The organism is Streptomyces sp. NPDC002994, assembly GCF_040611155.1.
GTDB lineage: Bacteria > Actinomycetota > Actinomycetes > Streptomycetales > Streptomycetaceae > Streptomyces.
Genome location: NZ_JBEXNQ010000008.1, coordinates 111,747 through 227,089 on the forward strand (window position 1 = coordinate 111,747; position 115,343 = coordinate 227,089).

Below are 115,343 nucleotides of genomic sequence, written 5' to 3' on the forward strand. Positions count from 1 at the left end.
GCTGACGCCCGGCTTCTCGACGGGGTCGTAACGGATCACGGTGTCCGTGTCCGTGACCGCGCTCTTGATCTTCTTGGCGGTCACCTTGGGCTCGTCGAGCAGGTTGATCAGGCCCTTCGGCGTCGACGCCGACTTGCTCATCTTGATCGCCGGGTCCTGGAGATCGAAGATCTTCGCCGTCTCCTTGAGGATGTACGGCGCCGGGACGGTGAACGTCTCGCCGAAGCGGCCGTTGAACCGCTCGGCGAGGTCGCGGGTCAGCTCGATGTGCTGACGCTGATCCTCACCGACGGGGACCTGATTGGCCTGGTAGAGCAGGATGTCGGCGACCTGGAGGATCGGGTACGTGAAGAGGCCGACGGTGGCGCGGTCGGAGCCGTGCCGGGCGGACTTGTCCTTGAACTGCGTCATGCGGGAGGCCTCACCGAATCCGGCCAGGCAGTTCATGACCCAGCCGAGCTGGGCGTGCTCGGGCACGTGGCTCTGCACGAAGAGCGTGCAGCGGTCCGGGTCGAGGCCGGCGGCCAGCAGCTGGGCCGCGGCGAGCCGGGTGTTGGCACGCAGCTCGGCGGGGTCCTGCGGAACCGTGATCGCATGCAGGTCGACGACCATGTAGAAGGCGTCGTGCGTTTCCTGCAGGGCGACCCATTGGCGTACGGCGCCAAGGTAGTTGCCGAGGTGGAACGAGCCTGCGGTGGGCTGGATGCCGGAGAGCACGCGGGGACGATCAGAGGCCATGAACTCATTCTCTCAGGTGTGGAACCCAACTCGGTTCTCCGGTGTATCAAGAGTGTGAGGACGCGGGAGGGGACCCTGGAGGGGGGCCGCATCGGCATCGACGATGCTGCGGTGATCGCGCGCGTACGGTCCGGGGAGCCCGAGGCGTATGCGGAACTGGTGCGCGCCCACACAGGAATCGCGCTCAGGCTGGCTGTGGCGCTTGGAGCGGGGGCGGACGCGGAAGACGTGGTGCAGGCGTCCTTCTTCAAGGCGTACCAGTCGCTGGGGCGCTTCAGGGACGGGTCGGCCTTCCGGCCGTGGTTGCAGCAAATTGTCGCGAATGAGACGAGAAACACAGTGCGCTCGGCGGGTCGGCTGCGGGCCGCGGCGGGGCGGGAGGCGGCGTTGCTGGGTGCCGCCCCGGTGATACCGGAATCGGCCGATCCGGCGGTGGCGGCGCTGGCGGAGGAGCGGCGCGGACAGCTGCTGGCCGCGCTGGACGAGCTGAGCGAGGACCAGCGCCGGGTCGTCACGTACCGCTATCTACTGGAGATGGACGAGGCGGAGACGGCGGAGGCACTGGGCTGGCCGCGGGGCACGGTGAAGTCGAGGCTGAACCGCGGTCTGAAGAAACTGCGGCGGATTCTGCCGGGGGCGTGGGAAGGGGGTGATGAGCATGAGTAGCGACCGGCCGGAGGAGCGGCGCGAAGAGCTGAGCGAGGAGCTGCGCCGGCTGGGGCGCGGGATGCGGGTCCCGGACGTCGACGGAGCGACCATGGCCGAGCGGGTGCTGGCGCAGATCATCGCGGAGGCGGTGCCCGTGCCGGTGGCGGAGCCTCCGGGGCGCGGTGAGCGGGTACGGGCCTGGGCGCGGCGCAGGTGGCGGCTGCTGACCGCCGCCCTGTCCGGGCTGCTGGTCGCGCTGGTGCTCACGCCCCCGGTGCGGGCGGCGGTCGTGGAGTGGTTCGACTTCGGCGGCGTGGAGGTGCGGTACGACCCGACGGCCTCGCCGCCGCCAGGATCGCCCGGCGCGGGGCCGCCCGGCTGTCCGCAGGGGCTGACGGTGGCGGAGGCGGCGCTGCGGGCCGGCTTCGATCCGGTGCTGCCCGCCGGGCTGGGTGAGCCGGTGGCGGCTTCGGTCTCGGCCGACCGGCGGGTGCTGTCCGTGTGCTGGGGAGAGGTCCGGATCGACGCGTTCCGGGCGACCATCGACCCGCTCTTCTACAAGACGACGCCCGTGCCCGCCGCTTACACGGAGGTGGACGGCCGCACGGCCCTGTGGTTCCCGGAGCGCCATCGGCTGACACTGAAACTCGTGGACGAGGCCGGCCGGTCGTACGGGCACGAGGTGAGGGCGGCCGGCCCGACCCTGCTCTGGCAGCACGGCGGGCTGCTGACGCTGCGGCTGGAGGGCGTGGAGTCCATGGAACGCGCGGTGAAACTCGCAGAATCCACCCGCTGAGGGTGGAACCCACAAGGCGTGGGCGGTGTATGAGAAGTGACACCGCAGTGAGGTGCCACCACAGTGCAGCGACGCATCGATGGGGGACGAACCATGCGATTGCTACGACGACTTGCCGCCCTTGCCGGGGTGGTGCTCGCGATGATTCTGCTGGGTGCGTCACGGGCAGCGGCGGGCGGCCCGACCAGTGTGCTCGTCGTCTCGCCGGACAGCGGCCAGGCCGCTTCGCTCTACCACACGGCCGCCCGCTACCAGGAGTTGGAGAAGCACCTCGGCCCGGGGGAGGCGCACGGAGTGCGCGAGCGTCCCCTGGAGGTCGACGGCGCGGTGAACGAGGGAGGGACATGGCGCCGGCTCACCGTGACGTGGCTTCGGCACGATGTGTCCGTGTGGCGGGTCGACCGGGTGCACCTGCCGAAGAAGGCCGGCCCGATATGGGTCAGCACGCAGACCGAGGGCCAGTCCGTCCCCACCGAGCGCTGGCACCTGGCCGACGAGCCTGCGAAGCTGCGCGCCCTGCTGGACCGGCTGGGCGTGCTGGGCAAGGACGGGGCCCCTGGCGCGGCGGGCGTGGGCGGCGGCGACTTCCCGCCGGACTTTGTCAGCAGGTCCGAAGCCGAAGCAGCGGAACCGGGAGCGGCTGAATCCGGCGTGGCCGCGCCGGGCCGGTCAGGTGACAGCGCCGGTTCGGCGGACTGGTGGTGGGCGATACCGGGGCTGGTGGCCGGGGCCCTGATCGGCTTCGCCGGGGTCACTCTGGTCCGGCGCGGCACGGCCCGGCGGGAGCCGGGCCGCAAGCACCCGGGGCCGCCGGGGCCGCGCCGTCAACTCATCGACACCTGAGGGGCGTCGGACGGCTTCGCCGTCTCGTCCCGTGCCGGCCCGGGTCAGTCCGTGGGGAGGCCCGGTGCGGGGAAGGCGGCCATGAGGTCGGCGACTTCGGCACGGATCGCGGCCAGGGCGTCCTCGTCGCCGGCGCGGGCGGCGGTGACGCCCCGGTCGATCCAGTCGGCGACGGCCGGCATGTGTTCCGTGGCGAGACCGCGCGAGGTGAGGGAGGGGGTGCCGATGCGGACGCCGGACGGGTCGAACGGCTTCCTCGGGTCGTACGGGACGGTGTTGTAGTTGACGACGATCCCGGCCCGGTCCAGGGCCTTCGCCGCCACCTTGCCGGGCACGTCCTTGGGGGTGAGGTCCATCAGGATCAGGTGGTTGTCGGTGCCGCCCGAGACCAGGTCGAAGCCGCGGGCCAGCAGGGCCTCGGCGAGCGCCTTGGCGTTGTCGACGACCGCGTGCGCGTAGTCGCGGAAGGAGGGCTGGGCCGCCTCGTGGAGGGCGACGGCGATGGCTGCGGTGGTCTGGTTGTGCGGGCCACCCTGGAGGCCGGGGAAGACGGCCTTGTCGATGGCCTTCGCGTGCTCCTCGCGGGACATCAGCATCGCGCCGCGCGGGCCGCGCAGGGTCTTGTGCGTGGTCGTCGAGATCACGTCGGCGTGCGGGACCGGGGACGGGTGGGCGCCGCCGGCGATCAGGCCGGCGATGTGGGCGACGTCCGCGACGAGCACGGCGCCGGACTCGCGGGCGATCTCCGCGAACGCGGCGAAGTCGATGGTGCGGGGGAGGGCGGTGCCACCGCAGAAGATCAGCTTCGGGCGTTCCTTGAGCGCGAGGTCGCGGACCTCGTCGAAGTCGATGAGCCCCGTGTCCTGGCGTACGCCGTACTGGACGCCGCGGAACCACTTGCCGGTGGCCGAGACGCCCCAGCCATGGGTGAGGTGACCACCCATCGGGAGGGCCATGCCCATCACGGTGTCGCCGGGCTCGGCGAAGGCGAGGTAGACGGCGAGGTTGGCCGGCGAGCCGGAGTAGGGCTGGACGTTGGCGTGGTCGACGCCGAACAGGGCCTTGGCGCGGGCGGTGGCGAGCCGTTCGACCTGGTCGATGTTCTGCTGGCCCTCGTAGTAGCGCCGGCCCGCGTAGCCCTCGCTGTACTTGTTCTGCAGGACGGTGCCGGAGGCTTCGAGTACGGCCTGCGAGACGTAGTTCTCGCTGGGGATCAGGCGCAGGGTGTCGGCCTGCAGCTGTTCCTCGGCTCCGACCAGTGCGGCCAGTTCGGGGTCCGTGGCGGAGAGGGCGGGGTGGCTGAGCGGGAGAGTCATCTTGTCCTCCGGGGCGAGCGGTCAGTGTCCGGTCGTGATCCCGGGGTGCCCAGGCGGGCGGCACCTCGTGCTTCGTTCCCCGCACGGCTTCCCCGCGGTCTGTTCCGCGTACGCCAGTCGCCGTGCGTACCCGCCACCCTAGCGGCCGCACCGCAAAGCATGGTTTCTTCGTCCGGCATACGAGCGACGATAGAAAGGGGCACCATCCCTGCCCCTCGCCGGATGGATTTGTTTCGACGATCGGAGACCCCGTGTCGACCACCCAAGCCGCCCTCGCCTCTGCCGAGGCTCACAGCGCGCACACCTACCATCCTCTTCCCATCGTCGTGTCGTCGGCGGACGGCGCCTGGATGACCGACATCGAGGGGCGCCGCTACCTCGACATGCTCGCCGGGTACTCGGCGCTGAACTTCGGCCACTGCAACCGCCGGCTCATCGATGCCGCCAAGGCGCAGCTCGACAGAGTGACGCTGACCTCCCGGGCCTTCCATCACGACCGCTTCGCCGAGTTCTGCACGCAGCTCGCCGAGCTGTGCGGCATGGACATGGTGCTGCCGATGAATACCGGGGCCGAGGCGGTGGAGACAGCCGTGAAGACGGCCCGCAAGTGGGGCTACAAGGTGAAGGGCGTGCTGGACGGCCGAGCGAAGATCGTCGTCGCGGGCAACAATTTCCACGGCCGTACGACGACGATCGTCAGCTTCTCGACCGACCACGAGGCCCGCGCGGACTTCGGCCCGTACACCCCGGGCTTCGAGATCGTCCCGTACGGAGATCTGACCGCGATGAACGCCGCGGTGACCGAGAACACCGTGGCCGTGCTGCTCGAACCGATCCAGGGTGAAGCGGGCGTCCTGGTGCCGCCGGCCGGATACCTGGCGGGCGTACGGGAGTTGACCCGCCGGCGGAACGTGCTCTTCATCGCGGACGAGATCCAGTCCGGTCTCGGGCGTACGGGAAAGACCTTCGCCTGCGAGCACGAAGGCGTCGTCCCCGACATGTACGTGCTGGGCAAGGCGCTCGGCGGCGGCGTGGTGCCGGTGTCCGCCGTCGTGTCGTCGGCCGAGGTGCTCGGGGTGTACAAGGCGGGCGAGCACGGTTCGACTTTCGGCGGAAACCCGCTGGCCTGCGCGGTGGCACTGGAGGTCATCGCGATGCTGCGCACCGGCGAGTTCCAGCAGCGCGCCACCGAGCTCGGCGACCACCTTCACCAGCAGCTGGGCCTGCTGGTGGGCGGCGGCGCGGTGGAGGCGGTACGCGGCCGCGGGCTGTGGGCGGGCGTCGACATCGCCCCGTCGCGCGGCACCGGCCGGCAGATCTCTGAGAAGCTGATGGACCGGGGCGTCCTGGTCAAGGACACCCACGGTTCGACCATCCGGATCGCCCCGCCGCTGGTGATCAGCAAGGAGGACCTGGACTGGGGCCTCGACCAGCTCGGCGCGGTGCTGGCGGGCCGGTAGAGCCCTGCGCCGTGCGTTCGCCGTGGCGTCACAGCGAACGCACGGATGCGGCGGCCGGGCGGGGGCTACGGGTTCCATTGCTCGAACAAACCCTTCGGGTTCGTCTTGTACAGCCACACGTGCAGGTCGTAGTGGATCGGCATGCCCGGCAAAGGCGCCGAGCGTGTTCGGGCCCTCCCCCTGGACCTCACCCCGGCCCACGCGAGCAGCATGTCCGGCGGGGCGGCGCACTGCATTCCGGGTAGCCCATTAGGGGCGTCCCGGGCCGTTGCCACCGCCTCTCAGAGGATTACGTGCGGCAGGAAGCGGGCGTACTCGTCCGTGATCAGGCCCGACGACTCCCGGATGCCGAGTCCCGCCGCCTCGTCCTCGACGACCCACGCGCCGAGCACCACGCGGTTGCCGTCGAAGTCGGGCAGGGGCGCCAACTCCTGGTAGCAGACGGCCTGTTCGCCGATGGCGGGAGCGGCAGCAGCCGGCCCCGAGCCCGGCTCGTGGATCGTGACGCCGGCGCCCTCGCGCCCCAGCAGCGGCTTGGCGACGTATCCGGGCCCGTCGGCGGCGGTGAGCTCGCGCGGGCTGTCGAGATACGCGGCGAGCAGGTTCGGGTGGCCGGGGTAGAGCTCCCAGAGGATCGCGAGCAGCGCCTTGTTGGAGAGGAGCATCTTCCAGGCCGGTTCGATCCAGCAGGTGGTGCCGGTGCCGCCGCCGTTGTCGAGGGTGTTCAGGACGTGCGGCCCGAAGCGGTCGGTCGTCAGCCACTCCCACGGGTAGAGCTTGAAGCAGCTGCGGATGAAGCGCAGCCGGCCGTCGACGAAGCGGCCCGAGAGCCGGTCCCAGCCGATCTGTTCGACGGACAGCGCCTCCGTGGCGATCCCGGCCTGCTGAGCGGTCTCGCGCAGGTACGCGACCGTCATCAGGTCCTCGCCGAGCTCGTCGCCCTCCGAGTGGACGAAGTGCAGCGGCCCGGGCGGCAGCAGCGGCGCCTGGCGCTTCCACGCGTCGACGAGCCGCTCGTGCAGGGAGTTCCACTGGTCGGCGCCGGGGAAGCGCTCCTCCATCCAGAACCACTGCGGGCTGGCCGCCTCCACCAGCGAGGTGGGGGTGTCGGCGTTGTACTCCAGCATCTTGGCGGGGCCCGTGCCGTCGTACCGCAGATCGAACCGCCCGTAGATGGAGGGGAGTTCGGCGCGCCGCCGCCAGGAGGTGGCGATCCGCGAGGCCAGTCGCGGGTCCGTGATGCCGAGGTCGGCGAAGCGGTCGTGCTCCACGATGTGCGCGGCGGCGGCCAGGCACATGGCGTGCAGTTCCTCGACGACCTCCTCCAGCGCCTCGACCTCGGGCAGCGAGAATTCGTAGTACGCGCTCTCGTCCCAGTACGGGCGCAGTGACCCGTCCGGGAAGCGGGTCAGCGGGTAGATGAGGCCCTGCTCCTCGACGGTCTGCTGCCAGCCGGGGCGTGGTTCGATCGTGTGTCGCTTCATCGGTCCGGTCCGGTCCGTCAGCCGCCGCCGGAGCCGGAGCCGGAGCCGAAGCCGCCCCGGTCGACCGCGGACTTGTCGAAGCTGCCGTCCGTGACCTTGCCGCTGCTGACGCTGCCGCCGTAGTAGTACCGGCCGGAACTGCTGGAGCCGTCGTCGTCCTCGCACTCGTAGTCGGGCAGTACTTCCTGGGTGACCGGGTCCACGCACCGCCGGTCCGGCTCCGAGCCGCAGGCGGTGAGCGTCGCCGCGAGCACGCCCATGCCGCCGAGCAGGACCGTGCCTGACCTCAGTTTGCGCCGTCGTGCCGCCATGTTCCGGCCCCTCCCCCGTCGTTCGAACAGATTCTCCAGACCGTCCGACAGACTAGATGGCCCGCTCCGGCCGCCGGAACCCGGTGCACGATCTCCACCCCTCTAGAGTCGGTTTGTGCTCCTTGGGATGATCTGCGCGCTCTCTTCGGCGGTCTGCATCGGTACGGCCGCCGTGCTCCAGGCCGTCGGCACCCGCGCCGCGCAGCTCGGCACCGGCAGCGGAGTCGACGTAGCGCTGATGTTGCGCGCCCTGCGTCAGTGGCGGTACGTCGCCGCTCTCGCCCTCTACGGCCTCAGCTTCACGCTCCAGATCGTCGCCCTGCTCACCATCCCGATCTACGCCGTCGAGGCGGCCCAGGCGGCGAGCCTGGCCGTCACCGCCGTGCTCGCCGCCCGCGTGCTGAAGGTCCGCCTGCGGGGTACGGAGTGGGCGGCGGTGACCGTGGTCTGCGCGGGCCTGGCGATGCTCGGGCTGTCCGTCGGCGCGGAGGGCGGGAGCGAGGGCTCGCCCGCCCTGCGGTACGCCATGCTCGGCGTCGCCTTCGCCGTGCTGCTCGTGGGCGCGGTGGCGGGCCGCCTGCCGGGCCGGGCCCGCGCCCTGGTCCTGGGCTTCGGCGCGGGCACCGGCTTCGGGGTGGTGTCGGTCTCGGTGCGGCTGCTCGACGACCTGGCGCCGTCGGCGCTCGTCGCCAATCCGGCCGTGTACGCGCTGCTGCTGGGCGGCGGCACGGCGTTCCTGCTCCTCACGTCGGCGTTGCAGCGCGGCTCGGTGACCACGGCGACGGCGGGCATGGTGGTCGGCGAGACGATCGGCCCGGCCGTGGTGGGTGTCGTGTGGCTCGGCGACCGTACGCGGGAGGGCCTGGTGATCCCGGCGGCCGTGGGCTTCGCGGTGGCGGTGGCGGGCGCGCTGGCCCTGGCCCGCTTCGGCGAACCCCCGGCGATCGCCGCCGCGGCGGGGCCGGCCGACGCGCCGTAGGAGGCGCTGGGGAACAGCCTTACGGGCGGCGCGGAGCGGGAGCGCATGGGCGCGGGAGCGCATGGGCGCGGGAGCGCATGGGCGCGGGCGGCGCATGGGCGCGGGCGGCGCATGGGCGCGGGCGGCGCGGGAACGCGTGGACGCGGGCGGCGCGTGGGCGGGAGCGCGTGGGCGCGGGAGCGCGACGCGCGTTCCCTTCGGAGCGGGGGAGGAAAAGGACCCCCGGACACCCCCCGCGCACCAACCCGCCCCCAGTGGTTTATCGTTCACCCATGCGTGGAGTGCTGCCGCCGAAAGGTGGCCGCCCACGCACCGCCCCGGTCGGTCCCCCCGTCCGGCCGGGGCACCCCCCTCCCCCACCGGCCGTCACGGCAGCGCCCGGCACAGCGCGTCCAGCGCCCCCGCCCACGCACTGTCCGGCGGCGTCGCGTACCCGACCACCAGCGCGTCCCGGTCCCGCTCCGCCGACGGATGCCGGAAGCTGCCCACGCCGTCCAGCGCGAGCCCCTGCCACGCCGCCGCCTGCACCACGGACCGTTCCGTGCCCGCCGGCAGTTCGACCACCGCGTGCAGCCCCGCCGCGATCCCCGTCACCCGTACGTCCGGAGCCCGTTCCGCGAGCGCCGCCACCAACTGGTCGCGCCGCCGCCGGTAGCGCAGCCGCATCGAGCGCACATGACGGTCGTACGCCCCCGAGCCCATGAACTCCGCGAGAGTCAGCTGGTCCAGCGCGCTCGACACCCAGTCGACCACCCCCTTCGCCGCCGCCACCTCCTCCACCAGTGACTCCGGCAGCACCATCCAGGCCAGCCGCAGCCCCGGCGCCAGCGACTTGCTCGCGGTCCCCAGGTAGACCACACGCTCGGAGTCGAGTCCCTGAAGGGCGCCGACCGGCTGCCGGTCGTAACGGAACTCCCCGTCGTAGTCGTCCTCCAGGATCAGCCCGCCCGTACCCCGCGCCCAGTCGACGGCCGCCGCGCGCCGGTCCGGACGCAGAGCGACCCCGATCGGGAACTGGTGAGCCGGCGTCAGCAGCACCGCCCCCGCCCCCCGCAGCTCCGCCAGCTCCCCCGTGCGCGATCCGTGCCCGTCGAACCCGAGCGCCGGGGTGCGCAGCCCGGCCTCCGTGAGCAGGTCCCGGTGGAAGTGGAGACCGTACGACTCCACCGCCACCTCCCGTACGCGCCGCTGCCTCAGCACCTTCGCGATCAGCATCAGCCCGTGCACGAACCCGGAGCAGATGACGACGCGGTCCGCCGTGGCCCGCACGCCGCGCGCCCGCGCCAGGTACTCCGCGACGGCGGTACGCAACTCGACGCGCCCGCGCGGATCGCCGTACCCGAAGGCCTCGTGCGGCGCGGCGGTCAGCGCGCGCCTGGCCGCCTTCAACCACTCGGCACGCGGAAAGGAGGCGAGGTCCGGGGCCCCGGGCATGAGGGTGTACGCCGGTTTACGCCGCGCACTGTGCCGCGTCACGCCAGCGGGCTGCCCGGCCTTGCGCGGCGCGGCCACGGCCCGCTGCGCGACCCGCGTGCCCGACCCCTGCCGGGCCGTGAGCCAGCCCTCGGCGACCAGTTCGGCGTACGCGTCGGCGACGGTGTTACGGGCGACGCCCAGGTCGACGGCGAGCGAACGCGAGGACGGCAGCCGCGTCCCGGGGGCCAGCCTGCCCGTACGGACGGCTTCCCGCAGAGCCTTCATCAGGCCCGTGCGCAGCCCGGAACCACCCAGCTCCACATGCAGGTCAACACCGTAAGTTGCCCATGAATCCGTCACGGAAATGGACCATACCGGTGGGCCGTCAGCCCCGTAGCGTCGTCCCCATGACGATAGACAAGGCCCCCGAACACACCCCCCGCCTGGAGATGGCCAAGCTGGCGCCCGAGGTCTACAAGGCCATGGTCACGGTCGACGCCGCGGCCAAGAAGGGCCTCGACCCGTTCCTGGTCGAGCTGGTCAAGATCCGCGCGTCACAGATCAACCACTGCGCCTTCTGCCTCGACATGCACACCAAGGACGCGCTGGCCGCCGGCGAGACGATCGAGCGGATCATCCAGCTCGCCGCCTGGGAGGAATCCCGGCACTTCTACACGGAGCAGGAAGCCGCCGCACTGGAACTCACCGAAGCGGTGACCGTCCTGACGGACGGATTCGTCCCCGACGAGGTGTGGGAGAGGGCCGCCAAGCACTTCGACGACACCCAACTGGCCCACCTGACCGCCGTGATCACGGTCATCAACGCCTGGAACCGCTTCGCCGTGACCACCCGCATGGTCCCCGGCCACTACACCCCCGGCGCCTTCAAGCACTGACAAGGCCACCGGCACGTACACGTGGCGAGGGGCCCGCTGCCATCCATCCCAGCGGGCCCCTCGCCAAACCTCACCTGCCGTCTACTTCTTCGGAATCCAGGTCTTCCACGTCGACTCGTTCGCCTTGACCCACTTCTCGGCCGCGGCCTCGGGCGACAGCTTCTCGTCCGCGATCATCAGGGCGACCTCGTTCTGCTGCTCGGTCGTCCACTTGAAGTTCTTCAGGAACTCCGCCGCCTTGCCGCCGTTCTTCGCGAAGTCCGCGTTGAAGAACTTCTGCAGCGGAGTGTTCGGGTAGGCGCAGGCGACCTTCTTCGGGTCGGCGTCGCAGCCTTCCTTGTACTCGGGCAGCTTGACCTCGACCATGTCGATCTCGGCGTTCAGCCACTGCGGCGTCCACCAGTACGTCAGGAACGGCTTCTTCGCCTTGGCGTACTTCTTCATGGCCGTGATCTGGCTGGCCTCGGAACCCGAGTAGTTCGTCTTCAGGTTCAGCTTCAGGTTCTTGATGATCGCGTCGTCGTTGGTGACGTAGTCGGGCGACCCTTCGAGGATCTCGCCCTTGTCACCGCTCTCCGCGGTCTTGAACTCGTCGGCGTACTTGTTGAGGTTCTTCCAGTCCGTGACGTCCGGGCGCTTGTCCGCGAAGTACTTCGGTACGAACCAGCCGATGTGCCCGGTGACACCGAGGTCGCCGCCCTTGACGACGGTCTTCTTGGTGTCGACGTACTGCTTCTCCTCCTTGGGGTGGCCCCAGTCCTCAAGGATCCCGTCGATGTCGCCCTTCGACAGCGCGTCCCACGCGAGGACCTCGCCCATCTGCTGGGTCTTGACGGTGTAGCCGAGCTCCTTCTCCAGGAGGTACGCCGCGACCGCGGTGTTGGCCTGGGCGCCGACCCACGACGGGACGGTCAGCTTCACGGTCTTCTTGTCGCCGGCCTCGTCGCTCTTGCCGGTCTTGGCCGCGCCGCACCCGCTGAGGGCGAGCAGGCCGAGGACGGCGGCGGAAGCGGTGGCCGTGCGGGCTATTCGGGCATTTCGCGAATTCATATTCATGCGCATGGTGAGGATGACTCTCTTCTCTGTCTGGCAGGAGTGAGTAAGAAGGGGGTGTCAGCTGTCGTTACGGCCGCGCGAGCGGCCCGCGCCCGGCTGAGTGAGCCGGTCGAGTACGAGCCCGAGGCAGACGATCGCGGCGCCGGCCGTCATGCCGACACCCATCTCGCCGCGCGAGAGGCCCTTGACCACGTCGTAACCAAGCGCTCCACCGCCGACGAGGGCGCCGACGACGACCACGGCGAGCACAAGCACCACGCCCTGGTTGACGGCGAGCTGGAGCGCCGGGCGGGCCAGCGGGAGCTGGACCTGGCGGAGTTGCTGCCAGGAGCCGGCGCCCATGGAGCGCGAGGCCTCCAGGGCGGACGGGTCGACTTCCCGGATCCCCTGGGTGGTGATGCGGACGACGGCGGGCAGGGCGTACACCACGGCCGCGATGATCGCGGACGCGCGGGTGACGCCGAAGAGCGCGACCACCGGGATCAGGTACACGAACTGCGGCATCGTCTGCATGGCGTCGAGCACCGGCCGCATCCACCGTTCGAAGCGCCCCGCCCGCGCCGCCGCGATCCCGAGCGCGAAGCCCAGCAGCAGCGTCACGAACAGGGCCGCGATGACTTGGGACAGCGTGTCGAGGGACTTCGTCCATACGCCGAGTACGCCGATGGCGCCCATCGCGAGCGTGGAGGTGACCGCGGTCGCCCACGACCCCACCAGCCACGCCAGCCCGGCGACGAGCAGCAGCAGCGCCCACCAGGGCAGCCACACCAGCCCGTCACGCAGCGGGTTGAGCACCCACAGCGTGAAGGTCTCCGACCACACCTCGGTGCCGCCGAGGACCGGGATGCCGGAAGCGAAGTGCTCCGTGATCCAGTCCTGCGCCTTGTTGACGGGCGTGGAGATGTCGTACGTCCAGGCTTCCGGCCAGGTCTGCGTCAGCAGCGCCCGCCCGGCCGCGGCGGCGGCCGCGGTGACGACGGCGACCAGCGCCCAGGCACGCCACCCGTGCAGCAGCCGCGAGCCGCCCGGCACGGACGTGCCGATGCGCATCCCCGCCGCCGCGGTCGTACGGTCCAGCCAGACCGCGATCAGCACGATCGGGATGCCGGCCGCGAGCGCCTTGCCGACGTCGACCGTGGAGAGAGCCGAGTAGACCTCTTCTCCCAGCCCGCCCGCGCCGACGAGCGCCGCGATGACGACCATCGACAGCGCCATCATGATCGTCTGGTTGAGGCCGAGCAGCATTTCCTTGCGCGCGAGCGGCAGCCGCGCCGTCCACAGCCGCTGCGGGCCGCTGGCGCCGAGCGAGGCCGAGGCCTCCAGGACACCGGCGTCGGCGCCGCGCAGGCCGAGCGCCGTGAGGCGGGCCATCGGCGGTGCGGCGTAGATGACCGTACAGAAGAGGGCGGCGGGCGTACCGGTGCCGAAGACGAGCACGAACGGCAGCAGGTACGCGAACGCCGGCATGACCTGCATGGTGTCGAGCACCGGCCGCAGCATCCGGTGGAAACGGTCGGACAGCCCGGCCGCGAGCCCCAGCACAATCCCCAACACAGACGCGCACCCGACAGCCACGACCATCAGCGCGATGGTGAGCAGCGTGGCGTCCCACATCCCGAGCACCCCGCACACGGCGAACACGCCGACGGCGATGCCCGCCGTCTTCGCGCCGCGCCGGTCGAGCCCGGCGGCGCGCCAGGCGAAGAGGACAGCCATCACGGCGAATCCGGCCCAGCCGAGCGCGTCCAGCCCGTTGTAGACGGCGTTGACGGCGTCGGTGGCGGTGTTGGAGAGATGCAGCAGGAAGTAGAGGAAGAGGGGGTGCGTCTCGCGGTTGTCGATGACCCATTCGTTGGCGTCGTCGAGCGGCCCGGAGATGTCGACGGTCAGGGCGGCGGGCCAGCTGCCGCCGCCCCACAGCATGACCCCGAGCGGTACGAGCACGAACGCGGCGACGGCGAGCGGCAGCAGTTTGCGCCCGGTGCGGTGACGTACGAGAGCGCCGAACCGGCCGGGGGTGGGCGCCACGGTCTTCTTCGGGGGTGTGGTGACGGCCGCCGTCATGCGGCAACCGCCTTCGGGTTCGAGGGCCCGATGCCCGCGACGACCGCGAGCAGCCCCTGGTGGTCGACGACGCCGATGCAGCGCCCGCCCTCCATGACGCGGGCGGGCTCGCCGGTGCGGGCGACGGCCTCGATGGCGGCCGAGACGGTGGCATCGGGGGACACGGAAGCGCCGGTCTCGGCCTCGCCCATCTCGGCGGGCCGCATGGCCGTGCGTACGGTCATGACCTGCTCGCGCGGTACGTCACGCACGAAGTCCCGCACGTAGTCGTCGGCGGGCGCGCCGACGATCTCCTCAGGGGTGCCGAGCTGCACGATCCGGCCGTCGCGCATCAGCGCGATCCGGTCGCCGAGCCGCAGCGCCTCGCTCAGGTCGTGCGTGATGAAGACCATGGTGCGGCCCTCTTCGCGGTGCAGGCGGATGACTTCTTCCTGCATGTCGCGGCGGATCAGCGGGTCGAGCGCGCTGAACGGCTCGTCGAAGAGCAGCACTTCGGGGTCGACGGCGAGGGCGCGGGCGAGCCCGACACGCTGCTGCTGCCCACCGGAGAGCTGACTCGGCCGACGCTCTCCCATCCCTGCCAGGCCGACCTTCTCGACGACCTCGGCGGCCTTCGCGCGCCGCTCGGCCCGCCCCATGCCCTGGATTTCGAGCCCATAGGCGACGTTGTCGATGACGGACCGGTGCGGCAGCAGACCGAAGTGCTGGAAGACCATGGAGGCGCGGTGCCGGCGCAGTTCGCGCAGCCGCGACTTGTCCATGGACAGGACGTCCTCGCCGTCGATGGCGATGGCGCCGGAGGTCGGCTCGATGAGGCGGGTCAGGCAGCGTACGAGGGTCGACTTGCCGGAGCCCGAGAGCCCCATGACGACGAAGACCTCGCCCTTGTGTACGTCAAAGGAGACGTCGCGCACGGCGGCGGTACAGCCGGTGCGGGCCCGCAGCTCTTCGGCGGACAGTTCGGCGCAGTCCGCGTTGGCGGGTATTCGCTCGGCCTTGGGCCCGAAGACCTTCCACAAGTTCTGTACGGAGAAAACCGGTTCGGCGGCGGCGGGGTCGTCAGTCTTCGTGGTGGTGTGGTTGTCGGTCATCACGCATCACCTCCCGGTGCAGTTGTTGAGGCAAGCAGTTCGGCGCACTTCTCCCCGACCATCAGGACCCCGATCATCGGGTTCACTGCGGGCATCGTGGGGAAGACGGATGCGTCGGCGATACGGATGCCTTCGAGGCCACGGATTTTCAAGTCCGGCGACACTACGGCAAGTTCGTCCCAGGAGGCACCCATCCGGCAGGTGCCCGCCGGGTGGTACACGGTGTGCGCGACCTTGCGGGCGTACTCGCTGATGTCCTCGTCGGTGGTGACGTCGGGCCCGGGGCAGACCTCGCGCTTGAGCCACTTGGCCAGCGGCTCGGACTTGGCGATCTCGCGGGCGATGCGGATGCCGTCGACGAGCGTACGGCCGTCGTAGTCCTCGGGGTCCGTGAAGTAACGGAAATCCAACGAGGGCTTGACAGCCGGATCGGCGCTGGTCAGGAAGAGCCGACCGCGGCTGCGCGGCTTGGGGATGTTCGGGGTCATCGACACACCGTGCGCGGGCCGCTCGTACCCGAGCCGTTCCGGATTGTCCGTAAACGGAATCTGATAAAAGTGGAACATCAGGTCGGGCCCGCGGCTCTCCGGGTCCCTTCGCACGAAGAGCCCCGCGTCGGAGTCCATCGCCGAGTTCTTGGGGATCGGCCCGTCCGTCTCCCAGACGATGACCGACTCGGGATGGTCGAGCAGGTTCTCACCCACGCCGGGGAGGTCGAGCACGACGGGAATCCCGAGCGCTTCGAGGTCGGCCTTCGGACCGATACCGGAGTGCATCAGCAGCCGCGGGGTGTCCACGGCGCCGGCGCACACCAGCACTTCGCGGCTCGCCTCGACGAGAACCTCTTCCCCGTCCTTGGTCCGGACCCGGACACCGGTCGCCCGCGTCCCTTCCAGCTCCAGCTTGTACGCCCAGCTCTCCAGCATGATGTGGAGGTTCGGCCGGTCGAGGAAGGGGTGCAGGTACGCGACGGACGCGGACGAGCGCTTGTTGTTCTCGGGGTGGTAGGCGAGGTCGAAGAAGCCGACACCCTCGTGGAACGGCTCCTTGTTGAACCCTTCCACGCGCGGTACGCCGATGGCGTCCTGCGCCGCGTCGACGAAGTCGCGGGCGATGGCGTTCCGGTCCTTCTCGTCGACCGGAACGATGTTGTTGCGAAGCTTGTGGAAGTACGGTCCCATGGCCGCGGCGTCCCACCCCTCGGCCCCGGCGGCCGCCCACTCGTCCCAGTCGGACGGCAGCGGCTGGAAGGCGATGAGGGTGTTGTGCGAGGAACAGCCGCCCAGGACACGGGCGCGGCTGTGCCGGATGTGGGAGTTGCCGCGCGGCTGCTCGGTGGTGGGGTAGTCGTAATCGAGCTCACCGCCGAGCAGGCCCATCCAGCGGCGCAGCGTGAGTACGTCCGGGCGGTCGACGTCGGAGGGGCCGCCCTCGATCACGGCGACGCGAACGGACGGGTCCTCGGTGAGCCGGGACGCGATCACCGAACCAGCGGTGCCGCCGCCGACGACGACGTAGTCGTATACAGGCATGGGTTACTGCTCCTCTTTTGTGCAACCACGGAAAAATTCAGCCCGTCCGGCGCGCGAGAACCGGGGTCTGGGGCGGAGCCCAGGGCCGGGCAGGGGAGGGGAGGGGAAAACCCTCAGCCCGCGAACCAGCGCACCGGACGGGGGTCCAAGTTCTGGTAGATGTGCTTCGCCTCGCGATACTCGGCCAGCCCGGACGGGCCCAGCTCACGCCCGACGCCCGACTTGCCGAACCCGCCCCACTCCGCCTGCGGCAGGTAGGGGTGGAAGTCGTTGATCCACACGGTCCCGTGCCGCAACCGCCCCGCCACCCGCCTCGCGCGCCCGGCGTCGGCCGTCCACACCCCACCGGCCAGCCCGTACTCGGTGTCATTGGCGAGGGCGACGGCCTCGTCCTCGGTACGGAAGGTCTCCACCGTCAGGACGGGCCCGAAGACCTCTTCCCGTACGACGCGCATCTCGCGGTGGCACTGGTCGAGAACCGTCGGCGCGTAGAAGTACCCTTCGGCCGGCCGTACGTCGGAGGCCTCGGGCCGCGCACCGCCGGAGCGCAGCACCGCGCCCTCCTTCAGCGCGGACGCGACGTACATCTCCGTCTTCGCCAGCTGCTGAGCGGAGACGAGCGGCCCGCACTCCACACCGTCCTCTGTCCCGCGCCCGAGCCGGATCTTCGCGGCCCGGCGGGCGAGCTCGGCGACGAACCGTTCCCGTACCGACTCCTCGATGATGAGCCGGGAGCCGGCCGAGCAGACCTGGCCGCTGTGGATGAACGCGGCGTTCAGCGCCTGATCGACGGCGGTGTCGAACCCTTCCTCAGTCGCGCAGGCATCGGCGAAGACGACGTTGGGGTTCTTCCCGCCCAGCTCCAGCGCGACCTTCTTGACGGTGACCGCCGCCGCCTGCATCACCTTCGTACCGCTGGCGAGACCGCCCGTGAACGACACGAGGTCGACGTCGGGGTGCTCGGACATCCGGGCCCCCACGGGGTCGCCCGCGCCGGTCACGAGGTTGGCGACTCCGGCCGGCAGGCCCGCCTCGACGAGCAGCTCGATGAGCGCGACCGTCGTCAGCGGTGTGATCTCGCTCGGCTTGATCACGAAGGTGTTGCCCGCGGCCAGGGCCGGGGCGATCTTCCAGCTGGCCTGGAGCAGCGGATAGTTCCACGGCGCGATGAGCGCACAGACACCGACCGGCTCGTGCACGACGACGCTGTGGATCTCGGGCGAACCGGCGTCGACCACCCGCCCGCCGCCCTCATTGATGACGAGGTCCGCGAAGTACCGGAAGGCGTCGGTCACACAGTCGACGTCGACCCGGCCCTCCTCCAGCGTCTTCCCCGCGTCACGGCTTTCGAGGAGCGCGATCTCCTCGCGGTCCCGCTGGAGCAGCTCACCGACGCGCCGCAGCAGCGCGGCCCGCTCGGCCACCGGGGTACGGGGCCATTCGCCCGTGTCGAATGCCGTACGGGCCGCCGCCACGGCGGCATCGACGTCCGCGGCACCGCCCTCGGCGATGACGGCGAAGGGCTTGGCGTCCGCGGGGTCGATGATCTCGCGCGTGGCGCCGGAAGCGGCTGCCTGCCACTTCCCGCCCACATGGATGGTCTGTTGTACCGACACGTCGCGTTTCGCCTTCCGTTCCCGATATGTTCCGCCGGTAAAGAGACCGGCAACCGGGAGCCCTCCCCCCGGGGCCGGGAACCATGCGCAATAGGTGGCCGAAAGTGCCCTGCATCACGACCGTTATGGAGCAAAACCGGTCAGAACCTGTCATTCGGTTTGAAGTGTTCGATCGCCGTGCCGATGATCTTCCGCTGTAGCGGCCACTCATCGGCAGGCGCCGCGACCAGCACGGCCCACAGGTCACCGCTGTCGACACGGAAGACGCGCTCGACGCCCCTGCGGCGCCCGCCGCTCTCCTCGCTGTCGTACTCGTAGACCAGCTCGGCGGACATGCTCTCGTTGACGGCGCCGTCCACCGGGCCCACGCTGATCTCCTCGTAACCCTCGGTGCCGTCCCGCAGCCCGCCGGATGCCAGGCGCACCGCCTCACCGGGGGTCATGCCCACCTCGGTGACCCGGAAGATCTGCACGAGCGAGGCCCGGTCGGCCGTCCGGTAGAAGACACGCTCCTTCTCCAGGCTGCGCTGCCAGTCGTCGGGGACGGCGATGGAGAAGCCCTCGGGGTCCTCCACCAGCCGGTATCCGGCGGGCACCTGCGCGGCATCGGTCGCGTCCGGCGTATCCGTCACGTCCGGCGCACCCGTCGCATCTGTCGCATCTGTCGCATCCGGCGTAACGGACTCCTCCGCGGTGGTCTCGCCGGAAGGGGGGCTGTAGGCCGTACCTTCCGTTGACTGAACGGCCGTCTGCGGCCCTTCCGCCCCCGTACGCCCCTGATCGCCGCGGCCATTCCCCACGGTGAACCACACGGTCGCCGCGCTCAGCGCCAGGACGACGACCGCGGCCCCGGCGGCGAGCGGCGAAATCCGGCCCCGTAAGGAACGCGCGCCGGCGCCGGGATCGTACGCCGGAGGCACGTAGGCCGGGGCGAGCGAATCATGCGACGGCGGCGGCGGTATCGACGGCAGGGGCGGCAGCGGCGGAGACTGTGGGGTGTGGGGAAGGGGCCGCCCCTCCTCACCGCTCTCCCAGCGCTGCGCCTCATCGTTCCAGTACGGCCCAGCCATCGCTCAGCCTCCCAGCAGTGCGCCGACCGCGGCCACGGCGGCGGCTCCCGACGCCAGGACCTCCACACTCGGGCCCGCCGCGGTGAGCGCGTCGCGCAGCCGGGCGAGGCGCCCGGGAGTGGCCTGGCCCGCGGCCTCGATCTCCTCCGCGGTGGAGACGAGCTCGGCGTCGAGGACGGTGGTGGTCTCGGTGGCGAGCAGCCGGTCAAGGTCGGCCCGGAGCTCCCGTACGGCGAGCAGCAGCTCCTCCTGCGCCGGATCCCGGGACGGCACGGCGCCGACATTCGTATGGGTATTGGTATTGGTGACAGTGTTCCCATTCCCAATACCAATGGCACTGTTGTTCACGGTCCCGACGTGGACCGACGGCTGCTCATCAGGCTTTCCCACGGTGCGCTCCCCCATCTTTCCCTGCACTGCTGCTGCTGTTGTTGCTGTTGTTGTTAGTGACGCTGTTCCCATCCCCAATCCCAATGGCACTTCCGTGTGCTGACTCGATGAAGACCCCGCCCGACCCGACGTTCACGATCTTCTGCTCGAACTCGTCGGTCTGCCAGCCCGCTTCGTGCAGCGCCAGCCGCACCCCGCCGGTCACCCGGTCCTGGACGCTCTTCAAGTAGCGGTTGATGTCCATGTCCTGGAACAGCGACGCGTCCCCGTCGGAACCAAGCTCACGTACCGACCGCGCGGGCCCGTCCGGCAGCGCGCCGCCGTTCCCGCCGGTGAGCATCTTCCACCCGCTGATGGCGCCACGGCCCAGCGTCCCGAGCGCGGTTCCGAACGAGCGGGGTGTGTGGGTGAGGGCCCAGACGGTCTTGCCGAACCAGTTGTTGTTGCGGTGCCGGTGGGCGATCCGATCGGCATCCTGGAACAACTGCCGTACGGGCAACAGCACATGCGGCGCCACCTCCAGCATGAGCATGCCGCCCTGGGTGTGGACCCGTACGAAGACCGTGACGACAACCTCCTCGCTCCAGCCCCCCACCCGGATCCGCAGGAAGTGCCGACGGCTCTCGCCGCCCTCCTCCACGGAACCGCTCCGGTGGGCCTCGAACCCCGTGGAGTCGTACGGCGCCTGGTCGCGCCGGGTGAGCCCGGCGACCGGCAGGAAGACGCACTCGTCGGTCCGGAGCTCGCGCAGCCGGTCGCGCACGGCGGCCGCGAGCCGCGGCGATCCGTGCGGCGAGGGGACGCGCAGCGCCTCGACCAGCGGGACGATGCGGTTGATGATCTTGGCGTTGTCGATCGCCTCGGGGGTGCTGTCCTTGCGCGGACGGAGCTCGACGGAGAGATTCCACGGCTGATACGGACTGCCCGCGCCGCAGAAAGGCTGCGAGGCGTTGTACATGACCAGGGGTGCGTGCTGCTCGACCCGGATGTACTGCGCGAGCCGGCCGAAACGCAGCCCTGTACCGCGTTCGGCGGGGTCGGCCGCGTGGTTGGGGAACTGCTGAGGGGAGAGTTCGCTGGTCAGGATCCGGGCGAACTGCCCGCGCCGGATCGCCACGACGGCGGTAAGGACGGCGAACAGCGCGAGGATTCCCCAGGCGGTGCCGGCGCTGCCGAGGGGCAGGTCGGACCCGACGGAGCTGAAAAGATCCTCGATACCGAAGGAGTCCGAAGACCCGAACGGGCTGGAGTCCCCGTACCCGCCGAACCCGCCGCCTTCGCTGTACTCGCCTCCGTACCCGCCGCTGTACCCGGAATCGTCGGAGTCGTCCGAGCCGAAGGCGACGGAGATCAGACCCACGACGACGAAGGCCAGCACAATGCGCCCGTACCAGCGCAGCAGAAATGCCGGGACCAGTCGGTACAGCGGCGGCTGCGCGCTGCTTCCTCTGAGCCACCCGGAGAGGCTGAGCATGAGGCACGGGCCCATGAGCATGACGAACATGCCGCCGGTCAGCGGGACGGCGAGAACCCACAGCGCCACCACCCCGGCGGCCCAGGCGAGTTCGGTACGGCGGGCTCGCAAGGCGTGGGCGAGAACGCGGGCGGCGTCGAAGCCGTACGACGGGGCGGCGATGCGCTCCTCGTGGACGTACAGCTCATCGATCACCGCGTCCCGATAACCGTCGTCGAGATACACCCCGGCGCACAGCAGCCGGGTCGCCTCACTGGCGGCGGGCGCCACGGGATCTCTCCCGCGCAGATCGTCCTGGCCGCCGGGCTGGGGCTGGGTGGGTAAGGCGGTCTGAGGCACCATGGCCCTTTCACTGTGCGAACGCCCCTTGAGCGGAGGAGAGTTCGAGTGGAAAGGGGTGACATTCTAAACGTACGGAGACGCGTGAGGCGACGCGTTTCGATCACCACCGCACGCGCCCCGACAGCTCACCCGCGGAGGGAGCGGTGCGGCTCAATTCCCCCGGGACCCTCATCGCGCTCGCTGGGCTAGCTGGGCTAGCTGGGCTCGTCCCGCACCATCAGACCGGCGACCCACAACGGCATCAGCCAGTGCGCGGCCAGGACGGCGACCAGCACGGGCGCGATCAGCCCCTCGACCTGTACGTCGCCGATCCAGCCGGCCGCACCGACCCCGAGGACGGCGGCCAGCAGCAGCCCGGAGGTCAGCCGGTGCGCGCGGGCACGGGCCCGGTCACGGTCGGCGAGCTGCCGCTCGTCGAGTACGCGGCCGCGCAGTTCGAGCAGGCCGCGGGTGGTGCTGTTGAGGACGCCGGTCACGAAACACCAGGGCAGCAGCAGGGCCAGCATGGCGACGAGGGCCCACACTTGCCTCTCCCCGAAGACCACGACGTTCCAGCACGCCACCGAGGCGACGGTCATGAGGATGTGCGCGCCGACGAAGAGCCGACGGCGTACGGCTGTGGCGTGAAGGGCGGCACCTTCTTCCCGGTTCATCAGCGCGAACATGCGCTGGTCGTACCGAGTGACCTTCCCTGCTGCCTGCCCCTGCTCCTGCCCTGCGGTCGTAATCACTACTGCTTCCTCCCGTAGACCTCGTCGGTGAGCGGCCGGAACGGCCGGAGGGAGAACAGCGCCTCCACCGGCAGCTCGAAGAACTCGGCGATCTTCAGGGCGAGATCGAGGCTCGGGTTGTACTGCCCGCGCTCGATGTACCCGACGGTCTGATAGTGCGCCCCGACAGCCTCAGCCAACGCCTGCCGCGACACCCCACGCTCAGCCCGAACCATCGCCAGCCTGTTGTGCACCTGCTCGCTCATGTATAAGAAGTACTACATAGCGATGGAGACCTGCAAGCTGACAGGCGGCTGTACCAGGGCCAGGGGATGAGGCTGAGGGGGAGGCCAGCGGCTGCGCTTGCTGGGCGGCGGGAGCTTCGGACGGCCCGTGGCGTTGATCGCATCTGCGATGGGGGCCGCCACATGTAAGTGTGGCGCCGGAGCCCCGCCCCTCAAGGGCGCTCCTACGTCGCGTCGCCTACGGCGATTCCGCTCCGCTACACCCTTGACCGCCGAACCTCCGCCGCAATGCTTCTGGGGGGCGGCCCCCGGGGGGAGCCCACGGGGAAACTCCGGCTAGTGGCTGGCGTGTCGCTGCCGGCCGACGGGCTCGGTGAGTGGGGCGCACCACGTCTAGGGGGCGGCTCGGCCCCAGGCTCAGCGACTGCGGGAACGGCCGTTGGTGCACCATCCCCATTCCCACGCACACGAGCACCCGCCCAGGTGGACGGCCGACCTCTCCGGCCGACCTGCGGACCGGCCGGTCCGCAGGCGGGGCGCACGAGTTGAATGGGGCGACTCGGGCAGGTGTGGCGTCCACCCCGGCCAGTGGCCGGTTGGACCGCAAGCACGTTGCTGGTGTGAGTGGGTGGTGATGGCGTCCGAGCCACAGGTGTGGGTCGAAACGCGCCCGTGAGGCGGGAAGCGATACCACTGAGGCAGGTGGGGCTGGAGGGGTGTTGAGGCTCATCAAGTGCCGGGTTAATAGCGCTCAAGGGCCACGATCCGTCGGTTGAGACGACCGAGCCCCACCAACGACGACGGCGGGACCGCCAACCGAACTCCCCCCGGCCACTCCGATGCCCCGCCACCCCACCGCCACCTGCCCCACCGGCCGCCCCAACCGTCGTCCGTTCAGCCTCGCCACCCTTCCCGCCTACGGGTGGAAACGCTCCCGTGATGGCTGGAAGCGATACGGCTGAGATGGGTGGGACTGGAGGGGTGCTGGGATTCGCCATGTGTTGGGTTCGTCGCGTTCCGAGCCCGGAACCGGGCTGCCGGTGCGACCGCACACCGCCAAGGGTGGCAGCTCGGGCGCTTCTTGAGCCCAGACTGCGTTGGAATGGCCTTCTCGGCTGCCGTGTCCGAGTCCGCCGAGCGTCCCGCTCCCGTCACGCCCCGGGCCGACGGCCTGTGAGCGGTCACGCCACCTTATCAGCCGCACAAGCCACTCCAGCGAGTCGGCCGCGCGATGCGCGTGGGGCTGACGCGGGTCGAAACGGTTCCGTGATGGCCGCGAGCGATACGGCTGAGACCGGTGAGGTTAGAGGGGTGTTGGGATTCATCAAGTGTTGGGTTAGTTGCGTTCGGGTCCCGGGCTGGCTCGCTGGAGCGACCGAACCTCATCAAGGGCCAGAAGACTGCGTCGGAATGGGCATCTCGGCCGGCCGATGGCCGTGAGCCGTCACAACGATACGGCTGGGACTGGTGGGGTTGGAGGGGTGTTCGGACTCGCCATGTGCCGGGTTCATCGCGTTCCGCGCCCCCGGAAAGGGCCGTTGTAGCGACGAAGGCGGGGCTGCCGCCGTCGGCCATTGCTGGGCGGAGTGGCCGATGTACCGCCGCATCAGCCTCACACAAGCAGGGCGTTCGTCGCGCCCGCCAGTCCGTCTCCTCAGGCTCACTCGCCCACCGGTCCGCCGTGACCACGCTCCCTGGGGCGGCCGAGTCCGCCCCACCGGTGGTGGCCCTCGGGAGCTGTCTTCCGCTGGGCTGGATGCGCCGGGCCGTTGGCGTGCGACGAACCCCGCACATGACGCACTGCGAGGCCTCCCCCATGGGTCGATAGCGGGGCGAAAGGGGTGCGTCTGTGTGTCATGTGCTGGGTTCGTCCCATCCGGCTCGGCTGGGAGCTTGCCCCATCTGTCCGGCCCGGAGTAACGACTGCCCCACCGGTAGGGCCGAGAACGTCCGCCACCTCTACTGGGCGCGCCGAAACGTTCGAGCCCCTATCGGCTTCGCCGTGAGTGTCGAGCCGACCTGCGGGCCCGGTCGCTCGTCCGGCCAGACCGTCCGGCCGGGCCGTCAGAAGGACGCCCCGCCCCTGGGTGCCCCTCCACCCACCCACACCAGCAACCTGCTTGCGGCCCAACCGACCACCGGACGGGGCGGACGCCACACCCACCCGAGTCACCCCATGCAACTGTCGCGCCCCACCCGCGCCGACATGAGTCCGCACGTCGACCCGGTCGGTCGGCCGTCCGCCCACGTGGGTGCTCGTGTGCGTGGGAATGGGGATGCCCCGCCAGCGGCCGTTTCCGCAGTCGCTGAGGCTGGGGCCGCACCGCCCCCTCAACCTGCCGCGCCCCACCCACTCACCCGCAAGCCACCGAGCCGGGCCGCGCCCATCCCCCAGCTCCCGTGCAGGGCGTTTTTTCTTGGGCCGTCCCCGTATAAGCGTTAGCGGTGGGCCGGGGCGGCGGGTCAAGGGGAGCCCGAAGGGCTCTCGCGCAGCGACGCGACCGTAGGGAGCGCCCTTGACGCGCCGTCACGGCCCACCGACACTCGAGCGCTCGGGACGGCCCGACCCCCAGAAGCAAAGGGTGTGACGCCAACGCCCCCGGCGGCCGAGTCCATCGGCTACCGGGGGCGTGGGCGTTGTCGCGTGGGGCGCGTGTCAGCACGCGCTGGGCACGCGCCTTAGATCAGGCCGAGCTCGCGCACCGCGTCGCGCTCTTCCTTGAGCTCCTGCACCGACGCGTCGATGCGCGTACGGGAGAACTCGTTGATGTCCAGGCCCTGGACGATCTCGTACTTGCCGTCCTTGCAGGTGACCGGGAAGGAGGAGATGAGGCCCTCCGGGACGCCGTACGAACCGTCCGACGGGATACCCATCGACGTCCAGTCGCCGACCGCCGTGCCGTTCACCCACGTGTGGACGTGGTCGATGGCCGCGTTCGCGGCCGACGCGGCCGAGGACGCCCCGCGCGCCTCGATGATCGCCGCGCCGCGCTTGGCGACGGTCGGGATGAAGGTGTCGGCCAGCCACTTCTCGTCGTTGACGACCTCGGCCGCGTTCTTGCCCGCGATCTCCGCGTGGAAGATGTCCGGGTACTGCGTCGCCGAGTGGTTGCCCCAAATGGTGAGGCGCTTGATGTCGGCGACCGTGGAGCCGGTCTTCTTCGCGAGCTGCGACAGCGCACGGTTGTGGTCCAGGCGCGTCATCGCGGTGAAGCGCTCCGCCGGTACGTCCGGGGCCGCCGCCTGCGCGATGAGCGCATTCGTGTTGGCCGGGTTGCCGACGACGAGGACCTTGATGTCGTCCGCGGCGTTGTCGTTGATGGCCTTGCCCTGCGGCTTGAAGATGCCGCCGTTGGCGGACAGCAGGTCGCCGCGCTCCATGCCCTTCGTGCGCGGGCGGGCGCCGACGAGCAGCGCGACGTTCGCGCCGTCGAAGCCGACGTTCGGGTCGTCGGTGATCTCGATGCCCTGGAGCAGCGGGAAGGCGCAGTCGTCGAGCTCCATGGCGGTGCCCTCGGCGGCCTTCAGGCCCTGCGGGATTTCCAGGAGACGCAGCTTGACCGGCACATCCGCGCCGAGCAGGTGGCCGGAAGCGATGCGGAAGAGCAGCGCGTAACCGATCTGGCCGGCCGCGCCGGTGACGGTGACATTCACGGGAGTGCGGGTCATGGCGATCTCCGTAAGACAGCTGGCGGTGGGGGTCCCTGCCCCTCGTTGCTGGATATCACCGACACGCCCTGACCCCGACGCCGTTGGCGGCCTCTGAATCTTGACGTGAAGAGATATCCAGCGGTCAGGCTATCGGACCCCGGGAGCGCCGGTCTCCCGACCCCGTGTGGTGCGCCGCACATACCCCCCGAACGCGGGCGGCCGCCCGCGCTGGAGGGGGGTGCGCGGGCGGCCGACCACCGGGGTGGGTGCTGGACACCCGTGGGGGGATATCTTGCGCCTTCCCCGTCCGGGCGCGGGCATTCCCCTATTCTTGGCCGGCTGTCCCCGGCTGTCCCCGGCTGTCCCCGGCTGTCCCCGGCTGTCCCCGCCCCGGCTCTTCCCGGCTACTCCTGCGTCGTGCAGCCCTTCACACCGGACGCGAGAGTCGCGCACGCCTTCGCGTCAGCGGCCTTGGTGACGGCGACCATTGGGGTGTACGCGTCCTTGTCCGCGTCGACCAAGCCGTTCTGGTCCTTCGGCTTCCCGCCCTGGCCGGTCTCGGCGCCCGAGGCGATCTGCACCTTGTCGCCCACTGTCGCCTGGGTGATACGAGCCCACGCCGCCCCGCACGTCTTGCTGTAGCGGACCTCGACGAATGCGGTGCCCACGGTCGCGCTGGACGTCGTCTTGGCGAACTCACCGCCGCAGCCCATGGCCTCCGGGTCCTGCCCGGTGCACTTGTCGCCGAAGCATTCGACTCCGACGGGCAGCTCGGGAGCCGAAGTGGTCGGTCCGGCCGTCGGCTTCTTCTCCGCGACGGGGTCCTTGTCCTTGCCACCACCGAGGTCGGTCAGCAGTACGGCGGCCGCTATCACCAGGAGCGCGCCCACGACGCCCGCGAGGAACATCGTGACCTTCCTGCGCCTGCGCCGACCGTCCGGAGACCCGGGGACCGAACTCGCGCTCGAACCCGGTCCCGGTCCCGCTCCCCTGCCGCCCTGCTGCGGGGATATGCCGAAGCCCTGCGGCGGCGCGTCCGTCGGCGTACGACCTCCCGCGCCGGAAGCCCCCACACCTCCACGCGCACCGTTGCCCGCACCATTGCCCGCACCGTTCCCCACAGCGCCCGGTCCCGTACCGATGGAGCCCGCCCCGGGCCCCATGCCCGTACCGGCGAAGCCCGCTCCCGCGCCCGCGCCCGCCGCCGGAGCGGACGGGTCCGTGGTCGTGCGCCGGCCCGGCCGGCCGCCGCCCTTGGCGGGCGACGACGGCGTCGCCGACGGCTGGCCGAACTCACCCAGGGCGGCCCGCGCCTGCGAGATCCGTATCGCTTCCATGGTCATGTCGTGGCGCATCTCGGAACGGCTCCAGGCGCGTTCCGCGAGCTCCCACATGGTGGTCAGGTGGTTCGTGTTCGTACCGGTCACATCGGCCAGTGCGACGACCGCGCCCTTGGGCGCGAGCAGCCGGCCGTTCAGGTAGCGCTCCCAGGACGTCTTGCTGTAGCCGGTCCGGTCCGCCACCGCCGCGATGCTGAGCCCACTGCGGTCAACCAGCCGGCGCAGCTGGCTCGCGAACTCCTTGACCTGTGGATCGAGCTCCTCCGGTAGAGCTTTCCAACGAGGCATTGCTTCCCCCTTGTCCCCCCGTACGTGCCTGATGTGCCCCGTGCTCTCGTGTCCCCCTGCCACAACCCTCCGCGGTCCGTGTCCGGACTACCCAGAGGGATGCGCGAAGCCAGGATGTCAGTTCCTGGGCCAGGAGCGCACGGGAGCATTCGGCAGTCCGGCGTGCCCCCCTCGCGCGCCCCCTCCCGATTCCCGGGAACAGTGTCCCATCGCAGTGGCCCGGCGCGATCCGTAACCCCGCTGTTGCGCGGTGATCGGGCCGTGGCGGAATGGTCACCTCCATGCCACAGGGCCCCGGCACCCCTTGATCGCGATTGGCCCGTCCCGGACGCTGAAAACCGTGTCGGCGCCCGTCCTCCCTCGGGGGAGAGGACGGGCGCCGTCACGTACGGAATGGCCGGACGGCCGGACGGCCGGCCCTCAGACGCCGCCGTCGAACTCCCGGGCGCGTACACCCGCTTGGAACCTTGAGGTGGCGCCGAGCGTCACCATGAGTTCGGCGACGCGTCTGCGGTACGTACGCAGCGACACGCCCAAGCGGCGGCACGCCGTCTCGTCGGTGTATCCGGCACTGAGCATGCGCAGGATCTCGCGGGCCTGCTCGCTGAGTACGGGCGGCCTCGCGCCCACATAGCCGGCCAGGTCGCCGGCGGTCTCCCAGGCGGCGCTGAACAGCGACCTGACGCCGTCGACCACGTCCGGCGACCGGACCACCGTGTACGTCCGGGTGCCGCGGACCGGCGCTCCGGCCAGGATCGCGATCCGCCGGTCGATGACGATCGCCTCGTGGGCGAGCGGCGCGACGCAGATCCGGATCTGCGCGCCGGAGGCGGCGATCCGCAGGAGACGGCGCTCGGCCTCGGCGTCGGACAGCGCCTGAGGGGTGTAGAGCTTGCGCATCGACAGGCCGCCCGGCGTCAGCGGCGGCCGCTTGCCCCCGGCGAACGCGGCGTTGACCCCGGCCGACCAGGTGAAGGGATCCGCGGCGGCGCACAGAAACTCCTGCCGTGCGCCGGCGAAGAGATCGCCGGCCCGGCGGACGAGCTCCTGTTCGCCCCGGAGGGTCACGATCTGATCGCTTCTCATCGTCCGGACATCTTGCTGCCCGCTCCGGACGGGGGTCAACGCGGCAACGCGGCTACCGGGCGGACGGCCTGCCCTGGCGCCGCTTTACCGCACCGTGAACCGGATCGCCGCCTCCAGGAAAGGGATCTCCAGCCACGGTTTGGGCTGCGCCATCAGTGCGAGCAGCACGATGGAGGTGCCGAGCAGGCCGTACGTCGCCATGTCGGTGAAGCGCGAGCGTACGGCGAGCATGCCCACGGACGGGATCAGCCGGCGCAGCACGGCTCCGGCGATCAGGGCCAGGCCGATCAGCAGCGTGCCGAGACGGAAGCCGATTCCGAACGCGTCGACCACCACGAGCAGCAGCCCGAGCGCGATCGTGCCGAGGACGGCCAGGAACGGCCACTGCCGGACCGGGGCGGCCCCGGACGCGGCTCGACCGCCGCCCTCGGGGCGCGCGGTGTCCCGGGTGAACAGCGGAAAGCGCCGCGTGGTGCGGACGGGCCCGTCCGGGCCCGGGGCGCTGACGACGCCCTTGGCCGACGGTTCGGGCTCACCCGCGTCGCCCGTCGCACCAGTCCCACGCGTCGCGCCAGCCTCGCCCGTCCGGCCCGCGGCCCGCGCCTCGGCAGCGCCGTCAGCGTCAGCAGCGGCTCGCGCGTCCTGCGCGCCCGCCTCCACGGTGAGGTCGCCGGTGGCGGCCGGTTCGTCCGGACTCGTAGCAGCACCCATCGGTGGCGCTTCCTTCCCGCTCAGCTCGTGCCGGCGTGTGCGGTGCCGGCGTGTGCGGTGCCGGCGGCCGCGCGCTCCGCCGCCTCGACGACGTTGACGAGCAGCTGGGCGCGCGTCATCGGGCCGACACCGCCCGGGTTCGGAGCGACCCAGCCGGCCACCTCCGCGACGCCCGGGTGGACGTCGCCGACGATCTTGCCGTCCTCGTCCCGGCTGACGCCCACGTCGAGCACGGCCGCGCCCGGCTTGACGTCCTCGGGCTTGATCAGGTGCGGCACACCCGCCGCGGCGATGATGATGTCCGCCTGCCGGAGGTGCGCGGACAGGTCACGCGTACCGGTGTGGCACTGCGTCACCGTCGCGTTCTCCGACTTGCGGGTCAGGACCAGCGGCATCGGGCGGCCGATGGTGATGCCGCGGCCGACGACCACGACGTTCGCTCCCTTGATCTCCACATCGTGGTGGCGCAGGAGCTGGACGATGCCGTACGGCGTGCACGGCAGCGGGCCGGGCTCGCCGATCACGAGCCGGCCGAGGCTCATCGGGTGCAGGCCGTCGGCGTCCTTCGCCGGGTCCATCAGCTCCAGGACCCGGTTGGTGTCGATGCCCTTGGGGAGCGGGAGTTGGACGATGTAACCCGTGCACTCCGGGTTCTCGTTCAGTTCCCGTACGACTGCCTCGATCTCCTCCTGGGAGGCGGTCGCGGGCAGTTCGCGCTGGATCGACGCGATGCCTACCTGGGCGCAGTCGCGGTGCTTGCCCGCGACGTACCACTTGCTGCCCGGGTCGTCACCCACCAGCACGGTGCCGAGTCCGGGGACGATGCCCTTGGACTTCAGAGCCGCCACGCGGGCGGTCAGGTCGGACTTGATCGCGGCTGCGGTGGCCTTGCCATCGAGAATCTGGGCAGTCATGCCCCCATCCTCGCGGATGGACCCGCCCAGGTTCCAATCAGGCCGCCCTGACCGAGGTTGCACTTGCACAACACATAGGCATACCGACTGGACAAAGGCACGAGTGTCCTACAACGATGATCGGCGCAGTGCCGCGGACAGCGGCGGGGGGGCACCGCTTGTTATCTTGTGACGTTCCTCCGCTCGGGCCGCGACGTCCCCAGCACTTCCAACGGAGGAACCCCGCCATGAGTTTCGGCGACCCGAACAACCCGTACGGACAGCCCGGCCAGCAGCCGCAGCAACCGCAGCAGCCGCAGGGCCAGCCCGGCTACGGCTACCCCCAGCAGGCCCCGCAGGGCGTCCCGCCGCAGCAGGGCTACGGCTACCCGCAGCAGGGCGCTCAGCAGCCGGGGCAGCCCTACGGCGCGTACCCGCAGCAGCAGCCGCCCGGCACGCTCCAGGCCAACAGCGGCTACATCAACGTCCCGGTGCTGGGCACCGTCGAGGTCGCCACGATGGGCCGTCGTCTCGGCGCGCGCTGCCTCGACGGTGTCGTGATCGGCATCCTGTACGCGATCCTCAGCGCGACCCTGTTCGCGGGCATGTTCGGCGCGGCCGAGAGCATCGAGGACTGCTCCAAGCTCGACCCGCTGACGTCGGCCTACGAGACCTGCGTCAACGACGGTGCCGAGGCGGCCGGCGGCATTTTCGCCGCGTTCTTCGGCGCCATCATGGTCATCTTCGTGGCGACCCTGCTCTACGAGTGGCTGATGATCTCCTTCGCCGGCGCCACCCTCGGCAAGATGGTGCTCGGCCTGAAGGTCGTCAAGGAGAACACGGGCCAGGTCCCCGGCATCGGCGGCGGCTTCATCCGCTGGATCATCCCGATGGTCGGTGCGATCCTCTGCGGCATCGGCCAGCTCCTGGTCTACCTCTCCCCGTTCTTCGACAACTCCGGGAAGCTGCAGGGTTGGCACGACCGTGCCGCCGGCACCCTGGTGATCAAGAAGTAACGACCGTACGCACAAGAGGCCGCAACCCGACGGGGTTGCGGCCTCTGGCACGTCCGCGTCAGTGGAAGAAGTGGCGCGTGCCGGTGAAGTACATCGTCGCGCCCGCCTTCTTCGCGGCCTCGACGACCAGCTCGTCACGGACCGAACCGCCCGGCTGGACAACGGCCTTGACGCCCGCGTTCAGCAGGATCTCCAGCCCGTCGGGGAAGGGGAAGAAGGCGTCCGAGGCGGCGAAGGCGCCCCGCGCGCGCTCCTCGCCCGCACGCTCCACCGCGAGCTTCGCGGAGTCGACGCGGTTGACCTGACCCATGCCGACGCCGACGGACGCGCCGCCCTTGGCGAGCAGGATCGCGTTGGACTTCACGGCGCGGCAGGCGCGCCAGGCGAAGGCCAGCTCGGCGAGCTCACCTTCCGACAGCGCCTCACCACTCGCGAGCGTCCAGGTCGACGGGTCGTCGCCCTCCGCCTGGAGCCGGTCGGTGACCTGAAGCAGAGCGCCACCGTCGATCGCCTTGACCTCGACCACATCCGACGGAGCGTCGGGGCAGACCAGCACCCGGATGTTCTTCTTACGGGCGAGCACCTCGACAGCCCCGTCCTCGTACCCCGGCGCGACGATGACCTCGGTGAAGATCTCGGCGACCTGCTCGGCCATCGCCACGGAGACCGGCCGGTTGACGGCGATCACGCCACCAAAAGCCGACAGCGGGTCGCAGGCGTGCGCCTTGCGGTGCGCCTCGGCGACGTCGGCGCCGACGGCGATGCCGCACGGGTTGGCGTGCTTGATGATCGCGACGCAGGGCTCGGCCTGGTCGTACGCGGCGCGCCGCGCGGCCTCCGTGTCGGTGAAGTTGTTGTACGACATCTCCTTGCCGTGCAGCTGCTCCGCCTCGGCGAGGCCGCCCGTACCGGAGGTGTAGAGCGCCGCGGGCTGGTGCGGGTTCTCGCCGTACCGCAGCACGTTCTTGCGCGCGTACGTCGACCCGAGGAAGTCCGGGAAGCCGCTGTCGTCGGCCGCGGCGTAATCATCAGCGAACCAGGACGCGACAGCGACGTCGTACGCCGCCGTGTGCTGGAAGGCCTCGGCGGCGAGACGCTTGCGGGTCGTCAGGTCGAACCCGCCGTCCTTGACCGCGCTCAGCACATCGGCGTACCGCTCAGGGCTGGTGACAACCGCCACAGAGGGGTGGTTCTTGGCGGCGGCGCGGACCATCGAGGGGCCGCCGATGTCGATCTGCTCGACGCACTCGTCCGCGGTCGCGCCGGAAGCGACGGTCTCCTTGAACGGGTAGAGGTTGACGACCACGAGGTCGAAGGGCTCGACGCCCAGCTCCTCCAGCTGCGCGCGGTGCGCGTCGAGCCGCAGGTCGGCGAGGATGCCGGCGTGCACGCGCGGGTGCAGCGTCTTGACCCGGCCGTCGAGGCACTCGGGGAAGCCGGTGAGCTCCTCGACCTTGGTGACCGGGACGCCGGCCGCGGCGATCTTCCCGGCGGTGGAGCCGGTGGAGACCAGGGTGACGCCCGCCTCGTGCAGGCCGCGGGCCAGTTCCTCGAGGCCCGTCTTGTCGTAGACGCTGACCAACGCGCGGCGGATGGGCCGCTTCGTACCTTCGGCGGTCACTGGATAACTACCTTTCGTCCCTCAATGCGAAAGCCGTTACGGGCCAGGCGCCCCACGACATCGACGAGCAGCCTTCGCTCGACTTCCTTGATGCGCTCATGAAGAGCGGCTTCATCGTCCCCGTCCCGGATCTCGACCACGCCCTGCGCGATGATCGGGCCGGTGTCGACACCGTCGTCGACGAAATGAACCGTGCATCCGGTGACCTTCGCGCCGTACGCGAGTGCGTCGCGTACGCCGTGGGCTCCGGGAAAGCTGGGCAGCAGGGCGGGGTGGGTGTTGATGAACCGGCCACCGAAGCGGGCGAGGAATTCCTTCCCCACGATCTTCATGAAGCCGGCCGAGACGACCAGGTCGGGCTCGTACGCCGCCGTGGCCTCGGCCAGCGCCGCGTCCCACGCCTCGCGCGTGCTGAAGTCCTTCACGCGGCAGACGAAGGTCGGCAGCCCGGCGCGCTCGGCACGTTCGAGACCCGCGATCCCGTCCCGGTCGGCACCGACGGCCACGACCTGGGCGCCGTACGCGGCGGGGTCGTCGCCGATGGCGTCGAGCAGGGCCTGGAGGTTCGTACCGGAACCGGAGACCAGCACGACAAGGCGGGCGGGCGTCCCGGGGGGACGGGAGGAAGGGGGCGGGGAGGCCACGGCGGGGCTCTTTCTCGCGGATGGTGCGGCTTGTGTGGTCGTACGAACGAATCGCATCCCCCGATACGGGGAACTCTACGAAGGCGCCAACCGTCGGCAACGATACCGGCACTCCGAGCGGCCCCCACGGGACGGGTACGTGGCCGGGAGGTAGCGTCAGGGGACAGGTTCCGTCTCCGGACGGGAACAGATCGACACACAAGACCCTGTGTGCACCGCGCATCGGGTCTGAGGGGAAGACGTTCACCAGATGACGGACCGACGCCGCCGCGCGGCTCTCCGCCTGCCGCTTTCCGCGCCGTATGCGGGACAGCGGGGTTCACAGTTGCTGCTGCGGGACCGCCAGTCCTCGTCGACACCACCTTCGTCCCCGCCTCCGTCACCGCAAGGGGACGACAATCCGTTCGCGCCGCCTCCCGAGGGGCAGCCCGACCAGCCGTGGCAGCCGCGTAAGCCGGCGGACGGTGGCGGCCAGGATGACGGCAACAACGAACCGGACGCCACGCCGTCCTCCTCGTCCTCCGGGGGCAGCCAGTGGAGCCCCCGCCAGCCGGGCCGCCAGAGCGGCGGATTCGGTGGGCCCGGCGGACGCCAGGACGGCCCTGAGGGGCCGGGCGGCGGCCAGGGAGGCGGCGGCACCGGCCTGCGCTGGGACCCCAAGGACCCCGCGCAGCGCCGGGCGCGTTACGCGCTGCTGTCCGGCATGTGGGCCTTCTTCTTCGCGCTGTTCGACCTCCCCGAGGTCGCGCTGCTGCTGGGCGCGTTGGCGCTCTACTGGGGCATCAGCTCGCTGCGGGCGAAGCCTCGCCGCGCCCAGGACGCGGCGGCGGACACCGCGGCCCCGACCGGTCCCGCAGCCGCGTCGCCGACGTCCGGCAGCAGCAGGCCGCAGACGACGGCGGCGGTGAGCGGCCTGGTCACGGCGGCGCTCGCGCTGACGATCGTGGCGACGACGTTCACGGTCCAGCTGGTCTACCGCGACTACTACACGTGCGTGCAGGATTCCCTGACCCAGTCCGCGCAGGCGTCCTGCAACGACCTGCTCCCGAAGCCGCTGCGCCCGATCTTCGGCGTAAAGGAGTAACTCACCGAGCCCGGCTCCGGACCGGAACGCAGCCTGCCGGGCGGTCGCGGCCGCAGCATCAACGCCCCGGCTGCGCGAGGCATACCAGCCGCCGGGCGGGATCCTGCTCGGCCCGCTGGGTGGGCTGCGACTGCAACGCGGAACCGGTGGCAAGGGCGGGCTACGACGGCGGCCTGCCTGTGAGCGGGGAAGCGGGCCATCGCGTGGTTACGTCGACGGCGGATTCGGAAGCGCCGCTCAACCGCCCTCCAGCTCCCCGGAGGTCTCCACACCAGGTGGAACCGCAGAGCCGGACGCCCCCGCACCAGGTGGAACGGGGCGACCGGAGGTCCCGACACCGGGCGAAGCCGGGAGGCCGGAGGTCCCAGCACCCGATGGAGCCGCGCGACCAGACGTCCCCGTACCAGGCGAAGCCGGGAGACCGGAGGTCCCAGCACCCGATGGAGCCGCGCGACCAGACGTCCCCGTACCAGGCGAAGCCGGGAGACCGGAGGTCCCCACACTCGGTGGAGCCGGGGAGTCGGAAGCATCAGCACCCGATAGTGCCTGGCGACCGGGTGTTCCAGTAGCCGGCGGAGCGGGGAAGGTGGGCGTCCGGGCTTCGGGCGGGGGCGTTGGGACATGCGGGGGTGTGTCGGTCTCATAGCCGGCGGGTGCGCCGGCGGGCTTCGTGTCCGGCGGATGCGTGGTGGCCGGGAAGTCGGTCATCAAGCCGCCGGACGCCTCCTTCAGGGCCGCCCATCTCGCCTCGCGCACCCCGCTGTCGTGCCAGGCCGCGCCGACCGTGGCCTCAGGATCGCCGACGGGCAGGAAGTCGGCTTCGCCGTCGTACGGCCCAGAAACGTCGTCGCCCACCCCGCCGCCACCGCGACCACCAGGACGCCACCACGGGGTCGCAGCCACCGAACCCGTGGCGGGCCGGCGCCTGCCACTCCACCACCACGCCCGTTTCGCAGCGCCCGCACTCCGATCCTGAGCCGCGCCTCGCCGCCTCCACCACCTGCACTTCACCCCCGCGCCGGTTTCCTCCGCAACCGCCTCATCCGCAGGCGCATCCGACCTCCCGCGCCAGGAGCGCGGAGTCCGGTCGCGCAGGCGCCACGCTCGCAGGATCAGCGCGGCCGGGACGCCCAGCGTCACCGTCCACACCAGCGCCGCCCCGCCCGTACGCCACCACACCGGCCCGAACTCCGACAGCGCCCCCACGCCCAGCGGCCCGCTGGCCAGAGCCGCGAGTACCGCCGTCGCCACCCCGCAGCCCGCGCCCGCCAGGGCCGCCCCGAGGGCCGTTTCACGGAGCGTCCAGGCTTCCTCCCGTACGGCGAAGGGCGGCGCGGCCGTACGTACCGTGAACCACGCGACCGTGACCGCCCCCACGACCGGCACCGCCGACGTCGCCCAGTGAACCAGCGTCGCCCCCTCCCCGGACGGCAGCGCCGCGACCAGCGGAAAGTGCGGCAGCGCCGGAGTCCCCACCGCACCCAGCGGCGTGGCGGTCGCGCCCGCACCCAGGGCGAACCCGGGCCCCAGCCCATACGCGGCGCCCCACACGGCGGCATTCGGCGCGAGCGCCAGAACCAGCAGCACCACTGCCAGCCGCCCGGACCAATCCGCCGCGAGTTGCAGCACCGCCCCCTGCGCCGCCCCCGCATGCCAGACCAGCGACGCCAGCGCGATCAACGCCCCGCCGCCCACCAGCGCCACGACCCCGGCCCCGGCGGCCCCGAGCGCGACCCGGAACCGGGGGCGCACAAAGGCCTCCCGCACGCCCCCCGGCACCCAGCGCGGCAGCGGCCCGCGCGGGCGCCCGGTCGCCGTCCACACCCCGGCCGCCGCCCCCGCCGCAGCAACAAGGGGCAAATGCAGCGCCGCGCTCAGCAGCCCGGCGGGCAGCGGCCCGCCGTACGCGTAAAGCACCGCGGCCGCACCGACGACCACGTACCCGGCAACAACCCCGCAGAAGGCAACAACCGCAGCAGGACCAGCCCCCGCAACCCCCCGATCCCCGTCCCCAGCCACTCCCTCCACTCCCTCCACACCATCCGCACCCTCCACCGCATCCCGCGCGGCCCGGTGCGCGAGCCACACCGGCAGGGCCATGAGCAGCATCGGAGTCAGCCCGACGGGCGCGGGAACGCCGGACAGCGTGTCGTACCGGACCAGCTCGGCCCCATGGGCGAGCAGCCACAGCCCGGCGGCGACGCGCAGCGCCCCGCCCGGCCCGTTGTCGGGGTACGGCGAACTGATCCACAGCCCCAGCACCAGGACGGCGAGGGAGCCCAGCCCCAGCCCGGCAGCGATCACCCCCCGCACAAAACAGGCGGCCTGCGCCGAGGAGCGGCTTCGCACGGACGGCAACCACGTACCGCGATGGGTCACTTGAGTCACCCGGCCATGCTGTCAACGACACGCGCTTAATCCATGTAACGGGCGAATGACTGCCGTGTCGCCCAATATACGTTTATGTACTTTTTCGCCTGGTGTAGCGCTGCGGGGGGATTTTCATGACGCAGAGCACCGAAACCGCCCCCGCCGCCCGGCTGCCCTCCCCCAAGGAGCGGCGCAGGCTGCGCGAGGCGAGATCGCTTACCCAGGAGCAGCTCGCCGCCGCTCTGGGCGTCACCCGCGAGACGATCAAGGCCTGGGAATCCGGCCGCGTAAACCCCAAGCGCCGCAAGCGAGCGGCGTACGCCAAACTGCTCGCCTCCCTCAAGGATGAGCCCACCCCCGCCCCGCAAGCCACGGTGCCAGGAGGGGACGTGCCGGGGCGCTCCCCGCAGGGCGTTGAACGCAACCACCCCGAGCGGGACAACGCCGTACCCGAACGTTCGACGACCGAGGAGACGCCACGGCGCGGCACCGACCCCGACGCCCTCGCGAAAGGGCCCGCCCTCACCCCCGCCCAGGCCTTCGACGCCCTTTACGCCCACTCCGCCCCCGCCCTGCTGAGCCAGGCGTACCTCCTCACCGGAAACCGGCGCCTCGCCCGGGAGTCCGTCGAGTACGCCTTCCGCCTCGCCTGGCAGCGCTGGCCCGCCGTGGCCACCGATCGCGACCCCCCGAGCTGGGTCAGGGCAGCGGCGTACGAATACGCGCTCTCCCCCTGGCACCGCCTGCGCCGCGCGCGCAATCGCCCCGAACGACCCCCCACCGACCGCGACCGCCGGGTACTCCTCCAAGCCCTCCTCGACCTTCCCCCCATCCACCGCCGCACCCTCCTCCTGTACGACGGCCTGGGCCTCGACCTCCCCGACACGGCGGCCGAAACCGAGGCGAGCACCCGCGCCGCCGCCAACCGCCTGCTCAACGCCCGCGCCGCGATCACCAAGCGGCTGCCGGAACTCGCCGACGCCGGCACCCCCGCCGAGCAGACCGCCCTGTTCCAGGAACGCCTCAGCAAGCTCGCCGAGTGCGCCACCGCGCCGGCCGCCAACGCGCCGGCGGTCAAGCTGCCGCCCGCCGGCGCCGTACGGACGGGAAGCGAGCGCAAAACGCGGTTCTGGACGCGCGCGGCCCTCTTCTTCACGGCGATGATCGTCAGCGCCACAGGCTTCACGCTCGTCACAGCCCCGACGCGGTACGAGCCCCCGCGCGCCCCCGGCGAACCGGTGGGCGGCGTCCCGGTGCGCGGCGGCCCTCAGCCACTGACCCCGGAGGACGAGGAGTTGCGCGACATGCTCCACTCGGCGCCCATCACCGGCCCGGCCCGCCTGGTCCCCCAAACGCGCTGACGAACGCGGCGCCCCGTGCCCCGACGCGAGATCGAACGCGGGCGGGCCCGTACCCCCTGACCAGGGGATACGGGCCCGCACCGGTTCGCCGAAGCGAAAAACAACAACTAGCCCGCGAGGATCGCGCGCGCCAGCTTCGCCGTCTCGGTAGGCGTCTTGCCCACCTTGACGCCCGCGGCCTCAAGGGCCTCCTTCTTGGCCTGTGCGGTGCCAGAAGAACCGGACACGATCGCGCCGGCGTGGCCCATGGTCTTGCCCTCGGGCGCCGTGAAGCCCGCGACGTAACCGACGACCGGCTTCGTCACGTTCTTCGCGATGTAATCAGCCGCACGCTCCTCGGCGTCGCCACCGATCTCACCGATCATCACAATGAGATCAGTGTCGGCGTCGGCCTCAAAAGCAGCCAGAGCATCGATGTGCGTAGTACCGATGACCGGGTCGCCACCGATGCCGACGGCGGACGAGAAGCCGATGTCACGGAGCTCGTACATCATCTGGTAGGTCAGCGTGCCGGACTTCGACACGAGACCGATGCGGCCGGGCTTGGTGATGTCGCCCGGGATGATGCCGGCGTTGGACTGGCCCGGGGTGATGAGACCGGGGCAGTTCGGACCGATGATCCGGGTCTTGTTGCCCTTCGCACCGGCGTACGCCCAGAAGGCGGCCGAGTCGTGGACGGCGATGCCCTCGGTGATCACGACGGCCAGCGGAATCTCGGCGTCGATCGCCTCGACGACGGCGGCCTTGGCGAAGGCCGGCGGCACGAAGAGAACCGACACATCGGCGCCGGTCTTCTCCATCGCTTCCTTGACGGAGCCGAAGACAGGTACCTCGGTGCCGTCGAAGTCGACGGACGTACCGGCCTTGCGGGGGTTCACGCCACCGACGATGTTGGTGCCGTCGGCCAGCATGAGCTTGGTGTGCTTCATGCCCGTGGCGCCGGTCATCCCCTGGACGATGACCTTGCTGTCCTTGGTGAGGAAGATAGCCATGGTGTTGGAGTCCCTCGTCCCTTACTTCGCAGCCGCGGCGAGCTCGGCGGCCTTGTCGGCCGCGCCGTCCATGGTGTCCACGCGCTGAACGAGCGGGTGGTTCGCGTCGGAGAGGATCCTGCGACCCAGCTCCGCGTTGTTGCCGTCCAGTCGGACGACGAGCGGCTTGGTGACAGCCTCGCCCTTCGACTTCAGCAGCTCAAGAGCCTGGACGATGCCGTTGGCGACCTCGTCACAAGCGGTGATGCCACCGAAGACGTTGACGAACACGGACTTGACGTCCGGGTCGCCGAGGATGATCTCCAGGCCGTTCGCCATGACCTCGGCGGAGGCGCCGCCACCGATGTCGAGGAAGTTGGCGGGCTTCACGTTGCCGTGGTTCTCACCGGCGTACGCGACGACGTCCAGGGTCGACATGACCAGACCGGCACCGTTGCCGATGATGCCGACCTCGCCGTCGAGCTTGACGTAGTTGAGGTTCTTGGCCTTGGCAGCAGCCTCGAGCGGGTTGGCTGCGGCGTGGTCCACGAACTCCTCGTGGCCCGGCTGGCGGAACTCGGCGTTCTCGTCGAGAGACACCTTGCCGTCGAGCGCGATGATGCGGCCGTCGGCGACCTTCGCGAGCGGGTTCACCTCGACGAGGAGCGCGTCCTCGGCGACGAAGGTGTCCCAGAGCGTCACCAGAACCTCGGCGACCTGCTCGGCGACCTCGGCCGGGAACTTCGCCTGGGCGACGATCTCGCGGGCCTTCTCGATCGTGACGCCGTCATTGGCGTTGACCGGGACCTTCGCGAGGGCCTCGGGGGTCTTCTCGGCGACCTCCTCGATGTCCATGCCGCCCTGGACGGACGCCATGGCGAGGAAGGTGCGGTTCGTACGGTCGAGGAGGTACGAAACGTAGTACTCCTCGGCGATCTCGGGCGCCGTCTCGGCGATCATCACCTTGTGGACCGTGTGGCCCTTGATGTCCATCCCGAGGATGTCCGTCGCCCGGGCGACGGCCTCGTCCGGCGTCGCGGCGAGCTTGACGCCGCCGGCCTTGCCGCGGCCGCCGACCTTCACCTGCGCCTTGACGACCGACTTGCCGCCCAGCCGCTCAGTGGCCTCGCGCGCCGCCTCAGGCGTTTCGATGACTTCACCGGCCAGCACCGGTACACCGTGCTTGGCGAAGAGGTCCCTCGCCTGGTACTCGAACAGGTCCACGCGCGTCCGTCCCTTTTCTGGTGATCGCGGTTCGTTGCTTTGAATGCGATGGGCGTGCCGCGAAGGGCAACGTGACGGCGCAGTCACAAGGGAGGCGTACACGGTGTCCGGTACGCGGCATGTCCGTCTCGCAGGTTATCCCCGTGGGCCACAGGTCCCTAAATCGCAGATCACACCTGAGCGGTGATACCGGTCACAGCCGGTCACGGAACGGACGTGCTACGGCGTCGGCGCCGCTCGCGACGGGAACACGCGGGAACACGCGGGAACACGCGGGAACACGGAGCCGGGCGGCCTCCACCCCAATGGAGACCGCCCGGGGAACACCGGACCCGCCGGTCAGATGCCCTGTGTGCACTGCACGTCGTGCACGCCGTACGTCAGATGCCCTGCGTCAGGTACGACGCGTAGCCCGGGGTGACCGAGTCGGCGGCGTCCTGGGCGCCGAAGGCGGCGTTGCCGGCGAGCGGGGTGGAGGCGACCGTGCCCGAGAGGTCCTGCGCGAACGGCTGGACGTCGGAAACGACACCGCCCGCGAACGGCGTCACGTCGCCGACGACACCGTGGGCGAGGGTGTGGGCGCTGCCGCCGACGCCGTACGCGAGCGGCTGGACCTGGTCGACGACGGTCTGGACGAGCGGCTGGACCGCGCCGTGGACGCCACCCGCGAACGGGCCGACCTCGGAGACGACGCCACCGGCGAACGGCTGAACGTCGCTCACGACACCGCCCGCGAAGGGCGTCACGTTGCCGACCGCACCGTGGGCGAGGCCACCGGCGTCACCGACAGCCTGACCGGCGACGGGGAGCACGCCGGCCACGGCGCGGGCGGCGATGGGCGGCAGGGTGTCCTGGGCGACGGCGTGGGTGAGCGGGGTGGCGTCGGCGGCGGCGCCCTCGGCGGAGCTGTGCGCCTTGCCCTGGACCTGGCTCGGCGCCTGCTCCAGCTCGGAGGCGAAGGCGGACAGCGGACCGAAGAGGTAGTCGACCTCGGCCTCGGCCTCAGCCACGGACGGCGCGGCCTGCACGTCGTGCCGCACCTCCTGCTGGACATCCTGGGCAGCGACGTCCGCACTCACTGTGACGCCGGCGAGGTCTGCGGCCTGAACGTCCAGGACATCATCTATGGCGTCGGACGCCTGGTCGGGGGCCGACAGCGGCACCGAGACGGGCAGCTCGGCCGCGCTCGCGGCGGCGGTGCCGAGGGCCCACATACCGCCGGCGGTGGCGGCGACGGCGATGGAACGGCGGATGTTCTTGTTCATGCTTGCGTCAGATCCTTCGAATTCATTCGGCTGTTGTCCGGGGATGTCCGGATCGGCGGGCAGACCTGTCCCGCCCCCGCGCGGCAGGTCATGGAGCGGGGACGGTCTGCCCTAGCCGGGAAATTCGAGGATCTGGTGCGGTCGGTCGTACGTCGGTGAGGTGGTCGTCGGCAGCGTCGCCCCGCGCACCAGCCCGAACCGGGCGCCGTCCGCGAACGCGGCCGCGGCCGTGTGCTGGTCGCCGGAGCGGGAGGAAGTCCCGTCACCGGCCGACTGCCATACGCCGCCACCGCACGGCCCGGCAGGCGCGTCAGGCGCGTCAGGCGCGTCCAGGGGCGCGGCCTCCCCGCAGTCAGCGACGCCGGGGCTCGGGTGCGGAGCATCGTGATGCACGCCCACGATGCCGTGCGCGGACCTGTCGCTCCCGGACCCCACGGACCTGACCGGCGACGTACCACTGCCGAGAGACGACGCCGCCTCCGCAGGTCCGTCGGACACGGGCAGTTCGTGTACGGGCAGCTCACGCACGGGCAGTCCGTGCACCGGCGGTTCCTGTACGGCCAACACAGGCCCCGGCGCCGGAAGAACGGGCGCCGGAAGAGCAGGCGGCGGCAGCTCGGGCGTGCCCGGCCGACGCTCCGCCACGCGGTCCTTCAGCTCACCCACGGGCCGTGTGACGCGCCGTACGACATCGGCCACCGGCTCCACGGCCTCATCCACAGCCTGTGCACCGTCGAGCACCGGCGGCGCCAACGGCTTCCGCGGCACAGCCTCCTTCACCGGTGTCACGAAAGCAGCGGAGTCACGCGCCGGCAGCGGCGCCTCGACGGCGTACGCCTGGCCGCCCCACAAAAAGCCCAAGGCCAGCAGACCCCCCAGGAAGAACACCACGCGCAGCGCACGCCGCCGACCCGCCCGGCGCAGTACGCGCGGGGCGGCGAGGGGGTGAGCGACTACGGCAGTCAAGAGGAGAAACGCCTTCGAAGGGGGACGGAGGTGACGGAACGACGGCTGATGCTCGCACGACCCTCCCGGGGTCACGCAAATCGCATGTTACTGATGAGTCGCCATATCGGGTACGGGCAGGGGCCGTTTTTCGATCGCCGCCGCCATCACCTCCGGAAACAGGTCCGGCGTACAGGCGAAGGCCGGGGCCCCGAGGGCCGCGAGAGCTGCCGCGTGCTCACGGTCGTAGGCGGGGGCACCTTCGTCGGAGAGCGCGAGCAGGGCCACGAACTGCACGCCCGACGCCTTCATCGCCGCGACCCGCTTCAGCATCTCGTCCCGTATGCCGCCCTCGTAGAGGTCGCTGATCAGCACGACGACGGTGTCGGCAGGCCGGGTGATCTGCGACTGGCAGTACGCGAGGGCCCGGTTGATGTCCGTACCTCCTCCGAGTTGCGTACCGAAGAGGACGTCGACCGGATCGTCCAGCTGATCGGTGAGATCCACGACCGCGGTGTCGAAGACGACGAGGCGGGTGTTGATCGAGCGCATGGAGACGAGCACCGCGCCGAAGACCGACGCATAGACGACCGACGCGGCCATCGACCCCGACTGGTCGATGCACAGGACGACGTCCTTCTTCACGGACTGCGACGCCCGCCCGTACCCGACGAGCCGCTCAGGAACGACAGTCCGGTACTCGGGAAGGTAATTCTTCAGGTTGGCCCGAATGGTCCGGTCCCAGTCGATGTCCCGGTGGCGGGGCCGGTGGACGCGGGCGCTCCGGTCGAGGGCTCCGGTGACGGTGGCCCTCGTACGGGTGGCGAGCCGCTTCTCCAGGTCGTCAACAACCCTCCGGACCACGGCGCGCGCCGTTTCCCGGGTCGTCTCGGGCATCGCCTTGTTGAGCGAGAGCAGCGTCCCGACGAGGTGGACGTCCGCCTCGACAGCCTCCAGCATCTCGGGCTCCAGCAGGAGCGCCGACAGTCCCAGGCGCTCGATGGCGTCGCGCTGCATGACCTGCACGACGGAGCTCGGGAAGTACGTACGGATGTCGCCGAGCCAGCGCGCGACGGACGGCGCGGAGGCACCGAGCCCGGCCGAACGCCCGGCCGGACTCCGGGCTTCGCGCCCGCCCCCGTACAGCGCGCCCAACGCCGCGTCCATGGCGGCGTCCTGACCGCCGAGCACGCACCCGGTCCCGTCCGCCGTCTCCCCGCCCAGCACAAGCCGCCACCGCCGCAGCCGCTCCTCGCCGTTGGCTCCGCCGCGCGAGGGGATCCGCCCCGGACCCCGCTCCTCAAACGCCGGAGGGGCTGAATTCTCACCGTGCCGCACCGCAGGAGCAGAACTCGCGCCGAGCACCAACCGCAACACCGGCAGCACCGCGTCCGCGCGTTCCTCGTCGAGGCCCGGGCCGAAGCCGGGGGCCCCGGGCTCCGTCCGTGCCTGGTGGCGTTCGGCGGACGGGCCGCGCCGGACCAGTTCCCCCAAAGTCCGCCGCACTCCCGGTTCGTACGCCGAGAACGTGCGGCGCAGCAGCGGCAGTACGTCGGTGAACGCGGCGCCGGGCACGCCCGTCAGCCAGGCGTCCACCAGGCCGAGGAGCCGCTCGTCGTGCACGAGGAGCATTCCTCCCCCGGCGGCTCCGCCGACGAAGCCCTCGACCCAGGCAGCGGCATCGGCCGGCGGCGTCCCGGGCGACAGCGCGAGCCCCATGAGGCGCGCCGTCTCGTCGTCCCCGAGCCTGCCGTCGTCCAGCAGCAGCCGCACCGCCCGGCCACGGATCACCCCTCCCACGCTGTCCCGCCCGGAGAGCCTCCTCAGCACTGCCGACCAACGCTCCCGCACATCACGGCGCTTGCCCGGCGCCGTCTCGGCCAGGAGGCCGATCGCCGCGTGGACCGCGTCGAGGTGGCGGCGCATGTCCGCCGCAGCGTCCGCGTCGAGGCCCGTACACGCGGGTGGCAGCCCCACGCAGATCCGCTCGGCGAGACCCGCCGCGACCTCCCCCAGCGCAACCGTGTCCGTGCCGCGTACGTCGCCGTACCGCAGGGAACGGGCGAGCGCGGGCAGCGCCTGGGCGAGGTGGCCGACGTCCGCGTCCAGCGCCGCGCGGTCGGCGAGGGCCCGCATGACCACCGGGAGGGCGTCGGGCAGTTCGGCCAGCAGACACCGCTCGGCGAGCGCGGTGACGTCGGCGAGCACGGTGGCCGACACGGCCTGGGACTCGGCCTTGGCGGCGGCCGCGGAGAGCACGGTGGTGCCCCACACCCCGGCCTCCGCGACCCGTACCGACAGCTCGGGCTCCCAGCGCAGCCGCCAGGCCTCCCGAAACGTCCCCGTACTCCCCCGCGCCTCCGCCGGCTCACCCCAGCCGATGGACAGCAGCCGCAGCCGGTGCAGCAGCCGGCTGCGCGCCGCGTCGGTCTCCTTCCGCAGATCGAGCTCCAGCTCACGCTCGTGGGCCTCGGGCTTGAGCCGCAGGCTCCGCTGTGCCCGCGCCAGATCACGTTGCAGCGGCACGGCGGGCGCCGAGTCCGGGACTTCACCCAGTACGTCGCCGACGACGAGCCTGTCGTGCACGAGCGCCAGCGGTACGTCCGATCCCTCGCACATCACCGCCCGCACCGCGTCGGTCGTCTCGGTGAGGCCCGCGAGCGGCCGGCCGCGCATGACGGCGAGCGTTTCGGCGAGCCGTACGGCCTCGATGACGTGGGCGGAGGAAACCATCCGGTCTTCGCCCCGCAGCAGCCCGGCGACCTTGGTCATCCAGCGCTCGACAGGGCGGTCCTGGGCGGCGAAGAGATGCCCGTACCAGCCGGGCGATTCGATGCCCGCGCCGTATCCGCTGCGCCGGGCGAGCCTGCGGTGCGTCCAGGGAACCCACGTCATCTCGGCCTTGACCTTGGGCAGGCCTTTGAGCAGCGCCCGGTCGGCCGTGGCGGTAGCGATCTTCTCGCCGAGCGCGGGCAGGTGCCAGGCGCCGCAGACCACGGCGAAGTCGTCACCGAACTCCTTGCGAGCGGCCCGCAGCTGGAGCCTCATGTACGCCTCGCGGACCCGGTCGCGGCTGTGCCCACCGTCTCCGTACGTCTCGCGCAAGGCGCTCATGGCCTCCGCGAGCGCCCCGAACGGCGCGAAAGGATCGGCGTCGCCCGCGCCTCCGCGATGCTCGACCACGTCCTCCCACCACCGCTCGGGATCGTCGTACCCGGCGGCCTCGGCGAGCGCCCCGACCGGGTCGAAGGCAAGAGCCTCCACCACCCCCTCCTCACCCTCCTCGCCCTCCCCGCTCCCCTCCCTCAGCGCCAGCGAGTGCGCAGCCGGGAGGTCGATGAAGCGGACCGGTACGCCGTGCCCGAGGGCCCAGCGGATCGCGACCCACTCCGGGGAGAACTCGGCCAGCGGCCAGAACGCGGCCCGCCGCGGGTCGTCCGTGACGTGCGCGAGCAGGGCCACGGGCGGGCGCATCGCCTCGTCGGCCGCGAGCGGCAGCAGCGCGTCGGCCTCGGACGGTCCCTCGATCAGCACAGCCCGGGGCCGCCCGGCGTCGAGCGCCCCCCGCACCGCACGTGCCGAGCCGGGCCCGTGGTGACGCACGCCCAGCAACAGAGGACCGGAACAAGCCGTCATCCCGAGACCTCCCGGCAGGCACGGTAGAAGTCCTTCCAGCCGTCCCGCTCGCGGACGACCGTCTCCAGGTACTCCTGCCAGACGACCCGGTCCGCCGCAGGGTCGCGAACGACCGCACCGACGAGCCCGGCCGCCACGTCGCCGGAGCGCAGCACGCCGTCCCCGAAGTGAGCCGCGAGGGCCAGACCACCTGTCACGACGGAGATCGCCTCGGCCGTGGACAGCGTGCCCGAGGGCGACTTGACCTTCGTACGGCCGTCGGCCGTGACGCCGTCGCGCAGCTCGCGGAAGACGGTGACGACGCGCCGGATTTCTTCGAAGCCGTCGGGCACGGCCGGCAGGTCGAGAGAGCGCCCGATCTGGTCGACGCGCCGCGCCACGATGTCGACCTCGGCCTCCGCCGTCGCGGGCAGCGGCAGCACCACGGTGTTGAACCGTCGGCGCAGCGCACTGGACAAATCATTGACCCCGCGGTCGCGGTCATTGGCGGTGGCGATCAGATTGAACCCACGGACGGCCTGCTGCTCCTGCCCCAACTCAGGAATGGGCAACGTCTTTTCCGACAGGATCGTGATCAGGGTGTCCTGCACGTCGGCCGGGATGCGGGTGAGCTCTTCGACCCGCGCGGTCATGCCGTCGGCCATGGCCCGCATGACGGGACTGGGCACGAGCGCGTCGCGGCTCGGCCCGTGAGCGAGCAGCCGGGCGTAGTTCCACCCGTACCGGATGGCTTCCTCGGGCGTCCCGGCCGTGCCCTGCACCAGCAGGGTCGAGTCACCGCTGACGGCCGCCGCGAGATGCTCGGACACCCAGGTCTTGGCGGTGCCCGGAACACCGAGCAGGAGCAGCGCCCGGTCCGTGGCGAGCGTGGTGACGGCGACTTCGACGATCCGGCGCGGTCCCACGTACTTCGGCGTGATCACCGTGCCGTCGGGCAGGGTGCCGCCGAGCAGGTACGTCGCCACGGCCCAGGGCGAGAGCAGCCATCGGGCGGGCCGCGGCCGGTCGTCGGCCGCGGCCAGCGCCTTGAGCTCGTCGGCGAAGGCGTCCTCGGCATGCGGCCGCAGGGCCTCGCCGCTGTCCGCTCGTACGCCGGACTTGATTTCGGGCGTGGTCATGGATCCCCCTCCAGATTTCCCGGATGTGGGATCCACCGTGCACCACGCCACTGACAATCGACCGTCGCAGCAGATCAGGCGGCCCAAATGACGCCCCGCCCGCAGCCGTTACTCCACGATCGGGGAGGCGGCGATGCAGCCGAGCAGAGCCTTCTCGCCGGACGCTTCCTTGATCGTCTCGCCCTTGTAGACCACCTTGCACGTCAGGTCGGCAGTGTCCTCGAAGCTGATCGGGGAGACGGCGGGCGGCATGATGCCGCGCAGCGTGACCGTCTTCTTCCAAGGCAGCGTCGGCTTCTTGACCGTCTCCATCTTCGGGTCCATCGCCGTGCCCCCGCCGCCCGCGAACTCGATGGAGTCGACGCTCTTGCCCGTGACTTCGTACGTGACCTCGTACTTCTCGTCGATGACCTTGTCGACCTGCTCGGCGCAGCCCCCCAGACCGAGAGCGAGGCCGGTGAAGCAGCAACGCAAACAACAACACAAACGATGCGATTCATCTGAGATCCCCCCGGATCTGAACATACGTCAGAACATCTCACTCAATCGCAAATGCGCACCGCAGTCAAGACCCGAAGATCGGCAAAACCGCAGGTCAGAGCCGACTGTCAGTGGTGCCCCGTAGCGTCATTCCCATGAATCAGCAGGGGGTGCGCTGGACTGCGGAACAGGTGCTGGCCTTGGCTCCTGACGAAGCGTCACGCAAAACGGGAAGCAGGCTCGGCACAGCCGGGCCTTGGTCGGAGGCGGGTTGCAGCGGCTCGGGGGCGCTGTGGGGACTGTGCAGGGGCAGCGGCAGCACCCCCTACCGGACGGTGGTCGACACCGCGGGCGGCAGCCCCGCCTGCAAGTGCAGCTGCCCGAGCCGCAAGTCCCCCTGCAAGCACGCGCTGGGCCTGCTGCTGCTCTGGACCGCGGACGAGTCGGCCATGCAAAAAGCCGCGGCGCCGAGCTGGGCGGACGAGTGGCTGACGGCCCACAGGAAGCAGACGAATCAGACGAAGGCCGGCAAGCCCGAGGCAGCGAGGCGCAGGGCCGAGCAACGGGCCGAACGGATCACCACCGGAGCCTCGGAACTGGAGCAGCGCCTGGCCGACCTGCTGCGCGGAGGTCTGGTGGCCGCCGAGCAAACGAACTACGGCCTGTGGGAGGAAACAGCCCGCCGCATGGTCGACGCCCAGGCACCAGGGCTGGCCGCCCGGGTGCGGGAGTTGGGCGCGGTGCCGGCGTCGGGTCCGGGCTGGCCTGCCCGGCTGCTGGAGGAGTGCGCTCTCCTGCATCTGCTGGACACGGCGTGGCTGGGCCGCGACGGGCTGCCGGAACCGCTGGCCGCGACCGTGCGGACACGTGTCGGCCTCACCGCGTCCGCAGGGGGACCACCAATCCGTGACCGCTGGCTGGTGCTGGCCCAGTACGACACGCCGGACGGCAATCTCGTCGTGCGCCGCATATGGCTGTACGGAAGGGAGTCGAGGCGCATGGCGCTGATCCTGTCCTTCGGCGCCGCGGGCCGGGCACCCGAAATCGCGCTGCCCGCAGGCGTGATGCTGGACACCGAGCTCACCTACTACCCAGGCGCGGGGCAACTGAGGGCCGACATGGGAAACGAGCCGGCCCTCCCCCTCCCGATCGACGCCCCGCCCCCCGGCGTAGGCACCACCGAAGCGATCCACGCCTACGCCAACGCCCTGAGCGACGACCCGTGGCTGGACTCCTGGCCGGTGACGCTGAGCCGCGTCATACCGGTCCCGTCCGGCGATGCCTGGCAACTGGCCGACGCCCAAGGGAACTCAGCCTTGCCGGTCACCCAGACAGCGCTGTCCCGCCCAAACCTCTGGAAGCTCGCGGCCCTGTCCGGCGGCGGACCCGTCACGGTCTTCGGGGAATGCGGCCACCGAGGTTTCACACCACTGACGGCCTGGGCCGGCTCGGCGGAACCCGTCCCCCTGACCGAAACCTGACCACGGAGGGACCGATGACCACCAGCAGCAGCCCCGCATCAGAAACCTCCGCACCAAACGCCATGACACCCACAGCCCCCGCAGCCGGGGCACCCACAGCCGGAACATCCACCGGCAGGGCACCCGAAGCCACGGCAGCAGAAGGCACGTTGCCAGGAGGGGACGTGACGGGGCGCTCCCCGCAGGGCGTTGAACGCAACCACCCCGAACGAAACAACGCAGTACCCGAACGTTCGACGACCGAGGAGACGCCCCGGCGCGGCACCGATCCCAAGGCCCCGGAAGCCACGGCACCCGAAGCCCCGGCCCCGGAAGCCACGCCAACGTCCACGTGGGAGGACCTGGTCACCACCGCCCTCCTCGGCACCGACCGCCGTACGCTGCCGCCCGGCGCAGCGACCCCCGGCAAGGACGCCCCCACCGCGCTGCTGCACGCCGCCGCGTACCAGACCGTACGCCGCAGGGCAGGCCTCCTGCCCGCGCGCGCCGCCGCACGCCCCGACCCCGCGCCACACGACCCGCGCCCCCCGCTGCCCGCCCCCGCCCGCCGCCGGCTCGCACAACTGCTGGCCGGCCGCACCTCGTCCCCCGCCGGCGCCAGTACCGGCGTCGGCAGGCGCGGCACCGCGCCCGATCTCACCGAGCTGCTCCCCCAGTGGCTCGCCGCCGCGAACCGGCGCCAGTTCCAGGCGCCCCCCGCCTTGCTCCCCGCGCTGCTGGACGCCGCCCGTGCCCGTACCGACCTGCGCCCCCAGGCCCTGGCCTTCGCCGGACCGCGCGGGCTGTGGCTGGCCCGGCTGAACCCGGACTGGCGGTTCGCCCTGCGCGGCATGTCGGGCGGCACATCGGGCGGCACATCGGGCGGCACATCGGGCGGCGGCGGCGCCGCGATGCCCGACCCCCAGGACGTGGCAGCCGTACGGCGGCTGTGGGAGGAGGGACTGTTCGCGGAGCGCGTCGGCCTGCTCGCAGCCGTCCGCGCCCAGGACCCGGTCGCCGCGCGAGCGCTGCTCGCCACGACGTGGCCCACCGAGCGCGCCGAGGACCGCCTGATGTTCCTCGATTCGCTGCGCTGCGGCCTCTCCGACGCGGATGAGCCCTTCCTGGAACAGGCCCTGTCCGACCGCAGCCGCAATGTGCGGGCCACCGCCGCCGAGCTGCTCTCCGCGCTGCCGGGCTCCGCGCTCGCCGCGCGGATGGCGGCGCGGGCCTCCACCTGCGTCAGCCTGGACCGTTCCGGCCGCGCGACCGACGGTGAGCGCATCGTCGTGGAGGCCCCGCACGAATGCGACGCGGACATGCAGCGCGACGGCGTGTCGCCCAAACCACCGACGGGCCGGGGGGAGCGCTCCTGGTGGCTGGGCCAGCTGGTCGAGTCGGCCCCGTTGCACACCTGGCCGCACCGGCTGGGCGGCCGGACACCGCAGGCGATCGTGACCCTGCCCGTGGCCGACGACTGGAAGGAGGAGCTGCACGCGGCCTGGTGCCGCGCGGCGGTGCGCCAGCGGGACGCCGACTGGTCCCGCGCGCTGCTCGGCGCGCCGTCCGCACCGCCGGCGACCGGCCCCGGTACGGCATCGCTTGCCGAACGGGCGAAGCTGCTGGAGACCTTGCCGGCGGGCGAACGCGCGGAGTGGGTGGCCGCGTTCATCGCGGCGCACGGCCTCTCCGAGGCGTTCCAGCTGCTCGGGGTGTGCACCGTGCCATGGGCGGAACCGCTCGGCCGCGCGGTGGTCGACGCACTGGACATCGCGCGGGACGCGGGGAGCTACCCCTGGAGCTTCAGTGGGGTCATGGGTCTGGCCGAACGCTGCCTCGACCCCGGGGAGGCGGGCCGCCTCGAAATACTCACGACGACGCCGGACGAGCAGGAGGACGCGGTGCCGGGTGCAGGGGGCTACTGGTCGGAGGCCTTCCAGCGTCTCGTCGGCACCCTCCGGCTCAGAGCCGCGATGCTCGCGGAGCTACAGGAGGGCTAGAGCGCAGGCGGGGGTGTCCGGGGCGCTTGGCCCCAGACCCCGCTCCTCAAGCGCCGGAGGGGCTGGATGTCCCGTCCGGCGATTGAGGGCCTTACGCGTCGGCCGCCTGGCGGACGTGGGTGTTGACCCACTCCACGATCGACTGCGTCGTCGCACCCGGCGTGAAGATCTCCGCGACACCCTTCTCCTTCAGCGGCGCGATGTCCGCCTCCGGGATGATGCCGCCGCCGAAGACCTTGATGTCCTCCGCATCGCGCTGCTTGAGCAGCTCGATGACCTTCACGAAGAGCGTGTTGTGCGCGCCCGAGAGGATGGACAGGCCGATCGCGTCGGCGTCCTCCTGAATGGCGGTGTCCACGATCTGCTCGGGCGTCTGGTGAAGCCCGGTGTAGATGACCTCCATACCGGCATCGCGCAGAGCCCGCGCGATGACCTTTGCTCCGCGATCGTGTCCGTCGAGTCCCGGCTTGGCGACGACCACGCGGATCGGCCCGGTCACACCCATCACTGCCTCCATGTACCGACTGCGCCGTCATTGGCACGCGCCCCGCACCGATGCGAACGGGGAAGTGAACGAACGTTATCGACAGCATCCCGCAACCGGCCGTTTCGCGGTGGACAGGGAGGGGGAAATCACACATGGGACATGTTCGCTATGCGTCGTTCCTGCCACATCAGGCGCTACAGCGGCTACAGCGGCCGGCAACCGCGGTAGCCGCCCGCAGCAGCCGGGACGACCGCAAGGGGAGCCGCAACGAGGCCGCCGTCCCACCGTGCCGTCAGCCGCACGGCACGGTGGAACGGCCCGCCGAGTTCCTCAGTACGGCACCCCATGAGGGCACACGGGGGACGGAGCCGCGGCCCCGCGCGCCGTTCGGGAGGTCGCCATGAGGGTCCTGCCCTTCTTCTTTTTGCCCTGTCTGCACCAGCTGCGCCTGTCGGCCGCCCTCGTGAGAGCCACCGCACTGGACCTCGCCATCCTCGCCGGGCACCTGCTGCTCTACCCGTCCGGCATCGCCCAGGAGCGCCGCAACGGCGTGGAACCACTCGCCGACCCGATGGCCGGGCCGCCCGAGACCACCCGGCTTCCCACGGTCGGCCGGGACCACCCGCCCGTCGTACTGCTCCACGGCTTCGTCGACAACCGCTCGGTCTTCGTCGTGCTGCGCCGCTCCCTGGCCCGGCACGGCTGGCGCCACCTGGAGTCGCTCAACTACTCGCCGCTCACGTGCGACATCCGCACGGCGGCGGAGTTGCTCGGCCGCCACGTCGAAGAGATCTGCGACCGTACGGGCCACACCCGGATCGACATCGTCGGACACAGCCTCGGCGGCCTGATCGCCCGCTATTACGTACAACGCCTCGGCGGCGATACCCGCGTGCGCACTCTCGTCACCCTCGGCACCCCGCACGCCGGCACCAGCGTCGCCCCGCCGATGAGCGCGCACCCCCTCGTGCGGCAGATGCGGCCCGGCTCCGATGTGATCGAAGAGCTGCGCAGGCCCGCGCCGTCCTGCCGCACGCGGTTCGTGAGTTTCTGGAGCGATCTCGACCAGATCATGATTCCGGTCGAGACCGCGTGCGTCAGCCACCCGGATCTCATCGCCCAGAACGTACGGGTGACAGGAATCGGCCACCTCGCTCTGCCCGTCCATCCGACGGTCGCCGCCGGCATCCGGCAGGCGCTGGAGGAGCAGGACACCGGGGCGGGCACCTCAGGCACGGTCTCCGTCGCCTGAACTCACCCAACCCCGATCGAACATCAGTCGAACGCAGCACCAAGGCTGTGCCCGCCGTCGGCCAAAAGGCGGCCGAATGCCCGTTTCCGGACTGTGGAAAATCTGGCGAAGATTGTCGCCGTCCCGTACCGCCGGGTACAGTCGCGCCACTGCTTAGCCTCTGGGGCCCCCTCCCGGGACCCCAGCCCCCACAGGTCCTGCATTGCCGAGGCGAGAGAGAAGTTGGTGGACGACCAGCACGCCCACGCCGGGTACGACGGCTACTCCACCGGCACGTTCCACACGGATCCCCTCTTCGGAGCCCTCCCCGCCCAGGGAAGTCACTACGAAGCCGGCCACAGCGGCCAGTACGACACCACGCAGTGGGACGCCACGGGGGCCCAACAGGCGGTCGGTTACGACGCGTACGGCACGCACCAGCAGGGGCAGGGGCAGGGGCAGCAGTACGACGCCACCGGAGCGTGGCCCACCGCCGCCTATCAGACGGCGGCCGAGATCCCGGCCCAGTCCACCGGCCAGTGGGACTCCAACGCCTGGAACCAGACAGGGCAGTTCGACACCAGCCACTTCACCACCGGCCAGTACGAGACGGGCCAGTACGGAACAGGCCACCTCGACACGAGCCAGTACGACACGAGCCAGTACGACAGCGGCTCGTACGAGACAGGTCAGTACGAAACAGCCCAGGTCACCCAGGCCGCAGACGCCACCGGGCAGTGGAACGCGACACCGGGCTACGACAACGGCGCGTACGACACCGGCGCGTACGACGCCACCGCGTGGAACACCGGCGCGTACGAGAGCGCCCCGCCTCAGCAGCAAGTCTTCTACGAGACAGCCGAGTTCCCGGTCGCTGACCTGGCCGACATGGCCAACCGGGCTGACGACACGCCCGAGGCCAAGCACGAATACGCCCCGGATCACGCGTCCGAACAAGAACACGAGCCTGAACCGGAGACCGAGCCCGAGCCCGAGCCGGAGCTCGAACACGCACCGGCCGCAGCAACAGCCGCCTCAGCCACCGCTCCCGGCTCCCGATCGGCCCGCCGCAGCGCAGGCAACGGCAACTCCGGCCGCGGCCGCCGCCGCACCCCCGCCAAGCGCTCCGCCCTCCTCACCGTCGCCGTCCCCTCCGCCTGCGTGATGGGCGTGGCCGGCATCGCCGCCGCCTCGGTCGGCAGCGTCGGCGGCGGCACCCCCGCCGAGGAGAAGAAGGACACGACCAAGACGGTGACCGCCGCCGACCCCGGCTCGGTCAAGCCCGTAGCGGTCAACAACAAGCTGGACACCCAGCTCGCCGCCCTCGACGAGGACGTCAACGACTTCGCCGACCGCGCGAGCCGCACGCAGGAACGTATCGACCTGCAAGCGCGCCAAGCCGCCGAGAAGAAGCGCAGGGCCGAGGAAGCCGCCCGCAAGGAGGCCGCCCGCCCGAAGTTCGCCCTGCCGGTCGAGCAGCACGGCCTCAGCGCGTACTACGGCCAGGCCGGCATCAACTGGATGTCCGTGCACTCCGGCATCGACTTCCCCGTCTCGTACGGCACGCCTGTGATGGCGGCGACCGACGGCACGGTCCGTACGCAGTACAACAGCGCCTACGGAAACATGGCGATAGTGACCGCCCCCGACGGCACGGAGACCTGGTACTGCCACCTCAGCAGCACCAAGATCCGTTCCGGCTCGGTCCAGGCCGGCGACACCATCGCGTACTCCGGCAACTCGGGCAACTCGACGGGCCCGCACCTCCACTTCGAGGTGCGTCCCGGCGGCGGGTCGGCGATCGACCCCCTGCCGTGGCTCCGCAGCCACGGCCTCAGCCCGACGTAAACCCCACGCGAAGCGGTAGGCCGTAAGCCGTAAGCCGGAAGAAGCCGCTACAGCTTCTCGACCGGCGCGTAGCGCAGCAGCAGCTTCTTCGGCCGCTCGTCGCCGAAGTCGATCGTCGCCTGTGCCTCCGACCCCGTCCCCGTCACCGTCATCACGGTGCCGAGTCCGAACTGGTCGTGCGTGACCCGGTCCCCGACCGAAAGCGCGACCACCGGCTTGTCCGACGTACGCCGCGTGGCGAACCCCGAAGCGCCGCCGCCACCACCGCGCGACCGCGAGGCCAGCGAGGACGACAGCGACGAAGCGACGCCCGACACCGGTCCCGCCGGGGCCTGCGCGCCCTTGCGCTTCCACGTCAGGTACGTCTCCGGGATCTCCTCCAGGAATCGCGACGGCGGGTTGTACGAGGGCTGTCCCCACGCGCTGCGCATCGAGGCCCGCGTCAGGTAGAGCCGCTCGCGGGCGCGCGTGATGCCGACGTACGCGAGTCGCCGCTCCTCCTCCAGCTCCTTGGTCTGGCCGAGCGCGCGCATGTGCGGGAAGACGCCGTCCTCCATGCCGGTCAGGAACACCACAGGGAACTCAAGCCCCTTGGCGGTGTGCAGCGTCATCAACGTAATGACCCCGGACCCGTCCTCGTCCTCATCAGGAATCTGATCGGAGTCGGCGACGAGCGCGACCTTCTCCAGGAATTCGGCCAGCGTCCCGGGCTCGTCGCCTTCCCGCTCCTGCTCGAACTCCAGGGCGACCGCGGCGAGTTCCTGAAGGTTCTCGATACGTGTCTCGTCCTGCGGGTCGGTCGAGGCCTGGAGCTCGGCGAGGTAACCGGTCCGCTCGAAGACGGCTTCGAGCACCGTGGCGGGCCCGGCGCCCGACTCGACGATCGTACGGAGCTCCTCCATCAGCGTGTTGAAGCGCTTCACGGCGTTCGCCGAGCGGGCCGCCATGCCGTACGCCTCGTCCACGCGCCGCAGCGCCTGCGGGAAGCTGATCTTCTCGCGCAGCGACAGCGCGTCGATCATCGCCTCGGCGCGGTCGCCGATGCCCCGCTTCGGTACGTTCAGGATGCGGCGCAGCGGGACGGTGTCCTCGGGGTTCGCCAGGACGCGCAGGTACGCGAGCACGTCCCGGACCTCCTTGCGCTCGTAGAAGCGCACGCCGCCGACGACCTTGTAGGGCAGCCCGACGCGGATGAAGATCTCTTCGAAGACGCGGGACTGGGCGTTCGTACGGTAGAAGACGGCGACGTCGCCGGCCTTCGCGTCGCCCGCGTCCGTCAGCCGGTCGATCTCCTCGGCGACGAACTGCGCCTCGTCGTGCTCGGTGTCGGCGACGTACCCGGTGATCAGCGAGCCCGCCCCGGCGTCCGTCCACAGGTTCTTGGGCCGGCGGTTCTCGTTGCGCTCGATGACGGCGTTGGCGGCCGTGAGGATGGTCTGCGTCGAGCGGTAGTTCTGCTCCAGCAGGATCGTCTTCGCGTCCGGGTAGTCCTCCTCGAACTGGAGGATGTTGCGGATGGTGGCGCCGCGGAAGGCGTAGATCGACTGGTCGGCGTCACCCACGACACACAGCTCGGCGGGCGCCTGGTTCTCGCCCGACGGACCTACCAGTTCGCGTACGAGCGTGTACTGAGCGTGGTTGGTGTCCTGGTACTCGTCGACCATGACGTGCCGGAAGCGCATCCGGTAGTGCTCGGCGACGTCCGGGAACGCCTGGAGCAGGTGCACGGTGGTCATGATGATGTCGTCGAAGTCCAGGGCGTTGGCCTCGCGCAGCCGCGCCTGGTACATCGCGTAGGCCTGCGCCAGGGTCTTCTCGAAGCCGTCGGCGGCCTGCCCGGCGAAGGTCTCTTCGTCTATCAGCTCGTTCTTGAGGTTCGAGACCTTGGCGCTGAAGGCCTTCGGCGGGAAGCGCTTCGGGTCGAGGTCCAGATCGCGGCAGACGAGCGCCATCAGGCGCTTCGAGTCGGCGGCGTCGTAGATCGAGAACGAGGACGTGAAGCCGAGCCTCTTCGACTCGCGGCGCAGGATGCGCACGCACGCGCTGTGGAAGGTGGAGACCCACATGTGACCCGCACGCGGGCCGACGAGCTGCTCCACGCGCTCCTTCATCTCGCCCGCGGCCTTGTTGGTGAAGGTGATCGCGAGGATCTGGCCGGGGTGCACACCCCGCTTGGCCAGCAGGTATGCGATCCGGTGGGTCAGGACGCGGGTCTTGCCCGAACCCGCGCCAGCCACGATGAGCAGCGGCGATCCGGCATGGACGACGGCGGCGCGCTGCTCTTCGTTCAGCCCGTCGAGCAGCGCGGCGGCGTCCACGACCGGGCGCGGCGCGCCGTCCCTGTAGTGCCCGTCCCTGGGCGCCGGAGGCGCGTCGAAGGCGCCGCCGAAGAGGTCGTGCGGGACCTCCTCCGGGGCGTGATCCTCGGGGGGCGGCGGGGCCGGCTCTTCCGCGTGCTGGAGGTCGGCCAGGAAGCTGTCGTCAAAGAGGCTGCTCATCGTTTACCAAGCTTAGGCGGGACCACCGACAGCCCGCCCCGGATTCCACCGGGGCCACCCGGATCCGGCCGGGCGAACCCGGCGCTCCGCCACTTCGCACGCCTGCCGTCGCCCTCTGTGACCTTGCGCACGCCCGACGGCCGACCGAGGGACCGGGCTGCGGGACGCACAACGGAACCAACTCGACCAGGTCACGAAAATGTATCGGGCATATCGAACATCGGGCTTCCCAGCACTCACCACTGTTGGCTAGCGTGCCGAGTCGGGCGGCTCGTACCCCAGCCGGCGAACAGCGCCGGAGCGATCAGCCCACGCCGAATCCGGCCTGCCACAGGGCAGTTCGGAACCGGGGACCCACGCGCACCACCTGGGGTGAATCGGTCCGCAGTCCCACGGACCGTAGGGCACCTTCCGTTCGTCCCGCCCGAACCCGACAGCTAACCCGGTAGGCGGTCCACGGAAGGAGATGCCGGCCTTGGCGTCGCATCGCAAGCCGCGTGCCCGTACACGCACCACCGCACCCGCACTGGGCATCACGACGGCCGCAATCGCCTCAGTCGGCCTGCTCGCCCAGACAGCGGGCGCGGCACCCACCGCGCCGACGGCTCCCAAGCCGACCGTCGAAGAGGTGCGGAAGAAGGTCGACGACCTCTACCGGCAGGCCGGCACGGCCACGCAGAAGTACAACCTGGCCAAAGAGAAGACGGAGCAGCAGCGGAAGTCCGTGGACGGCCTGCTCGACGCCGTGGCCGAGCGGACAGAGAAGCTGAACGAGGCCCGGCGCAAGCTCGGCAGCTACGCGGCCGCACAGTACCGGTCGGGGTCGGTCACCCCGACCGCCGCGCTGCTCCTCGCGGACAGCCCCCAGGCGTACTTCGACCAGAACCGGCTGCTGGACCGGATGACGGAACGCCAGCAGACGGATGTCACCGACTTCGAGACGCAGCAGGCGGCGGCGTCGAAGAAGCGCGCCGAGGCGACGCGGAGCCTGGAGAGCCTCACCGCGTCGCAGGCATCCCTCAAGTCCTCGAAGCAGGACGTGCAGACGAAGCTCGCACAGGCGCGCGAGCTGCTGTCCCGGCTGACCGCGCAGGAGAAGGCGCGGCTGGCGACGCTGGAGAAGGCGCGGGAGGCGGAGGCGCGGCGCAAGGCCGAAGCGAAGGCCAAGGCAGAGGCGGAGGCGGCCAAGGCGGAGCGCAAGCGCCAGGAGGAAGTGGCACAGAAGGACGAGAGCGATACGGGAACGGGTACGGGTACGGGTACGGGTACGGGAGCCGATACAGGCACGGGTTCCGGCACCGGCACCGGCGACGCGTACGCCGCCAAGGCCGAGAAGGTCCTGGCCTTCGCCCGCGCCCAGATCGGCAAGCCGTACGTCTGGGGCGCGGCAGGCCCCAGCTCGTACGACTGCTCCGGCCTCACCCAGGACGCCTGGAAGGCCGCCGGCGTCGACCTCCCCCGTACCACCTGGGACCAGGTGAAGGTCGGCACGCGCATCGCGACGGACAACCTCAAGCCGGGCGACCTGGTCTTCTTCTACGACGACATCAGCCACGTCGGCATCTACATCGGCGGCGGCAAGATGATCCACGCCCCGAAGCCCGGCGCGTACGTCCGCGAGGAGTCGATCTACTACATGCCGATCTACGGCAGCGTGCGCCCCGCCTAGCCCGAAAGCGCCTGTGCCGGGCCGCGTTTGAGTTGGCCTTTCCTCATCGTCCTCCTGTCCTCCTGTCCTTCGCCGGTCCGGCAGGACAGGACGATGAGAAGTCACCTGAACTGGGCGGTGGTCTCAGGAGCCGCCGTGCGATCATGCCGAGGATGCCCCCGGGGGGGCCGAAGCGGTGGTCGGTGCACGCCGGTCGCGGCGGAGGCGCTCGTCGCCGAACAGCCCGGCCACCGGTGGCGGCCGCGACGCGGTCTTGAACAGGGCGACGCGGCCCGCCACAGGCTCAGAGATCCGCAGCCCGGCTCAGGTCCAGAGCACCGCGATGAAGATATTGGCGACGGTCAGTCCGCCGACCGCCCCGAACAGCGCCTTCTCGACCCTCTCCTCATCGCGCTTGACGTACACCAGGCCGAGGATCACCACGAGGATCGCGAGCTTGATGCCGATCTTGAGGTTGTTCACCGCCTGATCGTCGGCCTGGTTGAGTCCCACCAGTGCCACGCCCGTGACGAGCATGGTCAGCGCGCCGTGCAGCATCGCCGGATTGAAGCGGGCCGTGCCGTCGCCCATCGCCTTCATCTGGGTCAGGAAGCCGCCGAGCAGCGAGGCTATGCCGATGATGTGCAGGCCGACGAAGACATTGATGAGTACGTCCATGAACCGGAGCCTAGCTCTGGCCATAGCAGCCCCGGCGGCCAGGTTCCCCTGCCATCGCCGTATCGGTCGCGGAAGAGCGGAATGCTCGCTGCCGGCGCAGGTCCCTTCCCCAACCGCGCTCACTCAGCTACCTAATTCGACCACTGTCGGTCATTCCACCGCTGTCCCGTGACCCTCAGGTTTAGCGTCCTTCCCCAGGTGACCGACTCCCCACCGCCGCCCCTCCCCGGAGCGGCAGTCGGACACCACCGCCGAAAATCCGGCGGCGGCCCGTTCCCCTGTGCGGGCCGCCGCCGGATGCGAGCGGCTCGACGTACAGCGACGTACAGGACGGAAGGACGTGGACGCCCTCGTGGCCACGCACCGAAAGCCCAAGCAGCGCCTGCTCACCGGCAACACCGCACGCACCGCCCGCACCGCCGTCACCTTGGCCCTCGCCGGAGCCGCGAGCGCCACCGCGTTTGACGGCATCGGGCACGCGGAGCCCGCCCTCACCCCCGCTCAGGTGAAGGCGAAGGTCGATCAGCTGTACCACGACGCCGAGGTCGCCACCGAGAAGTACAACGGCGTGAAGGAGAAGGCCGACGACGCCGGGGAGTCACTGAACGAGCTGCGCGACGAGGCCGCCCGCAGGACCGAGCGCCTCAACGCGGCGCGCAACGGGCTCGGTTCGCTCGCCACCGCGCAGTACCGCACCGGCGCGATCGATCCGGCCGTACAGGTGGCACTTACCTCCGACCCGGACCAGTACCTGGAGCGCGCCGCGATCGCCGACCGCGCCGGCGACCGGCAGGCGGCGGCCGTCACCGGGATACGGCAGCAGCTCGGGGAGATCGAGCAACTGCGGGAGGAGGCGGACAACCGCCTGGACGAGCTCAAGGCGCACCAGAAGGACCTGCGCAGGCACAAGTCGAAGATCAAGGAGAAGATCGGCGCGGCCGAGAACCTCCTGTCCCGCCTCACGGCGGAGCAGCGCGCGGAGTACGCCCGGGAGGACGGCCACGGCGGTTCGAGCGCAGATGCCGGGTCCGGGGCCGACCGCGCCAACCGCGCCGACCGCACTGAGCGGGCCGTCACTCGCGGCAACCGCCCGCCCCAGGCGCCGAACTCCCGTGCCGGGCAGGCGGTTTCCTTCGCGTACGGGGCGATCGGCAAGCCGTACGTGTGGGGCGCCACGGGGCCGTCCGCCTTCGACTGCTCGGGCCTGACGCAGGCGGCCTGGAAGGCGGCGGGCGTCTCGCTGCCGCGTACGACGTACACGCAGATCAACGCGGGACAGCGCGTCTCGCGCTCGCAGCTGGCCCCCGGGGACCTGGTCTTCTTCTACTCCGGCATCAGCCACGTGGGCCTCTACATCGGCAACGGCCAGATGATCCACGCACCCCGCCCCGGCGCCCCGGTCCGGGTGGCGCCGATCGACCAGATGCCGTTCGCGGGGGCGACGAGGCCGGCGTAGGAGCGACGGCTCGCGTAGGAGCGACGGCTCGACTTCTGACGACCGTCTAGGCTCCCGCGTATGAGCGGCGACAACGGACCTCTGGCGGACCGGTTGCTGGGTGAGTTCCGGGACTTGGAGCACGGCCGAGCGGACGGCCCGTCGCTACGTGCTGCTGTGCGAGACCACGGGGACCGGGAGGAACTTTCGCTGGTGGCAGTATCTGCGCGCGGGGACAGTCCTCGCCGCCACAGGAGCGCGCCTTTACGACGTCCTCAGTCCGGGGCGCGAGCTCATCGGCGGCCTTCGCCTGCTCACTGACGGCCAGTGGTTTTGGTACTCGGACCTCGCCCATTACGTCGAGCGGTACCACGTAGCCGTGAACGAGCAATTCCTCCAGCACGCCCGGCGTCGGAACTGGAACCCGCCCCGGTTGTCGCACACCGACCTCGACGGGATCCAAGAGCGCCTGTTCCGTGACGAGAGCTGAACCCGCAGGTCGGTCATGGAACGCCAGAGACGGGGTAAACGGCATACGTAGAGCAAAACGCACGCCACACCACGTGCCACCACCGCGAACGGAGGGCCGACCATGCCGGGCATCATCAGCCGGATCAAGCAGTACGCACGCAGCCCGCAAGGGCGCCGAACGATCGCACAGGCACGCCGCTCGGCGTCCGACCCCAGGAGGCGCAGCCAGGCGAGGCAGCTGCTGGGACGGCTGCGGGGCCGGAGGCACTGAGCGCGGGAGTGCGACAGTGCTGGGCGGGGCGGGGCGGGGCGCCGGACGGGTGCCCCGCCCCAGCTCACTCGCTGTCGGCGTGGGCCGCAGCCTCAGCATCAGCCTCAGTCTCTGAGGTGACCACCCAGTCGACGAGCTGGATGATGACGCCGTTGGGGTCGGTTACCTGGAAGAGGCGCTCGCCCCACGGCTCCTCGCGCAGCTCCATGCTGATCTCGACGCCCGCACTCTTCAGCCGCTCGTACTCCGCCGGAAGGTCGTCGACGGTGAACGCGACGATCACCCCGGTGGCGTGTTGATCCCGGAAGCCCTCGGGCAGCACCTCGATGCCCCGCCGCAGCAAGATCACGCTCGGCGCGTCCTCACGCGCGAGCGACGCGAACCCGTCGGCCGCCATGGCCTCCTGAAACCCGAAGTGGGTCGTGAGGAAGTCGGCGGAGGCGGGCACGTCGTCGACGGTGAGGGATATGGCGGTAGCGGTGATCTTCACGTTTCCTCCAGGGCCGGTGGGCGCAAGATCACATTAGCGGGGGCGGCGGGCTTGCCAGGGGCGGTAACCAATGCTCGCTTCTGGGGGTCGGGCCGTCCCGAGCGCTCCAGGGTCGGTGGGCCGTGACGGCGCGTCAAGGGCGCTCCCTACGGTCGCGTCGCTACGCGAGACCCCTTCGGGCTCCCCTTGACCCGCCGCCCCGGCCCACCGCTAACGCTTATACGGGGACGGCCCAAGAAAAAACGCCCTGCACGCGAGGTCCGGGGAGAGGCGGAGGTCGGCTCGGTGGCTGTCGGCTGAGTCTGTGGGGCGCACGACGTCTATGGGGCGGCTCGGCCCCAGGCTCAGCGGCCGACGGGAACGGCCGCTGGTGCGACATCCCCATTCCCACGCACACAAGCACCCACACCGGTGGACGGCGAGGCTGACGGGTCGGCCTGCACACTCATGGGTCTGCGGGTGGGGCGCGACAGTTGCATGGGGTGACTCGGGCGGGTGTGGCGTCCACCCCGGCCGGTGGCCGGTTGGGCCGCAAGCAGGTGACTGGTGTGGGTGGGTGGAGGGGCACCCAGGGGCGGGGCGTCCTTCTGACGGCCCGGCCGGACGGTCTGGCCGGACGAGCGACCGGGCCCGCAGGTCGGCTCGACACTCACGGCGAAGCCGATAGGGGCTCGAACGTTTCGGCGCGCCCGGTAGAGGTGGCGGACGTTCTCGGCCCTACCGGTGGGGGAGTCGTTACTCCGGGCCGGACAGATAGGGCAAGCTCCCAGCCGGGCCGGATGGGACGAACCCAGCACATGACACACAGACGCGCCCCTTTCGCCCTGCTATCGACCCATGGGGGAGGCCTCGAAGTGCGTCATGTGCGGGGTTCGTCGCACGCCAACGGCCCGGCGCATCCAGCCCAGCGGAAGACAGCTTCCGACGGCCACCACCGGTGGGGCGGACTCGGCCGCCCCAGGGGGCGTGGTCACGGCGGACCGGTGGGCGAGTGCGCCTGAGGAGACGGACTGGCGGGCGCGACGAACGCCCTGCTTGTGTGAGGCTGATGCGGCGGTACATCGGCCACTCCGCCCAGTAATGGCCGACGCGGCAGCCCCGCCTTCGTCGCTACAACGGCCCTTTCCGGGGGCGCGGAACGCGATGAACCCGGCACATGGCGAGTCGGAACACCCCTCCAACCCCACCAGTCCCAGCCGTATCGTTCCGACCGTCACAGGAGCGCTTCAACCCGCGTCAGCCCCACACGCACTGCGGACGACCACTTGATGTGATTCGCGTGACGGCTCACGGCCATCGGCCGGCCGAGACGCCCATTCCGACGCAGTCTTCTCGTCCTTGATGAGGTTCGGTCGCTCCAGCGAGCCAGCCCGGGGCCCGAACGCAACGAACTCAGCGCTTGATGAATCCCAGCACCCCTCCCGTCCCACCGGTCTCAGCCGTATCGCTCCCGGCCATCACGGGAGCCCTTCGGTCGTCGTGGGTGGGGTTCGCTCGCTCCGACGGCCCACTTCGGGGCCTGGTGCGCAACGAACCCGGCACTTGACGAGCCGCAACGCCCCTCCAGCCCCACCCGTCTCAGCCCTGTCGTTTCCGGCTCTCACGGGAGCGTTTCGACCCACACCCTGACTCGGACGACGGAAGGCGGCTCGTGTGATCCATTTGCGGGGCTGGGCAGGCGCAGTCGGTGCCTCACCACCCATCCACATCAGCAACCCGCTTGAGGCTTCGCCGATCACCGGCCGGGGTGGACGCCGAACCGGCCCGAGTCACCCCATTCAACTGCCGCGCCCCACCCGCAGGCGGGACAGTCCGCAGGTCGACCCGAACGGCCGGCCACCTGCCGACATGGGTGAAGCGTGTGCGTGGGAATGGGGATGTCGCACCAGCGGCCGTTCCCGTCAGCCGCTGAGCCCGGGGCCGCACCGCGCCCTAGACGTCGTGCGCCCCGCCCACTCACCCGTCGGTCGGCAGCGGTACGCCAGCCACTTGCCGGAGTTTCCCCGTGGGCTCCCCCCGGGGGCCGCCCCCCAGAAGCATTGCGGCGGAGGTCCGGCGGTCAAGGGTTAAGCGCAGCGCAATCGCCGCAGGCGACGCGACGCAGGAGCGCCCTTGAGGGGCGGGCCTCCGCCGCCACACTTACATGTGGCGGCCCCCAACGCAGACGCAACCAACGCCCAGGCCGCCCGAAGCCCCGCTCAGGACGCTGCGTACGCGACGAACGCGGCCCAGGATGGTGCGGGCACTGCGAGTTGAGGACCGCCCTTCACCTTCGAGTCCCGGATGTGGACGGTGCGGGGACAGGTGGCGACCTCGACGCAGGCGCCACCTTCGGTGTTGCTGTACGTCGACTTCCGCCAGGCGAGGGCAACTTCGAGGCAGTTACTGCCCTCGGTGTCGCTGTAGCTCGACTTGAACCAGTTCAGCTCGTCGCTCATAGCTCGTCCGCCATCCGCTGGATGAATCGTGCCGACTCCTCGGTTCCGAGGGCCTCCATTCGGATCATGCCATGACGCTGCATCGCGGTACCCACCTCATTCAGGTCGGCCGTCAGATGACTCAGAGACTGCCCTTCGAGGAGCGCGAGACGAACGTGTTCCGCGGTTTCCAGCAGAACGATCGGGCCATTGAGCCCCGGACTTGCGCCCGTACTGAACGGCAGCACCTGGACGGAAACATGACGGAGAGTGCCGACCTCCAGCAGGTACACCATCTGCTCTTTGTGTGCAGCCGAACCGCCTACTGGACACCGCAAAACAGCTTCGTACAGCACAAAGCTGCACTCGACCGGCGGCTTCCGGGTGAGCAGCGACTGACGGCCCAGCCGGGCCTGGATCCGAGTCTCCAGTGTTTCGTCGTCCAGCGGCGGACGGTGCGCCATGAGGAGCGCCCTCGCGGTCGCCTCGGTTTGCAACAAACCGGGAATGAGCAGCGGCTCGTACGACCACAAGCTCAGCGCCTCAGCCTCGTACTGGAAGTACTCCTTCGACCGAGCAGGAAACTTCTCCGGCACCAGAAATTCCACGGCCGCGATAAGCAACCCACCCGCCCCGCAAAACCCATCCGCCACCTGAAGCAGATGCAACGTCGGCTTACGCCGCCCCGCCTCCATCGCCTTCACGTACTCATAGCTGCAACTGGCCTCCTTGGCCAGCGCCTCCCGCGTCACACCCGCCCGCTCGCGCCAGCGCTTGATCTGATTTCCGCAGTACCGCCACGCCATCGGCGGCTCGGGGTTCGCCATGGTTACAACCACCCTCTGCACCGGGGCCGTTACTCCACCAAGCTATGCCCCTTCCCGCACGGTATGAGCCATGAACGACCACATTGAGTGGCACTTCCCCCGCCACCCCCGCAGCGTCGGCCGCGCCCGTAACCTCCTCGTCGGCCAAGCCCGGGAGTGGAAGGTCCCCGATGACGCCGCCGAGACCGCAACCCTTCTCCTCAGCGAGCTCATGACCAACGCCCTGCGTCACGCGGGCTGCGCGCCCGGCCGGGAGGTCTGGGTGCGGTTGGTCTTGCAGCAGCAGACGGTCGCCATCCTGCGCATCGAGGTGTCCGACGCCTGCGTCGTACTCCCGCATCCGCGCGACGCCTCGCCGGACGACGAGACCGGGCGCGGGCTCGCCCTGGTCGACGCGCTCGCCGCGCGGTGGGGGGCCGCGCCGCGTGAGTGCGGGGTCGGCAAGACGGTGTGGTTCGAGGTCAATTGCCTTGAGGCGGGCGACGGCGGTGTGTAACGGTGCGCCCATGCCACCCACGCCCAACGACCCTCGCAGTAGCCCGCTCCCCAGATCCGTCGCGGAGGCCATCGCCGCAGAACAGAAGCCAAAAACGCGCCTGCGCTACCTCTACTTCTGGGGCCACCGCCCAACCCCCGGCACCGCCGCCGGGCCCGGCTGCCTCAGTCAGTGGTGGCCGGTCGAGTTCACCGAGGAGGGTCACACCTACCGCTCCGCCGAGCACTACATGATGTCGCACAAGGGCTGGCTGTTCGGGGATGACGAAACCGCCGCCAAGATCCTTCGGGCCAAGACCCCCGGCGAGGCCAAAGCCCTCGGCCGCCAGGTCGCCGGTTTCGACGAAGCGATCTGGCGCGAGCACCGCTACGGAATCGTCGTACGCGGCAGCATCGCCAAGTTCGGTCAGCACAGCGCCCTCCTCCACTACCTCCTCGCCACCCGCAACCGCGTCCTCGTCGAAGCCAGCCCACTGGACCCCGTCTGGGGCATCGGCCTCGCAGCCGACGACGTACGCGCCGCCTCCCCCACCACCTGGCGCGGCCTCAACCTCCTCGGCTTCGCGCTGATGGACGCCCGCGAGACGCTGGCCGAGGCCGCGGCGTAAGGCCCTCATGAGGTCGCGCTCGTACGTCGCCGCTGCGCCGGAAAGCCGTGCACCCGAGCCGCCGTCACCACCAGCAGCACCGGCAACAGCAGCACAAGGACGCTCCACGGGAAGGAGGTCGGGCCGAGGCGGTCGAGCAGGATCCCGCCGGCCAGCCCACCGCCCGCCATGGCCGCGTTCCACAAGGTGACGAGCATGGCCTGCGCGGCGTCCGCCGCGTCGCCCCCCGCGTCACCCACGGCGGTTTGCAGGAGGGTGGGCGCGCCTCCCCATCCGAGCCCCCACAGCGTCACCGCGACGTACACCATGGCGGGACTGTCGGCCAGCACCGCCAGGATCGCGGCCGCCACGGCCACCAGGACGGTGCTGGCGACGGTCAGCGCCCGCAACCGGCGGTTAATCTGCGCGCCCACGATCCAGATGCTCACCAGGGACGCGGCGCCGAAGACCAGCAGCACGAGGTCGGTCGAGTCGCCCATGCCGAGCCGGGCGAGGAACGTGGCGATGAAGGTGTAGAGCACGGTGTGGGCCAGCACGAAGGCGAAGGTGACGAACAGCACCTGCTTTACGCCCGGCACGCGCAACGCCCGCAGAACCGGCGCCCGGCGGCCGTCCTGCCGCCGCTCGCCGGGATAGTCCGGGACCGTCACGGTGATCCACCCCAGCAGGCCGACAGTCAGCGCCGTCATCATCAAAAACGCCACCTGCCAGCTGAGCGCCTTGCCCAGGAAGGTCCCGGCCGGCACGCCCAGCGACAGGGCGACCGGTATCCCGGCCATGGCGATCGCGATCGCCTTGCCCTGAAGGTGTACGGGCGCCATGCGGCGGGCGTAACCGGCGAGCAGCGCCCAGGCCAGGCCCGCCGCCACTCCGGCGACGAAGCGGGCCACCATGGTGAGGGAGTAGTTCTCGGAGAGCGCCGTGACCGTGTTGGCTGCGGCGAATCCGGCCATCGCTGTGAGCAGCAGCCGCTTGCGCCGCCACCCTGACGTGGCCGCGGTCAGCGGGATCGCCGTGAGGGCGGTCCCGATCGCGTAGACCGTCACGGTCTGGCCTGTCGCGGACTCGCTGACGCCCAGGTCGGCACTCATCGCCGGCAGCAGACCCGCGGGCAGCGTCTCGGTCAGGCTGGTGATAAAGACGGCGGTGGCCAGCGCGAGGAGGGCGGGCAGCGGCAGTTTCTGGGGCTTGGCTTCGGATCCGGATCCGGATCCGGATCCGGATCCGAAGTCGGAGTCGGAGTCGAATTGGGTGAGTTCTGTTGTGTGGTTTCGCATGCTCGGTATGCTCGAACCCTCACATTGATGTGAGGGTCAACGCGGCCAGCGAGATGTGAGGCAGGTCACATGCGAATCGGAGAGCTTTCGGAGCGCACCAACACACCCCGGCGACTGCTGCGTTACTACGAGGAGCAGGGCCTGATCGCCGCCGACCGCTCCCCCAACGGCTACCGCGAGTACGACGAGCGCTTCGTCGACCGGGTCATGCAGATCAGAGGGCTGCTCGACGCCGGGCTGCCGACCCGCATCATCAAGCAGATCCTCCCCTGCCTCGACAAGCCCCGCGTCATCCACTTCCCCGACGCGACACCGGAGATGCTCGCCACGCTGCAACGCGAACGCGACCGGATGACCGAGCGCATCGAGTGCCTCATCCGCAACAGGGACGCCATGGACGAGTACCTCCAGACCGTCACACCAGCCGGCGCGCCGTAGCCCACCGCGTCAGCTCATGCCGGTTCGAGAGCTGAAGCTTGCGCAGCACCGCCGACACATGCGACTCGACCGTCTTCACCGAGATGAAGAGCTGCTTGGCGATCTCCTTGTACGCGTAACCCCGCGCGATCAGCCGCAGCACCTCCCGCTCCCGCTGCGTCAGCCGGTCCAGGTCCTCGTCCACCGGCGGCGCGTCCGTCGACGCGAACGCGTCCAGCACGAAGCCCGCCAGCCGGGGCGAGAACACCGCGTCGCCGTCCTGTACGCGGAAGATGGAGTCGACGAGATCCGCGCCCGTGATCGTCTTCGTCACGTACCCCCGCGCCCCGCCCCGGATCACCCCGATCACGTCCTCCGCCGCGTCCGACACCGACAGCGCCAGGAACCGCACCGGGTTCTCCACCGCGCCCATCATCGGCGCGCACCGGCGCAGAACCTCTACGCCGCCGCCGCCCGGCAGGTGGACGTCGAGCAGGACGACCTCGGGCCGGGTCGCCGTGATGACCGTGACCGCCTGGTCGACGTCGGCGGCTTCACCGACCACCTCGACGCCGGTCGTCTCGGTCTGCCCGATCTCCGCCTGCACTCCCGTACGGAACATCCGGTGGTCGTCCACCAGCACCACCCGTACCCTGCGTGCCTCGCTGCCGCTCTCGGTCGTGGTCTCGGTCATGCGTCCGCCGCCCTCTCCATCTCAAGCTCGACCACCGTGCCCCCGTCGGGCGCGGAACGCAGCCTCGCCGTGCCGCCGTTGCGCTGCATACGGCCGATGATCGATTCTCGTACGCCCATACGGTCGTCCGGCACCGAATCCAGATCGAACCCGGGCCCCCGGTCCCGTACGGAGACGAATACCGTCCGGCCCTCGACCTCCGCGTAGACCTGCACCGCCCCGCCCTCGCCACCGTACTTGGCGGCGTTCACCATTGCCTCGCGTGCGGCCTGCATCTGCGCGATCAGCTTGTCGTCGAGCGGGCAGTCGCCGACGACCACGACCTCCAGCGGTACGCCGTGCTTGTCCTCGACCTCCGCCGCCGACCGCTTGACCGCTTCGGCAAGGGTGGTGGGCTCCTCGGACTCCTCCTTGCCGTTGCCCTCCGGCTTGTAGAGCCAGTTACGCAGTTCCCGCTCCTGCGCCCGCGCCAGGCGCCGTACCTCTCCCGGGTCCTCCGCGTTGCGCTGGATCAGCGTCAGGGTGTGCAGCACCGAGTCGTGCACATGCGCCGCGACTTCGGCGCGTTCCTGGGCGCGGATGCGCATCAGGCGCTCCTCGGACAGGTCCTGGGTCATACGCACCAGCCAGGGCCCGGCCAGGAGCGCTATGCCGGTGACGACCGCCAGCGCCGCCGTCAGTACGTTGCCGAGCTGCGCCGCGGAGCCCCGTACCACCAGGAACGCGGTCAGGCCCATGCCGACCAGTGCCACGCCCGCCATGCCGCGTGCCAGTTGCAGCATCCGGCGACGGCGGGGCGTCTCCGTCCAGTGGGCGCGGCGCGCGTTGTCGGCCTGGCGCCAGACGAGTACGACGCCGAGGCCGATCAGCAGCGCCGGCCACACGTACCGCCCGGCCTGGCCGCCCACGTCGACGTTGGTGACGAAGGTGAGGGCGCCGACGAGCAGCGCGAAGAGTGCGAAGACCTGGCCCTTGTCGGGTTTACGGAGCTTGCGGCGCCCGTCGGGTGCGGTCTCGAAGGCCGAGCGCGGCGCGTCCACGCCACCGACGCCGAGCGGCACCACGAACCAGAAGACGGCGTACAGCACCGCGCCAAGACCGTCCGAGAGGAAGAGCGCGAGAAAAATGATCCGCACCCAGACCACCGGCAGTCCGAGATGCCCGGCGAGCCCGCGCGCGACACCTCCGAGCATCCGCCCTTCGGCGCTGCGGTAGAGCTTGCGCGGCTGCGACTCCTCCGGTTCGGGGCCGTGGGAGCTCGCGGCTCGGCGGGGCGTGGCGACTGGCATGCCCCGATGGTCACATGTACGGGTGGGCCAGGGCATCAGGGTCGGTCCCCCACATTCCCCTGACTAGCGGGCTGCGGGCCTGTCGCCCCCGCGCGCCCCGAGCCCGTACAGCAACGTGTCGACGACCCGGGTCGCGAGCGCGTCCGGCTCCGCGCCGGCGGCTCCGTCCTGGACGGCCTCGCCGATGAGCGCGTAGTACACGCGGCGTACCCAGTCGAGGTCGGCGGCCGGGTCGAGCAGGCCCTTGTCGCGCATGCGCGCGAGGAGATCCATGCAGCGGTTGGTGATGTCCTGCTGCGCCTGGGCGGCGGGGCTTTCGGGGGCGTGCGTCTGCGCCAGCGCGAAGCCCCATGAGCCCTTGATCCTGAGCACGTTGGCCGTGATCCGGTGCAGCGCCACCAGGGGTGGGGTGGTGTCGGGGCGCCCGTCGTCGATGGCCTGCACCAGTTGCCGTACGGCCGAATCGGCGAGCGCGTCGATCAGCGCCTGACGGCTGGCGAAGCGGCGGTGGACGGTGGTCCTGGCGACCCCGGCGGCCTCGGCGATCTGCTCCATGGAGGCGGTCGCGTCCTCGGTGAGGACACGTTCGGCGGCCTCCAGGATCGCGCGCACACTGCGCTCCGCGTCCGCTCGCAGCGGCCGTCCGGCCGTGCGGGTCCCGTCCATGGGTCGTCCTCCTACATCCGCTTCGAAACTCACCAAATGATACGCCACCGCCACAGCTACCTCGCTATCTGCATCACTGCTGTTGCAGATAGGAATTTAATTGCTACTCTGATGTTGCAAGTCGGTCGCAAGTTCCCCTGAATAAACGCCGGAAGGACACCCTCATGACCAACCCCACCAACCCCACCGCCCTCATCACCGGAGCCTCCTCGGGACTCGGCGCCGAGTTCGCCGCCCAGCTCGCCGCCCGCGGCATGGACCTCGTCCTCGTCGCCCGCTCCGAGGACCGGCTCCACGCCCTCGCCGAGCGGCTCGGCAAGGAACACGGCGTACGCGCCCACGTCCTCGTCCAGGACCTCGCCGAACCGGACGCCGCACGCCGCGTCGGTGCAGCCCTCACCGAGCGCGGGCTCACCGTCGATCTGCTGGTCAACAACGCCGGCTTCGGCACCTGCGGCCGGTTCGAGGAGATCTCCGGCGCCCGCGACCACGACCAGCTCATGGTCAACGTCGTCGCGCTCGTCGACCTCACCCACGAACTGCTGCCCGGCATGCTGGCTCGCGGCTCCGGCGGCGTACTCAACGTCGCCTCCACCGCCGCCTTCCAGCCCAGCCCGTACTTCGCCGTCTACAGCGCCACGAAGACGTTCGTCCTCAACTTCTCGCTCGCACTCCGCCAGGAGTACCGCCGCCGCGGCATCCGCGTCACGACCCTGTGCCCCGGGCCCGTCGAGACCGCCTTCTTCGACGCCATCGGCACCCGCAAGGCGGCCGTGACCGGCAACTTCACCACTCCCGAGCCCGTCGTCAGGGCCGCCCTGGCCGCGCTCGACCGCAACCGCGCCTACGTCACGCCGGGCCTCGGCAACGCCGTCGCGGCCCACCTCTCACCCCGCCGTTCGCGCACGCTCGTCACCGCCGTCGCCGAGCGCATCACCCGCAAGGTCCTGGAGCCCGCCGCCTGACCGGGCACAGCACTCGGGGTGGAAATCAGGGATCGTCCAGGGTCGGGGCGGGTGCCGCGGCGCCGTACCGCCCCTCACCATGGACGTATGACACAGCCGTACGACGCCGCCGCTTCCCCGGCATCCGCCGGAGACCCACCGCCACCGCCACTGCCGCTGCGCCGCAGCAAGCGGCAGAAGATGGTCGGCGGCGTGTGCGGCGGGCTCGGCCGGCACTTCGACCTCGACCCGGTGATCTTCCGGATCGGTCTCGGCCTCCTGGCCGCCACCGGCGGTCTCGGCCTGATCTTCTACGGCTTCGCCTGGCTCTTCATCCCCCTCGACGGCGAGGACGAGAACGAGGCCCGTCGCCTGCTGACCGGCCGGGTGGACGGCGCCACGCTCATCGCCGTGCTCTTCGCCCTCGTCGGCTGCGGACTCTTCCTCTCGATGCTGAACAACGGCAGCGTCCTCGGCTTCGCCGTGCTGCTCTCCATCGCCCTCGCCGGCGCCGCCTACTGGTCGCAGCGCCGCCGCCTCACCGACCCCGAAACCGGCCCGGTCGACCCGGTGGCCGCACAGGCCGCCGCCGTCGCGCCACCGGAGACGCAGGCGCCGCCCGTACCCGGGGCGCCCTCCTGGTGGCGGGACCCCATCGTCAAGGACGGCACGACGGGCCCGGTCGGCACCGGCTATCTGTGGGGGCCCGAGGACGCGGTCGTGGACGAGGCGCCGGCCCGGGACCGGGGTACGGCCCCCGTCCTTCCCCCGCAGCAGCGGCGCGATCCCGCGACGCGCGGGCCGCGCGGCATCGGCGGCCGGGTGTTCCTGCTGGCGGTACTGGCGGCCGCGCTCGGCACCGGCCTGTCGTGGGACGCCGAGCCGCTCGGCACGAGCCTCCAGCTCGGCCTGTCCTGCGCGCTCGCCGTCTTCGGGCTCGGCATCACGGTGAGCGCGTTCCGCGGCCGTACGAGCGCCGGCACGATTCTGCTCACCGTGATCACCGCGCTGATGCTGGCCGGCGCCGCCGCGCTGCCGAAGCAGATCTCCACGGACTGGATGCGTACGGACTGGAAGCCGGCCTCGGCCTCGGACGTGCGGCCGGGGTACGAGCTCGGGTCGGGCGTGGGCACGCTCGACCTCAGCGGCGTACGCGTGCCGGCGGACTCGTCGGTGGCCACCCGGGCCGAGGTCGGTGCGGGGCAGCTCAGGGTCGTCGTACCGAAGGACGTGAGGGTGGAACTGCGCATGAAGGTGGGTGTCGGAGACATCCAGCTGCCGGGAGAGAAGCGACAGGACTTCGACGTACGGACGGACCAGGACCGGCGCCGGACACTGGAGCCAGAACCGGAGCCGGCCAACGGGCGACCGCAGGGCAGCGAGCCCGCCGGGACACTTCAGCTGCATCTGGAAGTCGGCGTCGGACAGGTGGAGGTGACCCGTGCCGCGAAGTGACGCGCACCAGTTCAAGCCCGGCAAGCTGATCAGCGGCCTCGTCGTGCTGGGCACGGCAGCGGCGTACACGGCAGACGCCGCGGGCGCATGGCAGGTCCCGGCCTACCTCGCGCTCCCCGTCATCTGCCTCGGGCTGCTGCTCGCGGGCGCGGTGAGCTGGGTGACCTACAGCGTGCGCCGGCGGCGCGCCGCCAGGGCCGCGTCGACGGAGACGAACGCGGCGCCCGCGAGCACGAGCGGGAGCCAGGCCATGAGGTAGATCAGGTCGTTCCCGTAGTAGTACGGGTCGGACGACCAGCTCACCGTCAGCCACAGGCTCAGCGAGATCAGCGCCCCGCCGAGTGCGGCGAGGCGGGCGAGCAGTCCGATCAGCGTGCCGATGCCGACGGCGAGTTCACCCAAGCCGATGGCGTAGCCGAAGCCCTCGGGGTTCTTGAGCGCGAGGTCCACGAGGGCGGGGATGGCCGAGGTGTCGCGCACGCCGCGCATCATCTCGCCGACCGAGCCGGTGCCGCTCGCGGACATGAACTGACTGTCCGTCAGTTTGTCCAGGCCCGCGTAGATGAAGGTGACCCCGAGGAAGACGCGCAGGGGCAGGAGCGAGTAGCGCCGCGCCGTGGCCCGCAGGCCGCCGCGCCCGTGCGGCCCGTCGCCCATGCCCATGCGCCTGTCCGCGCTCATGCCCGTGCCCGTTCCCGCCATGCTGCCGTTGCCGCCGGTTCGATACCCGTGGCTCATGGTCTGGTCCCGCCTCTCCGAAGAGTCAGCGCCGCCCGTACGGCGCGGGCGCGATTCTTCCCGCGCCCCTCGAAGAGGGATACGTATGCAACGGTGATCCGGCTCAAACGGCAGGTCGCGAAGGGTGCTGCTCAGCCGCTCAGTCGGCCGGCCGCTCAGTCGGCCGGCCGCTCAGTCGGTGACGTCGATCGTCACCCGGTCGGTCTCCGCGCCCGCCGCCGTCACCACCTGCACATCCACCCGCCCCGGCTCGACCTCCACCGGCACGGGCACCGTCAGCACCGTGTCCGTCGGGTTGGCGAAGCCACCGGGCACCGGGATCAGCGGGACGTGGACGTGCACTGTGCCGATCCGTACGACCATCCGGGCCAGCCGGTCAGGGGTCCCCGCGCCCGGCGGTACGAAGCCCGCGCCGCGGATCTCGATGTCGTCGCCGGTACGGATCGGCGCGTCCAGATCGCCCGCCTCCCTGGCCCGCACGACCGACAGGACCACCGGACGGCCGCCCTCCGCGAACTTCCCCGCGAAGTACGTCGCCGCCGAGACCGCCACCAGTACGGCCAGGCCCCACGGCAGATCGGGCAGTTGCTCGGGACGCCGGGCGAGACGTACGGCGGCGAAGACCACCGCGACCGCGCTCACCAGGACGTACTGCACGTCGGCGAAGTTGCCGCGACCCGCGTCATCGGTGAGCAGGTCGGCGGCGCGGGGGCGGTCGGCCCGTACCTTCTGCAGGCGCTGGGAGAGGACCCGGACGGTCACCACGTGACGTACGACGACGGCGATCGCGCAGGTCAGCGCGAGGACGGTCAGCATGCCGAGCCCACGGGCGAGTTCGAGGCCGGCGATCAGCGCGTCGCGGTCGGCGTGGTCGGAGGCGCCGGCCAGCTGGATCGCGATCACCAGCACCGCGAAGACGATGAGCAGCACCCAGCTCGCGGCGACGGCGCGCGAGGTCGACAGCCGGTTGTCCTCACCGATGAGGGGCGCGAGCAGGCCACCGCGCGCCCGGTGCATGCGCGCCGCGCCGGTCAGCAGGGCGGCAGTGACGAGCGCCGCGATCAGCCCCGCCGTGCGGGCCGGTGTCCAGCCGGCGCCGATGGCCGTGAACGCCTCCGCGAGCAGCAGCACGATCACCCCGCCCCACACCACGAACAGCGTGCTGCGCCACACCATGGCGAGCCACGCCTCGCCCGCCTCGCGGCTGCGTTCGGCGACAGCGCGGGCCGACTGCGTCAGCTCGTCCGACACCCACTGGCGCGAGGCACCGGCGGAGTGCGCGACGGCGGCGGGCAGCCCCTGACCTGCGGCGAGACCGTCGCGCTTGGCCAGGAAGGCGGAAACGGCACGGCGGTGGCCCTCGCGGGCGCCGTGCGGGCAGTCGCCGCACGTGCAACCGCCACTGTGCGTGCTCTGTCTTGCCTCTTGCACAGCCACGGAAGTTTTCCGCCCTCTCGAACCCGCTGAAGGGAACTTCCCTCCGGTGTAGGGGAATTGTGCCGTACGGAGGGAGGCCCGCGCTCCACCCGAAAGAGTGCTACCCGAGTGCTACCCGAACAGCTCCGGCTCGGTGCGGCTGATCCGGCGCCACAGCGGCTGGTGGTTGATCCACGCGACGAGGTCGCTGCCCAGCTGTTCGCGCGTGGCGACCGCGTCCTTGTGGTCGATCAGTACGGGCCGTCCCGCCGCCCGCGCGGCGAGCTGCACCTGGCAGCAGCGCTCCATCGCGAGGAACCACCAGGCCGCCGCGTCCACCGAGTCCCCGACGGTCAGCAGCCCGTGGTTGCGCAGGATGACGGCCTTGTGGGGCCCGAGCGCGCCCGCGATCCACCGCCCCTCCGCCTCGTCCACGGAGACGCCCGTGTACGCGTCGTACAGCGCGTGGTCCTCGTAGAACGCGCACGCCTCCTGCGTGATCGGATCGAGCAGCTCGCCCAGCGCGGACAGCGCACGGCCGTGGATCGAGTGGGTGTGGGCGACGGCCACGACGTCCGGCCTGGCCCGGTGGACCCGTGCGTGGACCATGAACGCCGCCTGGTTGACGTGGCGGGCGCCCTCGACGACCTGCCCGTCGCCGTTGACGAGGATCAGGTCGCTCACGGTCATGTCGGCGAAGGCGAGCCCGAAGGGATTCACCCAGTAGCAGTCGGCGTGCTGCGGGTCGCGCGCGGTGATGTGCCCCGAGACGCCTTCCTCGTACCCATACCGCCCGAACAGCCTGAGCGCTCCCGCGAGCCGCTCCTTGCGGTACTGACGCTCCTCGGCGGCGGTCGCGTGGGTGGGCGGCATCGCGAAGGCCAGCTGCTCGACGGGAACTGGAACCGGAACCGGTACGGGCGCGGGTATCTCACTCATGGGCCGGAAGCTACCGCGCGGTACGGGAGCTGAACAGAGGCGTGCGTTATCAGTCGCCGGCACGCCGACGGCGGTTGATCGCCGTGAGATCGATATCGATGTCGAACGGGACTGTCAGCTTGAGCCTGTTGTGGTGGATGCCCGTTGGAACGTAGGCCTTGAGCGCCGGATCGAGCTCGTAGACGTACACGACAGGAAGGCCATCGTTCTCTTCCACGCGCCAGTAGTGCGGCACGCCTGCCCCGGCATACTTCCGGGGCTTGACCTCGCGGTCGCGCTCTTCTGAGTCCTCGGAGACGACCTCGACAGCCAAGATGACGTCTTCGGGCTTGAGGTAGGTGCTCTTCGGGCCGGTATCCGCTCCGATCGGAACCACGAGGACGTCCGGCTCAGGCCGGTTTCGCTTGTTCAGCTTGATGCTGAACTCCCGAAAAACGTCGAGCTCGTCCGAAACCTGATCCAGGAGAGCGTTCTCCAGCAGACGCATGGTGCGCATGTGGAAGGTAGTTTGCGGACTCAAGAAGACGAGGCTCCCGTCGATCAGCTCAGTACGCCTGGGCAAGTTCGGAAGCCGGTCGAGATCGTCCGCAGTCCAGCCGCCCGCCGGGGGTACTGGATAGTTGTACTGCTCGTCCAGTTCGTACTCGGGCGCGGCGCTCATGATTGCTCCCATGCGACGGAGTCTCGCGTGCAAAGTCAGCGTACCCACCGGGAACGACAACGCCGCCGCCCAAACGAATGAGCGACGGCGACGGCGTTGACCTTGCTGAGCGGTGGGGGTTACTCCCACTCGATCGTGCCCGGCGGCTTGCTCGTCACGTCGAGCACCACGCGGTTCACGTCCGCGACCTCGTTCGTGATGCGGGTCGAGATCTTCGCCAGTACGTCGTACGGCATCCGCGTCCAGTCCGCCGTCATCGCGTCCTCGGACGAGACCGGGCGCAGCACGATCGGGTGGCCGTACGTCCGGCCGTCACCCTGGACGCCCACGGACCGTACGTCCGCGAGCAGAACGACCGGGCACTGCCAGATGTCGCGGTCCAGACCGGCCGCCGTCAGCTCCTCGCGGGCGATCGCGTCGGCCTCGCGCAGCAGGTCCAGGCGCTCCTTGGTGACCTCGCCGACGATGCGGATGCCGAGGCCGGGGCCGGGGAACGGCTGACGCTGGACGATCTCCTCCGGGAGGCCGAGCTCCTGGCCGACCATCCGGACCTCGTCCTTGAAGAGCTGGCGCAGCGGCTCGACGAGCTCGAACTCGATGTCGTCGGGCAGGCCGCCCACGTTGTGGTGCGACTTGATGTTCGCAGTGCCGGTGCCGCCACCGGACTCGACGACGTCCGGGTAGAGCGTGCCCTGCACGAGGAACGCGACGTCCTCGCCCTCCGCGCCGGCCTCGGCGACGATCTCCGCCTGGGCCTGCTCGAAGACGCGGATGAACTCGCGGCCGATGATCTTCCGCTTCTCCTCGGGGTCGGAGACCCCGGCGAGCGCGTTCAGGAAGCGCTCCTGCGCGTCGACGACCTTCAGCTGTACGCCGGTGGCCGCGACGAAGTCCTTCTCGACCTGCTCGGTCTCGCCCTTGCGCATCAGACCGTGGTCGACGTACACGCACGTCAGCTGGTCGCCGATGGCCTTCTGGACGAGCGCTGCCGCGACGGCGGAGTCCACGCCGCCGGACAGGCCGCAGATGGCGCGCTTGGTGCCGACCTGTGCCTGGATGGCGGCGATCTGCTCCTCGACGACGTTGTGCGTGGTCCAGTCGGGGTCGATGCCCGCGCCCCGGTAGAGGAAGTGCTCCAGGACCTGCTGGCCGTGCGTGGAGTGCATGACCTCGGGGTGGTACTGCACGCCGTACAGCTTCTTCTCGTCGTTCTCGAAGGCGGCGACCGGCACGACGTCCGTGGACGCGGTGACGGTGAAGCCCTCGGGCGCGGCCGAGCAGGCGTCGCCGTGCGACATCCACACCGACTGCTCGACCGGGGTGCCCTCGAAGAGGGTGGAGCCGGCCTTGGAGACGGCGAGAGGGGTACGTCCGTACTCGCGCGCACCGTTGTCGTCGACCGCGCCGCCGAGCGTCGTGGCCATCAGCTGGAAGCCGTAGCACATGCCGAAGACGGGGACACCGGCCTCGAAGATCTCGCGGTCGAGGGTCGGGGCGCCGTCCTCGTACACGGAGGACGGGCCGCCGGAGAGGATGATCGCCTTGGGGTTCTTGGCCAGCATCTCCGCCACCGGCATGGTGCTGGGGACGATCTCGCTGTAGACGCGGGCCTCACGGACACGGCGGGCGATGAGCTGGGCGTACTGCGCGCCGAAGTCGACAACGAGGACGGCGTCGGGGGCGGCGGGGGGCACTGCTGGCACGGGGCGGCCTTCCGGCGGTGAAGGGTGTCGGGACTGTCAATTCTAACGGGGACGCGACATTCCCCTTGTCTCACCATACGAACCGGGCTTTGGCCGCCCGCCGGCGCCAGGACATACTGGACCCATGCACAAGCAGCTGAGCTTCCTCTTTACCTATGGCACCCGGTCCGACCGGTGCCATGGTCGAGCTGCTTGAGCAACTGACAAGCGACTTCACAGGCGCCCCGGGCCGACAAGGCCCGGGGCGTTCTGTCATTCCCGGGCCTGGCCGCCGCCCCGGGGGGCCGTACCCCTTCACATAGAGGAGATACGGACATGAGCACCAGCACCAGCACCGCCGCCGTCACCGCCGCCGACAAGACCGGCGCCCGCACCGACGAGGCCGCGGACCTGATCGGCAACGCCCGGGAGCGCATCGACTCGCTCGACGACAGGATCATCGGTCTCATCCAGGAACGGATGGCCGTTTCGGCCGTCATCCAGGAGGCCCGCATCACCTCGGGCGGACGCCGCGTGAACCTGTCGCGCGAGATGGAGGTCCTCGGCCACTACAGGGACGCTCTCGGGAAGCCCGGCACGGCGCTCGCGATGACGATGCTGGAGCTGTGCCGGGGCCGCATCTGAGTTCGGGCGCATCCTCACCCGTACGGCGCGTGACCGGGCCCCGCGGGGCCTCGTTGGTCCCGGTGTCCGCGCCAGCCAGGGGCGGGCCCGCAGGAAAGAACCACGCGTGGCTCCGCCGGGGCGTGCGGCGTACTGCAAGTGCGTCGTGGGACCTCGTCCCGGCGCGCGTGACCGGTCGGCAGGGGACAGCAGCCCGGTCACCCAAGGCGGTCGGTTCCGGGGACGCCCGGAACCGACCGGCCGTGTCACTGGGCCGGGTCCCGGGATGTCGTCGAAACTGTTGCGCCCGCCGCGGCAGATCCCGCACGATGCAAAGGCAGCCCGCGCACTCGACACCGACCGTGCGCCCCTCGTGCGCCGGGTCGCCCTCAGCACGCTCCACTCAGCTCCACTCAGCTCCACTCAGCTCCACCCCAGCTTCACCTCAAGAGCCAGCGGCGCACCCCCCGGCGCCGCCCCCGCGGCACCGGCGCTGCCCTGACGCCGGTGCTGACGGCCTGGGGCCCCGCGGATCTCCCCCTTCCGCGGGGCCCTTCGCTTTGCGCGGGCGATGTGCCTTGCCGGGCGGCGCGGCGGCCACGTGACGCACGCCACATGAGAAACCCATGAGATTCCGGGCAACCCTTTACGCCCGTCACAGGTCATCCATGCGAACCAACGGCCACCTGTGCACCCCCACGCCACGGCGGCCCTCACATCTCGTGCCGCAGCTCTGCGCGGTACGCCAGACTTTCTGAGGACTACATGAAGCTTCGCCGCGCCATGGCCCTTGCGGCTGCGACAGCCGTCATAGCTCCCGCCGCTCTGCTGGCCGCGCCGGCCGCGTACGCCGAGGGCGAGCCCACCACCACCTCGCAGACCGAGACGACCGACCCGGGCGAGGCAACCGACCCCGGCGCGACCGACCCGGCCGAGGAGAACGACCCGGTCGACGCGACCGACCCGTCCGAGACGGACCCGGGCGAGGCCACCGACCCCGGCGCGACCGACCCGTCCGAGGAGGAGCCGCCGACGGACCCCGGGACGGACCCGGCCACCGACCCCGCCGGTGACCCCGACCCGTCCGACACGGACCCCTCCGTGGAGGAGCCGCCGACGGACCCCGGGACGGACCCGGTCACCGACCCCGCCGGTGACCCGGACCCGGCCACGGACCCGGCGGTCGACCCCGGCAGCGAGACCGACCCGGAGGGCGAGGAGGACCCGGGCCAGGAGCCCGTGGACCCCGAGCCCGGCACCGAGCCCGGCGACGAGGACCCCGACACCGACCCCGGTGAGGACGACTGGGGCATCTGCGAGAACTCCGACCTCGAACTCGCGGTCAAGGGTCTGCCGGGCAAGATCGCCGCGGGCAGCGGCTGGCGCCAGTTCAGCCTGAACGTCTACAACTCGTCGGACACGGACGTCTCGGACGTCTACTACTTCGCCGGGGCGTCCTTCGACAAGGACGGCATGGAGCTCATCAAGTCCCGCCAGGTGACGCTGCAGGCGTACAACGAGGAGCTCAACACCTGGGACGACCTCGTCGACCAGGAGGGCAACGCCGTCGGCTACGTCGGCGAGTCCAGCAAGATCGAGGCCGGCTACGAAGTCGACATCAAGCTGCGCCTGAACGTCAAGGCCAGCGCGCCGGCCGGCACCGCGTTCACCCTCGGCGCGGGTTTCTACACCGGTGACGAGGACTGCGCCGGCTTCGCCGACGTCTCGTACAAGTTCGAGATCGTCGCGGCCGGTACCGACACGGAGGGCACCAAGCCCACGGAGGGCGGCAAGGCCCCGGTCCCGAGCGAGAAGCCGACCGAGAGCACGGTCCCGGCCGTGACCGGCGCCCTCGCCGAGACGGGTTCCTCGTCCGCGGTGCCGATGTTCGCCCTCGCGGGCGGCGCGGCTGTGGCGCTCGGCGTCGGTGCGATGTTCGTCGTACGCCGCCGCCAGGCCGGTTCCGAGGCCTGACACGGCCCGTATGACCCGGTGACACACCGGTAGGGACTCGGTGGAGGACCGGCAAGAGGCGCTGCACTCGGAGGGGGGTGCAGCGCCTTTTGCCTGCCCGCTCAACTCTTGGGCGGGACCGCCGGTATGCCGAGGAACGGCAGCTTCAGCGCGCCGAAGGCCTCCTTCGGCACCGCCGGCGCCTTCGGTTCGATCGCCGCGAGGCGCTCGTACGCCGCGTCCTGCGCCGGGCGGGCGTCCGGCTCGCCCTTGTTGGGCCAGTACGACATGGCCCGCTCCGCCTGTGCGGTGATCGTCAGCGAAGGGTTGACGCCCAGGTTGGCGGAGACGGCCGAGCCGTCCACCACCGAGATGCCCGGGTGTCCGTACAGCCGGTGGTACGGGTCGATGACGCCCTTCTCCGGCGAGGCGCCGATCGGGCAGCCGCCCAGGAAGTGCGCGGTCAGCGGCGTGCCCATGAGCTCGCCGATGTTGCTGCCCGCGAAGCCGTTGATCTCGTCGGCGAGGATGCTCGCGGCGCGCGCCGCCTCGGGTATCTGCTTCGGGTTGGGCGCGCCGTGGCCCTGGCGGGCGGTGAGCAGGCCCTTTCCGATGCCGCCCGGCTTGCGGTACGTCGTCAGGGAGTTGTCCAGCGACTGCATGACCAGCCCGATGATGGTCTTCTCCGACCAGCGGTGGTTGGAGAGCGACCGCAGGGTCAGCAGCGGGTGTCTGGCGACGTTGCCGAGCCAGCCCAGCGCGCGGGGGAATTTGTCGGCGTACGGCACCTGGATGATGGACATCGCGCCCATCGCGTTGGAGCCCTTGCCGTAACGGACCGGCTCGATGTGGGTGTTGGCGTCGGGGTGGATCGAGGACGTGATGGCGACGCCCCGCGTGAAGTCCGCCTTCTTCGCGCCGGTCTTCGCGCCGTGCTTCTTGCGGTAGCGGCGGTCGGTGGTCTGCGAGCCGACGAGGGCCTCGGAGTTGGTGCGGGTCAGCTCGCCCAGCTTCGCGGAGATGCGAGGGAGGTCGCCGCGGTCCTTCATGGTGTGCAGGAGGGTCTGCGTGCCGTACGTACCGGCGGCGACGACGACCTGGCGTGCGCGCAGGGTGCGGGGCTTGGCCTTGCGGCGGGCGTCGGTGGGGACGGTGGCGACGCGGTAGCCGCCGTCCGGGTGCTCGGTGAGGCCGACGACGGAGGTCATGGGGTGGACGACCGCGCCGGCCTTCTCGGCCAGGTAGAGGTAGTTCTCGTTGAGGGTGTTCTTCGCGCCGTGCCGGCAGCCGGTCATGCACTCGCCGCATTCCGTGCAGGCCTTGCGGGACGGGCCCACGCCACCGAAGTAGGGGTCGGGAACTTCCGTGCCGGGCCCGGCCGTTGAATCACCGTCGGCGTCCTGCCCGTCGCCGTAGAAGACACCTACCGGTGCCATGTGGAATGTGTCGCCCACTCCCATGGCCTCGGCGGTCGCCTTCAGGTGTACGTCGGACGGCGTCATGGTCGGGTTGAGCCGCACCCCGAGCATGCGCTTGGCCTGGTCGTAGTACGGCGCGAGTTCGTCCTGCCAGTCGGTGATGTCCGCCCACTGCTGGTCCTGGAAGAAGGGAGCGGGGGGTACGTACAGCGTGTTGGCGTAGTTGAGGGAGCCGCCTCCCACACCCGCGCCCGCCAGCACCATGACGTTCCCGAGCAGGTGTACGCGCTGGATGCCGAAGAGGCCGAGCGCGGGTGCCCAGAGGTAGTTCTTGATGTCCCAGGAGGTCTTGGGCAGGGTCTCACGCGTGAAGCGGCGGCCCGCTTCCAGGACGCCGACCCGGTAGCCCTTCTCCGTCAGGCGCAGGGCCGATACGCAGCCGCCGAAGCCGGATCCGACGACGATGACGTCGTAGTCGTACACAGAGCTCTCCTGTGGCATTGGCGCTCCTCGTCAAAAAACCTGGATCAGCAATCTGGATCAGCGGAAACGCAGGAGCTTCAGCGCCTTCAGGCTGGTGCTCATGAACGCCGCGTACTGCTCGTCGTCCATGCCGAAGGACGGGGCCATCGGGATCAGCCGCTGGTGGGCCACGGTCTGGGCCTCGGTGTACTTGAGGATGCCCTCGGAGCCGTGCCGGCGGCCGAGTCCGGATTCCTTCATGCCGCCCATCGGCGCCTGGACACTGCCGTACGCCGGGGCGTAGCCCTCGTTGATGTTGACCGTGCCGGTGCGCAGCCGGGCGGCGATCGCGTGACCGCGCTTGCCGTTCTTGGTCCAGACGCTCGAATTGAGACCGTACGGGGTGGCGTTGGCCTGCTCGACGACCTCGTCCTCGTCGGTGAACCGGTAGATGGAGACGACCGGGCCGAACGTTTCCTCGGTGCACACCGCCATCGGCGCCTCGACGCCGTCCAGGATGGTCGGCTCGAAGAAGAGCGGGCCGATGTCGGGGCGGGCGACGCCGCCGGCGACGAGCGTGGCGCCCTTGGCGACGGCCTCTTCTACGTGCCGCTTGACGTTCTCCAGCTGGCGCTCCCCGACGAGGGAGCCCATGTCGGCGCCGTACGCGAGGGACGTGCCCAGGCGCATCGCCCTCGTACGGGCGGCGAACCGGGCCACGAAGTCGTCGGCGATCGACTCGTGGACGTACAGCCGCTCGATGGAGATGCACAGCTGTCCGGCGGAGGAGAAGCAGGCGCGGACGGCGCCCGCCGCCGCCTTCTCGACGTCGGCGTCCTCCAGGACCAGCATGGCGTTCTTGCCGCCGAGTTCGAGGGATACGCCGATGAGGCGGGCGGCGGCGCCCTGGGCGACCTCGCGGCCGGTGCGGGTGGAGCCGGTGAAGGAGACGTAGTCGGCGTGCTTGACGATCTCGGGGCCGACGACCGGGCCCTCGCCGAGGACGACTTGGAAGACCTCGGCGGGCAGCCCGGCCTCGACGAGGAGGTCGCGGGCCCACAGGGCGGTCAGCGCGGTCTCGGTGTCGGGCTTCATCACGACGGCGTTGCCGGAGACGAAGGCGGGCAGCGCGTCACCGATCGACAGCTCGAAGGGATAGTTCCAGGGGGCGATCTGGCCGACGACACCGCGCGGCTGGCGCAGCTCGGTGACCTTCGTCAGGGTCGGGATCGCCCCGGTGCGCCGCTTGGGCCTGAGGTACGACGCGGCCTTGCGGCCGTAGTGGCGGGCGGCGATGGCGACGGCCAGGACCTCCTCGTGCGCGTGCAGGCGGGCCTTGCCGGTCTCCAGCTGGATGAGGTCGAGGACCTCGGCCTGGCGCTCCAGGACCAGGTCGTGGAAGCGGAGCAGGATCGCGGCGCGCCGGCGTACGGGTATGGCCGCCCAGACGGGCTGGGCGGCGCGCGCCCGCGCGAAGGCGGTGGCGACGTCCTCGGGGGTGGACTCCGGCAGGTCCGCCAGCTTCTCGCCGGTGAAGGGCGTGTGGTTCGCGGTGCGGCCGGAGCCGACCACGTCACGCGTGAGCTGTGCGACCACCTCGGGGGTGACCACATCGGCCGCGGTGCGCGCACCTGCGGGGGCTGCGGCGAGTGGGTTCGTACCGAGGGCGGCTGCGGGGGCCTGCGAGTCCGTCATGAGGGGGAGAGTAAGCCTCCCGCGCGCCTTTTGGTACCCGCCGGTAACGCCTTTTCACCAGCCCCACACCACCGCGCCAGTGTTCACTGGCAAATAACCCCTGATCAGGGGCTTGTGCCGGCCCTTGGGCACGGCTGCGGGTCTATCCGCGGGCGAACGAGTCGAGGGCGGTGTCGAAGTGCCGCTTGCCGTCGTCCTGCCTGCGGACCGGCGCCGAGACCGACACCTCGTACATCAGACCGCCCTCCTCCCAGCAGAGGTCGTACGTGTGCAGGTCCTCGTCGCCCGGCTCGAGGCCGTCCCGGACGAACTCCCACAGCGCGGCCGCCAGCCCGTTGTGCGTGGTCCGCGTGACTTTGCCGGCGCGGTAGCCGGGGTGCGTGTCCGGGCCCTTCGTGTGCGCGAGCCGCATCGCGCCGAGCGGGCCGCCCGCTACGGGACTCTGCTGGCGCACGCCGATCCTGATGCTCCTGTCCGGCGACAGGTAGGAGACCTGGTTGTCGTCGGCCGAGCGCCGGTAGCCCTCGGGAACGGCGAGCCTGAAGCCCGCCGGGTCGGTCACCCTCCGGTAACCGGGCGGGGGCATGCGGCCGGGGTCGCCCGTGCCGGTCCGGGTGGGTCCCCCGTCGCCGGTACCCGTCGACACGGTCGAGGTGACCGTACGGGTGTGCGCGCTGTCCGTACGGCCGCCGCCCTGGCTGTCGCCGTCGCCGTCACCGTCGCGCAGGAACAGCGTCGCCGTCGCCGCGCCCGCCGCCGCCATCACGGCGACGAGAACGCCCGCGACGATCGCGCCCCGGACACCGCCGCCCCGCACGGCGCCACTCCGGAGGCCGCCACCCCGCAGGCGCGCCACCTTGTGGGCGAGCGGGACGTACGGCTGGGTGGTCCCGTACGGCTGCGTAGTCCCGTACGGCGTCGCGGCCCTGGGCGTGGTGCCCGTCACGAGGTACGCGAGCAGCAGCCGCTCCGCCTCGGCCGCGCCGAGTCTGCGCTGCGGATCACGCTCCAGAAGGCGCCGTACGACGGGAAGCAGCGGGGCCGCGGCGGCGGGCGGCCGGATGGGGTCGTGCATGACGGCGCACAGGACGCCGCCCAGGGAGTCGCGGTGGAAAGGGGACTCGCCGCTCACCGCCGTGCACAGCAGCACGCCGAGCGACCACATGTCGGAGGCCGGGCCGGCGGCAACGCCCTCCATCCGCTCGGGGGCGGTGTATTCGGGGGATCCGACGAAGGACCCGGCGTCGGTGATCGTCGTACCGCCGTCGAGCCGGGCGATCCCGAAGTCGGTGAGGACGACGCGGCCGCTGCCCGCTTCCAGCAGGACGTTCTCGGGCTTGAGATCACGGTGCAGTACGCCGCGCTCGTGGGCGACGCGGAGTGCGCCGACCAGGGCAAGGCCGATCCGCGCGGCCTCGCGGGTATCGACGGGGCCGTCGGCCGCGATCTTTTCCGCGAGCGTGTCGCCGTCGATCAGCTCCATGATGATGTACGGCAGTTCGGTGCCGGGGTCCTCGACGATGTCGTGCACGACGATCACATGCGGGTGGACCAGCTGGGCCACGGTCCTGGCCTCGCGCAGCGCCCGCTCGCGCCGCAGCTGCGCGTCGGCGGCGGGCAGGCCGGGTTCGTCGCCGCCGAAGTGGAGCTCCTTGACGGCGACCTGCCGGCCGAGCAGCTCGTCGGTCGCCTGCCAGACGGTGCCCATGCCGCCGCGTCCCAGCCGGTCGCCGAGACGGTACCGCCCGGCGATCAGGCGGCTGCCGCCCCCGTCCGCCCCGTCCTCGGTTCCCCCGGTCATCCCGTGTGAGTGGTCCACGTCTCCAGTCCCTGCCCGGCGTCCAAGAGCCCCAAGCGGCGGCCGGTCAGCCGCCCGTCACCCGGTAGGCCGGTAGGCCGCCGTGGCCTGTTCGTAGATCTCGGTGATCTCGTCGCGCTGGGCTTCCGGCCCGATCACCTGGACGACGTGGTAGCGGTCGCCGACGATCATCGCCAGGTTACGGACGTACACATCGCGCCCGCTGCTGTCCTGCCAGGTGAACTGACCCTCCGCCATCGCCTGCCGGCCCACGTCGATGCGGCGCAGGCCGTTCTGGGTCGACCAGGAGGAGTCCCTGACGGGCTGGAGTTCACGCTCCTTCTTGAGCTGGTAGTCCATCGGGTCACTGCCGTTGTCCTTGACGGAGTCGCGGCCGGGGACGATCACCAGCTCGAAGTCGCCGCCCCGGTACCGCACCTGGCCGGCGTCGTTGACCGGGCGCCGCTCCCAGTCCTTGCCGACGACGGTCTGGAAGCCCTCGGGGTCCTTGACGAGCTTGTACCCCTTGGCGACATCGGTGGCCGGGACGGACGTCTGCGCCTGCTGGGAGCTGGGTGTCTTCCGCGCAGGCGGCGGCGTGGACGCGGTCCCGGCGGAGGGGCCGGGGGTGGTGGGCGCGCCGGTGCTCCGGGCGTCGCCCGCGTTCTTCGGGGCGCCCTGACTGCCGTCCTGGTCCTGCTCACCGGCCTTCGGCATGAAGACCAACGCGTAGGTGAGCGCGGCGACGAGACCGAGGAGGATCAGGATCAGGAGCGTACGCCCGAGTGAACGCGGGCCGCCGCGCTGCTTCTTCTGAATCCGCGGCTCCTTGATCCTCGGCTCGCGCGGAGGACGCGGAGCGCGCGGCTCCCGTGTCTGCCGTGGCTCATGGTGAAGCTGCGGCTCTCGCTGGTCCCCCTTGCGCCCGGCCTTGGTCTTCTTGTGCCGGTGGCGGCCGTGCACGTCCGACGAGGATCCGGCGCGGCGCTTGCGTACGAGCTCGCCGCGGCGGCGCACGATCGGAAGGCGCGCGGCGTCGACGGACGGCAGCGGCACGATGTCCGCACCGGCCTCCGGCTCGGGCGCGGACCGTACGAGCGAGCGGAGCCAGCCGCGCAGCTCCTCGAAGTCGGGGCGCTCGGTGGGGTCCTGACGCAGCAGCGACTCGACGACGGGCCGCAGCGGGCCGCACTCCTCGGCGAAGGCGGGCGGCTCGGCGCAGACGAGCTGCACCAGCTCTATGGCGCTCTCCTCCGGGTACGGGGCGTGGCCCTGCACGGTACGGAAGAGGAGCGCGCCCAGGGCCCAGAGGTCGGTCGAGGGGCCGATGGGCGGGGCCAGCTGCCAGTTCTCGTGGACGGAGCCGGCCTGCTCGGGCGCCCAGCGCTCGGTGACGGCGCCGACGACGGCGATCCGCGCCTGCCGGGCCCGCTCGGCGGCGAGCGGGGTGGCGGGCCCCTGATACGCGGGAACGTGCCCGCCCGCCACGAACTCGTCCCAGCTCCGGGCCTGGCCCTGTGCGGGAGAGGCGTGCGCCTCGGCTCCGGCGGGGGCTGGGGAGTGGCTTTGCTGCTGGGCCTGGCCCTGGTCCTGGCCGCGTCGTAGGCCGTCGGCTCGCATTCCGTCGCCTGCGGCGGACCGGGGCACGGCGCCGTGCCAGGAGTCGTCGAAGTCGCCGGGGGCGCCCGGGGGGCGGCTTTCCGGGGTGGCGCTCGGCGCCGCGCCGGGCCCGGAGTGCCAGCCGCTCGCGGTGCCGGGTGCGCCGGGGCGCGTACCGGCGCGGGTGCCGTCCTGCCGGGTGCCGGCGAGTTCAGCGGGCGCGGGAGCGGGGTCGAGGTCGACGTACGGGCTGATGGCGCGCGGGCCCCCGGCCGGACGCGGCGCCGGGCGCTGGACCGGGAGCGAGCCTGTGCCGCCCGGGCGCTGCTCCTCGTTGACCCGGGCCGCCGCACGGGCTCCCGCGCGGTACGCCGCGATGGCTCCGGCGCGCGCGGCGCGGACCTCGGCGGCGGGGCTCCCGCCACCCGCCGGCAACGCGGTACGAACACCGGAGCCGGGATCGGCAGCGGGAGCAGAAGCAGCAGCGCCGCCGTACGACGCGGCCGCCTCGTGTCCCGGAGGCGATCCGGGGACTCCCCAACTGCCGCCGCCCTCCTCCGCGTCCACCGCCGACTCCGTCGGCCCCGGCACCGGGGCGTATCCGCAGAGCGCCTCCTCCGCCGCGCCGGCCGCGAGCCCGGTCAGGACGATGCGGCCGTCGTCGCAGACGAGCACCGTGCGGACGGTGATGTTCCGGTGGGTCCAGCCATGCGCGTGCAGCACCCGCAGGGCAGTCAGCACGTCGGCGGCGATCTCCGCGGCCCGGTAGGGATTCAGCGGCTTCTCGGCGAGCAGCGCCGCCAGCGGCCGCGCCGCGACCAGTTCACTCACTATCCAGAGCGAGCCGCCCTCGGCGAAGACGTCGAAGACCTGGTCGAGCCTCGGGTGGTCGGGAATCTGCGCGGCGGCCTGCGCCGCCTCGATGGCCCGCCGCACGGCAGGGTCGGTCGGCCGCCGCGTCGTACGCCCGGCCGCGCGCCGCTGCGCCGCCGCACCGCCGCCCTCACCGTCCAGGAACTCCGCGTCGACGACCTCGGGTAACGGCACCTGACGGACGAGGACTTCCTGCCCGCTGTACGTGTCGAATGCCCTGGTCTCGACCAGTTCGTACGCGTCGGAAGGCGGCAGCGGAAGGCGGTAGCGGTCGGCAAGTACCCGTCCCGCGTAGTCGTCCACGACGCCTCCCCAGAGCGCACTGTTCCCCGACTCGGCCCGACCGCACCAAGTCGTCAATTCCGGTCGCGTACGGTCAGTCCACGAGCTCTCACGATACGTGGCGGAACCGGGCTGCGCCGCCGGGTCTCGGCAACCCGGCGGTTCCGTACGTCAGTCCTTCGGCTTGAACGTGTCGAACGCGGTCTCCCGCAGCGTCCGGCACTCCTTACCGTCCCACTCGTCCGCCTTGCAGGTCACCATGATCGCGTAGCCGCGCTTCGCGTCGACCTTGAAGCCCCTGTTGAGCACGTGAACCCGCATCCCCGCTTCGTCGCGCTCGAACTCCCAGTCGGCGGTGGTGGGGTAGCCGTTGTAGTCGACGGGCCGTATGCCCAGGTGCTTGTAGTTGTCGCTGGCCGCGGTTACCCCCGCCACGGCCGCGGCCCAGGCCGCCCGCGCGTCTCCACCGGGGCTGTTGGTGAAGTCGACCTGCACGCGCGGATATCCGCCGGCCTTGTTGTATTTGCCGCCGGAGTTGGAGCCCGCTATGCCGTTCCGCGCGAAGCCCTTCGGCATCGCCATCGTGAAGTGGAACCGGTCGTCACTGACCTTGACGTACCCCTCGGGCAGCCCGCCGTCCTTCGGCGGGTCGTCCGTCTTGGAGTCGTCCGCATCGCCCTGGCCGTCGTCGTCGTTGCCGTCGTCGTTGCCGCTGCCCTTGCCGGAGTCGTCACCCGTGGAAGGCACGGGAGACTTGTCACCCTTCCCGCCGTCCGCCTCCTTGCCCTTGTCCGAGTCGCCCGTGGCAGGGCCGCTCGAAGCGGTCGCCGGCTTCTTGGACGTGCCCTGGTCGGTGTCGTCCGGTCCGTTCAGCGCGACCGCGAGCACCGTGCCGAGCACCGCGAGCGCCGCGACCACGGCCACTATCACCAGCGTGCGACGCGGTACGACGTCGGTCAGCGAGGCCCGCGCCGGCGGCCTCGCGCCCGGTCCGGCCTCCGCCAGGGACCGCGCCTGCGCGGCCTGCTTCTGCTTGGCGGCCTGGGCCGTCGCCGCGTTGCGTACGGACTTCAGCGCGCCCCGCACCCGCTCGCTCGCAGCCGGACCCGCGTCCGCCCCGGCGCCGCTCCTGGCCGGCCGCACCGCACTGAGCACGTCCTCGGGTACGGGCGGCAGCGCCACCACCCGCGTAGCCTCCGGCGACGGTTCGGGCTCGTCCGGCTTTTCGGGCAGGTGGATCACGTCGTTGAGGAGGGCGCGCGCACCCGCCTCGTCGAGCCGCTGGTCGGGGTCCTTGGCCAGCAGGCCGTAAATGACCTCTTCCAGCGGGCCCGCGTTCTTGGGCGGGTCGAGCGGCTCGGTCATGACGGCCGTGAGGGTCGCGATCGCGGACCCCTTGTCGTACGGCGGCGTGCCTTCCACCGACGCGTACAGCAGCCCGCCCAGCGACCACAGGTCGGCGGCCGGACCCGGCTTGTGACCACGGGCCCGCTCCGGCGAGATGTACGACGGCGCGCCCACCAGCATGCCGGTCGAGGTGATCGACGGGTCGCCCTCGACCTGTGCGATGCCGAAGTCGGTCAGGACGACGCGGCCGTCCTCGGAGATCAGGACGTTGGACGGCTTCACGTCGCGGTGCAGGATGCCCTGGCGGTGCGCGGCGCGCAGTACGTCGAGGATGGCGAGGCCCACTTCGGCGGCGCGGCGCGGCGTCAGCAGCCCGTCCTGGCGCACGGCGTCGGCGAGCGACTTGCCCTCGATCAGCTCCATGACGATCCACGGCCGGTCGTCCTCGTCGACGACGTCGTAGACGGTCACGGCGCCGTTGTTGCGGATCCGGGCGATCGCCTTCGCCTCACGCAGCGTGCGCGTGATGAGCCGGCGCTTCTCCTCTTCGTCGATGCTCGTGGGGAAGCGCAGTTCCTTCACTGCGACAGTGCGGCCCAGCGTCTCGTCGACGGCGCGCCATACCGTGCCCATGCCGCCCCGGCCGAGCACCTCACCGAGCCGGTACCGCCCAGCGAGAAGACGCCCCTGGGTGTCCTTGGACTGCTCCGCCTCCGACATGCGTCCCCTCTGCGATCCCTGATTTTCGCCCGCGATGGCTGCGTTCCAGGGTGATGCAGTAACACGCCCTGGCAGAGCCTTCATTGTCCCTCACCGCGCGACCGGTCGTGGTCCCGGGTCTCCGCGCCCTGTTCACAGCACGAACAAAAGGGACCACGCGCAGGTCACAGCAGTTTCAGGGCAGCTCCACCGAACCTCCCCGCCACCCCGCCGAGTTCGCCGCATTACGGCCAGTCACCACATCGGCGCGCCGGATCAGCTCAGTGAAGGCTCACTGAATCGGCGCGATGTCCGGCGCCCCCAGCCGCGCCGCGTCGGCCGTCAGATCGTCCGGCTGCCGCTGCGACTCCCGTTCCGCCTCGACCCGCTTCTCGTAGTGCTCGACCTCCTTCGCGATGTGCTCCTTGTCCCACCCCAGCACCGGCGCCATCAGCTCCGCGCACTCGCGCGCACTGCGCGTCCCCCGGTCGAAGGTCTCGATGGAGATGCGCGTACGCCGTGTCAGTACGTCGTCCAGGTGCCGCGCCCCTTCGTGCGAGGCGGCGTACACCACCTCCGCCCGCAGGTAGTCGTCCGCAGCGCTCAGCGGATCGCCCAGCGACGGGTCACGGGCGATCAGCTCCAGCAGTTCCTCGGTCAGCGAGCCGTACCGGTTCAACAGGTGTTCCACCCGCACCACATGAAGCCCCGTCCGCCCCGCGATCCGCGCCCGCGCGTTCCACAGCGCCCGGTACCCCTCGGCCCCGGCGAGCGGCACGTCCTCCGTCACGCACTCGGCGACCCGCTGGTCCAGCGCGTGCACCGCCTCGTCCACGGCGTCCTTCGCCATCACGCGGTACGTCGTGTACTTGCCGCCCGCGACGACGACGAGCCCCGGCACCGGGTGCGCGACCGTGTGCTCGCGCGAGAGCTTGCTGGTGGCGTCCGACTCCCCGGCCAGCAGCGGCCGCAGGCCGGCGTACACGCCCTGCACGTCGTCGCGTGTCAGCGGCACCGCCAGCACCGAGTTCACGTGCTCCAGCAGGTAGTCGATGTCCGCGCTGGACGCCGCCGGATGGGCCTTGTCGAGGTCCCAGTCGGTGTCGGTCGTGCCGACGATCCAGTGCCGTCCCCACGGGATGACGAACAGCACCGACTTCTCGGTCCGCAGGATCAGTCCGGTCGAGGAGTGGATCCGGTCCTTCGGCACCACCAGGTGAATGCCCTTGGACGCCCGCACATGGAACTGTCCGCGCTCCCCGATCAGCGCCTGCGTGTCGTCCGTCCACACGCCGGTCGCGTTGACGACCTGCCGGGCCCGTACCTCGTACTCCCCACCGCCCGAGGTGCCGTCGATGTCCCGCACCCGCGCCCCGACAACCCGCTCGCCCTCCCGCAGGAAGCCGACCACCCGGGCCCGGTTGGCCACGTGCGCGCCGTACTGCGAGGCCGTGCGCACCAGGGTCGTCACATAGCGGGCGTCGTCCATCTGGGCGTCGTAGTACTGCAACGCGCCGACGAGGGCGTCCTTCTTCAGCGCGGGCGCCACCCGCAGGGCGCGCTTGCGCGAGAGATGACGGTGTATCGGCAGTCCGCGCCCGTGTCCGGACGACACCGACATCGCGTCGTACAGCGCCACGCCCGACCCGGCGTACCACCGCTCCCACCCTTTGTGCTGGAGCGGGTAGAGGAACGGCACGGGCTTCACCAGATGGGGCGCGAGGCGCTCCAGCAGCAGTCCGCGTTCCTTCAGGGCCTCCCGTACGAGCGCGAAATCGAGCATCTCCAGATAGCGCAGCCCGCCGTGGATCAGCTTGCTCGACCGGCTCGACGTGCCCGAGGCCCAGTCCCTCGCCTCGACCAGTCCGGTCCCGAGCCCGCGCGTGACGGCGTCGAGAGCCGTCCCCGCACCGACCACTCCCGCGCCCACGACAAGCACGTCCAGTTCACGCTCGGCCATCGCCGCGAGCGCCTCGGCGCGCTCGGCGGGTCCCAGTGTCGCTGTCCTCACTGCTGCCTCCCGTAGTGGTCGGGGTGGCCGGGATCACATCCCGGCCCCCTCGATTCTGTCTGCGCCGCCCGACTTCAGCCACCGCCTGTGGACGGCTGTGGACAACACTCCCGCGCCCCGGCCTCGCACAATGCCGGATAACGGTCATATTTACGCTTAGTCTGAAATTGCGCTCGCCCGAACTGTCCACAGGGCTTGCCTGTTGCCTCCCCTCCGGCTATTGGGAAGGACGGCCCACCGCCATGCCCGCAGATCTCGCCGTCATCGGACTCGGCCACCTCGGCCTGCCCCTCGCCCAGGCCGCAGTCGCCTCCGGCATCGACACCATCGGCTACGACACCGACCCACGCCTCCTGGCCGACCTGGCAGCGGGGCGCGCCCCGGCCGACGGCTCCCTCACCGCCGCCGACCTGCGCCGCATGCTCGCCGGAGGCTTCCGCACCGTCACCACCCCGGCCGAGCTCGGCCGGGTCCGTACCGCCGTCATCTGCGCCCCCACCCCGCTCGGCGCCGACCGTACGCTCGACCTGAGCGCCGTCGGCGACGCCGCCAGGGCCCTGGCGGCGCAACTGCGCGCGCACACCACCGTGCTGCTCGAATCCGCCGCATACCCCGGCACCACGGAAGAATTCCTGCGCCCCATCCTCGAAGAAGGCTCCGGGCTGCGGGCCGGCCGCGATTTCCACCTGGCCTACTCCCCCAGCCGGGTGGACCCGGGCAACCGGCTGCGCCCTTACGCCGGCACCCCGCAGGTCATCGGCGGCCTCACCCCCGCCTGCACCGAATCGGCCGCCGCCTTCTACGGGCGCCTCACCGACAAGGTGGTCCGCGCGCGCGGTCCGCGCGAGGCCGAGACCGTCGGCGTACTCGAAACGAACTACCGGCACGTCAACATCGCCCTGGTGAATGAAATGGCCGTGCTCTGCCACGACCTCGGGGTCGACCTGTGGGACGTCATCCGCTGCGCCGAGACCAAGCCCTTCGGCTTCCAGGCGTTCCGCCCCGGCCCCGGCGTCGGCGGCCACGGCGTCCCCGTCGACCCCAACTACATCCCCCACAGCAGCCGCACCCCCGGCCACCCGCTCCGCATGGTCGGCCTGGCGCAGGAAATCAACGGCCGCATGCCGCAGTACGTCATCCAGCGCTGTGCCACGCTCCTCAACGAGCACGGAAAATCCGCCCGGGGCGCCCGCGTTCTGCTCCTGGGCATCACGTACAAGCCGGATCTCGCCGACCAGCAGGGCTCCCCCGCGCAGGAGATCGCCACCCGCCTGATGGACCTGGGCGCCCAGGTGGGCTACCACGACCCGCACGTCCCCGACTGGCGCGTACGCGACGTCCCGGTCCCCCGCGCCGACTCCCTCTACGAGGCGGCCGCCAACGCGGACCTGACGGTGCTTCTGCAGAACCACCGCACGTACGACCTCCAGGCCCTCGCGGTGAAGGCCCAGCTCCTCCTCGACACCCGGGGCGCGTCCCCGACGGGAGCCAGCCACCGCCTCTGAGCGCCGGAGGCCCGGAATTCCCCGGTCGCCTGTCGTACGGGGCTGCTAGCCTGCGGCGTCATTTACCGCACACCTGTGCGCTTGCGTCCCTGGGGGATTTCAGATGAGCCAGCCCGTACCGCCGCCGTCGTCCGGCAACCCGTTCGCCGACGGCGCCGCCTACCCGCAGGCCCCGGCCCCGGCTGCCCCGGCGCGCGACAACGTCGCCCTCGGCGTCGCGGCCGCCTTCGCCGCAGCGCTCGTCACCGCCGGGATCTACGGCGGCATCATCGGCGCCACCGAGTACCAGATCGGCTTCGCGGCCGTCGGCGTCGGCTACCTCATCGGCCTCGTGGCGGGCAAGGTCGGCGGCAGCAACCCCGCCCTGCCGGTGGTGAGCGCGATCCTGTCGCTGGGCGCGGTCTACCTCGGCCAGCTGCTGGGCCTGGCGATCGCCGTCTCCGACGTGCTCCGCCTCACCGTGACGGAGCTCTTCTTCGAGAACCTCGAGCTGCTGACCATGGGCTGGAAGGAGGAGGCGGGACCGATGTCCTTCCTCTTCCTCGCCATAGGCGCATACGCTGCCTTCTCGGCCGCGAAGAAGTCGGCCGGCTGACCGCCCTCCCCACCCGCACGCACGCGAAAGGGCCCGGACCATCGCGGTCCGAGCCCCTTCTCGCGTTTCCGCGTACGCCGGTCCGTCAGCGCTTGTGCTCGGCCGGGGAGACCGTCACCTCGACGCGCTGGAACTCCTTGAGCTCGCTGTAGCCCGTCGTCGCCATCGAGCGGCGCAGCGCGCCGAAGAAGTTCATCGAGCCGTCCGGGATGTGCGAGGGGCCGGTGAGGATCTCCTCAGTCGTGCCGACCGCGCCCAGGTCCATCCGCTTTCCGCGCGGCACGTCCTCGTGGACGGCCTCCATGCCCCAGTGGTGACCGCGGCCCGGCGCGTCCGTCGCGCGCGCCAGCGGGGAGCCCATCATCACGGCGTCCGCGCCGCAGGCGATGGCCTTCGGCAGGTCGCCGGACCAGCCCACGCCGCCGTCGGCGATGACGTGGACGTACCGGCCGCCGGACTCGTCCATGTAGTCGCGGCGGGCCGCGGCCACATCGGCGACGGCGGTCGCCATCGGGACCTGGATGCCGAGCACGTTGCGCGTGGTGTGCGCGGCGCCGCCGCCGAAGCCGACGAGGACGCCGGCCGCGCCCGTACGCATCAGGTGCAGCGCGGCGGTGTACGTCGCGCAGCCGCCCACGATGACCGGGACGTCGAGCTCGTAGATGAACTGCTTGAGGTTCAGCGGCTCGGCGGCGCCCGACACGTGCTCGGCGGAGACCGTGGTCCCGCGGATCACGAAGATGTCGACACCGGCGTCGACGACGGCCTTGGAGAACTCGGCCGTACGCTGCGGAGACAGCGCGGCGGCGGTGACGACACCCGAGTCGCGCACCTCCTTGATGCGCTGCCCGATCAGGTCCGCCTTGATGGGGGCGGCGTAGATCTCCTGGAGGCGGCGGGTCGCGGTCTCGTCGTCGAGCTCCGCGATCTCCTGGAGCAGCGGCTCCGGGTCCTCGTACCGCGTCCACAGACCTTCGAGGTTCAGTACGCCCAGACCGCCCAGCTCACCGATGCGGATCGCGGTCTGCGGCGAGACGACCGAGTCCATCGGAGCGGCCAGGAACGGCAGCTCGAAACGATAGGCGTCGATCTGCCAGGCGATCGAGACCTCCTTCGGGTCCCGGGTGCGCCGGCTCGGCACGATGGCGATGTCGTCGAACGCGTACGCCCTGCGGCCGCGCTTGCCGCGCCCGATCTCGATCTCAGTCACGTGTGTGGCCTTTCCCTCTTGGTATGCCGTTCCAGTATCCCCGACACGCACACGAGGGGCGGCCCCGGGAATCTCCGGGGCCGCCCCTCAGCGTGTACGTGCGAGGTTACTTCCTGCTGTAGTTCGGTGCTTCGACCGTCATCTGGATGTCGTGCGGGTGGCTCTCCTTGAGACCCGCCGAGGTGATCCGTACGAACCGGCCGTTCTGCTGAAGCTCCGGAATCGTCCGGCCGCCGACATAGAACATCGACTGACGCAGGCCGCCCGCGAGCTGGTGCACGACGGCGGACAGCGGGCCCCGGTAGGGCACCTGGCCCTCGATGCCCTCGGGCACGAGCTTGTCGTCGGTGCCGACGCCCTCCTGGAAGTAACGGTCCTTGGAGTACGACTTGGCCTGGCCGCGGGACTGCATCGCGCCGAGCGAGCCCATGCCGCGGTACGACTTGAACTGCTTGCCGTTGATGAAGAGCAGCTCGCCGGGCGACTCCTCGCAGCCCGCGAGCAGCGAGCCGAGCATCACGGTGTCGGCGCCCGCGACGATCGCCTTCGCGATGTCGCCGGAGTACTGGAGGCCGCCGTCGCCGATGACCGGCACACCGGCCGCCTTCGCGGCGAGCGCGGCCTCGTAGATCGCGGTGACCTGCGGGACGCCGATGCCGGCGACCACACGGGTCGTACAGATGGAGCCCGGTCCGACACCGACCTTGATGCCGTCGCAGCCGGCGTCGATGAGGGCCTGGGCGCCGTCGCGGGTGGCGACGTTGCCGCCGATGACGTCGACCGTGGCGTTCGACTTGATCTTGGCGACCATGTCACCGACCAGGCGGGAGTGACCGTGCGCGGTGTCGACGACGATGAAGTCGACGCCCGCCTCGATGAGTGCCTGGGCGCGCTCGTACGCGTCACCGGCGACACCCACGGCCGCGCCGACGAGCAGCCGGCCCTCGGCGTCCTTGGCGGCGTTCGGGTACTTCTCGGCCTTGACGAAGTCCTTGACCGTGATGAGGCCCTTGAGGATGCCCGCGTCGTCGACCAGCGGAAGCTTCTCGATCTTGTGGCGGCGCAGCAGCTGGACCGCGTCGACGCGGGAGATGCCGACCTTGCCCGTGACGAGCGGCATCGGCGTCATGATCTCGCGGACCTGGCGCGCGCGGTCGGTCTCGAAGGCCATGTCGCGGTTGGTGACGATGCCGAGCAGCTTGCCCGCCGCGTCCGTCACCGGAACGCCGCTGATGCGGAACTTGGCGCACAGCTCGTCGGCCTCGCCGAGCGTGGTGTCCGGGCGCACGGTGATCGGGTCGGTCACCATGCCGGACTCGGAGCGCTTGACGAGGTCGACCTGGTTGGCCTGGTCGGCGATCGAGAGGTTGCGGTGCAGGACACCGACGCCGCCCTGGCGGGCCATGGCGATGGCCATGCGCGCCTCGGTGACCTTGTCCATCGCGGCGGACAGCAGCGGGACGTTCACCCGTACGTTCTTCGAGATGTACGAGGAAGTGTCGATCTGGTCGGGGGCCATGTCCGACGCGCCAGGCAGCAGCAGCACGTCGTCGTAGGTAAGCCCGAGCATCGCGAACTTCTCGGGCACTCCATCGACGTTGGCAGTCATGCCTGACACCTTCCCAAATGGTCTTGCTCGGCGCGGATGTCCATGCTAACGGGATCGCACGGTGTCTCATTCCACGAGCAAGATCACCCACAGACTTTGTACGTTCGTACGGCAGGTGCTATTGCCCCGCGAGCGCCCGCAGCCGGCTGAGCGCCCGATGCTGCGCGACCCGCACGGCACCTGGGGACATGCCCAGCATCTGCCCCGTCTCCTCGGCGGTGAGCCCCACCGCGACCCGCAGCACGAGCAGCTCGCGCTGCGCCTGGGGAAGATTTGCCAGGAGTTTCTTCGCCCACTCGGCGTCGCTGCTGAGCAGCGCGCGCTCCTCGGGGCCGAGGGAGTCGTCGGGCCGCTCCGGCATCTCGTCGGACGGCACGGCGGTCGACCCGGGGTGCCGCATCGCGGCGCGCTGGAGGTCGGCGACCTTGTGCGCGGCGATGGCGAAGACGAAGGCCTCGAAGGGCCTGCCGGTGTCCTTGTAGCGCGGCAGCGCCATGAGGACCGCGACGCAGACTTCCTGCGCCAGGTCCTCGACGAAGTGGCGGGCATCACCGGGCAGCCGGCTCAGCCGGGTGCGGCAGTACCGCAGGGCCAGCGGGTGGACCCGGGCCAGCAGATCGTGCGTCGCCTGCTCGTCGCCCTCGACGGCACGTCGGACGAGTGCACCGATCACCGTCGTCTCGTCGTCGCGCATCGGTCCATGGTGCCTTGACACCGAACCATCCGCGGCACCACGTCCGTAGTTGTGCACCGAAGCGTTATGAGCAGGTACGCCGGAACTCATCTCCTGAGCCCTCCCCTCCCGCTCGACCGAATCGTCCCTGAGGAACTCCACCCCTCAAGGATGCGGCATCGGCGACGGAAAGGGGCACGGGCGTCCGTCACCCCGCCCGCCGGACGGCGGACGGGGCACGTCGTAACAGCAGCCGCGCGGGAGCGCACCGGCCCCGGTCCTAACGGACCAGGCCCCAGCGGAATCCGAGCGCGACCGCGTGCGCCCGGTCCGAGGCGCCGAGTTTCTTGAAGAGCCGCCGGGCGTGGGTCTTGACCGTGTCCTCCGAAAGGAAGAGCTCACGGCCGATCTCCGCGTTGGAGCGTCCGTGGCTCATACCTTCGAGCACCTGGATCTCACGGGCCGTGAGCGTCGGCGCCGCACCCATCTCCGCCGACCTGAGCCGGCGCGGGGCGAGCCGCCAGGTCGGGTCGGCGAGCGCCTGGGTGACGGTCGCACGCAGTTCGGCGCGCGAGGCGTCCTTGTGCAGGTAGCCGCGGGCACCGGCGGCGACCGCGAGCGCGACTCCGTCGAGGTCTTCGGCAACCGTGAGCATGATGATCCGGGCGCCCGGGTCTGCGGAGAGCAGCCGGCGCACGGTCTCGACGCCGCCCAGACCGGGCATGCGTACGTCCATCAGAATCAGGTCCGAGCGGTCGGCGCCCCAGCGGCGGAGGACTTCCTCGCCGTTCGCCGCTGTCGTCACGCGCTCCACACCGGGCACGGTCGCGACCGCCCGGCGGAGCGCCTCTCGGGCAAGCGGGGAGTCGTCGCAGACGAGGACGGATGTCATGACTGTCCTCCGCGGCTCTCACAGCTGCTGCGCGTCACCTTGAGCCTCCAGGCTGGTACATATTTCGTCACCTGTGCGATTGACGCTCTCGGACACTTGCCCGATCGCTTGTTCTTTCAACCGCCTCGCACTCTCAACGACGGTCACTCGAAAGAGTTACGGGTCGGACGGCCGCCATCGGCACTCTACGTGAGGGCTCGGTTGCAGAGAAGCGCATCAGGGGTTGCCATGCCCCCTAAGTAAAGCTATGCCCCATTTAGCGGCTTTTCTTCCGTTTTGCTGGTGTCTGTGGCTAGATTCGCAATGAGTCATATTTACATCTACTTGCACAAGTAGATGCCGCCTCACGGTCCAGACGCACTCTCGATGCATCGATGCAAGGGGACAAGCAATGGCAGATTTCTCCCGCCTTCCCGGACCCAACGCCGATCTGTGGGACTGGCAGCTGCTCGCAGCGTGCCGCGGGGTGGACAGCTCGCTCTTCTTTCATCCGGAGGGAGAGCGGGGCGCGGCGCGGAGTGCGCGTGAGAACTCGGCTAAGGAGGTTTGCATGAGGTGCCCGGTACGCGCGGAGTGTGCGGCGCACGCCCTTGCGGTGCGTGAGCCCTACGGCGTATGGGGCGGGCTGACCGAGGACGAGCGAGAAGAGCTGATGGGCCGCGCGCGCAACCGCCTCATCACGGCTGCGCCGGGACCGGCCGCGCACGCCGACCCCATGAAGCCAACCCTCTGAAGGAACGTTTCTGCGCCGAGGACCGCACCGGCCCCCCGCATCGACCCCACTCAGCGAGCCGCAGCCAGCGCCAGCTGGTCGAGCGTGGCCGCCACCGCCGGCACCTGAGCCAGGTCCGGGAGCGTGAGCGCCACGATCTCGCGCCGCACGGCCGGCTCCACCGCCACGGTGCGCGCACCCTTCGGACGTACCGACTCCAGCGCCAGTTCAGGCAGGACCGCGACCCCCAGGCCGGCGCCGACCAGGCCGATCACGGCCGGGTAGTCGTCGGTCGCGAAATCGATCCGGGGCGTGAACCCCGCGCTCTCGCACGCCTCGACCAGCTGCCTGCGGCAGCGCGGGCAGCCCGCGATCCACGGCTCGTCGGCCAGTTCCCCGATGCCGACCTGCCCGGCCTCCGCGAGCCGGTGCCCCTCGGGGACCAGGCCGACGAGACGGTCGGTGAGCAGCGGGCGTACGACCAGGTCGTTCCAGTCCTCGGTGGCGCCTCCGGGCCCGTAGCGGAACGCCAGCGCCACGTCGCAGTCGCCCTCGCGCAGCATCTCGACCGAGCGCGGGGGCTCCGCGTCGACCAGTGACACGCGGGTGCCGGGGTGGGCGGCGCGCAGGGCGGCCAGCGCGGTGGGGACGAGGGTGGAGCTGCCGCTGGGGAACGACACCAGGCGTACGCGTCCGGCGCGCAGGCCCGCGATGGCGGCGACCTCCTCCTCGGCGGCGGTCAGCCCGGCGAGGATGCCGGCCGCGTGCCGGACCAGGACCTCGCCTGCCTGGGTGAGGCGCATCTCGCGGCCCGTACGGATGAGCAGCGTGGTACCCGCGGACAGTTCGAGGGCCTTCATCTGCTGGCTCACGGCGGGCTGCGTGCAGCCGAGTTCGCGCGCGGCGGCGGAGAAGGAGCCGGTGGCGGCCACGGCGCGCAGGATGCGGAGATGACGGGCTTCGATCACCCTTCAAGCATAAGCGCCTCTTGGACTTGTCGCAGAATAATGGCGAGCGACTTTGAGTCATGGCCGGTTAACGTTCGGCCATGAAGCTTCTGACCGTGAATACGGGCCGGGCCCAGGCCGTGGCTTACGCCGACACTCTGGGTGGCACGACCGGGATCCACAAACAGCCCGCCGATGGCCCCGTACGGGTGGTGGCGCCCGGGCCCAAGGGCGTCGGGGGCAGTGGGCTGGTGGGGGACGCGGTGTGCGACACGCGCCACCACGGCGGGAACGACCAGGCGGTGTACGCCTTCGCGCGCGAGGACCTCGACGGCTGGGAGCGGGAGCTGGGGCGCCCGCTTCCCAACGGCTCGTTCGGCGAGAACCTCACCACCCTCGGACTCGACGTGAACGGCGCGCTCATCGGCGAACGCTGGCGCGTCGGCGCCGACTTGGTCCTGGAGGTTTCCTCCAGCCGCGTTCCGTGCCGTACGTTCGCCGACGCCCTCGGCGAGAAGGGCTGGGTCAAGCGCTTCACGCGGCAGGCCGCGCCCGGGGCGTACCTGCGGGTGATCGAGCCCGGCGAGATACGGGCGGGCGACGCCGTCGAGATCGTGCACCGTCCCGACCACGACGTCACGGTCAGCGTGGAGTTCCGGGCCAATACGACGGAGCGCGAGTTGCTGCCGCGCATCCTCGCGGCGGGTGAGGCGCTGCACCCGGACGCGCTGGCGGCCGCGCGCAAGTACGTCTCCTGACAGTCCTGGGCCGCAAAGCCTGGCGGGCGGGGCGGGCGGCAGGGATATGCGGGGCACTAACGTGCCCCGCATGACGACTGCACTGATTACCGGAGCAACAGCAGGCATCGGCGCCGCCTTCGCGCGGCGCCTCGCCACGGACGGGCACAACCTGGTGCTGGTGGCCCGCGACACCGAGCGGCTCCGGGAACAGGCGACGGAGCTGCACGATCTGCACGGCATCGAGGCGGAGGTGCTGACCGCGGACCTGTCGACGGACGCCGGGATCGCGGCGGTCGAGGAGCGGTTGTCCGATCGCAGACATCCGGTGGACCTGCTGGTCAACAACGCGGGGTTCGGCAACAAGGGGCGCTTCCTCGAAGTGTCCATGGCCGACGAGCTGACGATGCTGAAGGTGCACTGCGAGGCGGTTCTGCGGCTGACTGCCGCTGCCACGGCCGGGATGAAGGAGCGGGGGCGCGGCGGCGTCGTCAACGTCGCGTCCGTCGCCGCCTTCGTACCGCGCGGGACGTACGGCGCCTCGAAGGCGTGGGTCGTGCAGTTCACGCAGGGCGCGGCCCGGGACCTGGCGGGGAGCGGGGTACGGCTGATGGCGCTGTGCCCCGGTTTCGTACGTACGGAATTCCATGAGCGGGCCGGGATGGGGACGGACAACATCCCGGGATGGATGTGGCTCGACGCGGACAAGCTGGTGGCGGCGGCGATGGGTGATCTGGCGCGCGGGAAGACGGTGTCGGTGCCGGACCCCCGGTACAAGGCGCTGATGGGCGCGGTGAAGCTGGCGCCTCGCGGCCTGCTGGGAGGGATCACTTCGAAGACGGGCCGGAAGTACGGACCTCAGTGACCCAGGCGCAGTTCGGCGGTTGACCCGTCCCGCCAGGTGACCTCGATGGTGTGGCCGGTGATCCGGACGTCGGCGAGGGTGCTGACGGGCGCCGGGTCCGGCTCGGCGGTGAGGGATGCCAGGGCGACGAAGAGCGTGTCGCCGGCCGTGGTGCGGCCGTCGAGGGCGGCGGTACGGGTGCGGGGGGCGGCCAGGGTCGAGCCGGTGGCGAGCTCGCGCGCGCCCGTGTAGCCGTGGAGCGGGTGGAGCTGGGCGGTCACCCGGTCGTCGCAGGCCCAGCCGGTCTGGCGTACGGGGGTGCCCTCCGGGGCCCCGGTGACGAGGTGGGCGCGGAGTTCGGCGCGGCCGTGGGCGGCGGTCGCTGACGCGACGCGGATGCCGGGGGCGGGGGTGTGCGCGGAGGCGGCCCAGCCGCGGCCGCCTGGCAGAGGGCCGGCCGGGCCGCGTTGGGTCCAGGCGCCGTCGATGCGCAGGGCGAAGTGGTTGTCGGGGCTGTCGTGGGTCGGGCCCGTGCGGGTGGAGTACGCGAAGCGGGCGTAGCCGGGGTCCTCGCCCGGGCCGACGTGGTTGCTGCCGTGGTTGTGGAGGCGTACGAGACCGTCGGCGGCCGTGGACTGGATCAGCATGTTCGGCGGACCGAGGGTGGTGACGGCGTCCCGGGTCTCGGCGGGCAGCGGCTCTTCGGGGTCGGTCCAGGCCGGGTGGCCGGCCGGGAGCAGCAAGCCGAGGAAGCCCTTGGCGGCCCAGTAGGGGGAGGCCGGGCCCGAGTAGCCCTGGATGACCGGGTCGTACGGGCCGTGCCAGCCGAGCGTCAGCAGTCCGTCGGCGCCGACGGCGCCCCGGTCGAGGAAGTAGCGCAGGGTGCCGGAGGCGAGGCGGCGGGTGGCGCCCGGGGTGAGGGGAGTGTGGCCGGTGAGTGCGCCGAGCCAGGGGGCGGCCGCGGCGGCGAAGCGGTAGGTGAGGGAGCGGCCGTACGGCATGGGGGCGCCGTTGGCGTCGAACATCCTCGTCTCGGCTTCGAGTTGGGCGCGCAGGCGCGGGCCGTAGCGGGCGAGGAGTGTTTCGTCGCCCGCGAGGTGGGCGTGCAGGACGGGATAGAAGTGCAGGGCCCAGGCGTTGTAGTGGTCGAAGGCGCGGTGGGGGCCGTCGCTGTACCAGCCGTCGCCGAGGTGCCATTCCTCGATGCGGGCGAGGGAGCGGTCGATGGTGGCCCGCGCGCGGTCGGTCTCGATGCCGATGTCCTGGAGGAACCCGGCGACGGTGAGGCCGAAGAGCCACCAGTTGTTGTCGACGGGGGACGGGGCGAGGGCGGGCAGCAGCCAGTCGACGGCGCGGGCGCGGGTGTGTTCGTCGAGGGTGTCCCAGAGCCAGGGGCGGGTGAGGCGCAGGGCGAGCGCGATGGAGGCGGATTCGACGACGGCCTGGCGTACGTCGGCCATGAGCGGCCAGGACTCGGGGGCCGCGGGTGTCAACTCGATGTCGTTGACCGGGTTTTCGGTGCCGGCGATGAGGCCTTCGGCGTAGCGGGCGAGGTGGCCGTGCGGGTCGTGTCCGTTGGCGCCGGCTACCCGGAAGGCGGCGAGCAGGAACGTACGGGCATAGCCTTCGAGGCCGTCGGAGCGGGGCCCGGACCAACTGGGGCGGGAGCCGGGGAGGTTGATCAGGGCGCGGCGCGGGGTGGCGTACGGGCGTACGGCCAGCAGGAGCCGGTCCGCCGTCGATTCCCAGTCGTCGCGGCTCTCGAACGGCATGATGCTCCCCTGGTCGCCGGAGTCCGGGTCGGAATCCAGGCCGGAATCTAGAAGCTGGATTGATCGAACGTCAATGGATTGCGGTTGAATGATCGAAACTCCTATCGTTCGATCACACTGGTTTCTGCACCACACACTGCCGAGGGGGACTGCCGCCGTGCGCGAGAGTGCTGCTGAACGTCACAACCGACTGCTGGGCCTGGTACGGGAACGGGGCTCGGCCCGCGTCTCCGATCTCGCCGGCCAACTGGGTGTCTCGCCCGTCACGGTGCGCCGGGACGTGGAGGAGCTGGCCGGGCGGGGGCTGCTCGACCGGGTGCACGGGTCGGTGTCGTGGCCGCGGGAGCAGGGTGCTCCGGCCCCGACGGCCGCGGGCTCCGGCAGTGGTCTGGTGCTCGGCATGCTGGCTCCCTCGGCGACGTACTACTTCGCCGAGGTCATCCGGGGTGCGCACGAGGCCGCCGCCCGGGCCGGGGCCCGGCTGATCCTGCGGATCTCGGACTACCGCCCGGAGGAGGACCACGCGCGCACCGACGGGCTGCTGGCGGCGGGAGCCGAGGGGCTGCTGGTGGCGCCGGGGTGGCGGCGGCCGGGCGACCCGGCGGCGTACGGCGACTGGATCGCCTCGCTGCCCGTGCCCACCGTGCTGCTGGAGCGGCAGCCGGCGGCGGGGTCGCCGCTGGACGGGCTGGACCGGGTCTGTTCGGACCACCGGCACGGGGTGCTGCTGGCCGTGCGCCACCTGATGGAGCTGGGGCACGGGGCGCCGCTGCTGATGGCCCGCGACGACTCGCCGACGGCTCTCGCGGTGCGTTCCGGGTACGCGGAGGCCCTGGGCGTGCTGGGGGTGCGGGCTCCGCAGGCCGTGATCGATTCCGTACCGGCGGAGGTGCACCCGGACCGCTTCGAGGCGGCGGTGCAGGCACTGCGGGCGGCCGTGACGTCGGGGGCGGCGACGGCAGCGCTGATCCACAACGACGTGGACGCGATCCAGGTGGTGCAGCGGCTGGCGGAGCTGGGCGTGCGGGTGCCGAAGGATCTGGCGGTGATCGCGTACGACGACGAGGTCGCGGCGCTCGCGGACACCCCGCTGACGGCGGTGGCGCCGCCGAAGCGCGAGGTGGGGCGGCATGCGACCGGGCTACTGGTGGAGCGGCTCGGGCAGGCGTGGGGGGCGGGCGGGGAAGAGCCGCGGCGCCACCTGACGCTGCTTCCGCAGCTGCGCGTACGGGGATCCTGCGGAGCCTCATCGATCTGATCTTTTTTCGATCAATCAATCTTTCGCTCTTGACTTCGCTCAGCGCTGGCTCAAGGATCACGGCCAACGCCAGTGTCGCCGCCCGTCAGGAGCCGTGCCGTGAGCCCCAGTTGGAAAAGAACGTCCCATGTCATAGTCGGTGCCGCCACCGCCCTCGCCGTTCTCACGGCCTGCGGCGGCAGCGGCAGCACCGCCGGTGGTGACGAGAAAGAGAAGTCGGTCTCGATCACCTTCTGGGGCTGGGCCAAGGGCTCGAAGGAGGTGGTCGACGCCTTCAACGCCTCGCACAAGGACATCCAGGTGAAGTTCGAGGAGATCCCCTCCGGCAACGCCGGCGGCTACGCCAAGATCTCCAACGCGGTGAAGGCGGGCAACTCCCCCGACCTGGTCTCCATCGAGTACCCGATGCTCCCCGAGTTCGTCAGCCAGGGCTCGCTCCAGGACATCAGCGGTCACCTCACCGACGACGTGAAGAAGAAGTTCCTGCCGCAGGCGGTCGAGCTGACCACTCTCGGCGGCAAGAACTGGGCCGTCCCCTTCGACGCCTCGCCGCAGGCCTTCTACTACCGCAAGGACGTGTTCAAGAAACACGGCGTCGAAGTCCCCAAGACGTGGGACGAGTTCCGCGAGGCCGCCGAGAAGGTCAAGAAGGCCGACAAGAAGGCGCGCATCGGCACCTTCTTCCCTGACGACCCGACCACCTTCCAGGCGATGGCCTGGCAGGCCGGTGCCCAGTGGTTCAAGGCTGAGGGTGACACCTGGAAGGTCGACACGACCGACGCGGCTACTTCAAAGGTGTCGGCGTACTGGCAGGGTCTCCTCGATGACGACCTGGTCCGCAACAACGCCTCCTTCAGCCCGGAGTGGACCAACTCCCTCAAGAGCGGCGGCACCATCGGCTACCTCGGCGCCTCCTGGGGCGCGGGTGTTCTCGCGGGCACCCTGCCCGAGCAGGGCGGCAAGTGGGCCGTCGCCCCGATGCCGTCCTGGGACGGCAAGCCGGCCAGCGGCATGCTGGGCGGCTCCACCTTCGCGGTGACCAAGGACAGCAAGAAGACCGAGGCAGCGGTCGAGTTCGCGAAGTGGATGACGACCACTGAGGACGGCGTCAAGGCCCGGATCGCCTCCGGTACGTCGAGCGCTTTCCCGGCAGCGGCCGAGCTGCGCCCGGCGGCCAAGGAGGCGTTCGACGCGACGTACTACGGCGGCCAGGACATCTACCAGGTCTTCGAGGACGCCGGCGCCTCCATCACCCCCAACTGGGCGTGGGGCCCGAGCACCGGCACCACCAACACCGTCATCAAGGACGAGTTCGGCAAGGTCACGAACGGCGGCGCGACGATCGCCGACGCGGTCGAGGCCGGGCACGAAGCGACCGTCTCCGAGCTGAAGAAGCGCGGCCTGAAGGTAGAGGGCTGAGGAAGAGCGTGAAGGCCCGCACCCGCACCAATGCCGCCGCCGGCGTACTGCTGACGCCCTTCTTCGTACTCTTCACCCTGGTGATGGTGGTGCCGATCGGATACGCGGTCTGGCTCAGCCTGTTCACCGAGAAGCAGTCGGGACTGGGATTCGGCGGCACGGAGACCGTCTTCAGCGGCCTCGACAACTACACGGCGGCGCTGGGTGACCCGGCCTTCCGCGAGGGCTTCGTCGTACTCCTCGGGTACTGCGTGTTCTACATCCCGCTGATGATCGGCGGAGCCCTCGCCCTCGCCCTGCTCCTCGACTCCACACTCGCCCGCGCCCGACGCTTCTTCCAGCTCGCGCTCTTCCTGCCGCACGCCGTACCGGGCATCATCGCCGCGCTGATCTGGGTCTATCTCTATACGCCCCAGCTCAGCCCGGTCGTCGACGCCATGGAGGCCGGCGGTATCGGCTTCGACTTCTTCGCACCCGAAGGCGCCCTCCCCTCCGTCATCAACATCGCGCTGTGGGAATGGCTCGGCTACAACATGGTGATCTTCTACGCCGCCCTCCAGGCCGTCGACCGCTCCGTACTCGAAGCGGCCACGGTGGACGGGGCGGGCGCCTGGCGTATCGCGTTCAGCATCAAGGTCCCGCTGATCCGCGCCTCGGTCGTGATGGTCGCGCTGTTCACGGTCATCGGCTCGCTGCAGCTGTTCACCGAGCCGCTGATCATCAACAAGGGCACCGGATCATCCGTCACCTCCACCTGGACGCCGAACATGTACGCGTACACCGCGGCTTTCGACCGGGGTGACTACGGACTGGCGGCCGCCGCCTCCGTACTCCTCGCGCTCACCGCCGCGCTGCTCTCCTTCGCGGTCACCCGCTTCACCGGCCGGAAGGGCAAGACGGCATGAGCTCTCCCACGACGACCAAGTGGCTGTCGAAGACCGCCGTCAACGGCGCGCTCTTCCTCGCCACGGTCTACATGCTTCTCCCCCTCGTCTGGCTGGTCACCGCCGCCACCAAGGACACCGGCGGCCTGCTCGCCGGAAACGCCTTCTCCTTCGAGGACTTCAACCTCGGTGCGAACCTCTCCGCCCTGGCGACGTACAGCGACGGCGTCTACTTCCGCTGGTACCTCAACAGCCTTCTCTACGCGGGCGGCGGCGCCGTGGTCAGCTCGCTGATCAGCGTCGCCGCGGGCTACGCCTTCGACAAGTACCACTTCCCCGGCAAGGAGAAGCTGTTCGGCGTCGTCCTGCTCGGCGTGCTGGTCCCGACCACCGCGCTGGCCCTGCCCATGTACCTGCTCGCCAGCGAAGTGGGCATCGTCAACACCTACTGGGCCGTGCTCGTCCCCGTGCTGGTCCACCCCTTCGGCGTGTACCTCGCCCGGGTCTTCAGCGCCGGTTACATCCCGGACGAGGCCCTCGAAGCCGCCCGTATCGACGGAGCCGGCGAGCTGCGCACCTTCTGGTCCATCGGTATGCGCATGATCATGCCGGGCTTCGTGACCGTCTTCCTCTTCCAGTTCACCGCGATCTGGAACAACTTCTTCCTCCCCCTGGTGATGCTCTCGGACCAGAAGCTCTTCCCGCTGAGCCTCGGCCTGTACGCGTGGAACAGCAACGCCCACGGCGAGCCGGAGTTCTACCCCCTCGTCGTCACCGGCTCCCTCCTCGCCGTCGTCCCCCTGATCGTCGCCTTCGTCTCCCTCCAGCGGCACTGGAAGGCCGGGCTCACCGCCGGAAGCGTCAAATGACTCACGAGGAGCCCGAGTTCCACCATGCACCACGCCACTGACAATCAGCCGCCGACTCAGCCGTCCCTGCTGCTCGCCATGGGCCCCGGCATCGCGGATCGCCTGTTCACCGACCGCCACCGCGGCCGCCTGGCCGAGCTGGCCCGCACCGACCCGTACCTCGTCGCGCACGACCTCACCACCCCCGCACCGCACATCGCGACGGCCCTCGCCGAGGCGGAGGTCCTCTTCACCTGCTGGGGCGCCACCCCGCTCACCGCCGAAATCCTCGACGCCGCCCCGCACCTGCGCGCCGTCATCCACGCGGCGGGCTCCGTCAAGCACCACATCACCCAGGCCTGCTGGGACCGCGGCATCGCCGTGACCTCCGCGGCGGCCGCCAACGCCCTGCCGGTCGCCGAGTACACGCTCGCCGCGATCCTCTTCGCCGGCAAACGCGTCCTGCACTCCGCCGCCCGCTACCGCGCCCTGCGCGCCGACCACGACTGGCGCACGGAGCTCCACGGCGCCGGAAACCACCGCCGCACCGTGGGCATCGTCGGCGCCTCGCGCATCGGCCGCCGCGTCATCGAGCTGCTCCGCCCCTTCGACCTGGACGTCCTGCTGTACGACCCGTACGTCGCCCCGCGCGAAGCCGCCGCGCTCGGCGTCGCGCTCGCGCCCCTCGACGAGCTGTGCGCCCGCAGCTCCGTCGTCTCGGTCCACGCCCCGCAGCTCCCGGCGACCCACCGCATGATCAGCACCCGCCAGCTGGCCGCGATGCCCACCGGCGCGACCTTGATCAACACCGCGCGCGGCTCACTCATCGACGAGGCCGCGCTACTCCCGGAGCTGGCCTCCGGCCGCCTGAGCGCCGTACTCGATGTGACGGACCCGGAATTGCCGCCACCGGACTCGCCGCTCTACGACCTCCCGAACGTTCTCCTGACCCCCCACATCGCGGGATCGCTCGGCAACGAACTGCACCGCATGGCCGACCGGTCCCTGGACGAACTGGAGCGATACGCCACTGGCCGGCCCTTCGCCGACCCGGTCCACCCGGCGGCCTTGCGGCGCTCGGCCTGACACGGCACAAACGGCACATTTCACTAGACTGGACGCGTACCCCACTCGAAGGCTCAGGCTCGGGAGGCGTGGTGAAATTCGTACAGATCATCGACTACAAGACCGAACGATCCGAAGACATGAACCAGCTCTTGGACAGGTGGGCCGAGCAGACCAAGGGCAAGCGGACCGCCACGCACAACATCGTCGGCAATGACCGGTCCGAGAAGAACCACTACGTCGAGATCGTCGAGTTCCCGTCGTACGAAGAGGCGATGAAGAACTCCCAGCTACCGGAGACCGACCGCACCTTCCAGGAGATGGTGGCGCTCTGTGACGGGATGCCGTCGTTCACGGACCTCGACGTGGTCCGCGACGAGCAGCTGAACAAGGACCTGTGCAACCGGTTCTTCGACGAGATCGCCGTCGGCGGCAACCTCGACGCCATCGACGAGGTGTTCGCGGCCGATTACCGGGACCACGACATCTTCAAGGAAGAGGAAAGCACGGTCGGCGCCGACGTCATCCGCAGTGACCTGACCGGCTGGCGCGACGGCTTCGACTTCCGCTTCACCATCGACAAGCAGGTGGCCGAGGGCGACGACGTCGTCACGCTGTGGACCTGGACCGGCACCCACAAGGGTGAGTTCATGGGCGTCGCCCCCACGGGCAAGAAGTGCACCATGACCGGCACCACGGTCTTCAGCTGCCACGACGGGAAGATCCAGGAAGGCTGGTGGCACATGGACGTCATGAGCCTGATGCGGCAGCTCGGCGCGATGCGCTAGACAGAACCTGGACAGAACCTGGACAGAACAGACAGAAAGCAGCGAGGCCCCCGTCCCCACCGCTGAGCGGTGGAAACAGGGGCCTTCTGGCGTCGTACGACGTCAGTGGCTGTGGCCGTGACCGTGGCCGTGACCGGCGTCCGCCTCGTCCTCGGCCGGCTTCTCGACGACCAGGGTCTCGGTCGTGAGCAGCAGCGACGCGATGGACGCGGCGTTCTCCAGCGCGGAGCGGGTGACCTTGACCGGGTCGATGACGCCGGCCTTGACCAGGTCGCCGTACTCGCCGGTCGCGGCGTTGAAGCCGTGGCCCTTGTCGAGCTCGCTCACCTTGGCGGTGATGACGTAGCCCTCAAGACCGGCGTTCTCGGCGATCCAGCGCAGCGGCTCGACGACGGCGCGGCGGACGACCGCGACACCCGTGGCCTCGTCGCCGGTCTTGCCGAGGCCGCCCTCGAGCACCTTGGCGGCGTGGACCAGAGCGGAGCCACCACCGGAGACGATGCCCTCTTCGACCGCGGCGCGGGTCGCGGAGATGGCGTCCTCGAGACGGTGCTTCTTCTCCTTGAGCTCCACCTCGGTGGCGGCGCCGACCTTGATGACGCACACGCCGCCGGCGAGCTTCGCGAGGCGCTCCTGGAGCTTCTCGCGGTCCCAGTCGGAGTCCGTGGACTCGATCTCGGCCTTGATCTGGTTGACGCGGCCGGTCACCTCGTCGGCGTTGCCGCCGCCGTCGACGATCGTCGTGTCGTCCTTGGTGACGGTCACGCGGCGGGCGGAGCCCAGCACGTCGAGACCGGCCTGGTCGAGCTTGAGACCGACCTCTTCGGCGATGACGGTCGCACCCGTGAGGGTGGCGATGTCGCCGAGCATGGCCTTGCGGCGGTCACCGAAGCCGGGGGCCTTCACCGCGACGGCGTTGAAGGTGCCACGGATCTTGTTGACGACCAGGGTCGACAGGGCCTCGCCCTCGACGTCCTCGGCGATGATCAGCAGCGGCTTGGAGGCGCCGGCCTGGATGACCTTCTCCAGCAGCGGCAGCAGGTCCTGGATCGAGCCGATCTTGCCCTGGTGGATCAGGATGTACGGGTCGTCGAGGACGGCCTCCATACGCTCCTGGTCGGTCACCATGTACGGCGAGAGGTAGCCCTTGTCGAAGGCCATGCCCTCGGTGAAGTCGAGCTCCAGGCCGAAGGTGTTGGACTCCTCGACGGTGATGACACCGTCCTTGCCGACCTTGTCCATCGCCTCGGCGATGAGCTCGCCGACCTGCGAGTCCTGGGCGGACAGCCCGGCCACGGCGGCGATGTCGGACTTGTCCTCGATCGGACGGGCGTTCGCGAGGAGGTCCTCGGAGATCGCCTTGACCGCGGCGTCGATGCCCTTCTTCAGAGCGGCCGGGGAAGCACCGGCGGCGACGTTGCGCAGGCCCTCGCGGACCAGCGCCTGGGCCAGCACGGTGGCGGTGGTGGTGCCGTCACCCGCGATGTCGTTGGTCTTGGTCGCCACCTCCTTCACGAGCTGGGCGCCAAGGTTCTCGTACGGGTCGTCGAGCTCGACCTCGCGCGCGATCGTGACACCGTCGTTGGTGATGGTGGGGGCGCCGAACTTCTTGTCGATGACGACGTTGCGGCCCTTGGGGCCGATCGTCACCTTCACCGTGTCGGCAAGCTTGTTGACGCCGCGCTCGAGGGCGCGACGGGCGTCCTCGTCGAACTTCAGAATCTTCGCCATGGAGCTTCTCTGTCCTCTCAAACGAAATGCGCCCCGGGCCACCCGGCTGTCGCTGGGGGCCAGGGGCGCAGTTCAAAAGCAATCTTCGGGCGAACTACTTCTCGATGATCGCGAGCACGTCGCGAGCCGAGAGGACGAGGTACTCCTCGCCGCTGTACTTCACCTCGGTGCCGCCGTACTTGCTGTACAGCACGACGTCGCCGACGGAAACGTCGAGCGGCAGGCGCTCGCCGTTCTCGAAGCGGCCCGGGCCCACGGCCAGGACGACGCCCTCCTGGGGCTTCTCCTTGGCGGTGTCCGGGATGACCAGGCCAGAGGCCGTGGTCTGCTCGGCGTCGAGCGGCTGGACCACAATGCGGTCCTCAAGCGGCTTGATGGCAACCTTGGAGCTGGTGGTCGTCACGGTCCGGTCTCCCCCTTCGGAGATCTCACGGGGTTAACTGATTTTGGGTGGCGACCAGGTGGTTCCGTCGTCGCGGGTGCCGGACCTGCCCGTCGCTACTGTTGGCACTCCCCACTGGAGAGTGCCAACGCCGAGACTATGACGCGGTTAGCACTCGGTCAAGCGGAGTGCCAATCCAACGCCGCCGTACGTGTTGACGAACGCGCCTGCGCCCCGGGCGCCGCATCAGAGATAGTCCTCCAGCCGCGCCACAGCGAAGCCCTGCTCCTGGATCCGGCGCAGCATCCGCGACGTCATCTCGGTGATCGTCGAGCCCTTGAGCTCGCCGGGCCCCCGGAAGTGCGCGAGCACGATGTCGCCCGGCCGCAGCCGGTCGCCGTGCGCGTACCGCAGGTCGTTGATCTGCATCGACGCCCCCCACAGCACCACCGCCTCGGCCCCGCAGTCGCCCGCCGCCCGCAGCGTCTGGTTGTTGTACGCCCCGTACGGCGGCCGGAAGAGCCGCGGCCGCGCGCCGAAGCGGGCCTCCAGGCGGTCCTGCTGGCCGCAGATCTGGGCGCGCTGTCCGGCGTACGGGAGGCCGGGCAGGTAGACGTGGCCGACCGCGTGGTTCTGCACCGTACTGAGGCCGCCGCCCGCCCGCCTCAGCCGGTCAAAGTGGTCGTACCCCGGTGAGGCCACGCTGTCCGTCAGAAACATGCTGATCGGCAGCTTGAGCTCGTCGACCATCCGCACGAACTCCGGATCCCGCTCGGCACCATCATCAAAGGTAAGAAAAACGACCTTGTCGCGGGTCGGTACGCGGTCCACCACGAAAGGCCGGGCCGGCTTACGGACCGGAGGCGCCGGCGCCCGACGGAGCGGCTCCCGCAGCCCCCACCGCGCGTACGCCCCGGCGCGCGGGGCCGGTGCGCCGTGCGCCCCGGTGGCCGCCTCCTCCGCCACCCGCGCCTTCGGCGCGACGCTGCGCACCGCCTTCCTCCCGAGCCGTTCGATCGGGTCCACGGACTGCGCGCATCCGGTGAGCGCGAGCGCACCGACCGCCAGCAGTCCGGCCAGCAGCCGGTGCGCGGGCCTCACAGGTAGTCCTCCAGCCTGGCGACGGCGTAACCCTTGGCGGTGACCGTTTTCATGACCCGCCGGATCATGTCCGGCATGGTGCCCTTCCACTGCTCCTTGCCGCGGAAGTGCGTGAGGATGATGTCGCCGGGATGCAGGTCGCGGTCCCACTCGCGCCACTCCATCCGGTCGGGGAACGCCTCGGCGGCCCACAGGGGCACGGCCTTGATGCCGCAGGAGCGGGCGGCGCGCAGGGTGTCGGCGTTGTAGTTGCCGTACGGCGGCCTGAAGAGCCGGGGCCGCTTGCCGTACCGCTTCTGGATGACGGTCTGCATTCCGCAGATCTCGCGCTTCTGCTGGGCATAGGAAAGGCCGGGCATGTAGCGGTGATTGAGGGTGTGGTTGTGG

The 115,343-nt window shown here is 70.7% G+C and carries 95 protein-coding genes, 1 pseudogene and 2 riboswitches (2 of these 98 cut by a window edge); of the genes and pseudogenes, 34 read left to right on the forward strand and 62 right to left on the reverse strand.

All coding sequences use genetic code 11. The features are described 5' to 3' along the window. On the reverse strand, nt 1-738 hold the 5' portion of the coding sequence (gene trpS, locus ABZX79_RS12795) for a tryptophan--tRNA ligase (RefSeq protein ID WP_355255219.1). The gene continues 276 nt to the left of window position 1, outside the view; the window shows 738 of its 1,014 coding nt (coding positions 1-738); the start codon lies at nt 736-738; its stop codon lies off the left edge, out of view. Between the two features lie 54 nt (nt 739-792). Here trpS and ABZX79_RS12800 point away from each other — a divergent pair, with 54 nt between their 5' ends. The 3 genes from ABZX79_RS12800 (at nt 793) to ABZX79_RS12810 (ending at nt 3,025) form a co-directional block, all read left to right on the forward strand. Then, nucleotides 793-1,404: an RNA polymerase sigma factor gene (locus tag ABZX79_RS12800; RefSeq protein WP_355255222.1), complete on the forward strand. Its 612-nt coding sequence runs from the start codon at nt 793-795 to the stop codon at nt 1,402-1,404. Then, nucleotides 1,397-2,182, forward strand: a complete 786-nt coding sequence (locus ABZX79_RS12805) for a hypothetical protein (RefSeq protein ID WP_355255225.1) — start codon at nt 1,397-1,399, stop codon at nt 2,180-2,182. The genes ABZX79_RS12800 and ABZX79_RS12805 overlap by 8 nt, the downstream gene beginning before the upstream one ends. 93 nt (nt 2,183-2,275) lie before the next feature. Next, nucleotides 2,276-3,025: a hypothetical protein gene (locus ABZX79_RS12810; protein WP_355255228.1), complete on the forward strand. Its 750-nt coding sequence runs from the start codon at nt 2,276-2,278 to the stop codon at nt 3,023-3,025. Nucleotides 3,026-3,069: 44 nt separating this feature from the next. Here ABZX79_RS12810 and glyA read toward each other — a convergent pair whose 3' ends face one another. Next, nucleotides 3,070-4,341, reverse strand: a complete 1,272-nt coding sequence (gene glyA, locus ABZX79_RS12815; RefSeq protein WP_355255230.1) for a serine hydroxymethyltransferase — start codon at nt 4,339-4,341, stop codon at nt 3,070-3,072. Nucleotides 4,342-4,381: 40 nt separating this feature from the next. Beyond that, a riboswitch (ZMP/ZTP riboswitch) is annotated at nt 4,382-4,472 on the reverse strand. Nucleotides 4,473-4,592: 120 nt separating this feature from the next. Here glyA and rocD point away from each other — a divergent pair. Next, the gene (gene rocD, locus ABZX79_RS12820) at nt 4,593-5,801 is read left to right on the forward strand and encodes an ornithine--oxo-acid transaminase (protein ID WP_355255233.1); all 1,209 of its coding nucleotides are present in this window, start codon (nt 4,593-4,595) and stop codon (nt 5,799-5,801) included. Nucleotides 5,802-6,082: 281 nt separating this feature from the next. Here the strand turns inward: rocD and ABZX79_RS12825 are convergent, their stop codons facing one another. Further along, nucleotides 6,083-7,285 (reverse strand): glutathionylspermidine synthase family protein, encoded by a 1,203-nt coding sequence (locus ABZX79_RS12825; protein WP_355255236.1) that lies wholly within the window; start codon nt 7,283-7,285, stop codon nt 6,083-6,085. A 17-nt stretch (nt 7,286-7,302) separates the two neighbouring features. After that, complete coding sequence (locus ABZX79_RS12830; protein WP_355255239.1) at nt 7,303-7,596, reverse strand: hypothetical protein; 294 nt, start codon at nt 7,594-7,596, stop codon at nt 7,303-7,305. Between the two features lie 127 nt (nt 7,597-7,723). On the opposite strand from ABZX79_RS12830, the gene ABZX79_RS12835 reads away from it, so the two are divergent. Next, entirely contained in the window at nt 7,724-8,575 is an 852-nt protein-coding gene (locus ABZX79_RS12835; protein ID WP_355255694.1) for a hypothetical protein, read from the forward strand. A gap of 366 nt (nt 8,576-8,941) precedes the next feature. On the opposite strand, the gene ABZX79_RS12840 is transcribed toward ABZX79_RS12835, so the two are convergent. Further along, nucleotides 8,942-10,351 (reverse strand): PLP-dependent aminotransferase family protein, encoded by a 1,410-nt coding sequence (locus ABZX79_RS12840; protein ID WP_355255241.1) that lies wholly within the window; start codon nt 10,349-10,351, stop codon nt 8,942-8,944. A gap of 47 nt (nt 10,352-10,398) precedes the next feature. Between ABZX79_RS12840 and ABZX79_RS12845 the strand changes: the two genes are divergently transcribed. Continuing rightward, nucleotides 10,399-10,887 carry a carboxymuconolactone decarboxylase family protein gene (locus ABZX79_RS12845; RefSeq protein ID WP_355255244.1) on the forward strand — a complete coding sequence of 163 codons (489 nt, stop codon included), beginning with the start codon at nt 10,399-10,401 and terminating at the stop codon, nt 10,885-10,887. An 81-nt stretch (nt 10,888-10,968) separates the two neighbouring features. On the opposite strand, the gene ABZX79_RS12850 is transcribed toward ABZX79_RS12845, so the two are convergent. The 15 genes from ABZX79_RS12850 to ABZX79_RS12920 all read right to left on the reverse strand — a co-directional run bounded on the left by ABZX79_RS12850 (nt 10,969) and on the right by ABZX79_RS12920 (nt 30,467). Beyond that, on the reverse strand, nt 10,969-11,949 hold the full coding sequence (locus ABZX79_RS12850; RefSeq protein ID WP_355255247.1) for an ABC transporter substrate-binding protein: 981 nt from the start codon (nt 11,947-11,949) through the stop codon (nt 10,969-10,971). A gap of 51 nt (nt 11,950-12,000) precedes the next feature. Further along, entirely contained in the window at nt 12,001-14,007 is a 2,007-nt protein-coding gene (locus ABZX79_RS12855; RefSeq protein WP_355255250.1) for an ABC transporter permease subunit, read from the reverse strand. Next, nucleotides 14,004-15,098, reverse strand: coding sequence for a glycine betaine/L-proline ABC transporter ATP-binding protein (locus ABZX79_RS12860; protein ID WP_355255253.1), 1,095 nt, complete (start codon nt 15,096-15,098; stop codon nt 14,004-14,006). The genes ABZX79_RS12855 and ABZX79_RS12860 overlap by 4 nt, the downstream gene beginning before the upstream one ends. Continuing rightward, on the reverse strand, nt 15,098-16,630 hold the full coding sequence (locus ABZX79_RS12865; protein ID WP_355255256.1) for a GMC oxidoreductase: 1,533 nt from the start codon (nt 16,628-16,630) through the stop codon (nt 15,098-15,100). The genes ABZX79_RS12860 and ABZX79_RS12865 overlap by 1 nt, the downstream gene beginning before the upstream one ends. A 113-nt stretch (nt 16,631-16,743) precedes the next feature. Continuing rightward, complete coding sequence (locus ABZX79_RS12870) at nt 16,744-18,246, reverse strand: aldehyde dehydrogenase family protein (RefSeq protein WP_355255259.1); 1,503 nt, start codon at nt 18,244-18,246, stop codon at nt 16,744-16,746. Nucleotides 18,247-18,386: 140 nt separating this feature from the next. Continuing rightward, nucleotides 18,387-19,316 carry a serine/arginine repetitive matrix protein 2 gene (locus tag ABZX79_RS12875; protein ID WP_355255262.1) on the reverse strand — a complete coding sequence of 310 codons (930 nt, stop codon included), beginning with the start codon at nt 19,314-19,316 and terminating at the stop codon, nt 18,387-18,389. 3 nt (nt 19,317-19,319) lie between these two features. After that, entirely contained in the window at nt 19,320-19,589 is a 270-nt protein-coding gene (locus tag ABZX79_RS12880; protein ID WP_355255265.1) for a hypothetical protein, read from the reverse strand. A 103-nt stretch (nt 19,590-19,692) separates the two neighbouring features. Then, complete coding sequence (locus ABZX79_RS12885; protein ID WP_355255268.1) at nt 19,693-21,522, reverse strand: hypothetical protein; 1,830 nt, start codon at nt 21,520-21,522, stop codon at nt 19,693-19,695. Nucleotides 21,523-21,716: 194 nt separating this feature from the next. Continuing rightward, nucleotides 21,717-22,253, reverse strand: coding sequence for a hypothetical protein (locus ABZX79_RS12890; protein WP_355255271.1), 537 nt, complete (start codon nt 22,251-22,253; stop codon nt 21,717-21,719). Continuing rightward, the gene (locus ABZX79_RS12895; RefSeq protein WP_138908556.1) at nt 22,253-22,498 is read right to left on the reverse strand and encodes a helix-turn-helix transcriptional regulator; all 246 of its coding nucleotides are present in this window, start codon (nt 22,496-22,498) and stop codon (nt 22,253-22,255) included. Before ABZX79_RS12895 ends, ABZX79_RS12890 begins: the two co-directional genes overlap by 1 nt. Nucleotides 22,499-25,156: 2,658 nt before the next feature. Further along, on the reverse strand, nt 25,157-26,146 hold the full coding sequence (locus ABZX79_RS12900) for a malate dehydrogenase (protein WP_355255276.1): 990 nt from the start codon (nt 26,144-26,146) through the stop codon (nt 25,157-25,159). Between the two features lie 386 nt (nt 26,147-26,532). Continuing rightward, nucleotides 26,533-27,756: an XRE family transcriptional regulator gene (locus ABZX79_RS12905; RefSeq protein ID WP_355255279.1), complete on the reverse strand. Its 1,224-nt coding sequence runs from the start codon at nt 27,754-27,756 to the stop codon at nt 26,533-26,535. Nucleotides 27,757-28,176: 420 nt separating this feature from the next. Further along, nucleotides 28,177-28,842 carry a helix-turn-helix transcriptional regulator gene (locus tag ABZX79_RS12910; RefSeq protein WP_355255282.1) on the reverse strand — a complete coding sequence of 222 codons (666 nt, stop codon included), beginning with the start codon at nt 28,840-28,842 and terminating at the stop codon, nt 28,177-28,179. 84 nt (nt 28,843-28,926) lie between these two features. Next, complete coding sequence (locus ABZX79_RS12915; protein ID WP_355255285.1) at nt 28,927-29,553, reverse strand: DUF3017 domain-containing protein; 627 nt, start codon at nt 29,551-29,553, stop codon at nt 28,927-28,929. 20 nt (nt 29,554-29,573) lie between these two features. Further along, complete coding sequence (locus tag ABZX79_RS12920) at nt 29,574-30,467, reverse strand: bifunctional methylenetetrahydrofolate dehydrogenase/methenyltetrahydrofolate cyclohydrolase (protein WP_355255288.1); 894 nt, start codon at nt 30,465-30,467, stop codon at nt 29,574-29,576. A 227-nt stretch (nt 30,468-30,694) separates the two neighbouring features. Here ABZX79_RS12920 and ABZX79_RS12925 point away from each other — a divergent pair, with 227 nt between their 5' ends. Further along, a complete protein-coding gene (locus ABZX79_RS12925; protein ID WP_355255291.1) occupies nt 30,695-31,462 on the forward strand; it encodes an RDD family protein in 768 nt (255 codons plus the stop codon). A gap of 58 nt (nt 31,463-31,520) precedes the next feature. Here ABZX79_RS12925 and purH read toward each other — a convergent pair whose 3' ends face one another. After that, nucleotides 31,521-33,083 (reverse strand): bifunctional phosphoribosylaminoimidazolecarboxamide formyltransferase/IMP cyclohydrolase, encoded by a 1,563-nt coding sequence (gene purH / locus ABZX79_RS12930; protein WP_355255294.1) that lies wholly within the window; start codon nt 33,081-33,083, stop codon nt 31,521-31,523. After that, nucleotides 33,080-33,727, reverse strand: coding sequence for a phosphoribosylglycinamide formyltransferase (gene purN / locus ABZX79_RS12935; protein WP_355255297.1), 648 nt, complete (start codon nt 33,725-33,727; stop codon nt 33,080-33,082). The genes purH and purN overlap by 4 nt, the downstream gene beginning before the upstream one ends. Before the next feature lie 250 nt (nt 33,728-33,977). Here purN and ABZX79_RS12940 point away from each other — a divergent pair, with 250 nt between their 5' ends. After that, nucleotides 33,978-34,811, forward strand: coding sequence for a hypothetical protein (locus ABZX79_RS12940; protein ID WP_355255300.1), 834 nt, complete (start codon nt 33,978-33,980; stop codon nt 34,809-34,811). Between the two features lie 237 nt (nt 34,812-35,048). Here the strand turns inward: ABZX79_RS12940 and ABZX79_RS12945 are convergent, their stop codons facing one another. Then, nucleotides 35,049-37,160 (reverse strand): DUF6350 family protein, encoded by a 2,112-nt coding sequence (locus tag ABZX79_RS12945; protein WP_355255303.1) that lies wholly within the window; start codon nt 37,158-37,160, stop codon nt 35,049-35,051. A gap of 155 nt (nt 37,161-37,315) precedes the next feature. On the opposite strand from ABZX79_RS12945, the gene ABZX79_RS12950 reads away from it, so the two are divergent. After that, the gene (locus tag ABZX79_RS12950; RefSeq protein WP_355255306.1) at nt 37,316-38,542 is read left to right on the forward strand and encodes a helix-turn-helix domain-containing protein; all 1,227 of its coding nucleotides are present in this window, start codon (nt 37,316-37,318) and stop codon (nt 38,540-38,542) included. A 107-nt stretch (nt 38,543-38,649) separates the two neighbouring features. Here ABZX79_RS12950 and sucD read toward each other — a convergent pair whose 3' ends face one another. The 8 genes and pseudogenes from sucD to ABZX79_RS12990 all read right to left on the reverse strand — a co-directional run bounded on the left by sucD (nt 38,650) and on the right by ABZX79_RS12990 (nt 48,175). Further along, entirely contained in the window at nt 38,650-39,534 is an 885-nt protein-coding gene (gene sucD, locus ABZX79_RS12955; protein WP_028812284.1) for a succinate--CoA ligase subunit alpha, read from the reverse strand. Nucleotides 39,535-39,555: 21 nt separating this feature from the next. Continuing rightward, on the reverse strand, nt 39,556-40,737 hold the full coding sequence (gene sucC, locus ABZX79_RS12960; protein ID WP_355255309.1) for an ADP-forming succinate--CoA ligase subunit beta: 1,182 nt from the start codon (nt 40,735-40,737) through the stop codon (nt 39,556-39,558). A gap of 380 nt (nt 40,738-41,117) precedes the next feature. After that, nucleotides 41,118-42,002 (reverse strand): hypothetical protein, encoded by an 885-nt coding sequence (locus ABZX79_RS12965; protein WP_355255312.1) that lies wholly within the window; start codon nt 42,000-42,002, stop codon nt 41,118-41,120. Nucleotides 42,003-42,113: 111 nt separating this feature from the next. Beyond that, on the reverse strand, nt 42,114-42,968 hold the full coding sequence (locus ABZX79_RS12970) for a hypothetical protein (RefSeq protein ID WP_355255315.1): 855 nt from the start codon (nt 42,966-42,968) through the stop codon (nt 42,114-42,116). Nucleotides 42,969-43,055: 87 nt separating this feature from the next. Continuing rightward, nucleotides 43,056-44,114 carry a VWA domain-containing protein gene (locus ABZX79_RS12975; RefSeq protein ID WP_355255697.1) on the reverse strand — a complete coding sequence of 353 codons (1,059 nt, stop codon included), beginning with the start codon at nt 44,112-44,114 and terminating at the stop codon, nt 43,056-43,058. 189 nt (nt 44,115-44,303) lie between these two features. Next, nucleotides 44,304-46,583: pseudogene (locus ABZX79_RS12980) on the reverse strand (DUF5682 family protein); the annotation flags it as partial. Further along, a complete protein-coding gene (locus ABZX79_RS12985; RefSeq protein WP_355255318.1) occupies nt 46,580-47,701 on the reverse strand; it encodes an AAA family ATPase in 1,122 nt (373 codons plus the stop codon). The gene ABZX79_RS12985 and the pseudogene ABZX79_RS12980, both read right to left, overlap by 4 nt. Nucleotides 47,702-47,809: 108 nt before the next feature. Then, nucleotides 47,810-48,175, reverse strand: a complete 366-nt coding sequence (locus tag ABZX79_RS12990) for a hypothetical protein (protein ID WP_355255321.1) — start codon at nt 48,173-48,175, stop codon at nt 47,810-47,812. 161 nt (nt 48,176-48,336) lie between these two features. On the opposite strand from ABZX79_RS12990, the gene ABZX79_RS12995 reads away from it, so the two are divergent. Both ABZX79_RS12995 and ABZX79_RS13000 read left to right on the forward strand, forming a co-directional pair. Beyond that, nucleotides 48,337-49,662: an SWIM zinc finger family protein gene (locus ABZX79_RS12995; RefSeq protein WP_355255324.1), complete on the forward strand. Its 1,326-nt coding sequence runs from the start codon at nt 48,337-48,339 to the stop codon at nt 49,660-49,662. A 341-nt stretch (nt 49,663-50,003) separates the two neighbouring features. Then, nucleotides 50,004-51,641, forward strand: a complete 1,638-nt coding sequence (locus ABZX79_RS13000) for a DUF5691 domain-containing protein (RefSeq protein WP_355255700.1) — start codon at nt 50,004-50,006, stop codon at nt 51,639-51,641. Between the two features lie 91 nt (nt 51,642-51,732). Here the strand turns inward: ABZX79_RS13000 and ABZX79_RS13005 are convergent, their stop codons facing one another. Continuing rightward, a complete protein-coding gene (locus ABZX79_RS13005) occupies nt 51,733-52,146 on the reverse strand; it encodes a cobalamin B12-binding domain-containing protein (protein WP_214970729.1) in 414 nt (137 codons plus the stop codon). 382 nt (nt 52,147-52,528) lie between these two features. Between ABZX79_RS13005 and ABZX79_RS13010 the strand changes: the two genes are divergently transcribed. Continuing rightward, a complete protein-coding gene (locus ABZX79_RS13010; RefSeq protein WP_355255328.1) occupies nt 52,529-53,380 on the forward strand; it encodes an alpha/beta fold hydrolase in 852 nt (283 codons plus the stop codon). A 225-nt stretch (nt 53,381-53,605) separates the two neighbouring features. Continuing rightward, a complete protein-coding gene (locus ABZX79_RS13015) occupies nt 53,606-55,207 on the forward strand; it encodes a peptidoglycan DD-metalloendopeptidase family protein (protein ID WP_355255331.1) in 1,602 nt (533 codons plus the stop codon). A 47-nt stretch (nt 55,208-55,254) separates the two neighbouring features. Here the strand turns inward: ABZX79_RS13015 and pcrA are convergent, their stop codons facing one another. Next, complete coding sequence (pcrA, locus tag ABZX79_RS13020; RefSeq protein WP_355255334.1) at nt 55,255-57,705, reverse strand: DNA helicase PcrA; 2,451 nt, start codon at nt 57,703-57,705, stop codon at nt 55,255-55,257. 302 nt (nt 57,706-58,007) lie between these two features. Next, nucleotides 58,008-58,173, forward strand: a riboswitch (cyclic di-AMP (ydaO/yuaA leader). On the opposite strand from pcrA, the gene ABZX79_RS13025 reads away from it, so the two are divergent. Beyond that, nucleotides 58,172-59,374, forward strand: coding sequence for an NlpC/P60 family protein (locus ABZX79_RS13025; RefSeq protein ID WP_355255337.1), 1,203 nt, complete (start codon nt 58,172-58,174; stop codon nt 59,372-59,374). (Overlaps the previous riboswitch by 2 nt.) Before the next feature lie 303 nt (nt 59,375-59,677). Here the strand turns inward: ABZX79_RS13025 and ABZX79_RS13030 are convergent, their stop codons facing one another. Next, the gene (locus tag ABZX79_RS13030; protein WP_355255340.1) at nt 59,678-60,031 is read right to left on the reverse strand and encodes a hypothetical protein; all 354 of its coding nucleotides are present in this window, start codon (nt 60,029-60,031) and stop codon (nt 59,678-59,680) included. 352 nt (nt 60,032-60,383) lie between these two features. On the opposite strand from ABZX79_RS13030, the gene ABZX79_RS13035 reads away from it, so the two are divergent. Then, nucleotides 60,384-61,487 (forward strand): NlpC/P60 family protein, encoded by a 1,104-nt coding sequence (locus ABZX79_RS13035; RefSeq protein WP_355255343.1) that lies wholly within the window; start codon nt 60,384-60,386, stop codon nt 61,485-61,487. Between the two features lie 100 nt (nt 61,488-61,587). Continuing rightward, nucleotides 61,588-61,956: a hypothetical protein gene (locus tag ABZX79_RS13040; RefSeq protein WP_355255346.1), complete on the forward strand. Its 369-nt coding sequence runs from the start codon at nt 61,588-61,590 to the stop codon at nt 61,954-61,956. A 316-nt stretch (nt 61,957-62,272) separates the two neighbouring features. Here the strand turns inward: ABZX79_RS13040 and ABZX79_RS13045 are convergent, their stop codons facing one another. The 3 genes from ABZX79_RS13045 to ABZX79_RS13055 all read right to left on the reverse strand — a co-directional run bounded on the left by ABZX79_RS13045 (nt 62,273) and on the right by ABZX79_RS13055 (nt 65,942). Continuing rightward, nucleotides 62,273-62,698, reverse strand: coding sequence for a VOC family protein (locus ABZX79_RS13045; RefSeq protein WP_355255349.1), 426 nt, complete (start codon nt 62,696-62,698; stop codon nt 62,273-62,275). Nucleotides 62,699-64,896: 2,198 nt separating this feature from the next. Continuing rightward, on the reverse strand, nt 64,897-65,136 hold the full coding sequence (locus tag ABZX79_RS13050) for a DUF397 domain-containing protein (RefSeq protein WP_355255352.1): 240 nt from the start codon (nt 65,134-65,136) through the stop codon (nt 64,897-64,899). Further along, nucleotides 65,133-65,942 (reverse strand): helix-turn-helix transcriptional regulator, encoded by an 810-nt coding sequence (locus ABZX79_RS13055; RefSeq protein ID WP_355255355.1) that lies wholly within the window; start codon nt 65,940-65,942, stop codon nt 65,133-65,135. The genes ABZX79_RS13050 and ABZX79_RS13055 overlap by 4 nt, the downstream gene beginning before the upstream one ends. A gap of 70 nt (nt 65,943-66,012) precedes the next feature. Here ABZX79_RS13055 and ABZX79_RS13060 point away from each other — a divergent pair, with 70 nt between their 5' ends. Further along, nucleotides 66,013-66,438, forward strand: a complete 426-nt coding sequence (locus ABZX79_RS13060; RefSeq protein ID WP_355255358.1) for an ATP-binding protein — start codon at nt 66,013-66,015, stop codon at nt 66,436-66,438. A gap of 10 nt (nt 66,439-66,448) precedes the next feature. Then, complete coding sequence (locus ABZX79_RS13065; RefSeq protein WP_355255361.1) at nt 66,449-67,045, forward strand: NADAR family protein; 597 nt, start codon at nt 66,449-66,451, stop codon at nt 67,043-67,045. Between the two features lie 5 nt (nt 67,046-67,050). Here ABZX79_RS13065 and ABZX79_RS13070 read toward each other — a convergent pair whose 3' ends face one another. Further along, nucleotides 67,051-68,322: an MFS transporter gene (locus tag ABZX79_RS13070; RefSeq protein ID WP_355255364.1), complete on the reverse strand. Its 1,272-nt coding sequence runs from the start codon at nt 68,320-68,322 to the stop codon at nt 67,051-67,053. 69 nt (nt 68,323-68,391) lie between these two features. Here ABZX79_RS13070 and ABZX79_RS13075 point away from each other — a divergent pair, with 69 nt between their 5' ends. After that, a complete protein-coding gene (locus tag ABZX79_RS13075; protein ID WP_355255367.1) occupies nt 68,392-68,760 on the forward strand; it encodes a MerR family transcriptional regulator in 369 nt (122 codons plus the stop codon). On the opposite strand, the gene ABZX79_RS13080 is transcribed toward ABZX79_RS13075, so the two are convergent. The 3 genes from ABZX79_RS13080 to ABZX79_RS13090 all read right to left on the reverse strand — a co-directional run bounded on the left by ABZX79_RS13080 (nt 68,738) and on the right by ABZX79_RS13090 (nt 71,388). Beyond that, nucleotides 68,738-69,433 (reverse strand): response regulator transcription factor, encoded by a 696-nt coding sequence (locus ABZX79_RS13080; RefSeq protein ID WP_355255370.1) that lies wholly within the window; start codon nt 69,431-69,433, stop codon nt 68,738-68,740. The genes ABZX79_RS13075 and ABZX79_RS13080 overlap by 23 nt on opposite strands. Then, nucleotides 69,430-70,722, reverse strand: a complete 1,293-nt coding sequence (locus ABZX79_RS13085) for a PspC domain-containing protein (RefSeq protein WP_355255373.1) — start codon at nt 70,720-70,722, stop codon at nt 69,430-69,432. Before ABZX79_RS13085 ends, ABZX79_RS13080 begins: the two co-directional genes overlap by 4 nt. Nucleotides 70,723-70,785: 63 nt before the next feature. Then, on the reverse strand, nt 70,786-71,388 hold the full coding sequence (locus ABZX79_RS13090) for a TetR family transcriptional regulator (RefSeq protein WP_355255376.1): 603 nt from the start codon (nt 71,386-71,388) through the stop codon (nt 70,786-70,788). A 164-nt stretch (nt 71,389-71,552) separates the two neighbouring features. Here ABZX79_RS13090 and ABZX79_RS13095 point away from each other — a divergent pair, with 164 nt between their 5' ends. Further along, on the forward strand, nt 71,553-72,353 hold the full coding sequence (locus ABZX79_RS13095; RefSeq protein ID WP_355255379.1) for an SDR family oxidoreductase: 801 nt from the start codon (nt 71,553-71,555) through the stop codon (nt 72,351-72,353). An 87-nt stretch (nt 72,354-72,440) separates the two neighbouring features. Further along, complete coding sequence (locus ABZX79_RS13100; RefSeq protein WP_355255382.1) at nt 72,441-73,787, forward strand: PspC domain-containing protein; 1,347 nt, start codon at nt 72,441-72,443, stop codon at nt 73,785-73,787. A 165-nt stretch (nt 73,788-73,952) separates the two neighbouring features. Here ABZX79_RS13100 and ABZX79_RS13105 read toward each other — a convergent pair whose 3' ends face one another. From ABZX79_RS13105 to guaA, 5 genes are all read right to left on the reverse strand, one after another. Next, on the reverse strand, nt 73,953-74,450 hold the full coding sequence (locus ABZX79_RS13105; protein ID WP_355255703.1) for a DoxX family protein: 498 nt from the start codon (nt 74,448-74,450) through the stop codon (nt 73,953-73,955). A 246-nt stretch (nt 74,451-74,696) separates the two neighbouring features. After that, entirely contained in the window at nt 74,697-75,962 is a 1,266-nt protein-coding gene (locus ABZX79_RS13110) for a hypothetical protein (RefSeq protein ID WP_355255384.1), read from the reverse strand. Nucleotides 75,963-76,073: 111 nt separating this feature from the next. After that, the gene (locus tag ABZX79_RS13115) at nt 76,074-76,880 is read right to left on the reverse strand and encodes a class II aldolase/adducin family protein (protein WP_355255387.1); all 807 of its coding nucleotides are present in this window, start codon (nt 76,878-76,880) and stop codon (nt 76,074-76,076) included. Nucleotides 76,881-76,929: 49 nt separating this feature from the next. Then, nucleotides 76,930-77,541: a Uma2 family endonuclease gene (locus ABZX79_RS13120; RefSeq protein ID WP_355255390.1), complete on the reverse strand. Its 612-nt coding sequence runs from the start codon at nt 77,539-77,541 to the stop codon at nt 76,930-76,932. A 119-nt stretch (nt 77,542-77,660) separates the two neighbouring features. After that, the gene (gene guaA, locus ABZX79_RS13125) at nt 77,661-79,244 is read right to left on the reverse strand and encodes a glutamine-hydrolyzing GMP synthase (RefSeq protein WP_355255393.1); all 1,584 of its coding nucleotides are present in this window, start codon (nt 79,242-79,244) and stop codon (nt 77,661-77,663) included. Nucleotides 79,245-79,559: 315 nt separating this feature from the next. On the opposite strand from guaA, the gene ABZX79_RS13130 reads away from it, so the two are divergent. Both ABZX79_RS13130 and ABZX79_RS13135 read left to right on the forward strand, forming a co-directional pair. Beyond that, nucleotides 79,560-79,868: a chorismate mutase gene (locus tag ABZX79_RS13130; protein WP_355255396.1), complete on the forward strand. Its 309-nt coding sequence runs from the start codon at nt 79,560-79,562 to the stop codon at nt 79,866-79,868. A gap of 744 nt (nt 79,869-80,612) precedes the next feature. After that, nucleotides 80,613-81,821, forward strand: a complete 1,209-nt coding sequence (locus ABZX79_RS13135; protein WP_355255399.1) for an LAETG motif-containing sortase-dependent surface protein — start codon at nt 80,613-80,615, stop codon at nt 81,819-81,821. A gap of 101 nt (nt 81,822-81,922) precedes the next feature. Here the strand turns inward: ABZX79_RS13135 and ABZX79_RS13140 are convergent, their stop codons facing one another. From ABZX79_RS13140 to ABZX79_RS13165, 6 genes are all read right to left on the reverse strand, one after another. Continuing rightward, a complete protein-coding gene (locus tag ABZX79_RS13140; protein ID WP_355255402.1) occupies nt 81,923-83,719 on the reverse strand; it encodes a GMC family oxidoreductase in 1,797 nt (598 codons plus the stop codon). A 39-nt stretch (nt 83,720-83,758) separates the two neighbouring features. Beyond that, nucleotides 83,759-85,375 (reverse strand): succinic semialdehyde dehydrogenase, encoded by a 1,617-nt coding sequence (locus ABZX79_RS13145; protein ID WP_355255405.1) that lies wholly within the window; start codon nt 85,373-85,375, stop codon nt 83,759-83,761. 142 nt (nt 85,376-85,517) lie between these two features. Continuing rightward, a complete protein-coding gene (locus tag ABZX79_RS13150) occupies nt 85,518-87,176 on the reverse strand; it encodes a serine/threonine-protein kinase (RefSeq protein ID WP_355255408.1) in 1,659 nt (552 codons plus the stop codon). A 75-nt stretch (nt 87,177-87,251) separates the two neighbouring features. Next, the gene (locus ABZX79_RS13155; protein WP_355255411.1) at nt 87,252-89,948 is read right to left on the reverse strand and encodes a protein kinase; all 2,697 of its coding nucleotides are present in this window, start codon (nt 89,946-89,948) and stop codon (nt 87,252-87,254) included. 150 nt (nt 89,949-90,098) lie between these two features. Beyond that, nucleotides 90,099-91,994, reverse strand: coding sequence for a serine/threonine-protein kinase (locus tag ABZX79_RS13160; protein ID WP_355255414.1), 1,896 nt, complete (start codon nt 91,992-91,994; stop codon nt 90,099-90,101). A 271-nt stretch (nt 91,995-92,265) separates the two neighbouring features. Continuing rightward, nucleotides 92,266-93,984, reverse strand: coding sequence for a glycerol-3-phosphate dehydrogenase/oxidase (locus ABZX79_RS13165; protein WP_355255417.1), 1,719 nt, complete (start codon nt 93,982-93,984; stop codon nt 92,266-92,268). Nucleotides 93,985-94,226: 242 nt separating this feature from the next. Here ABZX79_RS13165 and ABZX79_RS13170 point away from each other — a divergent pair, with 242 nt between their 5' ends. Both ABZX79_RS13170 and ABZX79_RS13175 read left to right on the forward strand, forming a co-directional pair. Next, nucleotides 94,227-95,489, forward strand: coding sequence for a nucleotide sugar dehydrogenase (locus ABZX79_RS13170; RefSeq protein WP_355255420.1), 1,263 nt, complete (start codon nt 94,227-94,229; stop codon nt 95,487-95,489). Nucleotides 95,490-95,592: 103 nt separating this feature from the next. After that, the gene (locus ABZX79_RS13175) at nt 95,593-96,084 is read left to right on the forward strand and encodes a hypothetical protein (protein WP_355255423.1); all 492 of its coding nucleotides are present in this window, start codon (nt 95,593-95,595) and stop codon (nt 96,082-96,084) included. Between the two features lie 85 nt (nt 96,085-96,169). Here ABZX79_RS13175 and ABZX79_RS13180 read toward each other — a convergent pair whose 3' ends face one another. The 4 genes from ABZX79_RS13180 to ABZX79_RS13195 all read right to left on the reverse strand — a co-directional run bounded on the left by ABZX79_RS13180 (nt 96,170) and on the right by ABZX79_RS13195 (nt 100,468). Further along, nucleotides 96,170-97,294 carry a GuaB3 family IMP dehydrogenase-related protein gene (locus ABZX79_RS13180; RefSeq protein ID WP_355255426.1) on the reverse strand — a complete coding sequence of 375 codons (1,125 nt, stop codon included), beginning with the start codon at nt 97,292-97,294 and terminating at the stop codon, nt 96,170-96,172. A gap of 106 nt (nt 97,295-97,400) precedes the next feature. Further along, the gene (guaB, locus tag ABZX79_RS13185; RefSeq protein WP_355255429.1) at nt 97,401-98,903 is read right to left on the reverse strand and encodes an IMP dehydrogenase; all 1,503 of its coding nucleotides are present in this window, start codon (nt 98,901-98,903) and stop codon (nt 97,401-97,403) included. Between the two features lie 118 nt (nt 98,904-99,021). Then, a complete protein-coding gene (locus ABZX79_RS13190; RefSeq protein ID WP_028812321.1) occupies nt 99,022-99,597 on the reverse strand; it encodes a sigma-70 family RNA polymerase sigma factor in 576 nt (191 codons plus the stop codon). Nucleotides 99,598-99,856: 259 nt separating this feature from the next. After that, nucleotides 99,857-100,468, reverse strand: a complete 612-nt coding sequence (locus tag ABZX79_RS13195) for a response regulator transcription factor (RefSeq protein WP_003948568.1) — start codon at nt 100,466-100,468, stop codon at nt 99,857-99,859. Between the two features lie 391 nt (nt 100,469-100,859). Here ABZX79_RS13195 and ABZX79_RS13200 point away from each other — a divergent pair, with 391 nt between their 5' ends. Beyond that, complete coding sequence (locus tag ABZX79_RS13200) at nt 100,860-101,201, forward strand: WhiB family transcriptional regulator (protein WP_355255433.1); 342 nt, start codon at nt 100,860-100,862, stop codon at nt 101,199-101,201. Between the two features lie 50 nt (nt 101,202-101,251). On the opposite strand, the gene ABZX79_RS13205 is transcribed toward ABZX79_RS13200, so the two are convergent. Continuing rightward, nucleotides 101,252-102,148, reverse strand: coding sequence for a LysR family transcriptional regulator (locus tag ABZX79_RS13205; protein WP_355255436.1), 897 nt, complete (start codon nt 102,146-102,148; stop codon nt 101,252-101,254). A gap of 80 nt (nt 102,149-102,228) precedes the next feature. Between ABZX79_RS13205 and ABZX79_RS13210 the strand changes: the two genes are divergently transcribed. Together ABZX79_RS13210 and ABZX79_RS13215 are read left to right on the forward strand one after the other, a co-directional pair. Beyond that, nucleotides 102,229-102,885 (forward strand): MOSC domain-containing protein, encoded by a 657-nt coding sequence (locus ABZX79_RS13210; RefSeq protein ID WP_355255439.1) that lies wholly within the window; start codon nt 102,229-102,231, stop codon nt 102,883-102,885. Nucleotides 102,886-102,955: 70 nt separating this feature from the next. Continuing rightward, the gene (locus ABZX79_RS13215) at nt 102,956-103,729 is read left to right on the forward strand and encodes an SDR family oxidoreductase (protein WP_355255442.1); all 774 of its coding nucleotides are present in this window, start codon (nt 102,956-102,958) and stop codon (nt 103,727-103,729) included. On the opposite strand, the gene ABZX79_RS13220 is transcribed toward ABZX79_RS13215, so the two are convergent. Further along, complete coding sequence (locus ABZX79_RS13220; RefSeq protein WP_355255445.1) at nt 103,723-105,480, reverse strand: DUF2264 domain-containing protein; 1,758 nt, start codon at nt 105,478-105,480, stop codon at nt 103,723-103,725. The genes ABZX79_RS13215 and ABZX79_RS13220 overlap by 7 nt on opposite strands. Nucleotides 105,481-105,637: 157 nt before the next feature. Between ABZX79_RS13220 and ABZX79_RS13225 the strand changes: the two genes are divergently transcribed. The 6 genes from ABZX79_RS13225 to ABZX79_RS13250 all read left to right on the forward strand — a co-directional run bounded on the left by ABZX79_RS13225 (nt 105,638) and on the right by ABZX79_RS13250 (nt 111,742). Beyond that, complete coding sequence (locus ABZX79_RS13225; protein WP_355255448.1) at nt 105,638-106,738, forward strand: substrate-binding domain-containing protein; 1,101 nt, start codon at nt 105,638-105,640, stop codon at nt 106,736-106,738. Nucleotides 106,739-106,837: 99 nt separating this feature from the next. Continuing rightward, a complete protein-coding gene (locus tag ABZX79_RS13230) occupies nt 106,838-108,157 on the forward strand; it encodes a sugar ABC transporter substrate-binding protein (RefSeq protein ID WP_355255451.1) in 1,320 nt (439 codons plus the stop codon). 8 nt (nt 108,158-108,165) lie between these two features. Further along, entirely contained in the window at nt 108,166-109,062 is an 897-nt protein-coding gene (locus tag ABZX79_RS13235) for a sugar ABC transporter permease (protein ID WP_355255454.1), read from the forward strand. Beyond that, on the forward strand, nt 109,059-109,910 hold the full coding sequence (locus ABZX79_RS13240) for a carbohydrate ABC transporter permease (protein WP_355255457.1): 852 nt from the start codon (nt 109,059-109,061) through the stop codon (nt 109,908-109,910). The genes ABZX79_RS13235 and ABZX79_RS13240 overlap by 4 nt, the downstream gene beginning before the upstream one ends. A gap of 24 nt (nt 109,911-109,934) precedes the next feature. Then, nucleotides 109,935-110,975 (forward strand): hydroxyacid dehydrogenase, encoded by a 1,041-nt coding sequence (locus tag ABZX79_RS13245; RefSeq protein WP_355255460.1) that lies wholly within the window; start codon nt 109,935-109,937, stop codon nt 110,973-110,975. Between the two features lie 71 nt (nt 110,976-111,046). Next, a complete protein-coding gene (locus tag ABZX79_RS13250) occupies nt 111,047-111,742 on the forward strand; it encodes an ester cyclase (protein WP_355255463.1) in 696 nt (231 codons plus the stop codon). A 102-nt stretch (nt 111,743-111,844) separates the two neighbouring features. Here the strand turns inward: ABZX79_RS13250 and groL are convergent, their stop codons facing one another. The 4 genes from groL to ABZX79_RS13270 form a co-directional block, all read right to left on the reverse strand. Continuing rightward, nucleotides 111,845-113,473, reverse strand: a complete 1,629-nt coding sequence (gene groL / locus ABZX79_RS13255) for a chaperonin GroEL (protein WP_355255466.1) — start codon at nt 113,471-113,473, stop codon at nt 111,845-111,847. A 94-nt stretch (nt 113,474-113,567) separates the two neighbouring features. Further along, nucleotides 113,568-113,876 carry a co-chaperone GroES gene (gene groES, locus ABZX79_RS13260; protein WP_028812332.1) on the reverse strand — a complete coding sequence of 103 codons (309 nt, stop codon included), beginning with the start codon at nt 113,874-113,876 and terminating at the stop codon, nt 113,568-113,570. Between the two features lie 225 nt (nt 113,877-114,101). Then, a complete protein-coding gene (locus ABZX79_RS13265; protein WP_355255469.1) occupies nt 114,102-114,956 on the reverse strand; it encodes a polysaccharide deacetylase family protein in 855 nt (284 codons plus the stop codon). Next, nucleotides 114,953-115,343 carry the 3' portion of a polysaccharide deacetylase family protein gene (locus tag ABZX79_RS13270; RefSeq protein WP_355255472.1) on the reverse strand. The gene runs 527 nt beyond the window's last position, so the window shows 391 of its 918 coding nt (coding positions 528-918); the start codon falls outside the window, past its right edge — the gene reads right to left on this strand; it ends in the stop codon at nt 114,953-114,955. Before ABZX79_RS13270 ends, ABZX79_RS13265 begins: the two co-directional genes overlap by 4 nt.

Bases quoted from the DNA above. Each gene is read 5' to 3' on its own strand.
- ABZX79_RS12805 (WP_355255225.1), top strand. From the start codon at position 1,397: ATGAGTAGCGACCGGCCGGAGGAGCGGCGCGAAGAGCTGAGCGAGGAG.
- ABZX79_RS12810 (WP_355255228.1), top strand. From the start codon at position 2,276: ATGCGATTGCTACGACGACTTGCCGCCCTTGCCGGGGTGGTGCTCGCG.
- glyA (WP_355255230.1), bottom strand. From the start codon at position 4,341: ATGACTCTCCCGCTCAGCCACCCCGCCCTCTCCGCCACGGACCCCGAA.
- ABZX79_RS12825 (WP_355255236.1), bottom strand. From the start codon at position 7,285: ATGAAGCGACACACGATCGAACCACGCCCCGGCTGGCAGCAGACCGTC.
- ABZX79_RS12830 (WP_355255239.1), bottom strand. From the start codon at position 7,596: ATGGCGGCACGACGGCGCAAACTGAGGTCAGGCACGGTCCTGCTCGGC.
- ABZX79_RS12835 (WP_355255694.1), top strand. From the start codon at position 7,724: ATGATCTGCGCGCTCTCTTCGGCGGTCTGCATCGGTACGGCCGCCGTG.
- ABZX79_RS12845 (WP_355255244.1), top strand. From the start codon at position 10,399: ATGACGATAGACAAGGCCCCCGAACACACCCCCCGCCTGGAGATGGCC.
- ABZX79_RS12850 (WP_355255247.1), bottom strand. From the start codon at position 11,949: ATGCGCATGAATATGAATTCGCGAAATGCCCGAATAGCCCGCACGGCC.
- ABZX79_RS12855 (WP_355255250.1), bottom strand. From the start codon at position 14,007: ATGACGGCGGCCGTCACCACACCCCCGAAGAAGACCGTGGCGCCCACC.
- ABZX79_RS12860 (WP_355255253.1), bottom strand. From the start codon at position 15,098: ATGACCGACAACCACACCACCACGAAGACTGACGACCCCGCCGCCGCC.
- ABZX79_RS12865 (WP_355255256.1), bottom strand. From the start codon at position 16,630: ATGCCTGTATACGACTACGTCGTCGTCGGCGGCGGCACCGCTGGTTCG.
- ABZX79_RS12875 (WP_355255262.1), bottom strand. From the start codon at position 19,316: ATGGCTGGGCCGTACTGGAACGATGAGGCGCAGCGCTGGGAGAGCGGT.
- ABZX79_RS12885 (WP_355255268.1), bottom strand. From the start codon at position 21,522: ATGGTGCCTCAGACCGCCTTACCCACCCAGCCCCAGCCCGGCGGCCAG.
- ABZX79_RS12895 (WP_138908556.1), bottom strand. From the start codon at position 22,498: ATGAGCGAGCAGGTGCACAACAGGCTGGCGATGGTTCGGGCTGAGCGT.
- ABZX79_RS12900 (WP_355255276.1), bottom strand. From the start codon at position 26,146: ATGACCCGCACTCCCGTGAATGTCACCGTCACCGGCGCGGCCGGCCAG.
- ABZX79_RS12905 (WP_355255279.1), bottom strand. From the start codon at position 27,756: ATGCCTCGTTGGAAAGCTCTACCGGAGGAGCTCGATCCACAGGTCAAG.
- ABZX79_RS12910 (WP_355255282.1), bottom strand. From the start codon at position 28,842: ATGAGAAGCGATCAGATCGTGACCCTCCGGGGCGAACAGGAGCTCGTC.
- ABZX79_RS12915 (WP_355255285.1), bottom strand. From the start codon at position 29,553: ATGGGTGCTGCTACGAGTCCGGACGAACCGGCCGCCACCGGCGACCTC.
- ABZX79_RS12920 (WP_355255288.1), bottom strand. From the start codon at position 30,467: ATGACTGCCCAGATTCTCGATGGCAAGGCCACCGCAGCCGCGATCAAG.
- ABZX79_RS12925 (WP_355255291.1), top strand. From the start codon at position 30,695: ATGAGTTTCGGCGACCCGAACAACCCGTACGGACAGCCCGGCCAGCAG.
- ABZX79_RS12940 (WP_355255300.1), top strand. From the start codon at position 33,978: ATGACGGACCGACGCCGCCGCGCGGCTCTCCGCCTGCCGCTTTCCGCG.
- ABZX79_RS12950 (WP_355255306.1), top strand. From the start codon at position 37,316: ATGACGCAGAGCACCGAAACCGCCCCCGCCGCCCGGCTGCCCTCCCCC.
- sucD (WP_028812284.1), bottom strand. From the start codon at position 39,534: ATGGCTATCTTCCTCACCAAGGACAGCAAGGTCATCGTCCAGGGGATG.
- ABZX79_RS12965 (WP_355255312.1), bottom strand. From the start codon at position 42,002: ATGAACAAGAACATCCGCCGTTCCATCGCCGTCGCCGCCACCGCCGGC.
- ABZX79_RS12975 (WP_355255697.1), bottom strand. From the start codon at position 44,114: ATGGACGCGGCGTTGGGCGCGCTGTACGGGGGCGGGCGCGAAGCCCGG.
- ABZX79_RS12985 (WP_355255318.1), bottom strand. From the start codon at position 47,701: ATGACCACGCCCGAAATCAAGTCCGGCGTACGAGCGGACAGCGGCGAG.
- ABZX79_RS12995 (WP_355255324.1), top strand. From the start codon at position 48,337: ATGAATCAGCAGGGGGTGCGCTGGACTGCGGAACAGGTGCTGGCCTTG.
- ABZX79_RS13005 (WP_214970729.1), bottom strand. From the start codon at position 52,146: ATGGGTGTGACCGGGCCGATCCGCGTGGTCGTCGCCAAGCCGGGACTC.
- ABZX79_RS13010 (WP_355255328.1), top strand. From the start codon at position 52,529: ATGAGGGTCCTGCCCTTCTTCTTTTTGCCCTGTCTGCACCAGCTGCGC.
- pcrA (WP_355255334.1), bottom strand. From the start codon at position 57,705: ATGAGCAGCCTCTTTGACGACAGCTTCCTGGCCGACCTCCAGCACGCG.
- ABZX79_RS13025 (WP_355255337.1), top strand. From the start codon at position 58,172: ATGCCGGCCTTGGCGTCGCATCGCAAGCCGCGTGCCCGTACACGCACC.
- ABZX79_RS13030 (WP_355255340.1), bottom strand. From the start codon at position 60,031: ATGGACGTACTCATCAATGTCTTCGTCGGCCTGCACATCATCGGCATA.
- ABZX79_RS13050 (WP_355255352.1), bottom strand. From the start codon at position 65,136: ATGAGCGACGAGCTGAACTGGTTCAAGTCGAGCTACAGCGACACCGAG.
- ABZX79_RS13055 (WP_355255355.1), bottom strand. From the start codon at position 65,942: ATGGCGAACCCCGAGCCGCCGATGGCGTGGCGGTACTGCGGAAATCAG.
- ABZX79_RS13060 (WP_355255358.1), top strand. From the start codon at position 66,013: ATGAACGACCACATTGAGTGGCACTTCCCCCGCCACCCCCGCAGCGTC.
- ABZX79_RS13065 (WP_355255361.1), top strand. From the start codon at position 66,449: ATGCCACCCACGCCCAACGACCCTCGCAGTAGCCCGCTCCCCAGATCC.
- ABZX79_RS13070 (WP_355255364.1), bottom strand. From the start codon at position 68,322: ATGCGAAACCACACAACAGAACTCACCCAATTCGACTCCGACTCCGAC.
- ABZX79_RS13075 (WP_355255367.1), top strand. From the start codon at position 68,392: ATGCGAATCGGAGAGCTTTCGGAGCGCACCAACACACCCCGGCGACTG.
- ABZX79_RS13080 (WP_355255370.1), bottom strand. From the start codon at position 69,433: ATGACCGAGACCACGACCGAGAGCGGCAGCGAGGCACGCAGGGTACGG.
- ABZX79_RS13085 (WP_355255373.1), bottom strand. From the start codon at position 70,722: ATGCCAGTCGCCACGCCCCGCCGAGCCGCGAGCTCCCACGGCCCCGAA.
- ABZX79_RS13090 (WP_355255376.1), bottom strand. From the start codon at position 71,388: ATGGACGGGACCCGCACGGCCGGACGGCCGCTGCGAGCGGACGCGGAG.
- ABZX79_RS13095 (WP_355255379.1), top strand. From the start codon at position 71,553: ATGACCAACCCCACCAACCCCACCGCCCTCATCACCGGAGCCTCCTCG.
- ABZX79_RS13100 (WP_355255382.1), top strand. From the start codon at position 72,441: ATGACACAGCCGTACGACGCCGCCGCTTCCCCGGCATCCGCCGGAGAC.
- ABZX79_RS13105 (WP_355255703.1), bottom strand. From the start codon at position 74,450: ATGGGCATGGGCGACGGGCCGCACGGGCGCGGCGGCCTGCGGGCCACG.
- ABZX79_RS13115 (WP_355255387.1), bottom strand. From the start codon at position 76,880: ATGAGTGAGATACCCGCGCCCGTACCGGTTCCGGTTCCAGTTCCCGTC.
- ABZX79_RS13120 (WP_355255390.1), bottom strand. From the start codon at position 77,541: ATGAGCGCCGCGCCCGAGTACGAACTGGACGAGCAGTACAACTATCCA.
- ABZX79_RS13130 (WP_355255396.1), top strand. From the start codon at position 79,560: ATGAGCACCAGCACCAGCACCGCCGCCGTCACCGCCGCCGACAAGACC.
- ABZX79_RS13135 (WP_355255399.1), top strand. From the start codon at position 80,613: ATGAAGCTTCGCCGCGCCATGGCCCTTGCGGCTGCGACAGCCGTCATA.
- ABZX79_RS13140 (WP_355255402.1), bottom strand. From the start codon at position 83,719: ATGCCACAGGAGAGCTCTGTGTACGACTACGACGTCATCGTCGTCGGA.
- ABZX79_RS13145 (WP_355255405.1), bottom strand. From the start codon at position 85,375: ATGACGGACTCGCAGGCCCCCGCAGCCGCCCTCGGTACGAACCCACTC.
- ABZX79_RS13150 (WP_355255408.1), bottom strand. From the start codon at position 87,176: ATGACCGGGGGAACCGAGGACGGGGCGGACGGGGGCGGCAGCCGCCTG.
- ABZX79_RS13160 (WP_355255414.1), bottom strand. From the start codon at position 91,994: ATGTCGGAGGCGGAGCAGTCCAAGGACACCCAGGGGCGTCTTCTCGCT.
- ABZX79_RS13170 (WP_355255420.1), top strand. From the start codon at position 94,227: ATGCCCGCAGATCTCGCCGTCATCGGACTCGGCCACCTCGGCCTGCCC.
- ABZX79_RS13175 (WP_355255423.1), top strand. From the start codon at position 95,593: ATGAGCCAGCCCGTACCGCCGCCGTCGTCCGGCAACCCGTTCGCCGAC.
- guaB (WP_355255429.1), bottom strand. From the start codon at position 98,903: ATGACTGCCAACGTCGATGGAGTGCCCGAGAAGTTCGCGATGCTCGGG.
- ABZX79_RS13190 (WP_028812321.1), bottom strand. From the start codon at position 99,597: ATGCGCGACGACGAGACGACGGTGATCGGTGCACTCGTCCGACGTGCC.
- ABZX79_RS13195 (WP_003948568.1), bottom strand. From the start codon at position 100,468: ATGACATCCGTCCTCGTCTGCGACGACTCCCCGCTTGCCCGAGAGGCG.
- ABZX79_RS13200 (WP_355255433.1), top strand. From the start codon at position 100,860: ATGGCAGATTTCTCCCGCCTTCCCGGACCCAACGCCGATCTGTGGGAC.
- ABZX79_RS13210 (WP_355255439.1), top strand. From the start codon at position 102,229: ATGAAGCTTCTGACCGTGAATACGGGCCGGGCCCAGGCCGTGGCTTAC.
- ABZX79_RS13215 (WP_355255442.1), top strand. From the start codon at position 102,956: ATGACGACTGCACTGATTACCGGAGCAACAGCAGGCATCGGCGCCGCC.
- ABZX79_RS13220 (WP_355255445.1), bottom strand. From the start codon at position 105,480: ATGCCGTTCGAGAGCCGCGACGACTGGGAATCGACGGCGGACCGGCTC.
- ABZX79_RS13240 (WP_355255457.1), top strand. From the start codon at position 109,059: ATGAGCTCTCCCACGACGACCAAGTGGCTGTCGAAGACCGCCGTCAAC.
- ABZX79_RS13245 (WP_355255460.1), top strand. From the start codon at position 109,935: ATGCACCACGCCACTGACAATCAGCCGCCGACTCAGCCGTCCCTGCTG.
- groL (WP_355255466.1), bottom strand. From the start codon at position 113,473: ATGGCGAAGATTCTGAAGTTCGACGAGGACGCCCGTCGCGCCCTCGAG.